84 protein-coding genes, 1 tRNA gene and 3 pseudogenes (2 of these 88 running past the window's edge) are annotated in these 115343 nt (G+C 73.3%); 49 read left to right on the forward strand and 39 right to left on the reverse strand.

Annotated elements, in window-relative coordinates; genetic code table 11:
• Positions 1-2429: the 3' end of a pullulanase-type alpha-1,6-glucosidase gene (pulA, locus tag GA0070623_RS27820; RefSeq protein WP_067311095.1), read on the forward strand. 3067 nt of this gene lie to the left of the window's left edge; only the last 2429 of its 5496 coding nucleotides appear in the window; the start codon falls outside the window, past its left edge; the stop codon is at positions 2427-2429.
• A 98-nt stretch (positions 2430-2527) separates the two neighbouring features.
• Here pulA and GA0070623_RS27825 read toward each other — a convergent pair whose 3' ends face one another.
• Together GA0070623_RS27825 and GA0070623_RS27830 are read right to left on the reverse strand one after the other, a co-directional pair.
• Positions 2528-4207 (reverse strand): hypothetical protein, encoded by a 1680-nt coding sequence (locus tag GA0070623_RS27825; protein ID WP_084261428.1) that lies wholly within the window; start codon positions 4205-4207, stop codon positions 2528-2530.
• 979 nt (positions 4208-5186) lie between these two features.
• Complete coding sequence (locus GA0070623_RS27830; protein WP_067311102.1) at positions 5187-6668, reverse strand: aminopeptidase P family protein; 1482 nt, start codon at positions 6666-6668, stop codon at positions 5187-5189.
• A 331-nt stretch (positions 6669-6999) separates the two neighbouring features.
• On the opposite strand from GA0070623_RS27830, the gene asnB reads away from it, so the two are divergent.
• On the forward strand, positions 7000-8961 hold the full coding sequence (gene asnB, locus GA0070623_RS27835; protein ID WP_067315545.1) for an asparagine synthase (glutamine-hydrolyzing): 1962 nt from the start codon (positions 7000-7002) through the stop codon (positions 8959-8961).
• Positions 8962-9054: 93 nt separating this feature from the next.
• On the opposite strand, the gene GA0070623_RS27840 is transcribed toward asnB, so the two are convergent.
• Complete coding sequence (locus tag GA0070623_RS27840) at positions 9055-10188, reverse strand: lytic polysaccharide monooxygenase (RefSeq protein WP_067315554.1); 1134 nt, start codon at positions 10186-10188, stop codon at positions 9055-9057.
• Between the two features lie 338 nt (positions 10189-10526).
• Here GA0070623_RS27840 and GA0070623_RS27845 point away from each other — a divergent pair, with 338 nt between their 5' ends.
• Positions 10527-11459 carry a carbohydrate kinase family protein gene (locus GA0070623_RS27845; RefSeq protein WP_089004202.1) on the forward strand — a complete coding sequence of 311 codons (933 nt, stop codon included), beginning with the start codon at positions 10527-10529 and terminating at the stop codon, positions 11457-11459.
• Between the two features lie 118 nt (positions 11460-11577).
• On the opposite strand, the gene GA0070623_RS27850 is transcribed toward GA0070623_RS27845, so the two are convergent.
• Together GA0070623_RS27850 and GA0070623_RS27855 are read right to left on the reverse strand one after the other, a co-directional pair.
• Complete coding sequence (locus tag GA0070623_RS27850) at positions 11578-12408, reverse strand: MBL fold metallo-hydrolase (RefSeq protein WP_089004203.1); 831 nt, start codon at positions 12406-12408, stop codon at positions 11578-11580.
• On the reverse strand, positions 12405-12812 hold the full coding sequence (locus tag GA0070623_RS27855; RefSeq protein WP_067312921.1) for a thioesterase family protein: 408 nt from the start codon (positions 12810-12812) through the stop codon (positions 12405-12407). Before GA0070623_RS27855 ends, GA0070623_RS27850 begins: the two co-directional genes overlap by 4 nt.
• Positions 12813-13004: 192 nt before the next feature.
• Between GA0070623_RS27855 and GA0070623_RS27860 the strand changes: the two genes are divergently transcribed.
• Entirely contained in the window at positions 13005-14030 is a 1026-nt protein-coding gene (locus tag GA0070623_RS27860) for a phosphatase PAP2 family protein (protein WP_067312919.1), read from the forward strand.
• A gap of 54 nt (positions 14031-14084) precedes the next feature.
• Here GA0070623_RS27860 and GA0070623_RS27865 read toward each other — a convergent pair whose 3' ends face one another.
• The 3 genes from GA0070623_RS27865 to GA0070623_RS27875 are packed head-to-tail and all read right to left on the reverse strand — an operon-like array spanning position 14085 to position 16299.
• Positions 14085-15557 carry a PH domain-containing protein gene (locus tag GA0070623_RS27865; RefSeq protein WP_084261498.1) on the reverse strand — a complete coding sequence of 491 codons (1473 nt, stop codon included), beginning with the start codon at positions 15555-15557 and terminating at the stop codon, positions 14085-14087.
• Complete coding sequence (locus tag GA0070623_RS27870) at positions 15554-16072, reverse strand: PH domain-containing protein (RefSeq protein ID WP_231932572.1); 519 nt, start codon at positions 16070-16072, stop codon at positions 15554-15556. Before GA0070623_RS27870 ends, GA0070623_RS27865 begins: the two co-directional genes overlap by 4 nt.
• Positions 16069-16299 carry a hypothetical protein gene (locus tag GA0070623_RS27875; RefSeq protein ID WP_067312915.1) on the reverse strand — a complete coding sequence of 77 codons (231 nt, stop codon included), beginning with the start codon at positions 16297-16299 and terminating at the stop codon, positions 16069-16071. The genes GA0070623_RS27870 and GA0070623_RS27875 overlap by 4 nt, the downstream gene beginning before the upstream one ends.
• Positions 16300-16540: 241 nt before the next feature.
• Here GA0070623_RS27875 and GA0070623_RS27880 point away from each other — a divergent pair, with 241 nt between their 5' ends.
• From GA0070623_RS27880 to GA0070623_RS27915, 7 genes are all read left to right on the forward strand, one after another.
• Entirely contained in the window at positions 16541-17650 is a 1110-nt protein-coding gene (locus tag GA0070623_RS27880) for an AAA family ATPase (protein ID WP_067312913.1), read from the forward strand.
• Positions 17629-18636 (forward strand): DUF58 domain-containing protein, encoded by a 1008-nt coding sequence (locus tag GA0070623_RS27885; protein WP_067312928.1) that lies wholly within the window; start codon positions 17629-17631, stop codon positions 18634-18636. Before GA0070623_RS27880 ends, GA0070623_RS27885 begins: the two co-directional genes overlap by 22 nt.
• The gene (locus GA0070623_RS27890) at positions 18633-19583 is read left to right on the forward strand and encodes a VWA domain-containing protein (RefSeq protein ID WP_067312912.1); all 951 of its coding nucleotides are present in this window, start codon (positions 18633-18635) and stop codon (positions 19581-19583) included. Before GA0070623_RS27885 ends, GA0070623_RS27890 begins: the two co-directional genes overlap by 4 nt.
• Before the next feature lie 668 nt (positions 19584-20251).
• Complete coding sequence (fabG, locus tag GA0070623_RS27900) at positions 20252-20956, forward strand: beta-ketoacyl-ACP reductase (RefSeq protein ID WP_067312908.1); 705 nt, start codon at positions 20252-20254, stop codon at positions 20954-20956.
• Positions 20957-20979: 23 nt separating this feature from the next.
• The gene (gene fabI, locus GA0070623_RS27905) at positions 20980-21747 is read left to right on the forward strand and encodes an enoyl-ACP reductase FabI (protein ID WP_067312905.1); all 768 of its coding nucleotides are present in this window, start codon (positions 20980-20982) and stop codon (positions 21745-21747) included.
• Between the two features lie 98 nt (positions 21748-21845).
• Positions 21846-22877, forward strand: coding sequence for a ferrochelatase (locus tag GA0070623_RS27910; protein WP_067312902.1), 1032 nt, complete (start codon positions 21846-21848; stop codon positions 22875-22877).
• Positions 22826-23695 (forward strand): HAD-IIA family hydrolase, encoded by an 870-nt coding sequence (locus GA0070623_RS27915; protein WP_172898471.1) that lies wholly within the window; start codon positions 22826-22828, stop codon positions 23693-23695. The genes GA0070623_RS27910 and GA0070623_RS27915 overlap by 52 nt, the downstream gene beginning before the upstream one ends.
• A 35-nt stretch (positions 23696-23730) precedes the next feature.
• Here the strand turns inward: GA0070623_RS27915 and GA0070623_RS27920 are convergent, their stop codons facing one another.
• A complete protein-coding gene (locus tag GA0070623_RS27920; protein WP_067312898.1) occupies positions 23731-24525 on the reverse strand; it encodes a hypothetical protein in 795 nt (264 codons plus the stop codon).
• 127 nt (positions 24526-24652) lie between these two features.
• Here GA0070623_RS27920 and GA0070623_RS27925 point away from each other — a divergent pair, with 127 nt between their 5' ends.
• Positions 24653-25465: a DUF3097 domain-containing protein gene (locus tag GA0070623_RS27925; RefSeq protein ID WP_067312896.1), complete on the forward strand. Its 813-nt coding sequence runs from the start codon at positions 24653-24655 to the stop codon at positions 25463-25465.
• Between the two features lie 108 nt (positions 25466-25573).
• On the opposite strand, the gene GA0070623_RS27930 is transcribed toward GA0070623_RS27925, so the two are convergent.
• Positions 25574-26887, reverse strand: coding sequence for a serine hydrolase domain-containing protein (locus tag GA0070623_RS27930; RefSeq protein ID WP_067312926.1), 1314 nt, complete (start codon positions 26885-26887; stop codon positions 25574-25576).
• A gap of 94 nt (positions 26888-26981) precedes the next feature.
• On the opposite strand from GA0070623_RS27930, the gene GA0070623_RS27935 reads away from it, so the two are divergent.
• The 4 genes from GA0070623_RS27935 (at position 26982) to GA0070623_RS27950 (ending at position 32258) form a co-directional block, all read left to right on the forward strand.
• The gene (locus GA0070623_RS27935) at positions 26982-27455 is read left to right on the forward strand and encodes an NfeD family protein (protein WP_067312893.1); all 474 of its coding nucleotides are present in this window, start codon (positions 26982-26984) and stop codon (positions 27453-27455) included.
• A gap of 4 nt (positions 27456-27459) precedes the next feature.
• The gene (locus GA0070623_RS27940; protein WP_067312891.1) at positions 27460-28566 is read left to right on the forward strand and encodes an SPFH domain-containing protein; all 1107 of its coding nucleotides are present in this window, start codon (positions 27460-27462) and stop codon (positions 28564-28566) included.
• A gap of 258 nt (positions 28567-28824) precedes the next feature.
• Positions 28825-29616 (forward strand): hypothetical protein, encoded by a 792-nt coding sequence (locus tag GA0070623_RS27945; protein ID WP_089004204.1) that lies wholly within the window; start codon positions 28825-28827, stop codon positions 29614-29616.
• A gap of 416 nt (positions 29617-30032) precedes the next feature.
• Positions 30033-32258, forward strand: coding sequence for a transglycosylase domain-containing protein (locus GA0070623_RS27950; protein WP_172898472.1), 2226 nt, complete (start codon positions 30033-30035; stop codon positions 32256-32258).
• Between the two features lie 281 nt (positions 32259-32539).
• Here GA0070623_RS27950 and GA0070623_RS27955 read toward each other — a convergent pair whose 3' ends face one another.
• A complete protein-coding gene (locus tag GA0070623_RS27955; protein WP_067315677.1) occupies positions 32540-33145 on the reverse strand; it encodes a dTMP kinase in 606 nt (201 codons plus the stop codon).
• Positions 33146-33458: 313 nt separating this feature from the next.
• Positions 33459-35297, reverse strand: a complete 1839-nt coding sequence (locus GA0070623_RS27960; protein WP_089004205.1) for a thiamine pyrophosphate-requiring protein — start codon at positions 35295-35297, stop codon at positions 33459-33461.
• An 88-nt stretch (positions 35298-35385) separates the two neighbouring features.
• Between GA0070623_RS27960 and GA0070623_RS27965 the strand changes: the two genes are divergently transcribed.
• The 3 genes from GA0070623_RS27965 (at position 35386) to GA0070623_RS27975 (ending at position 39643) form a co-directional block, all read left to right on the forward strand.
• Positions 35386-36243 (forward strand): TrmH family RNA methyltransferase, encoded by an 858-nt coding sequence (locus tag GA0070623_RS27965; RefSeq protein ID WP_231932573.1) that lies wholly within the window; start codon positions 35386-35388, stop codon positions 36241-36243.
• A gap of 56 nt (positions 36244-36299) precedes the next feature.
• Positions 36300-37751 carry an argininosuccinate synthase gene (argG, locus tag GA0070623_RS27970; RefSeq protein ID WP_067311603.1) on the forward strand — a complete coding sequence of 484 codons (1452 nt, stop codon included), beginning with the start codon at positions 36300-36302 and terminating at the stop codon, positions 37749-37751.
• Positions 37752-37885: 134 nt separating this feature from the next.
• Entirely contained in the window at positions 37886-39643 is a 1758-nt protein-coding gene (locus GA0070623_RS27975; RefSeq protein ID WP_067311601.1) for a PucR family transcriptional regulator, read from the forward strand.
• Positions 39644-39832: 189 nt separating this feature from the next.
• On the opposite strand, the gene GA0070623_RS27980 is transcribed toward GA0070623_RS27975, so the two are convergent.
• On the reverse strand, positions 39833-41182 hold the full coding sequence (locus GA0070623_RS27980; RefSeq protein WP_067311598.1) for a hypothetical protein: 1350 nt from the start codon (positions 41180-41182) through the stop codon (positions 39833-39835).
• An 88-nt stretch (positions 41183-41270) separates the two neighbouring features.
• Between GA0070623_RS27980 and murD the strand changes: the two genes are divergently transcribed.
• The 3 genes from murD (at position 41271) to GA0070623_RS27995 (ending at position 45554) form a co-directional block, all read left to right on the forward strand.
• Entirely contained in the window at positions 41271-42617 is a 1347-nt protein-coding gene (gene murD / locus GA0070623_RS27985; RefSeq protein ID WP_067311591.1) for a UDP-N-acetylmuramoyl-L-alanine--D-glutamate ligase, read from the forward strand.
• Positions 42618-42738: 121 nt separating this feature from the next.
• Positions 42739-44046, forward strand: a complete 1308-nt coding sequence (locus tag GA0070623_RS27990) for an aspartate aminotransferase family protein (protein ID WP_067311587.1) — start codon at positions 42739-42741, stop codon at positions 44044-44046.
• Positions 44043-45554 carry a CoA-acylating methylmalonate-semialdehyde dehydrogenase gene (locus GA0070623_RS27995; RefSeq protein WP_067311584.1) on the forward strand — a complete coding sequence of 504 codons (1512 nt, stop codon included), beginning with the start codon at positions 44043-44045 and terminating at the stop codon, positions 45552-45554. Before GA0070623_RS27990 ends, GA0070623_RS27995 begins: the two co-directional genes overlap by 4 nt.
• 216 nt (positions 45555-45770) lie before the next feature.
• Here GA0070623_RS27995 and GA0070623_RS28000 read toward each other — a convergent pair whose 3' ends face one another.
• Positions 45771-46760: an N-acetylglucosamine kinase gene (locus tag GA0070623_RS28000; RefSeq protein WP_067311581.1), complete on the reverse strand. Its 990-nt coding sequence runs from the start codon at positions 46758-46760 to the stop codon at positions 45771-45773.
• 201 nt (positions 46761-46961) lie between these two features.
• On the opposite strand from GA0070623_RS28000, the gene GA0070623_RS28005 reads away from it, so the two are divergent.
• The 7 genes from GA0070623_RS28005 (at position 46962) to GA0070623_RS28035 (ending at position 55124) form a co-directional block, all read left to right on the forward strand.
• Entirely contained in the window at positions 46962-47909 is a 948-nt protein-coding gene (locus GA0070623_RS28005) for a MurR/RpiR family transcriptional regulator (protein WP_067311578.1), read from the forward strand.
• Positions 47906-48655 carry a sugar isomerase domain-containing protein gene (locus GA0070623_RS28010; protein ID WP_067311575.1) on the forward strand — a complete coding sequence of 250 codons (750 nt, stop codon included), beginning with the start codon at positions 47906-47908 and terminating at the stop codon, positions 48653-48655. The genes GA0070623_RS28005 and GA0070623_RS28010 overlap by 4 nt, the downstream gene beginning before the upstream one ends.
• A 25-nt stretch (positions 48656-48680) precedes the next feature.
• Positions 48681-50117 (forward strand): N-acetylglucosamine/diacetylchitobiose ABC transporter substrate-binding protein, encoded by a 1437-nt coding sequence (gene ngcE / locus GA0070623_RS28015; RefSeq protein WP_067311567.1) that lies wholly within the window; start codon positions 48681-48683, stop codon positions 50115-50117.
• Positions 50118-50137: 20 nt separating this feature from the next.
• On the forward strand, positions 50138-51046 hold the full coding sequence (locus GA0070623_RS28020) for a carbohydrate ABC transporter permease (protein WP_067311563.1): 909 nt from the start codon (positions 50138-50140) through the stop codon (positions 51044-51046).
• A 1-nt stretch (position 51047) separates the two neighbouring features.
• Complete coding sequence (locus tag GA0070623_RS28025; RefSeq protein ID WP_067311560.1) at positions 51048-51968, forward strand: carbohydrate ABC transporter permease; 921 nt, start codon at positions 51048-51050, stop codon at positions 51966-51968.
• 472 nt (positions 51969-52440) lie between these two features.
• The gene (locus tag GA0070623_RS28030) at positions 52441-54120 is read left to right on the forward strand and encodes a bifunctional 3'-5' exonuclease/DNA polymerase (RefSeq protein WP_089004206.1); all 1680 of its coding nucleotides are present in this window, start codon (positions 52441-52443) and stop codon (positions 54118-54120) included.
• A 410-nt stretch (positions 54121-54530) separates the two neighbouring features.
• The gene (locus GA0070623_RS28035) at positions 54531-55124 is read left to right on the forward strand and encodes a nucleotidyltransferase family protein (RefSeq protein WP_067315470.1); all 594 of its coding nucleotides are present in this window, start codon (positions 54531-54533) and stop codon (positions 55122-55124) included.
• Between the two features lie 164 nt (positions 55125-55288).
• Here the strand turns inward: GA0070623_RS28035 and GA0070623_RS28040 are convergent, their stop codons facing one another.
• The 6 genes from GA0070623_RS28040 to GA0070623_RS28065 all read right to left on the reverse strand — a co-directional run bounded on the left by GA0070623_RS28040 (position 55289) and on the right by GA0070623_RS28065 (position 64586).
• Positions 55289-55942, reverse strand: coding sequence for a hypothetical protein (locus tag GA0070623_RS28040; protein WP_157517670.1), 654 nt, complete (start codon positions 55940-55942; stop codon positions 55289-55291).
• A gap of 129 nt (positions 55943-56071) precedes the next feature.
• On the reverse strand, positions 56072-56881 hold the full coding sequence (locus GA0070623_RS28045; protein ID WP_067315465.1) for a metal-dependent hydrolase: 810 nt from the start codon (positions 56879-56881) through the stop codon (positions 56072-56074).
• 102 nt (positions 56882-56983) lie between these two features.
• Positions 56984-58651 carry a serine/threonine-protein kinase gene (locus tag GA0070623_RS31225; protein WP_067315462.1) on the reverse strand — a complete coding sequence of 556 codons (1668 nt, stop codon included), beginning with the start codon at positions 58649-58651 and terminating at the stop codon, positions 56984-56986.
• Between the two features lie 140 nt (positions 58652-58791).
• Complete coding sequence (locus tag GA0070623_RS28055; RefSeq protein ID WP_231932574.1) at positions 58792-61089, reverse strand: serine/threonine-protein kinase; 2298 nt, start codon at positions 61087-61089, stop codon at positions 58792-58794.
• A gap of 79 nt (positions 61090-61168) precedes the next feature.
• Positions 61169-62503 carry a glycosyltransferase family 4 protein gene (locus tag GA0070623_RS28060; protein WP_089004208.1) on the reverse strand — a complete coding sequence of 445 codons (1335 nt, stop codon included), beginning with the start codon at positions 62501-62503 and terminating at the stop codon, positions 61169-61171.
• Between the two features lie 142 nt (positions 62504-62645).
• A complete protein-coding gene (locus tag GA0070623_RS28065) occupies positions 62646-64586 on the reverse strand; it encodes an amylo-alpha-1,6-glucosidase (RefSeq protein ID WP_067308282.1) in 1941 nt (646 codons plus the stop codon).
• A 45-nt stretch (positions 64587-64631) separates the two neighbouring features.
• Between GA0070623_RS28065 and GA0070623_RS28070 the strand changes: the two genes are divergently transcribed.
• From GA0070623_RS28070 to GA0070623_RS28080, 3 genes are all read left to right on the forward strand, one after another.
• A complete protein-coding gene (locus GA0070623_RS28070; RefSeq protein WP_067308279.1) occupies positions 64632-67370 on the forward strand; it encodes an MGH1-like glycoside hydrolase domain-containing protein in 2739 nt (912 codons plus the stop codon).
• A 54-nt stretch (positions 67371-67424) separates the two neighbouring features.
• The gene (locus tag GA0070623_RS28075; RefSeq protein ID WP_067308276.1) at positions 67425-68144 is read left to right on the forward strand and encodes an HAD family hydrolase; all 720 of its coding nucleotides are present in this window, start codon (positions 67425-67427) and stop codon (positions 68142-68144) included.
• Between the two features lie 433 nt (positions 68145-68577).
• The gene (locus GA0070623_RS28080) at positions 68578-69279 is read left to right on the forward strand and encodes a L,D-transpeptidase family protein (protein WP_067308273.1); all 702 of its coding nucleotides are present in this window, start codon (positions 68578-68580) and stop codon (positions 69277-69279) included.
• A 5-nt stretch (positions 69280-69284) separates the two neighbouring features.
• On the opposite strand, the gene GA0070623_RS28085 is transcribed toward GA0070623_RS28080, so the two are convergent.
• The 5 genes from GA0070623_RS28085 to GA0070623_RS28105 all read right to left on the reverse strand — a co-directional run bounded on the left by GA0070623_RS28085 (position 69285) and on the right by GA0070623_RS28105 (position 72144).
• On the reverse strand, positions 69285-69560 hold the full coding sequence (locus tag GA0070623_RS28085) for a hypothetical protein (RefSeq protein ID WP_067308270.1): 276 nt from the start codon (positions 69558-69560) through the stop codon (positions 69285-69287).
• A 47-nt stretch (positions 69561-69607) separates the two neighbouring features.
• Complete coding sequence (locus GA0070623_RS28090) at positions 69608-70039, reverse strand: RusA family crossover junction endodeoxyribonuclease (protein ID WP_067308294.1); 432 nt, start codon at positions 70037-70039, stop codon at positions 69608-69610.
• Positions 70040-70374: 335 nt separating this feature from the next.
• A complete protein-coding gene (locus tag GA0070623_RS28095) occupies positions 70375-70953 on the reverse strand; it encodes a DsbA family protein (RefSeq protein ID WP_067308267.1) in 579 nt (192 codons plus the stop codon).
• A gap of 214 nt (positions 70954-71167) precedes the next feature.
• On the reverse strand, positions 71168-71350 hold the full coding sequence (locus tag GA0070623_RS28100; protein ID WP_067308291.1) for a DUF397 domain-containing protein: 183 nt from the start codon (positions 71348-71350) through the stop codon (positions 71168-71170).
• Positions 71347-72144 carry a helix-turn-helix domain-containing protein gene (locus tag GA0070623_RS28105; protein WP_067308263.1) on the reverse strand — a complete coding sequence of 266 codons (798 nt, stop codon included), beginning with the start codon at positions 72142-72144 and terminating at the stop codon, positions 71347-71349. Before GA0070623_RS28105 ends, GA0070623_RS28100 begins: the two co-directional genes overlap by 4 nt.
• Positions 72145-72398: 254 nt before the next feature.
• Here GA0070623_RS28105 and GA0070623_RS28110 point away from each other — a divergent pair, with 254 nt between their 5' ends.
• From GA0070623_RS28110 to GA0070623_RS28130, 5 genes are all read left to right on the forward strand, one after another.
• Positions 72399-72650 (forward strand): flavin reductase, encoded by a 252-nt coding sequence (locus GA0070623_RS28110; protein WP_089004380.1) that lies wholly within the window; start codon positions 72399-72401, stop codon positions 72648-72650.
• Positions 72651-72880: 230 nt separating this feature from the next.
• The gene (locus GA0070623_RS28115) at positions 72881-74173 is read left to right on the forward strand and encodes an ABC transporter substrate-binding protein (protein WP_067308260.1); all 1293 of its coding nucleotides are present in this window, start codon (positions 72881-72883) and stop codon (positions 74171-74173) included.
• Positions 74170-75069: a carbohydrate ABC transporter permease gene (locus tag GA0070623_RS28120; RefSeq protein WP_067308257.1), complete on the forward strand. Its 900-nt coding sequence runs from the start codon at positions 74170-74172 to the stop codon at positions 75067-75069. The genes GA0070623_RS28115 and GA0070623_RS28120 overlap by 4 nt, the downstream gene beginning before the upstream one ends.
• A gap of 1 nt (position 75070) precedes the next feature.
• Complete coding sequence (locus GA0070623_RS28125; RefSeq protein WP_067308254.1) at positions 75071-75904, forward strand: carbohydrate ABC transporter permease; 834 nt, start codon at positions 75071-75073, stop codon at positions 75902-75904.
• A gap of 10 nt (positions 75905-75914) precedes the next feature.
• Positions 75915-77120, forward strand: coding sequence for an ABC transporter ATP-binding protein (locus GA0070623_RS28130; protein WP_067308250.1), 1206 nt, complete (start codon positions 75915-75917; stop codon positions 77118-77120).
• 817 nt (positions 77121-77937) lie between these two features.
• Here GA0070623_RS28130 and GA0070623_RS28135 read toward each other — a convergent pair.
• Positions 77938-79044, reverse strand: a complete 1107-nt coding sequence (locus GA0070623_RS28135; protein ID WP_067308247.1) for a winged helix DNA-binding domain-containing protein — start codon at positions 79042-79044, stop codon at positions 77938-77940.
• A gap of 350 nt (positions 79045-79394) precedes the next feature.
• Here GA0070623_RS28135 and wrbA point away from each other — a divergent pair, with 350 nt between their 5' ends.
• Positions 79395-80015, forward strand: a complete 621-nt coding sequence (wrbA, locus tag GA0070623_RS28140; RefSeq protein ID WP_067308244.1) for an NAD(P)H:quinone oxidoreductase — start codon at positions 79395-79397, stop codon at positions 80013-80015.
• A gap of 95 nt (positions 80016-80110) precedes the next feature.
• On the opposite strand, the gene GA0070623_RS28145 is transcribed toward wrbA, so the two are convergent.
• Positions 80111-82030, reverse strand: a complete 1920-nt coding sequence (locus tag GA0070623_RS28145) for an anthranilate synthase family protein (protein WP_067308241.1) — start codon at positions 82028-82030, stop codon at positions 80111-80113.
• A gap of 306 nt (positions 82031-82336) precedes the next feature.
• On the opposite strand from GA0070623_RS28145, the gene GA0070623_RS28150 reads away from it, so the two are divergent.
• From GA0070623_RS28150 to GA0070623_RS28160, 3 genes are all read left to right on the forward strand, one after another.
• Positions 82337-83764, forward strand: a complete 1428-nt coding sequence (locus GA0070623_RS28150; protein WP_067308238.1) for an FGGY family carbohydrate kinase — start codon at positions 82337-82339, stop codon at positions 83762-83764.
• A gap of 69 nt (positions 83765-83833) precedes the next feature.
• Positions 83834-86350, forward strand: a complete 2517-nt coding sequence (locus tag GA0070623_RS28155) for a sensor histidine kinase (RefSeq protein ID WP_067308235.1) — start codon at positions 83834-83836, stop codon at positions 86348-86350.
• Positions 86350-86769 carry a roadblock/LC7 domain-containing protein gene (locus tag GA0070623_RS28160; protein WP_067308232.1) on the forward strand — a complete coding sequence of 140 codons (420 nt, stop codon included), beginning with the start codon at positions 86350-86352 and terminating at the stop codon, positions 86767-86769. The genes GA0070623_RS28155 and GA0070623_RS28160 overlap by 1 nt, the downstream gene beginning before the upstream one ends.
• 94 nt (positions 86770-86863) lie before the next feature.
• Here the strand turns inward: GA0070623_RS28160 and GA0070623_RS28165 are convergent, their stop codons facing one another.
• The gene (locus tag GA0070623_RS28165; RefSeq protein ID WP_067308229.1) at positions 86864-88354 is read right to left on the reverse strand and encodes a GH1 family beta-glucosidase; all 1491 of its coding nucleotides are present in this window, start codon (positions 88352-88354) and stop codon (positions 86864-86866) included.
• Between the two features lie 889 nt (positions 88355-89243).
• Here GA0070623_RS28165 and GA0070623_RS28170 point away from each other — a divergent pair.
• Entirely contained in the window at positions 89244-92150 is a 2907-nt protein-coding gene (locus GA0070623_RS28170; RefSeq protein WP_067308226.1) for a glycoside hydrolase family 48 protein, read from the forward strand.
• A gap of 324 nt (positions 92151-92474) precedes the next feature.
• Here GA0070623_RS28170 and GA0070623_RS28175 read toward each other — a convergent pair whose 3' ends face one another.
• Positions 92475-93110 (reverse strand): DUF3159 domain-containing protein, encoded by a 636-nt coding sequence (locus tag GA0070623_RS28175; RefSeq protein ID WP_067308223.1) that lies wholly within the window; start codon positions 93108-93110, stop codon positions 92475-92477.
• 452 nt (positions 93111-93562) lie between these two features.
• On the opposite strand from GA0070623_RS28175, the gene GA0070623_RS28180 reads away from it, so the two are divergent.
• Positions 93563-94450 carry a phosphatase PAP2 family protein gene (locus tag GA0070623_RS28180; protein ID WP_067315912.1) on the forward strand — a complete coding sequence of 296 codons (888 nt, stop codon included), beginning with the start codon at positions 93563-93565 and terminating at the stop codon, positions 94448-94450.
• A 255-nt stretch (positions 94451-94705) separates the two neighbouring features.
• On the opposite strand, the gene GA0070623_RS28185 is transcribed toward GA0070623_RS28180, so the two are convergent.
• Entirely contained in the window at positions 94706-95920 is a 1215-nt protein-coding gene (locus GA0070623_RS28185) for a low temperature requirement protein A (protein ID WP_067314236.1), read from the reverse strand.
• A 125-nt stretch (positions 95921-96045) separates the two neighbouring features.
• On the opposite strand from GA0070623_RS28185, the pseudogene GA0070623_RS28190 reads away from it, so the two are divergent.
• Positions 96046-97020 (forward strand): annotated as a pseudogene (locus GA0070623_RS28190) (LLM class F420-dependent oxidoreductase); the annotation flags it as partial.
• 121 nt (positions 97021-97141) lie between these two features.
• Entirely contained in the window at positions 97142-97951 is an 810-nt protein-coding gene (locus tag GA0070623_RS28195) for an SDR family oxidoreductase (protein WP_067314234.1), read from the forward strand.
• 58 nt (positions 97952-98009) lie between these two features.
• Here the strand turns inward: GA0070623_RS28195 and GA0070623_RS28200 are convergent, their stop codons facing one another.
• The 6 genes and pseudogenes from GA0070623_RS28200 to GA0070623_RS31590 all read right to left on the reverse strand — a co-directional run.
• Positions 98010-100334 carry a DUF3488 and transglutaminase-like domain-containing protein gene (locus GA0070623_RS28200; protein WP_067314233.1) on the reverse strand — a complete coding sequence of 775 codons (2325 nt, stop codon included), beginning with the start codon at positions 100332-100334 and terminating at the stop codon, positions 98010-98012.
• A complete protein-coding gene (locus GA0070623_RS28205) occupies positions 100310-101470 on the reverse strand; it encodes a DUF58 domain-containing protein (protein ID WP_067314231.1) in 1161 nt (386 codons plus the stop codon). The genes GA0070623_RS28200 and GA0070623_RS28205 overlap by 25 nt, the downstream gene beginning before the upstream one ends.
• A gap of 10 nt (positions 101471-101480) precedes the next feature.
• A complete protein-coding gene (locus tag GA0070623_RS28210; RefSeq protein ID WP_067314238.1) occupies positions 101481-102479 on the reverse strand; it encodes an AAA family ATPase in 999 nt (332 codons plus the stop codon).
• A 35-nt stretch (positions 102480-102514) separates the two neighbouring features.
• Positions 102515-105139, reverse strand: a complete 2625-nt coding sequence (locus GA0070623_RS28215; RefSeq protein WP_067314229.1) for a fibronectin type III domain-containing protein — start codon at positions 105137-105139, stop codon at positions 102515-102517.
• Between the two features lie 185 nt (positions 105140-105324).
• Positions 105325-105735, reverse strand: a complete 411-nt coding sequence (locus tag GA0070623_RS30500; RefSeq protein ID WP_067314227.1) for a fibronectin type III domain-containing protein — start codon at positions 105733-105735, stop codon at positions 105325-105327.
• 2295 nt (positions 105736-108030) lie between these two features.
• A pseudogene (locus tag GA0070623_RS31590) lies at positions 108031-108330 on the reverse strand (hypothetical protein); the annotation flags it as partial.
• Between the two features lie 93 nt (positions 108331-108423).
• Between GA0070623_RS31590 and GA0070623_RS28225 the strand changes: the two are divergent.
• The 3 genes from GA0070623_RS28225 to GA0070623_RS28235 all read left to right on the forward strand — a co-directional run bounded on the left by GA0070623_RS28225 (position 108424) and on the right by GA0070623_RS28235 (position 109596).
• Positions 108424-108507 (forward strand) — tRNA-Leu (locus tag GA0070623_RS28225).
• Positions 108508-108623: 116 nt separating this feature from the next.
• On the forward strand, positions 108624-109115 hold the full coding sequence (locus GA0070623_RS31235) for an SAM-dependent methyltransferase (RefSeq protein ID WP_231932575.1): 492 nt from the start codon (positions 108624-108626) through the stop codon (positions 109113-109115).
• Positions 109116-109161: 46 nt separating this feature from the next.
• Entirely contained in the window at positions 109162-109596 is a 435-nt protein-coding gene (locus tag GA0070623_RS28235) for a hypothetical protein (protein WP_089004210.1), read from the forward strand.
• Between the two features lie 122 nt (positions 109597-109718).
• On the opposite strand, the gene GA0070623_RS28240 is transcribed toward GA0070623_RS28235, so the two are convergent.
• The 3 genes and pseudogenes from GA0070623_RS28240 to GA0070623_RS31745 all read right to left on the reverse strand — a co-directional run bounded on the left by GA0070623_RS28240 (position 109719) and on the right by GA0070623_RS31745 (position 111095).
• A complete protein-coding gene (locus GA0070623_RS28240; RefSeq protein WP_157746998.1) occupies positions 109719-110033 on the reverse strand; it encodes an FG-GAP repeat domain-containing protein in 315 nt (104 codons plus the stop codon).
• A 45-nt stretch (positions 110034-110078) separates the two neighbouring features.
• Positions 110079-110225 (reverse strand): annotated as a pseudogene (locus GA0070623_RS31740) (hypothetical protein); the annotation flags it as partial.
• Between the two features lie 18 nt (positions 110226-110243).
• A complete protein-coding gene (locus tag GA0070623_RS31745; protein ID WP_089004212.1) occupies positions 110244-111095 on the reverse strand; it encodes a DDE-type integrase/transposase/recombinase in 852 nt (283 codons plus the stop codon).
• Between the two features lie 887 nt (positions 111096-111982).
• On the opposite strand from GA0070623_RS31745, the gene GA0070623_RS28250 reads away from it, so the two are divergent.
• Positions 111983-115343 carry the 5' portion of a LamG-like jellyroll fold domain-containing protein gene (locus GA0070623_RS28250; protein ID WP_172898473.1) on the forward strand. It continues 725 nt past the right edge of the window, so 3361 of the gene's 4086 nt are visible here — the first part of the coding sequence; its start codon is at positions 111983-111985; the stop codon falls past the right edge of the window.

Genomic DNA, 115343 nt, shown 5'->3' on the forward strand with positions numbered 1-115343 from the left:
CGGCCTTCCCGCACCTGTGGTCCCACCAGGCGTTCCGGCTCGACCGGGCCGACCTGGCGAAGGTGCCGGCGGCGCTGCGCGGGCAGCTCGTGGTGACCGAACGCGACGCCCGGGGCGCGCTGCTCGGCGCGACCGGGGTGCAGATCCCCGGCGTGCTCGACGACGTGTACCGGGCCGCCACCGACGCCACGCTCGGCGTCACCTTCGCCGGCACGGTGCCCACCCTCGCGGTCTGGGCACCCACCGCCCGGACGGTCGCGCTCGAACTGTCCGACACGCCGTCGGCGCCGCCGCGCACGGTGGCGATGCGCCGCGACGACCGTACCGGCGTCTGGTCGGTGCGCGGTAGCCGCGACTGGACCGGCCGGTACTACCGCTACCGGGTCGAAGCCTGGCAGCCGGCCGCCCAGAAGGTCGTCACCGCGTCGGTCACCGACCCCTACTCGGTGGCGCTCGCGGCGGACTCCACGCACAGCCGGATCGTCGACCTGACCGACCCGGCGCTCGCCCCGCCCGGCTGGTCCGGGCTGCGCAAGCCGGCCGCGCCGCCCGCGGCGCAGGCACAGATCTCCGAGCTGTCGGTACGCGACTTCTCCATCGCCGACACCACCGTCCCGGCCGACCGGCGGGGCACCTACCTGGCCTTCACCGACCCGGGCACGGCCGGCATGAAACACCTCAGGGCGCTCGGCGACGCCGGGGTCGACTACCTGCACCTGCTGCCGGTGTTCGACTTCGCCACCATCCCGGAGAAGCGGGCCGACCAGCGGCAGCCCGACTGCGACCTGGCGGCGTTGCCCCCGGACTCCGACCGGCAGCAGGCGTGCGTCGCGGCGGTCGCCGACACCGACGGCTACAACTGGGGGTACGACCCGCTGCACTACACCGTCCCCGAGGGCGGCTACGCGGTCGACCCGGACGGGGAGCGGCGGACCACCGAGTTCCGCCGGATGGTCGCCGGGATCAACGGCGCCGGCCTGCGGGTGGTGCTCGACGTGGTCTACAACCACACCTCCGCCGCCGGCACCGACGCGAAGTCGGTGCTGGACCAGGTGGTGCCCGGCTACTACCACCGGCTGCTCGACGACGGCACCGTCGCCAACTCGACCTGCTGCGCCAACACCGCCCCCGAGCACGCCATGATGGGCAAGCTGGTGGTCGACTCGCTGGTCGTCTGGGCGAAGCAGTACAAGGTGGACGGCTTCCGGTTCGACCTGATGGGCCACCACCCGAAGGCGAACATCCTGGCCGTCCGGGCCGCGCTGGACCGGCTGACCCTGGCCCGCGACGGCGTCGACGGGAAGAAGATCCTGCTCTACGGCGAGGGCTGGAACTTCGGCGAGGTCGCCGACGACGCCCGGTTCGTCCAGGCCACCCAGGCCAACATGGCCGGCACCGGGATCGGCACCTTCAACGACCGGCTCCGCGACGCGGTCCGCGGCGGCGGCCCGTTCGACGCCAACCCGCGGGTGCAGGGCTTCGCCTCCGGCCTCTACACCGACCCCAACGGCGACCCGGTCAACGGCACCGCCGCCGAGCAGCAGGCCCGGCTGCGCCACCAGCAGGACCTGATCAAGGTGGGGCTGACCGGCAACCTGCGCGGCTACCGGTTCACCGACTCCACCGGTCGGAAGGTCACCGGGGCGCAGGTGGACTACAACGGCTCGCCGGCCGGCTACACCGCCGCCCCCGGCGAGGCGGTCACCTACGTCGACGCGCACGACAACGAGATCCTGTACGACGCGCTGGCGTACAAACTGCCGACCGGCACCTCGGCGACGGACCGGGCCCGGATGCAGGTGCTGGCCCTGGCCACCACCGTCCTCGGGCAGGGGACCGGGTTCGTGGCGGCCGGCTCCGAGCGGCTGCGCTCGAAGTCGCTGGACCGCAACTCCTACAACTCCGGGGACTGGTTCAACCAGATCCGCTGGGACTGCACGCAGGGTAACGGGTTCGGCGCGGGTCTTCCCCCGGCGGCGGACAACCAGGACAAGTGGCCGTACGCGAAGCCGCTGCTGGCCGATCCGGCGCTGGTGCCGGACTGCGCCGCGATCGACCTGGCCGACGCCCGGTACGCCGAGCTGCTGCGGATCCGGCGCTCCTCTCCGGTGTTCGGGCTCTCCACCGCCGAGCAGGTGCAGCAGCGGGTCGCGTTCCCGCTGTCCGGCGTCAGGGAGACCCCGGGGGTGCTCACGATGACCCTGGACGCCCGCGGGCTGGGCGGCCGGTGGAGGTCGGTGACCGTGGTCCTCAACGGCACCCCGACGGCGGCGAAGCAGACGGTGACCGGGCTGCGGGGCACGGACACCACCCTGCACCCGGTGCTGGCCGACTCGGCCGACCCGGTGCTGCGGACCGCCTCGTTCGACCGGGCGGCGGGCACCTTCACCGTGCCGGCGCGCAGCGTGGCGGTCTTCGTCCAGCGCTGACGGCGACGACCGGCCCCCCTCCGCGTGGTGCGGAGGGGGGCCGGTTCGCGTCCTGCCCGGTGTGCCGCCGTCACCGGCCGCACGTCATCCGAGGATGCTCAGCCGAAGCAGTTCGGGATGGTGTCGCCCGGGATGGCCAGGCAGTTCGTCGGGCGGTTCGCGACGATCGCGGACCGGTTGTCCACGTTCACCGTGCCCTCGAAGGTGAACACACCGCCCGGAGCGAGGGTGGCGAAGTTGTTGGCGACCTTCGTCCGGCTGAGGTTGACCTCGCCGAAGATGTTGAAGATGCCGCCGCCGACGCCGATCGGGCCGAGCGCCCGGTTGGCGACGATCTCGGACTCCCGCACCGTGGTGACGCTGTCCGCGTTGAACAGCCCGCCGCCGAAGAAGCCGGCGGTGTTCTCCTTGAGGTGGCTCTTCTCGATGGTGACCGCGCTGTCGAAGGCGACGGCCACGCCGCCGCCGACACCGGCGGTGCTGTTCTTGGCCACCGTCGAGTCGTGCACGTTGACCTGGGCGTCCGCCGCCGCGAGACCGCCGCCGGCGAGCACGGCGGTGTTCGACAGCAGCTCGGTGTAGCGGACGGTGGTGTTGCCACCGATGTCGAGCAGACCGCCGCCGAAGCCGAGCGTCTCGTTGTCGGTGATCTTGGACTTCTCGATCAGGACGGTGCCGCCGTCGACGTCCTCGGTGAAGATCTCCGCAGCGCCGTTGGCGACCCCGCCGCCACCGACGATGGCGGTGTTGTCGGTGATCGTGGACTCGTCGACCGTGAGCAGGCCGGCGTTGAAGATGCCCCCGCCGAAGAAGAAGGCGGTGTTGTGGGCGATCTCGCTGTGCCGCAGCGAGGTGGTGCCGAAGTTGGCCAGCCCGCCGCCGTTGCCGCCGGACTGGTTCAGCACGACCGAGGTGTCGAACAGGTTGGCCGCGCCACCGGGCTGCACCAGGATGCCGGCGCCGTCGTTGACGCCCGGCTCCTCGACCAGCGTGGTGACCTTGCCCGCCTTCGCCTTCGCCTTCGGCGCGGCCTTCACGGCGGCCTTGCGGGCGGCCTTCGGCGCGGCCTTCAGCCCGGCCTTCGGGTTCGCCTTGCGAGCGGCGAGCGCCTGGGCCAGCGGGGTGCCGGCCTTGACCTGGGCGGCGAGCGCCTGCGAGTCCGAGTAGGCCCCCCAGACCGCTGCCGGCGAGACCGGCTGCAACGCCTCGATGGTCTGCCCACCCTTGATGGTCAGACCCTTGAGGTTCAGGTGACCACCCGGACCCACGTTGAGGATCCGGAAGTACTCGGCGGTGGCGTCCCGGGTGATCGTGGTGTGCTCACCCCGCAGGGTGATGTCCTGGGTGATCACCGGCAGGCCGTTGCCGTCCTGGTTGCGGGTCAGGTTGTAGGTGCAACCCTTGGCCAGGTCCAGCACGCCACCGTCGCGGCTGTTGGCGAAGACGATGGCCTGGATGAGCCGGTCGGTGTCGCAGGGCACCTCCTTTCCCCGTTCGTGGTCCTTGCCGTCGCGGTCGTCCTTGCCGCCCCGGTCCGGACCCTCGTCGCCACGACCCTCGTCGCCGCGACCCTGGTCGCCGTCCTTGGTGACCTGCTGAGTGGTGTTCCACGTCAGTCCGCTCACCCCGACCGCCCCGGCGCTGCCGGCGAACCCGACCGCGGCGAGACTGACCACACCTGTCAACCCGGCGACGCCACTGGCGAGCCAGAGCTTGCGACGGCTCCTGCTCCCCGTCGCCCGCGCGGAGGCTTCGTTGTTCGTTAGGTAGTTGGACATCGGAGCTCTCTGCCCTCTCCTCGTACCAGACAGGGTCGCCGCGCCTGAGCGGACGTCCCCTGCTACAAATCGGTTGTAGCTCCCGAAAGACACGGTATGAGAAGGTTCCTCGCTATGAGGGCAAAGCCGAAGAAAGCCCGCTTTGGGGACGCGGGCCGTCGCTCGGGCGCATTCCCGGACGGCCGGCCCCGAGCGGTCGATCCGCCGCATCGCCGCGCATCCGTCCCGTCGAGGACCGCTGGGCATCCCCACCGACCGTGCCCCGACCCCACCACCCCACAGTCCCCGGCGGTCTGGTCGTGCTGCGCCGGGCGGTCTGGTCGTGCTGCGCCGGGCGGCATGATCGTGCTGCGCCGGGCGGTCTGGTCGTGCTGCGTCGGGCGGCATGATCGTGCTGCGCCGGGCGGTCTGGTCGTGCTGCGCCGGGCGGCATGATCGTGCTGCGCCGGGCGGTCTGGTCGTGCTGCGCCGGGCGGCATGATCGTGCTGGAACCATGAAGTAGTGGCCTCCAGCACGACGGAGGCCACTATTTCGTGGTTCGAGCGTGACCATGAAGGTGCACCGGGCGCGGGGACGCGAGCAGGAGCACGGGGATGGGGACGCGAGCGGGGGCGGGGGTGTTGCGGGAGTTAAGGCGGGTGGACGCCGGCCCCGCCGCCGGTACGCGTCACCCCGTCGGGGAACGCCTCCGTCGGCGGGGCCGCCACAGGTGCTGCTGGAACGGTCCGGCGCACCCACAGTGTGGTGGGCCGGGATCAGCTGGGTGGGCGCACCCTGCGCTATCGGAATCGCCGGCGGGCACGGCCTCGTGCCGGCCCGGTCGGGTTCCGTCTTGTGTTGGTCGGGCCGGGTTCCGTCTTGTGTCGGGCCGGTCGGGTTCCGTCTTGTGCCGGGCCGGTCGGGTTCCGTCTCGTGCCGGTCGGGCCGGGTTCCGCCTGTGCCGGCCCGGTCGGGTTTCGTCTTGTGCCGGCGGGTAGGTCAGCCGGGGAGGCGGGGGCCTGCCTCGCGCTGCTCGGCCAGCCAGGTCTCCACCTCGTCGGAGCGCCGGGGCAGCCCCGCCGACAGGTTCACCGAGCCGGTCGCGGTGACCAGGATGTCGTCCTCGATCCGGACGCCGATGCCGCGCAGCTCCTCGGGGACCAGCTCGTCCTCCGGCTGGAAGTACAGCCCCGGCTCGACGGTGAGCACGTAGCCCTCGCCCAGCGCGCCGTCGCGGTACTTCTCCTTGCGGGCGTTGGCGCAGTCGTGCACGTCGATGCCGAGCATGTGGCTGGTGCCGTGCAGGGTCCACCGCCGGTAGACCGTCGAGGCCGGGTCCATCGCCTCGTCGACGCTCACCGGGAGCAGGCCGAGATCCTTCAACGCCTCGGCGAGCACCCGCATCGAGGTCAGGTGCACCTCGCGGAACCCGACCCCCGGCTTGATCGCGTCGATGCCGGCCTGCTGGGCGGCGTACACCGCGTCGTAGACCTGGCGTTGCAGCGGGGTGAACCGGCCGTCGACCGGCAGCACCCGGGTCACGTCGGCGGTGTAGAGGTTGCGGTTCTCCACGCCCATGTCCATCAGCAGCAGCTCACCCGGGCGGGTCGCGCCGTGGTTGTGCACCCAGTGCAGGATCGTCGCGTGCTCGCCCGCGCCGACGATCGAGCCGTAGCCGACGTCGTTGCCGTCGTGCCGGGCGCGCAGCGCGAAGATCCCCTCCAGCAGCCGCTCGGAGACCCCCCGGTCGGCCGGCAGCGCGCGGGCCACGTCCTCGAAGCCGCGTACCGTCGCGTCGACCGCCTCCTGGAGCTGGGCGACCTCCCACTCGTCCTTGACCAGCTTCAGCTCGGCGATCGTGATGGCCAGCTCCCGGTCGCGGGCGGGCTGGCCCTCCTCGCGGGGGCCGTCCCACGGGCGCACCGCCGCGTCCACCCGCTGGTCGAAACCGCGCAGCACCCTGGTCCGCCCCGGCGCCATCCGGGCCAGCGCGCCGTCCAGCGCGGTCAGGTCCTCGGTGGCCAGGCCCAGCTCGGTGGACTTCTCGGCCAGCGTGTGCCGCCGGCCCACCCACAGCTCACCGTGCCGGCTGCGGAAGAACTCGTCGGTCTCCCGCGAGGACCGGGGGCGCATGTACAGCGTCGCGTCGTGCCCCGAGCCGTTGGGCCGCAGCACCAGGACGCTGTCCGGGTCGTGGTCGCCGGTCAGGTACGCGAAGTCGCTGCCCGGCCGGAACGGGTGGTCGGTGTCGTTGGCGCGTACCTTCTCGGTGCCGGTGGGGATGACCAGCGTCTCGCCCGGGAAGGCCGCGGACAGCGCCTCCCGCCGCTTGGCGTGGTGCGGCACCTCCGGCCGGGGGCCGACCGGCAGGCTGGTGTCCCGCCATCCCTTCCGCATGAAGGACAGGAACGCCTCCGGGAAGTCCGGGTCGTGCGATTCGGTGCCGTCCGCCGGCCTGCCGTCCGTCCGTTCCTCGGCCATGTCGGCTCCCTTCGCCTCGTCGCTCGTCCAGACGGTACTCCGGCTCCGGCCCGACAGGGTGCCTGCGGTCCCGCACCCGACGCTCCGCCGCCCGGCCGGCCCGCCGCGACCCGTCGCCCGCTCGGCCCGTCGCCCGCTCGGCCCGTCGTCTGCTCGGCCCGTCGCCGCCCGGCCCGTCGCCGCCCGGCCCGTCGCCGCCCGGCCCGTCGCCGCCCGGCCGGCCCGTGGCCCGCCCGGCGCGGGGGCGGGCGGGGCGGATCGTGTCGGGCGGAGAGGGACAGGGTGTGCGGTGCCGCACGGCCGCGTCGGGCCGCGTGGAAAGATGGCGGCCATGTGCGGACTCCTGGCCTTCTTCAGCGCGAACGGCAACGCCGCCGCCCACCGTGACAACATCGCGGGGGCGTTGGAATGCCTGCACCACCGCGGACCGGACGAGACAGGGGTCGAGGTGGTCGGCGACGCCACCGGCCACTACGCGGACGGGGTGTTCGCGCACAAGCGGCTGGCCATCATCGACGTCGCGTCCAGCCACGAGCCGTTGCCCTACGCCAACGGTCGTTACCTGCTCACCTTCAACGGCGAGATCTACAACTACATCGAGCTGCGGGAGGAGCTGACCCGGAGCTTCGGCGCCCAGTTCGCCACCGCCGGTGACGGCGAGGTGATCGTCGCCGGCTACCACTACTGGGGCGAGCAGGTGCTCACCCGGCTGCGCGGCATGTTCGCCTTCGTCATCTGGGACCGGCAGGAGCGCCGGGCGTTCGGCGCCCGGGACTACTTCGGCATCAAGCCGCTGCACTACCTGGAGACCGCCGACGGCCTCTACCTCGCCTCGGAGAAGAAGGCGCTGCTGCCCTTCGCGCACTCCTACTACCAGGGCGACGCCGGGATCGACACCGCCAACCTCAGCCACTACCTGACCCTCCAGTACGTCCCCGAGCCCGGCACCCTGCACCAGGGCATCAGCCGGATCGGCTCCGGGGAGTACCTGAGCTGGTCCCCGGGGGGCCGGTTGGACGTCCGGCGCTGGTACCGGCCGGTGTTCCGGCCCGCCCCGGTCGCCGACGAGCAGCGGCTCTACCACGAGATCCGGGAGACGCTGCGGGAGAGCGTCCGGATGCACATGCGTTCGGACGTCCCGGTCGGCTCGTTCCTGTCCAGCGGCATCGACTCGACCGCCGTGGTGGCCCTGGCGCGTGAGTTCAACCCCAACATCCTCACCTTCACCGTCGGCTACGACGTGCCGGGCTACTCCGAGATCGACGTGGCCCAGGAGTCGGCCCGGCACCTCGACGTGACCACCATCCCGACCAAGATCGGGCCGCAGGACATGATCGACGCGCTGCCGAAGATCGTCTGGCACCTGGACGACCCGGTGGCCGACCCGGCGCTGGTGCCGCTCTACTTCGTCGCCAAGAAGGCCGCCGAGCACGTCACGGTGGTGCTCTCCGGCGAGGGTGCGGACGAGTTCTTCGGCGGCTACACCATCTACCGGGAGCCGCTCTCCCTCGGCACCGTCAACGGCCTGCCCGGCGGGGTGCAGAAGGGCCTGCGCGCGGTCTCCAAGGCGATCCCGCAGGGGGTCAAGGGCAAGAGCTTCCTGGAGCGCGGCACCACCCCGATCGAGCAGCGCTACTACGGCAACGCCCGGATGTTCACCGAGGAGGAGAAGCAGCACCTGCTGCGCCGCTACGACCCCTCGGTGCGCTACACCGACGTCACCGCCCCGATCTACGCCGAGTGCACCGAGCTGGACGACGTCACCAAGATGCAGTACGTCGACCTCTACACCTGGCTGCGCGGCGACATCCTGGTCAAGGCGGACCGGATCTCGATGTCGCACTCGCTGGAGGTGCGGGTGCCGTTCCTGGACCGGGCGGTCTTCGACGTGGCGGCGACCATCCCGGTCGACCTGAAGCTGCCGCCCCGCTCCGACGCCACCAAGTACGCCATGCGCCAGGCGTTGCAGGGGGTCGTGCCGCCGGCCATCGTCAACCGCAAGAAGCTGGGCTTCCCGACCCCCACCCGGGTCTGGCTGCGCGGCGAGATGTACGAGTGGGCCCGGCACGTGCTGTCCACCTCCGGCGCCGGCGACCTGGTCGACCTGTCGTACGCGATGCGGCTGCTGGAGGAGCACAAGCGGGAGGAGGCGGACAACTCTCGCAAGGTGTGGACGGTGCTGATCTTCTGCATCTGGCACGCCATCTTCGTGGCCAAGACCCTTGACCCGGGCATCCAGCGCAACCAGTCGGCCCTGCTCACCAAGCCGGTGGTCGGCAGCATGGTCCGCTGACCGGTCCCGGTGGTGACCGGCGCACGCCGGTCGTCCGACGAACGCAGGCCCCCGCCCCGAAGGGCGGGGGCCTGCGGCCTTCTCAGTACCCGGTCACCGGCCGGAGCAGGTGATCGTGGGCAGCCCGTTGGTGCCGGAGCTGCTGGCCGTGAAGCCGAACGTGGTCGTCTTCTCCGGCGCGAGGGAGCCGTTGTACGCGGCGTTGGTGACGGTCACCGTCGACCCGCTGGTGCTCAGCGTGCCGTTCCAGACCTGCGAGATCACCTGGCCGTTGGGCCAGGTCCAGCTCGCGGCCCAGCCGCCGTACGTACGGGTGCTGTGGTTCATGATGGTGACCTCGCCCTGGAAACCGCCGTTCCAGGCGCTGACCACCCGGTACACCGCCATGCAGTCGCTGTTGCCCGGCGGCGGGGTCGTGGTCGGCGGCGGCGGGGTCGTGGTGGGCGGCGGAGTGGTGGTGGGCGGCGGCGGGGTCGTGGTGGGCGGCGGCGTGGTCGGCGGGGGCGTGGTCGGGTTGTTGCCGCTGCCGACCCCGGTCACCTGACCGTTGCCACCGTCGAAGGTGACGTCCGAGCAGCCGAAGAAGTTCTCCTGGCTGTCCGAGCGGACCCAGCGGGAGTAGATGATGTGCCGGCCGGACTTGCCCGACGGCAGGTTCCCGCTGAAGTAGTAGTGCCCCTCGTTGGTGCCCGACGCGCCGCGCTGCGGCGGGTTGGTCACCGTGAGGAACGGCTCCTCCAGGTCGCTCCAGGCCAGCGGCCGGGTCGGGCTCCAGCTGTCCTTCGTCACATAGAAGTAGAAGGTGCCCGGGTGGTGCGCCCAGTTGCTGTACTTGAAGTCCAGCCGTGCGCCGGACGTCAGGTGGGTCAGCGGCCAGTCGGTGCGGGCCAGGTCGTACCCGGCGAAACCGGTGTTGCCGCCGCTGCACAGCTTGCCGTCGGGGATGAAGCCGACGGTGCGGCCGCCGGCGTCCGAGCGGAGCACGCTGAACCAGTTGTAGAGCGAGTTGGTGCCGCTCTGGGCGACGGCGGCGGAGCAGGCCGGGTTGTTCGGCCTGATCTCGCCGGTGGGGCTGAGGCCGTCCTGCCAGCACAGGTAGGTCCGGCTGCCCGGAACGATCGGCGTGCCGTGCGCGGCGGCCGGTTCGGGCTGCACCGTCAGGGCGACGGCCCCGAAGGCGAGGGTGGCGGCCGCGGTGAACAACGCGGCCGTACGAGAACGGAGCACGAGCTTCTCCTGATCCGCGGGGTGGCGTGAGCGCCCGCCCCGCACAAGGTGGGGATGCGTCGGTCGCGGCTCTGGCCGGCGGCCCGACAGGGGCCGACGGGCGCGTGCCGTCGGCGGTCCGTGCCCACGGACCGGTGCCTCTCGCGTCGGATCCCAGCTGATCGCCGAGCGGATGCGGCAGCCCTCCGCGCCGGCCCGGCACACCAATACCATCACGCCCGGACGAACCATGCAATAGTCGTTGCTCGATGGGTGAGATTCTGTTGCCTGGCCGGCCCCGATCGGCGTGGGCCGTTGTGCCAGCCTGATAGGCGGACGACGACGCGCTGGGAGGCGACGTGGGATACGCGGTGGTGCTCGGCGAGGCGCTGATCGACCTGCTGGACGCCGAGTGCGAGGGGCGGCCGGTGTTCCGGCAGGCGATCGGCGGCGGCCCGCTCAACGTCGCCGTCGGGGTGGCCCGGCTCGGCGGCACGGCCCAGTTCGTCGGCTCGCTCGGCGACGACGTGCTCGCCGACCGGATCCGCGACTTCCTGGCCGCCGCCGGGGTCGGGCTGACCGGGACGGTCACCGTCGCGGCGTCCACCACGCTGGCGGTGACCACGCACACCGGGGCCGAGCCGGACTTCCGGTTCTACGGCGACCCACCGTCGTACGGCCTGCTCGCCGCCGACGACCTGGACGTGGCGCTGGTCGAGGGCGCGGACGTGCTCTACTGCGGCTCGATCGTGCTGTTGCGCCCGGCCACCCTCGCCGCCGCCCGCCGGGCCTGGTCGCTCGCGCCGGGACTGCGGGTCTTCGACCCCAACGTCCGGCCCCGGCTGCTGTCCGGCCCGGCGGAGCTGGCCGCTCTGCGGGAGGTGGTGGTGGAGTTCGCCGCCGGGGCGCACCTGGTGAAGCTCAGCGCCGCCGACGCCGCGCTGCTCTGGCCCGACGAGCCGGTCGAGGGGGTCGCTGCGTACCTGCGGGAGCTGGGCGCGGGCACGGTGGTGGTGACCCTCGGCGCGGACGGTGCCCTGGTCGCCGCCGGCCCCGACCCGGTCCGGGTGCCCGCGCCGAAGGTCCGGGCGGTGGACGCCACCGGTGCGGGGGACTCGGTGATGGCGGCGCTCGTGGCTGAGCTGCTGGCCGACGGGGCACCGACCGGGCCGGGCGACTGGCACCGGCGGGTGGCGTTCGCGCTGCGGGTCGCCGGCCTGGTCTGCGAGTCGCCCGGCGGGGCGGTCGCCATGCCCACCCGGGACGAGGTGCGGCACCGCTTCGGCGACTGACCACGGCCCGCGCCACCCGGCCCGGCGCCCGCGCCGGTCGCCACCCGGCCCCGACCTGCCGCGCCGCCGTGCGACCCGACCGCCCGCGCTGTCGCGCCGGCCGGTCAGCCGGCGGGCGTCAGGGGGCGCCGTCGAGTTCGCGGTAGCCCCGGCGGGCGGCGGTGAGGCCGGGCCGGGCGCCGAACGGGGAGTCCGCCGCCACCCGCTCCGGCGGTGCGCCGCCGGTGTGCGCGGCCCGGATCAGCCAGGCCAGCTCGGCCAGCCGGGCATGCTGGGCGCGGACGAACTCCACGTCCACCGGCGTGCCGTGGCCGGGCACCACCACCGTCGCCGGGGTGGTCATCCGCAGCAGCTCGGCCACCGCGTCCGGCCACTGCAACGGGTACGACTCCTCGAAGGCCGGCGGCCCGGACTGCTCCACCAGATCCCCGGTGACCAGCACGTCGGCGTCCGGCACGTGCACCACCAGGTCGGCGTCGGTGTGCCCGTGCCCCGGGTGCCGCAGCACCACCCGCCGGCCGCCGACGTCCAGCACCGTCTCGGTGTGCACGGTGTGCGTGGGGGCCAGCAGGGTCGTCCCGGCCAGCTCGGCGGCGAGCGCGGGGTGGTCCGCCCGCATCTCCTCGTACGCCGCCCGGCGCAGCCGGTCCGTCCGGTCCCGCAGCGCCGCGGCGGCCCGCTCGTGCGCGTACACCGGGCGGGGCGGGTCGGCGGCGAGCGTGGCGTTGCCGAAGCAGTGGTCGAAGTGGTGGTGCGTGTTCACCAGCGTCCACGGGTACGGGGTGACCGCCCGTGCCGCGGTGGCCAGCGCGCCGGCCTGCCCGGCGGTGGACAGGGTGTCCACCAGCAGTGCCGCGCCGTCGCCGACCACCAGCGTGACGTTGACGTCGAGCAGTGGCTCCCGCAGCACGTGCACCCCGTCGGCGACCGGCACGAAGCGGAACGTCACGACGGCACCCGCGCCGCCCGCTCGACGAAGCGCTGCCGGTCGACCAGCGCCCGCTCGATCCGCCCCGAGGCCACCGTGACGTCGCCGTCGGTGACCGTCACCTCGAACAGCAGCCGCCGCCCGTCGGCCTCGGCCAGCCGGGCGTGGGCCACCACGGTCCGCCCGACCGGGGTGGCGGCCAGGTGCGCCAGCTCGACCCGGACGCCGACCGTGGTCCGGCCGGCGGGCATCCCGGCCGCCGTCGCGGCCACCGTGGCGGCCTCGGCGAGGGCGAGCACCCGGGGGGTGCCCAGCACCGGCACGTCACCGGAGCCGACGGCCCGCGCCGTGTCGGCGTCGGTGACGGTCAGCTCGACCCGGGCGGTCAGCCCCGGCGGGAACGGTGCGTCCGGCTGTTCCAGCATGGGACCAGCCTAGTGGGCGGGCCACCGGCGCCGGCCGGGAGATCGACGGCCCGGCCGTGTCGCGACGGCCGGTGGCCCGGCCCCGGCGTGGCGGGTGGTGCCGGTCCCCGGCGGGGCGGGCCGGCTCCCGGCGGTCACCCGGCAGGTGGTCGGCGGTGGTCGATGCGTCGCCCACCGTTAACCTTGACGGCGATGGCCGTTGTGACTGAGCCCCCGCCCCCCGTCCCGTCCCCCACCGCCGAGGCGTCCGCCGGTGGCCGGCGTCGCGTGACCGCGATGTCGGTCTGGGCCGTCGCCTTCGTGGTGACCTGGCTCGTCATCGGCCTGCCGACAGATCCGGCGTACGCCTTCCTCTGGATCTGGGCCGGCACCGTCGCCTGGAACTGGGGTCGGCCGTGGCGCAGCCACCTGGCCTTCGCCCGGGACTGGATCCCGGTGGTGCTGCTGCTCGCCTTCTACAACCTCTCCCGGGGCTTCGCCGACAACGGCCGCACCCCGCACGCCTACGAGCTGATCGTCGCCGACCGGGTGATGTTCGGCTGGGCCACCGGGGGCGAGGTGCCGACGGTCTGGCTCCAGCAGCACCTCTACCGGCCCGAGGTGCACTGGTGGGACGTGCTGGTCAGCTGGGTCTACTTCTCCCACTTCGTGGTGACGCTGGCCGCGGCGGCCGTGCTCTGGCTGCGCAGCCGGGAGCGCTGGGCGGCGTACATGCGGCGCTGGGGTTTCCTCTGCGCCGCCGGTCTGGTGACCTACTTCGTCTACCCGGCCGCGCCGCCGTGGTGGGCGGCGCAGAACGGGCTGCTCACCGAGGTCGCCCGGATCTCCACCCGGGGGTGGAAGGAGTTCGGCATGCACGGCGCGGGCAACCTGCTCAACGCCGGACAGATCGCCTCCAACCCGGTCGCCGCGATGCCGTCGCTGCACACCGCCTGGGCGCTGTTCGTGGTGCTGTTCTTCCTGCGGTCGACCCGCCGCCGGTGGTGGCCGCTGCTGCTGGCGTACCCGCTGGCGATGACGTTCACCCTGGTCTACAGCGGTGAGCACTACGTGATCGACGTGCTGGTCGGCTGGGCGTACGTGGGGATGACGTTCCTGGTCGTCGGGCTGGCCGAACGGGCCTGGCGGTCCCGGCGGTCCCGGCGGGCCGCCGCCGTCGGGGACGACGAACCCCCGGTGCCGGTCGCGCCCGCCGCGCCGGTGCCCGCCCGGGACTGAGCCCGCCCGGGACTGAGCCCGCGGGTGAGCCGGCCGGGCGGTGCGTGCGGGCGGTCAGCCGGTCCGGCGGGCGGCGTGTGCGCGGGCGGTCAGCTCCGCAGCGAGCGTCCAGGCCTCGGCCAGGTCGCGGTGGGGCGCGGCGGCCCCCGACCCGCCGGCGGTGTCGACGTGCACCGTGGCCAGCCGCAGCCGTCGTTGCGCTGGCCCCTGCACCACCCGCACGCTCTGGATCCGGGCGTACGGCACCAGCGCGAGCTGCCGGGTGAGCAGGCCGGACCGGGCGGCGAAGACCCGCTCGTGCAGCCCTGCGCCGAGCACCCGGACGCTGAGCGGGCGCAGCCAGCGGGCCCGGGTCGGGGGCGGGGTCAACGGCAGCGCGGTCAGCCGGACCCCGGCCAGCACCTCGTCGACGATCGCCGAGCCGACGCTCAGGTCGCCGACGGGGAGCAGCCGGTCGGGCCGGTTGCGGTCGTCGGCCTCGCCGCCGGAGTAGCCGGCGACCTCCAGCCGTAGCCGCAGCCAGCCCTTCATCCGCCAGAGCAGCGGCCAGGTCACCCCGACGGTCTGCACCCGTTCCAGTGGCACGGTCTGCATCCGGGTCTCCACCAGACCGTTGTGGATGCGCAGCCGGTCGGCCTCGCGGGCCAGCCGGAAGTTCCAGTCGTCGAGGACCCGGCGGACGGGTTGCAGCAGCACACCGGCCATCGCGGTGAGGGTGCTGGCCACCGCGATGAACGACCAGGAGTCCTCGGAGAGGAACTGCGCCACCACGAAGGCCACCCCGACCGGGAGCAGGAACGCCTGCGGGGTGAGGAGCTGGCTGACCAGCAGGTCGGTGTTGGTCACCGCGTGCAGCGGGCGGCCCGCCGGTTCCCCGCCGGTGGGCGGGGCGGCCGGGTCGGTGCCCGCAGGCGGGCCGACGGCCGGCGGCGCGGCCGCGCCGACCACCTCGGTGCCCGGCATACCGGCGGCGACGGTGAGCAGCCGCTGCCGCAGCCGGGCCGCGTCGGCGACCGAGAGGTACGCCAGCGGCGCCTCGGTCTTGCCGCCGCCGACCACCTCCAGCCGCAGCTCGGCCAGGCCGGTGAGCTGCGCGAGCAGTGGTCGGACCACCTCGACGGCCTGCAACCGTTCCAGCGGGATCGCCCGGGTGCGCCGCCACAGCAGCCCCTCGTAGACCCGCAGTTCCCGCCCGACGATGTGGTAGCCGGTGTTGTACCAGCTGACCACCGCCAGCACGGTCGCGCCCAGGGCGAGCACCGCCACCAGCACGGCGAACCAGCCGAAGCCGACCCTCGACAGGGTCGACCAGGAGAGCCCGGCGATCACCACCACCAGGGACTTCGCCCCCTGCAACACCGGGCTGAGCGGGTGCAGGCGCTGCCGGGGTTCGACGTCACCGGCCGCCGTGCCGTTCTCGGCCGGCCCCGGCGGGGCCGCCGTGACACCTGGCGGGGGCGGGCACGGTGGGGCGGGTGGTGGGTCGGCGGGACGGGCCGCTCCGGGGCCGGGGGGACCGTCGGTCACAGCCCCTCCGCCCGGTCCTCGCCGAGCGCGGTGAGCCGGTCGCGCAGCCGGGACGCCTCGGCCGGCCGGAGGCCGGGAACCCGGGCGTCGGTGGCCGCCGCGGCGGTGTGCAGCTGCACGGTGGCCAGGTCGAAGGCGCGTTCCAGCGGGCCGGCGCTGACGTCGACGAACTGCATCCGCGAGTACGGCACGATGGACAGCCGACGGACCAGCAGCCCGTGCCGGACCAGCAGGTCGTCGGCGCGTTCGGCGTACCCCCAGGCGCGGACGGCGCGGACGATGGTCACCACCCGCCAGCCGCCGCCGAGCAGCACCACCGCGCAGCCCGCGCCGAACAGCCAGTGCCCGCTGAACACCCAGCCCAGCGCCAGCCCGACCAGCAGCACCGCCACCCCCAGCGCCAGGCGGAGCAGCTCCACCCAGATCAGGTCGGTCGAGATGGGCTGCCAGCGGACGGTGTCCGGCCAGGGTTCCAGGGCGCTCACCGGGGACTGGGGTGGCTCGGCAGCGTTCACGCTTCGAGGGTATGCGATCCCGGGAGCGGGGCGACCTCCCGGAGGAACCCGCGGGCGTCGAGAAAGTCACCGAGGCTGCCCCGGTGGGCCGGGCAGGCGAGCCAGGTCTTACGGCGGTCGGGCACGTGCAGCCGGGGATTGTTCCAGCGCAGCGCCCAGACGGCGGGTGCGCGGCACCCCCGGGACGAACAGACGGGGGCGTCGTCGGTGGGGGTGGGATCGGTCACCCGGGTGAGTGTAGACACGCCGGGACCGGAGGTTAGAGCGCCGGGCGGCCACGGGGGGAGCCGCCCGGCGACGGGGTGAATCGTACACGCGGCAGACCCCTCCGTGTCCACCCTCGTTCAGCGATTCGGTGATCCGGACGGTGTGTCCGAAATCGGGTTCTCGCCGCCTCGGCTCTCAGCCGGGCATGCGAGTCTTGGTACCGCACCACGCCACGACGACCGATCATGCTGTGGAGGACCGGTGGCCCAGCCGACCACGCCCGACGCCCCGACCCCGAACGGAACGTCCCCCGGGACACCTCCGGCGGTGACCACCCCCGCCCAGGACGCCACCCTGCTGGAGCGGGCGCTGTTCGAGATCAAGCGGGTGATCGTCGGGCAGGACCGGATGGTGGAGCGGATGTTCGTGGCGCTCCTGGCCCGCGGACACTGCCTGCTGGAGGGGGTGCCGGGGGTGGCCAAGACCCTGGCGGTGGAGACCCTGGCCCGCGTGGTGGGCGGCGAGTTCGCCCGGGTGCAGTTCACCCCGGACCTGGTGCCGGCGGACATCATGGGCACCCGGATCTACCGGCAGTCGAGCGAGAAGTTCGACGTCGAGCTGGGGCCGGTCTTCGTCAACTTCCTGCTCGCCGACGAGATCAACCGGGCCCCGGCCAAGGTGCAGTCGGCGCTGCTGGAGGTGATGAGCGAGCGGCAGGTCTCCATCGGCGGCCAGACCCACCCGGTGCCCGACCCGTTCCTGGTGATGGCCACCCAGAACCCGATCGAGCAGGAGGGCGTCTACCCGTTGCCGGAGGCGCAGCGGGACCGCTTCCTGATGAAGATCGTCGTCGGGTACCCCACCGACGCGGAGGAGCGGGAGATCGTCTACCGGATGGGGGTCGCCGCGCCCGAGCCGGCGCAGGTGTTCAGCGCCGACGACCTGCTCGCCCTGCAACGCAAGGCCGACCAGGTCTTCGTGCACAACGCGCTGGTCGACTACGCGGTACGGCTGGTGCTGGCCACCCGCAGCCCCGCCGAGCACGGCATGCCCGACGTGGCCCGGCTGATCCAGTACGGGGCCAGCCCGCGTGCCTCGCTCGGCCTGGTCCGGGCCACCCGGGCGCTGGCGCTGCTGCGCGGCCGGGACTACGCGCTGCCCCAGGACGTCCAGGACATCGCGCCGGACATCCTGCGGCACCGGTTGGTGCTCAGCTACGACGCGCTCGCCGACGACGTGCCCGCCGACCACGTGGTGCACCGGGTGATGTCGACCATTCCGCTGCCCTCGGTGGCCCCCCGGCAGCAGGCGTCCGCGTCACCGCCGGTCAGTGGCCCGCCGGCCGGCGGCTGGCCCGGCCAGCGGCCGTGACCGGCCCGGTGCGCCCGGCCGACGCCGCCGGGGAGCGGACCGAGGCGGTGCTGTCCCGGCTGCAACTGCTGGTCACCCGCAAACTCGACGGCCTGCTCCAGGGCGACTACGCGGGGCTGTTGCCCGGCCCGGGCAGCGAGGCGGGGGAGTCCCGCGAGTACCGCCCCGGCGACGACGTACGCCGGATGGACTGGCCGGTCACCGCCCGCACCACCACCCCGCACGTGCGGCGTACGGTGGCCGACCGGGAGCTGGAGACCTGGCTGGCGGTGGACCTGTCGGCGAGCCTGGACTTCGGCACCGGCCGGTGGCTCAAGCGGGACGTGGTGGTCGCCGCCACGGCCGCGCTGACCCACCTGACGGTGCGCGGCGGGAACCGGATCGGCGCGGTGATCGGCACCGGGGCGGAACCGCCGCCCACGCCCACCCGCCGGTGGCGGCCCGCCCCGCCGCCACCCGCCGGGCCGCCGACGCTGACCCGGGTGCCGGCCCGCTCCGGCCGGCGGGAGGCCCAGGCGTTGCTGCGTGCGGTGGCGCACACCCCGTTGCGCCCCGGACGCGGTGACCTGGGCGCGCTGGTGGACCTGCTCAACCGGCCACCGCGCCGCCGGGGCCTGGCCGTGGTGATCTCCGACTTCCTCGCGCCACCCGCGCAGTGGGGTCGTCCGCTGCGGAAGCTGCGGGTCCGGCACGACGTGCTGGCCATCGAGGTGGTCGACCCGCGTGAGCTGGAGCTGCCCGACGTGGGGGTGCTGCCGGTGGCGGACCCGGAGACCGGCCAGCTGCACGAGGTGCAGACCGCGGATCCGCGGCTGCGCCGCCGGTACGCCGAGGAGGCCGCCGCCCAGCGCGCGGCGAACGCCGCCGAGATGCGGGCCGCCGGGGCCGGGCACCTGCTGTTGCGTACCGACCGAGACTGGCTGCTGGACATGGTGCGATTCGTGGCCGCCCAGCGGCACGCCCGCACCCGGGGGACGACACGATGATCCGTTTCATGCAACCGTGGTGGCTGCTGACCCTGCTGCCGGTGCTGGCCCTGGCCGCGGCCTACGTCTGGCGGCAGCGCCACCGCCGGGCGTACGCGATGCGGTTCACCAACGTGGACCTGCTGCGTACCCTCGCGCCCAAGGGGTTGGGCTGGCGGCGGCACGCGGCGGCGACCGCGCTGCTGCTGGCGATGGTGGCGCTGGCCACCGGGATGGCCCGGCCGGCGATCGACACCGAGGAGCCGTTGGAGCGGGCCACCGTGATGCTCGCCATCGACGTGTCGTTGTCCATGCAGGCCGACGACGTGTCACCGAACCGGCTGGAGGCCGCCCAGGAGGCGGCGAAGCAGTTCGTCGGCGAGCTGCCGGTGAGCTACAACCTGGGGCTGGTCTCCTTCGCCAAGGCGGCGAACGTGCTGGTGGCGCCCACCAAGGACCGGGCCGCGGTGACCGCCGCGATCGACGGGCTGACCCTGGCCGAGGCGACCGCCACCGGTGAGGCGGTCTTCACCTGCCTGGAGGCGATCCGGTCGGTGCCGGCCGATGGCGCGGCCGGCATTCCGCCGGCCCGGATCGTGCTGCTCTCCGACGGGTTCCGCACCTCGGGCCGGTCGGTGGAGGAGGCCGCGGCGGCGGCGCAGGCGGCGAACGTGCCGGTCTCCACCATCGCGTTCGGCACCGACTCCGGGCAGGTGGACATCGGCGGCCAGTTGCAGCGGGTGCCGGTGGACCGGCTGGCGCTGGCCCAGCTCGCCGAGACCACCGAGGGCTTCTTCTACGAGGCGGCCTCGGTGGCCGAGCTGAAGCAGGTCTACCAGGACATGGGCTCGTCGATCGGGTTCCGCACCGAGCCGCGTGAGATAACCCAGTGGTACGCCGGGGTGGCGCTGCTGCTGGCGCTCTGCGCAGGTGGGCTGAGCCTGCTGTGGACCTCCCGGATGCTGTGACCCGGGGTGCTGCCGTGCCGGTCGGTGGCGGTCAGTGACCGCCACCGGCCAGCACGAACACGACGGCGACCCAGACGGCGGCGAGGGTGAAGCTCAGGGGGGCTACGTAGCGGCTCATGAACGGCTCCGGTGGCGACGGGAGGGTCCGCGGGGCGGGCGGACCGCAGGGGGTTGGTCGGGGCGCACACACGAAGTCGTGACCGGGCTGCTGCACCGCGCGGGCCGACGGCCGTCGACTCACCGGCCGGTACGGCGGGGGTCGGCGGTGCGGGTGGGGCGCGGTGAGCGGGAGCTGGGTCAGCTCAACCGACTGAGTCGTGGCTCAGCGGGGCTGACGGACGGCCCGGCCACGACTGGGAGGATCGCTATCTCGCACAGCGATCACCTCCTGTGGTCGGCGGGGCCGGAAACACGAGCCGCCTTCGGCTCGGAACGCCGATCATCGTACAACGGGGACGCCGGGCATCCGTACTCAGCGTGCCGGTCCCGGTCCGGTCAGCCGGCGGTGACCGGCCGGATCCGGGGCGTGACGGCGGGGTCGGGCAACCGCCGGCCGCCCTGCGCCGCGGCGGCCGCGCCGACCCCGACACGGTGGTGGTCCGTTAGGGTTACCTGCCGGTAAGGCCTAGGCTCCGACCGGAATGATCAGCGGAACCGAAGGGGGACCTGTGGCCCGCACCGTGCTGGTGACCGGCGGCAACCGGGGAATCGGACTGGCCATCGCGCAGGCCTTCGCCAAGCAGGGTGACCGGGTGGCGGTCACACACCGCAGTGGCGACGCCCCGGCGGGGCTGTTCGGGGTCCGCTGCGACGTCACCGACCCCGCCTCCGTCGACGCCGCCTTCACCGCCATCGAGGCCGAGCTGGGGCCGGTCGAGGTGCTGGTGTCCAACGCCGGCATCACCGACGACACGCTGCTCATGCGGATGTCCGAGGAGCAGTTCACCGGGGTGGTCGACACCAACCTGACCGGTGCCTTCCGCTGCGCCAAGCGGGCCTCGTCCAAGATGCTCCGGGCCAAGTGGGGCCGGATGATCTTCATCTCCTCGGTGATCGGGCTCTACGGCGGCGCCGGCCAGGTCAACTACGCCGCCAGCAAGGCCGGCCTGGTGGGGGTGGCCCGCTCGATCACCCGGGAGCTGGGCAGCCGCAACATCACCGCCAACGTCGTCGCCCCGGGCTTCATCGACACCGAGATGACGGCCAGCCTGCCCGAGGACCGGCGCACCGAGTACCGCAAGGTCATCCCCGCCGGTCGGTTCGCCGATCCGGACGAGGTCGCCGGGGTGGTCACCTGGCTCGCCTCGGACGCCGCCGGCTACATCTCCGGCGCCGTCATCCCGGTCGACGGCGGCCTCGGCATGGGCCACTGAGAACGTACGGAGGAAGCCAACACATGTCAGGACTGCTCGCCGGCAAGCGGCTGCTGGTCACCGGCGTCATCACCGAAGCCTCGATCGCCTTCTCGGTGGCCAAGCTCGCCCAGGAGAACGGCGCCCAGGTCGTGCTCACCGGTTACGGCCGGCTGTCGCTGGTCGAGCGGATCGCCCGGCGGCTGCCCCAACCGGCACCGATCATCGAGCTGGACGTGACCAACCCGGAGCAGCTCGCCGGCCTGGCCGACCAGGTGCGCAAGCACGTCGACGGCCTCGACGGGGTGGTCCACTCGATCGGCTTCGCCCCGCAGAGCTGCCTCGGCGGCGGCTTCCTCGACGCCGCCTGGGAGGACGTGGCGACCGCCCTGCAGGTCTCCACGTACTCCTACAAGTCGCTGGCCATGGCCGCCCTGCCGCTGATGTCGCCGGGCGGCGCGGTGGTCGGCCTCACCTTCGACGCCACCAAGGCCTGGCCGGTCTACGACTGGATGGGCGTGGCCAAGGCGGGGCTGGAGTCCGTCTCCCGCTACCTCGCGGTGCACCTGGGCCGGCAGGGCATCCGCAGCAACCTGGTCGCCGCCGGGCCGCTGCGCACCATGGCGGCGAAGTCCATCCCCGGCTTCGAGCAGTTCGAGCAGGCGTGGACCGAGCGCTCCCCGCTCGGTTGGAGCCTCACGGACCAGGAGCCGGCCGCCCGCGCCTGCCTGGCGCTGATGTCGGACTGGTTCCCGGCCACCACCGGCGAGATCGTCCACGTCGACGGCGGGTACCACGTCCTCGGCGCCTGAACCACCCGCGGGGCGCCCCGGACGCCGGGGCGCCCCGCGGCACGTCCGCGACCAGGGGGCCTCGTCGGCGGTCGCCGGGCACGGGGGAGAATGACCCCATGTCGTACGACGCATTGGTGCTGGTCTCCTTCGGCGGCCCGGAACGGCCCGAGGATGTGCTGCCCTTCCTCCAGAACGTGACCCGGGGGCGGGGGGTGCCGCCCGAGCGGCTGGCCGAGGTCGCCGAGCACTACCTGCACTTCGGCGGGGTCTCCCCGATCAACCAGCAGTGCCGTGAGTTGCTCGCGGCGATCCGGGCGGACTTCGCCGCCCACGGCGTGCAGCTGCCGGTCTACTGGGGCAACCGGAACTGGGATCCGATGCTCGCCGACACCGTCGCGCAACTGCGCGACGACGGCGTCCAGCGGGCGCTGGCGTTCGTCACCAGCGCGTTCGGCGGCTACTCGTCCTGCCGGCAGTACCAGGAGGACATCGCCGCCGCGCGGGCCGCCGTCGGCCCGGACGCCCCGGTGATCGAGAAGCTGCGGCAGTTCTGGGACCATCCCGGCTTCGTCGACCCGCACGCCGACGCAGTGCGTTCCGCACTGGAGACGCTGGACCCGGCCCGGCGGAACACCACCCGGATCGTCTTCACCGCCCACTCCATCCCCAGCTCGGCGGCGGCCACCGCCGGCCCGCACGGCGGCCGGTACACCGCCCAGCTCGAAGAGACCGCCCGTCTGGTGCACGCCGCCGCCGCGCCCGACCTGCCGTACGACCTGGTCTGGCAGAGCCGCTCCGGCCCGCCGCAGGTGCCGTGGCTGGAGCCGGACGTCAACGACCACCTGACCGCCCTCGCCGGGCAGGGGGTGACCGGGGTGGTGGTCAGCCCGATCGGGTTCGTCTCGGACCACCTGGAAGTGGCCTGGGACCTCGACACCGAGGCCGCGGAGACGGCCGGGCGGTTGGGCCTGGACTTCGTCCGGGCCGGCACCCCCGGCACCGACCCGAGGTTCGTGACCATGGTGCGCGAGCTGGTGGCCGAACGCACCACGCCCGACGGGGAGCGGCTGCGCCGCCGGCTCGGCGAGCTGCCCATGTGGGACACCTGCCCCACCCCGTGCTGCGTGTCGGCCGCCCGCCGCCCCTGATGACGACCCGCCCTCCCCGAAACCCCCTGGGACGACAGATGCTTGACCGCAAACCGGTGCAGAGCTGGCTCACCGACATGGACGGCGTGCTGGTGCACGAGGGCCAGCCGGTTCCCGGCGCCCCGGAGTTCGTCAACCGGCTCCGGGCGTCCGGCAAACCCTTCCTGGTGCTGACCAACAACTCCATCTACACCCCGCGCGACCTCCAGGCCCGGCTCACCCGGATGGGGTTCGAGGTGCCCGAGGAGGCGATCTGGACGGCGGCGCTGGCCACCGCCCAGTTCCTCGCCGACCAGCGGCCGGGTGGCACCGCGTACGTGATCGGGGAGGCGGGGCTGACCACGGCGCTGCACGCGGTCGGCTACGTGCTGACCGACTTCGCTCCGGACTACGTGGTGCTGGGGGAGACCCGCACCTACAGCTTCGAGGCGATCACCAAGGCGGTCCGGCTGATCAACGACGGGGCCCGGTTCATCTGCACCAACCCGGACGTCACCGGCCCGTCGGTCGAGGGCGCGCTGCCGGCCGCCGGTTCGGTCGCCGCGATGATCTCCAAGGCGACCGGGGTGGAGCCGTACTTCGTCGGCAAGCCGAACCCGATGATGATGCGTTCCGCGCTGAACACCATCAACGCGCACTCGGAGAGCACCGCGATGATCGGCGACCGGATGGACACCGACATCCTGTGCGGCCTGGAGGCGGGCCTGGAGACCATCCTGGTGCTCACCGGGATCAGCACCCGGGCCGAGACGGAACGCTACCCGTACCGGCCGTCGCGGATCGTCGACTCGGTGCTCGACCTGATCGACGAGATCTGAACCGGCCGGTCGGGGAGGCCCGGCCGGCGGCCCGGTCAGGGGCGGAGCGGGGCGTTGCAGGCGGCGACCAGGGCCTGCCGACAGGCGGTGGTGAGCGGGCGCAGGGCGGCGTCGCGCTGCTGGGCCTCGTGGTTGTTGACCGCCCCGCCGGGGGCGCTCTCCCCGGCCAGCGCGAGCACCCGGTCGAGTACGGCGGCCCGGGCGAAGAGCCGCCGGGAACGCGGGTCGAACCCGGGCGGCAGGTCGGTGGCCCCGTCCGGGCGGCGCAGCGCGGCCAGCGCCCCGGCCAGCTCGGGCCGCCACCGGGCCACGTCGAGCCGGGTCAGCGCGGCGGTGGACTCGGCCAGCGCGGTGGCCAGTTCGGCCTCCGCCTCGGCCGCCCCCGGCGCGGTCAGCGACGCCCGGGGCGCGTCGGCCGGCAGCGGATAGACCCGCCACAGCACCGTCTCCCAGGTCATCCCGGAGCCGGAGGTGTGGGTACGCACCTCCGGGATCAGCCCGAGCGCGCCCGCCACCACGGCCTCGCCGGCCAGCAGCGCCGCCCCGGCGAAGTCACCCGGGCCGGGCAGGCCGCGCGGGTCGCCCGGGGCCGGCAGCACCAGCCGGATCTCGTCGGGGGAGAGCTTGGCCAGCGCCGGCAGGGCGTCCCGCAGCGGCACGTCCCGCCAGGTGCCCGGGGCGTCGGCGACCAGGTGCTCCTCGTCGCCGGCCACCGACTCGGCGACCTCGTCGAAGGGCACCAGGCCGGCCCGCCAGGCGCGTACCCAGGCCACGAAACGGCTCGACCGGCGCGCGGCCAGGGTGGCCGCGCCCGTTGCGGGGGAGGACATGCCGAAAGGGTACGTGCTCCCCGCTGCCCCTGTCTCGACTGCCGCGTCGCCGGCCGTCCCGCCGTCCCGCCGCCGGAGCGGGCGCGTCGGGAGGTGCCGGGGCGCGGGTGCGGCTAGCGTGATCGACATGGCGGGGCGATACGGCGAGGACGTGCTGGCGGGCGACTGGCGACGACGGAAGGTCACCCCCGAGGTCGACGCGGAGGTGGACCTCGTGGTGGAGGACGCCGACTCGGGGTTCTGCGGTGCGGTGGTCGGATTCGAGTCGGGTGCGGTGGTGCTGGAGGACCGGCACGGCCGGCGGCGGGTCTTCCCCCTGCGGCCCGCCGCGTTCCTGCTTGACGGGGCGCCGGTGACCCTGCGCCGGCCGGTCCGCGCCCCGGTGCCGGCCGCCCGGCGGCGTACCGCCTCCGGATCGGTCGCCGTGGCCGATGTCCGGGCGCGGGTGGCCAAGGCGAGCCGGATCTGGGTCGAGGGCGTGCACGACGCCGCCCTGGTGGAACGGATCTGGGGCGACGACCTGCGGATCGAGGGCGTGGTGGTGGAGCCGCTGGACGGCATCGACGCCCTCGACGCCGAGGTACGCGGCTTCGCCCCCGGCCCCGGCCGCCGGCTCGGGGTGCTCGTCGACCATCTGGTGCCCGGTTCCAAGGAGAGCCGGATCGTGGCCCGGGTGGACTCCCCGTACGTGCTGGTCACCGGCCATCCGTACGTCGACGTGTGGCAGGCGGTCAGACCGGCGGCGCTGGGCATCCGGGCCTGGCCGGTGGTGCCGCCGGGCCGGCCGTGGAAGGAGGGCGTCTGCGCGGCCCTCGGGGTGGCCGAGCCGGCCGAGATGTGGCGGCGCATCCTGTCCCGGGTGGACAGCTTCGCCGACGTGGAGACGCCGCTGATCACCGCGATGGAACGCCTGATCGACTTCGTGACCGAACCCGACTGACCCCGACGCCGCCTGCTCCCCACCGGCTACGCCGCTCCACCGGCCCGCCCCGGCCTGTCCTGCCCCGGCCCGGCCCGGCTCGGCCCGGTGGAGCGTCCGCTCGGCGGGTCAGGGCTCCTGGTCAGGGGTGCGGGTGAAGACGAAGGTGCCGATGTCCAGGCCCACCGCCCGCCCGGCCGGGTCGCGGAGCACGGCGAGTAGTTCGCTGTTCTGCTCGCCGGAGCGGCCCCGCCAGCGGTCCGGTCCCTCCCGGGTGAACCGCAGCGTCGGGTTACCGACCCGGCCGGCCCACAGCTCACCGGCCGGGTCGGCGCGGACCTCGTACTCGATGCCCATCCACCACCAGCGGCCGGTCAGCTCGGCCAGCTCCGCCGGCGGAGGCGCGGCCGCCGGCCGCCACGGGGTGACCGGTGCCGGTTCGGCGTCCAGGACCAGGGTGAGCAGCTGCCGGGACAGCCCGCCGATGTGCCCGGCGCGGAAGCCGTACGAGTTGGCGTAGCCGACCACGGCGGTCCGGCTGGGCCGGTGCACGGTCAGCGCGGCCACGTAGCCGGGCATCGAGCCGCCGTGGCCCACGTACACCCGGTCGCCCTCGCGGTACAGCTCCAGCCCCAGGCCGTGGCCGCCGCGCCAGGAGTCCAGGTCGTTGATCATCACCGGGGTGCACATCTCGGTGAGGGTGTCGGCGGCCAGCACCTCGTCGGTGGGGTCGGCGAGGAACGCCGCCCAGCGGGCCAGGTCGGTCACCGTCGACCAGAGCTGCCCGGCGGGGGCCATCGCCCCGGTGTCGGTGCGCGGCTCCTCCCGCAGGGTGTCGTGCCACGGGTGCACCACGTAGCCCGGCGCGTACGGCTCGGTGGGGTGGTAGGTGGTGCGCCGCATGCCCAGCGGGTCGAGGATCCGGGTGGTCAGCAGCTCCGCCCAGGGTGTGCCGGTGACCCGCTCCAGCACCCCGCCGAGCAGCCCGTACGCCAGGTTGGAGTAGTGGTAGCCGCGCCAGGCGGGGTAGCCGATCTTGTCCGTGGTCAGGCCGGCCACCAGGGTGGCCAGGTCGGTGCCCTCGGTGCGTTCCCACCACGGCCCGTCGGGCTCGCGGTGCAGGCCGCTGGCGTGGCCGAGGAACTGGCGCAGGGTGAGCCCGCCGACGGCGGTGTCCGGCAGGTACCGGTCCAGCGGGTCGTCGAGGGTGAGCCGGCCGGCGTCGCGTTCCCGCAGCAGCAGCGTTGCGGTCATCGTCTTGGTGATCGAGCCCACCCGGTACTGGAGGTCGGCGTCCGGGCGCGGGTGGTCGCCGGCGGCGGCCAGGTGCACCAGGGCGCCGTCGCGCACGACGCCCAGCGCCAACGAGGGCGTACGCCCGGTGGCCTGAGCCTGCGCCACCAGGGTGTCGATCCGGCGGGCGGTCTCGGCGAGCAGGGTCACGATCGGCTCCTTCACGGCGGTCGGTACCGCCCTGGGACGAGCTTACTGATCATCAGAAGTGGGTGGATTCGCGTGGACGTGTCACGATCGGGGGGTGGACGCCGTGGTGTGGATCGTGCTGGGTGTGCTGTTGGCCGTCGCCGAGATCTTCACGACGACGCTGTTCCTGATCATGTTCGCGGTCGGCGCGTTCGCCGCCGCCGGGGCCGCCGCGCTGGGTGCGCCCGTCGCCGTGCAGGCGGTGGTCTTCGCCGTGGTGTCGGCGCTGACGGTGGCGCTCGCCCGACCCACCATCCGTCGGCACATGCGGCCGTCGGTGGACAGCGGCGAGCAGCCGTTCGGGGTGCAGGCGCTGGAGGGCGCCACCGCGCTGGTGATCGAGCAGGTCGATACCGAGCGGGGCATGGTGAAGATCGACGGCGAGTTGTGGACGGCGCGTCCGTACGACGCGACGCAGACCTTCGCGCCCGGTGTGCGGGTGCAGGTGATAAAGGTCCAGGGCGCCACCGCCCTGGTGTGGCAGGACGACATTTCCTCCCCCGGTGAGCTGCCGGAAGAGAAAAGGTGACGGTATGGAATTTCTAGCGGTCCTGTTGGTGGCCGTAGCGTTGATCATAGTGGTGACGCTGGCGAAGGCGGTGCGGATCGTGCCGCAGCAGCGTCAGGACGTGGTGGAGCGGCTCGGCAAGTACAAGAGCACGCTGAACCCGGGCCTGAACCTGCTGGTCCCGTTCGTCGACGCGGTGCGTACCAAGGTCGACATGCGGGAGCAGGTGGTCAGCTTCCCGCCGCAGCCGGTGATCACCTCCGACAACCTGGTGGTGTCGATCGACACCGTCCTCTACTACAAGGTGGTCGACTCGGTCCGGGCCACCTACGAGATCGCCAACTTCATCCAGGCGATCGAGCAGCTGACCGTCACGACGCTGCGTAACGTGATCGGCTCGCTCGACCTGGAGCGGGCGCTGACCAGCCGGGAGGAGATCAACCGGCACCTCTCCGGCGTGCTCGACGAGACCACCGGCCGGTGGGGCATCAAGGTCACCCGCGTGGAGATCAAGGCGATCGAGCCGCCGCCGAGCATCCGCGACTCGATGGAGAAGCAGATGCGCGCCGAGCGGGACCGCCGGGCCGCCATCCTCAACGCCGAGGGGCACAAGCAGTCGCAGATCCTCACCGCCGAGGGTGAGAAGCAGGCGGCGGTGCTGCGCGCCGACGGTGACCGGCAGGCCCGCATCCTCCAGGCCGAAGGTCAGGCGAAGGCGATCCGGACGGTCTTCGACGCGATCCACACCGCCAACCCGAGCCAGAAGGTGCTGGCCTACCAGTACCTCCAGGCGCTGCCGCAGATCGCCAACGGCACGGCCAACAAGGTCTGGATCGTCCCGGCCGAGCTGACCAAGGCCCTGGAGGGCATGGGCGGCGCGTTGGGCGGGCTGAGCCAGATGGTCGGCGACGAACCGGCCCCCGAGGCGAAGCGCACCGCCAGCGAGGTCGAGCGGGAGGCCGCCGAGGCGGCCCGGGCGGCGGCCAGCGCGGCCCAGCAGATCCACGACGAGGTACGCGTCGCCGAGGCGCAGGCCACCGGCGGCAACGTGCCGCAGGGGCTGCCCGCACCCGAGCCGGTCTCCCCGGCCAGCCTGGTCAGCGACCCTGCCGACCAGCGCGAACGGGCCTGACCCCACCGCCGCCCACCCGGGGCGGCAAATGCGAGAAACACTCATCCGGCGCCCCGGTGCCTGCCACGATCGGTCCTGAGGGACGGGTGGTGGTCAGGCCCGGGGCGCCGGACGCGTTCCGGCCCGCCCCCGGCGCAGACGGGTGAGGCGTTCCGGTCGCCCGTCGGAGGTGAACGGGTGGCGCGATCCGGCCCGCCCGTCGCAGGAGCAGACGGGCGCTGCCTTCCGTGCCGCCCGTCGGAGCGGACGAGGTGAGGCATGAAGGACCCGTTGTTCTCCCGTACCCCGACTGTCGGCGCGCACGACCCGGCGGGTCCGCTGGGCACCCGGCGGACCGGCGGCGGCTTCGGCGTGCTGCCCTTCGTCGGCGACCCCGGCCCGGCCGCACCCGCCACCGACGCCAGTTGGGCGTGGTCGCTGCGCCGGCTCGCCCGCGCCGCGGTCTGGCTGCTGCCCGCCTACGCGGTGCTCTACGGCGCGGTGGCGATGGCCGGCGACGGCGCGGCCGGCAACGACCCGTACCCGGCCGACGGCCGACCGCTCTACCTGCTCGGCTGGGTCGCGGCGATCTGGCTCGGCCTGCTCGCCCTGCTCGCGCTCACCGGCCTGCTCGCGGCCACCCGCAGCCGGCGGGGCGCGGTGACCGGCCTGCTGGTCGGCATCGGCGGCACGGTGCTGATGCTGCCCTTCGCCGGCCTCGCCGAGCAGACACCCGTCTTCGGCACCACCGCCCGGACGCTGGTGCTGGTGGGCGCCACCTGCTACAGCGCGGGATGGCTGCTCACCGGCTGGGCGGTGGCCCGCTCCGGGGCCTTCGCCATCGGCGACGGCGTGATGCTGATGATCGCCGCCCCGCTGCTCGGTCTCGGCGGCGCGCTGGTCGGCTCGCTGCCGACCTTCGGCGCGATCTTCGTGCTGATCGCCGGCATCGGCATCGGCTACCGCTCCGGCCGCCTCCTGCCGGCGGCCATCGCCCGCGACGCCGCCACCGCCAGCGTCACCACCCCCGCCCCACCCACCGGCCCCCAAGGCCCCCTCCCCGCAGCCTGACACCCGTCCCGCCCGCGCCCCGCCCGCGTCCTACGCCCTACCCCACCCGCGCGGCCGATCGCGCCCGTGCCCGTGCCCACCCGTGCCGGCACCCGCGCCCGCGCTCCCCGCCCGCGCCCGCGCCCGCTCCCGCGCTCCCTGCCCGCGCCCCTCGGCCCCGCCCCGGTGATCAAGAGGTTTAGGTCAGTTGATCAAGAGGTTCAGGTCAGAAATCTGGGCGGACAGCGCCTAAATCTCTTGATCACCGAGGGGGTGGCTCGCCGGCGAGCGGTTCGGGGGAGAGGGAGAGGGGGAGGAGCGAGGGAGGGGGACGGCGGGGAGGGGGGACATGGCGGGGCGGTAACGGGACGGAGGGGAGAACGGGGATGGGTGGGGACGGGAAGGGTGTGGGGTGGGGAAGTCGCTGGCAGGTTACGGTGAGTTACCTGACAATCAGGCGGCGGAGTGGGCCGCTGGTCGTCGCGGTGGCAATGCTGGAGCGCATGTCCTCACCCCGGACGCCGCTGACGCGGCTGCTCACCGTGCTGCTCGCCGGCCTGCTGGCCGGTCTGGTCCTCGCGGTCGCCGCGCTGCCGGGCAACCTGCTCGCCGGAATCGCCACCAAGGCGGTCCTCGGGGCGTTCGACGACCTGCCGGCGGCGCTGCGTACCCCGGCCACCCCGCAGCGCTCCTACCTCTACGCCAACGACGGTAAGACGCTGCTCACCACGTTCTACGACGTCAACCGCACCGACGTGCCGCTCGCCGAGATCGCGCCCACGCTGCGGCAGGCGATCGTCGCGGCCGAGGACCGGCGCTTCTACTCCCACGGCGGGGCCGACCTGCGGGGCATGGCCCGCGCCCTGGTCGCCAACGTCACCGGTGGCGGCACCGCCCAGGGCGGTTCCACGCTGACCATGCAGTACGTGCGCAACGTGCTCAAGACCGACCCCACCCGCACCGCTGAGGAGCGGCAGGCGGCGACCGAGCAGACCGTCGGCCGCAAGCTCCAGGAGATCCGGTACGCCACCGAGCTGGAGAAGACGCTCAGCAAGGACGAGATCCTCAACCGTTACCTCAACATCGCCTACTTCGGCTCGGGGGCGTACGGGGTCGCCGCCGCCAGCCAGCGCTACTTCGGCAAGGCCCCCGCCGACCTGACCCTGGCCGAGTCGGCGCTGCTGGCCGGCCTGGTGCAGTCGCCCGACGCGTACAGTCCGATCGACGGTGACCAGGACGCGGCCCTGGAGCGGCGCGGCTACGTCCTCGACTCGATGGTCGCCACCGGCGCGATCACGGCGGCGCAGGCCGGGGTGGCCCGTGCCGAGAAGCTGACCCTGCACCCCACCGCCCAGCCCAACGGCTGCACCGCCGCGGTCACCGCCGACGCCGGCTTCTTCTGCGACTACCTGCGCGGCTGGTGGCTGGAGCAGCCCGCCTTCGGCGCGACCGAGCAGGAGCGGGAGCAGGCACTGCGCCGGGGCGGGTACACGGTCGTGACCTCGCTCGACCCGGACGTGCAGGCCACCGCCGTCGCCGAGGCCCGGAAGGTCTACCCCGCCGACGACGCCCGCGCCCTGCCGATCGCCGCCGTGGAGCCCGGCACCGGCCGGGTCCTCGCCCTGGCCGTCAACCGGGAGTACGGGGTGGGCGACGGTCAGACCGTCAACCCGCTGGTCTCCGGGGGCGGCAGCATCGCCGGCTACCAGGCCGGCTCGACGTTCAAGCTGTTCACCATGCTGGCCGCGCTGGAGAACGGGCGTACCCTCTCCACCGGTTTCGACTCGCCGAGCCGGCTGACCACCCGCTTCCCCGCCGAGGGGCCGGCCTCCTGCGACGGCCGCTGGTGCCCGGCCAACGCCAACCCGGCCCGGATGGACGGCTACCGGATGATGTGGGACGGCTTCGGCCGCTCGGTGAACACCTACTTCGTCTGGCTGGAGGAGCAGGTCGGGCCGGCCAAGGTGGTGGAGATGGCCCAGCGCCTCGGGATCACCTTCCGGGCGCCGGCCGACGCCGACCTCGCCGCCCACGACGCCGACGACTGGGGGGCGTTCACCCTCGGGGTGTCCGCCACCACCCCGCTCGACCTGGCCAACGCCTACGCGACGGTGGCCGCCGAGGGGACGTACTGTGCGCCGACGCCGGTGGTGTCGGTGACCGCGCCGGACGGCACGACCGTGCCCGTCGGCACGCCGGCCTGCAAGCAGGTGGTGACGCCGGACGTGGCGCGGGCCGCCACCGACGCGGCGCGCTGCCCGGTCGGCCAGCAGTCGGCGTACGGGCAGTGCAACGGCAGCACCGCCGGTGGGGTGGACCGGATCGTCGGTCGCCCGGTGGCCGGCAAGACCGGCAGCTCCGAGCAGAACGCCACCGAGACCTTCGTCGGCTTCACCCCGCAGGTGGCGGTCGCCGGTATCGCCGCCAACCCCGACGACCCGAGCGACGCGGTCGGCGCGGCGGTGCAGGGTGAGGTGATCACCGCGGTCGCCCGGACCATCCGGACCGCGGTCGACGGTCAGCCGGTCCGCGACTTCACCGCCCCCAGCCGGGAGCTGGTCGGCAACCCGCAACGTCCGACGCCCCGGCCGTCCCCCCGCCTGCCGTCCCCGGAGCCCGACGTCCCGGACCTGCTGCGCTGGTTGCAGAACCGCCGGGGCTGAACCGGGATTCGTGCGCGGCGCGCGGCGCGCGGCGCCGAGGTGCAAGATCACGCTCGATCCATGTTCTCGTGGCATCCAAACGCTTGCGAGGCCACTCGAACACGGATCGAGCGTGATCTTCAGCGGCAGTGGCGAGGAGCAACCGGCTGGACCACCATCCGGTCGAGGGGACCAGGGTGCTGGCTGTGCTGCCACCGGGCTGGTGTGCCCCCAGCACCGTGCTGGGCCGGGGTGTCGGCTGTGTGCTGCCACCGGGGCTGTCCGCGCGGTGCCGGTGACGGCTACCGCCTGCCGGTCACCGTGGCGACCGCGCGGTCCAGGGCGCCGGCCACCGTCGCCGGGTCGGCATTGCCGTCGATCAGGGTGAAGCTGCCGAACTCAGGTAGCGCCCGGTAGCCGGTGTCCAACGCGGTCAGGTGCGCCAGCTCCTCGGTGTCGATGCCCCGGGCCAGCACCCGCCGCCGGGCCAGCTCCGGGGTGACCGCCAGGAAGCAGGCCAGGTCCGGCCGGGGAAAGAAGGCGTACGCGGCGCGGACCAGCCGGATGCCCCGGTCGCCCCGGGCCTGCATGATCACGTACTGGCACCAGGTCCACCGGTCCATCACCCCGACCCGCCCGGTCAGCCGGGTGACCGCCACCGCGCGGGCCAGCGCCAGCCAGCGCACCGTCGCCTCCAGCGCCGGGTAGCCGCGCCGGCCGAACAGGTGCACCCCGTCGCGCCGGCCCACCGCCTGTGCCAGCCGGTTCCACAGTGGCCGTCCGCCGGCGTTCTCCAGGTAGACCGCTGGTACGCCGGCCTCGCGCAGCCGCCCCACCAGTCGCTTGGCCTGGGTCGACTTCCCCGACCCGTCCACTCCCACCACCGCGACGACCACCCCACGCCCCATCCCCGCACCCTAACCACCCCCACCCACCCCTTCCCGCCCCTCCCGCCCATCCCTCCCCGCCCCCGGTGGGCTGGCCCCCCGGTGAGCTGGTCCCCCCGGTGGGCTCGGCCCCCGGTGGGCTCGGCCCCCGGTGGGCTCGGCCCCCGGTGATCAAGAGGTTCAGGTCATCACAGCCGCCCGTCGTGACCTGAACCTCTTGATCACCGGGGTTGGGCCGGCTGGGCGGGCCTGATCGGGGCGGGAGGGGCGGGGTGGGAGGGGTGGGGTGGGAGGGGCGGGAGGGGCGGGGTGGGAGGGGCGGGGCGGGGACGGGTCAGGGGTTCTTGCGGCGGGGGCGGTAGGTGGTGAGGGTGGCGGGGATGCCCCGGCGGACGATCCCGGCCCGGTCGGTGTCGCCGCGGAGCAGGGCTGCGGCCGTGTTGCGGGCCTGGTCGAGGGTGAAGTGCGGAGGCAGCATCAGCTCCGCCGGGTCGACCACCGCGTTCACCACGACCGGGCGGTCGGCGGTCAGCGCCCGCCGCCAGAGCCCGGCGACCTGGTCGGGGGAGTCGACCAGCTCGCCGTCGAGGCCCAGCACCTCGGCCCACCGGTGGTACGCCACGTCGGGCACGTCCTGGCTGGCCGGATAGCGTGGGGTGCCCTCGGTGGAGCGCTGTTCCCAGCTGACGAACGCCAGATCCCGGTTGTTGAGCACCAGCACCACGAAACGCGGGTCGGCCCAGTGCCGCCAGTTCTTCGCCACGGTGATCAACTCGTTGACCCCGTTCATCTGCATCGCCCCGTCGCCGATCAGCGCCACCACCGGCCGGTCCGGGTGGGCGAACTTCGCCGCCAGGGCGTACGGCATGGCACCGCCCATCGACAGCAGGGTGCCGGAGAGGCTGGCCAGCATGCCGGGACGGACCTGGAGGTGGCGGGCGTACCAGGCGGTGGCGGTGCCGCAGTCGACCGCGATCATCGCGTCGTCGGGCAGCGCGTCGTTGAGGGTGTGGAACAGCAGTTGCGGGTTCACCGGGTCGGCGGGCTGCCCGGCGAGGTCGGCCTGGGCGCGTCGCCAGCCGGAGGTGGCGTCGGCGATCGTCGCCCGCCAGGCCGTCGGCGCGGGGCCGTCGCCCAGCTCCCGCAGCAGCGCCCGCAGGGTCGGGCCGGCGTCGCCGGTCAGGTTGACCTCCGTCGGGTAGCGCAGCCCCATCCGGGTGCCGTCCAGGTCGATCTGCACCGCACGGGCCTGCCCCTGCGGCGGATAGAACTCGGAGTACGGCATGTTGCTGCCGACGATCAGCAACCGGTCGCACTCCTGCATCAGCTGCCAGCTCGGGCGGGTGCCGAGCAGGCCGATCGCCCCGGTGACCCACGGCTCCCGGTGGTCCACGGCGGTGAAGCCGAGCAGCGCGGTGGCCACCCCGGCGCCCAGCCGGTCGGCGATCAGGCGTACCTCCTGCTCGGCGCCGAGCGCGCCCTGCCCGACCAGCATCGCCACCTTGTCGCCGCCGCGCAGCACCTCGGCGGCGCGGCGCAGCTCCGCCTCCGGCGGCACCGTCGGTGTGCTGCTCGGGACCGCGCTGGTGTGGTAGTAGCCGTGCGCGTGCGGCGGGTCCGGCACCGCCGGTTCGTCCTGCACGTCCAGCGGAAGGACCAGCGCGGTCACCGTCCGGCGGGACAGCGCCGTGCGGCAGGCCCGGTCCACCAGGTGCCGCACCTGGGACGGGTCGTCGAGCTGGGCCAGGAAGTCCGAGGCCACGTCCTTGTAGAGGGCGAGCAGGTCCACCTCCTGGTAGTAGCCGCCGCCCTCGGCGGTCAGCGCGGTGTTGCCGACCAGGGCCACCACCGGCTGGTGGTCGAGCTTGGCGTCGTAGAGGCCGTTGAGCAGGTGGATCGCGCCGGGGCCGCTGGTCGCCAGGGCGCAGCCGAGCGGGCCGCCGCCGTACTTGACGTGGGCGGTGGCGGCGAAGCCGGCGGTCTCCTCGTGGCGTACCTGGACGAACTCCACCCGGTCGCCGGCCCGTTGCAGGGCGGAGGTCATGCCGTTGATGCCGTCACCCGGGTAGCCGAAGTAGCGGTGCACCCCCCATGCGGCGAGGCGGGCCACGATGTGGTCGGCGACCGTGGCGTTCTTCGGCAACCGGCCGTCGGCGGTGCCCGTTGCGCTCATCGTGGTGGTCCCTCCGGTAGCGTCCGTTCCCCGCCCCCTTCCCGCGCCACGCCCGGGGAAACCCCACCGCGTCCGGCAAAACCCGACCGTGCCCGCAGGTCCGCGCCGGGCCACCCGGCAGAATCGGGCGGTGCCCGTTCACGAGATCACCGACCCGGACGATCCGCGGATCGCCGACTACCGCGCGCTGACCGACGTCGAGCTGCGTACCCGGTGGGAACCCCCGCACGGCCTGTTCATCGCCGAGGGGGAGCTGGTGCTGCGCCGGGCGTTGCGGGCCGGCTATCCGGCCCGGTCGTACCTGGTCGACGCGAAGCGGGTCGACCAGCTCGCCGACCTGGACACCGGGGACGCGCCGGTCTACGCGGCCACTCCCGACGTGTTGGAGAAGGCGACCGGCTTCCACGTCCACCGGGGGGTGCTCGCCTCGTTCCACCGCAAGCCGCTGCCCACCGCCGCCGAGGTGCTGGCCGCCGCCCGCCGGGTGGTGATCCTGGAGGACATCAACAACCACACCAACCTCGGCGCGATCTTCCGGGGGGCCGCGGCGCTGGGCATCGACGCGGTGCTGCTCTCGCCGTCCTGCGCCGATCCGCTGTACCGGCGCAGCGTGCGGGTCAGCATGGGGGAGGTGTTCGCGGTGCCGTACGCGAAGCTGGAGCGTTGGCCGGTGGGGCTGGACCAGGTACGGGCGGCGGGTTTCACCGTGCTCGCCATGACGTTGGCGGCGGACGCCGTACCGATGCAGCGGTTGACGTCGACGCAGCGGGAGCGGGCGGCGTTGCTGCTGGGGGCGGAGGGGCCGGGCCTGACCGGGGCGGCCCAGGCGGCCAGCGACGTGCGGGTGGTGATCCCGATGCGGCGCGGCGTGGATTCGCTGAACGTGGCCGCCGCGGCGGCGGTGGCCTTCTGGGAGCTGGGGCGCGACGATCCGGTCGACGGATAGTCACCACGACCACCGGCTATTTGCATGAGAATGCGGCCTCGTGCATAATCTTCCCCGTGTCCAAGGTTCTCACCTCCCTGCCCATCGGCGAACGTGTCGGCATCGCCTTCTCCGGCGGCCTCGACACCTCGGTCGCGGTCGCGTGGATGCGCGACAAGGGCGCCGTCCCATGCGCCTACACCGCCGACATCGGCCAGTACGACGAGCCCGACATCGACTCGGTGCCCGGTCGTGCGCTCAGCTACGGCGCCGAGGTCGCCCGCCTGGTCGACTGCCGTGCCGCCCTGGTCGAGGAAGGCCTCGCCGCGTTGACATGCGGTGCGTTCCACATCCGCTCCGGCGGCCGGGCGTACTTCAACACCACCCCGCTGGGCCGGGCGGTGACCGGAACCCTGCTGGTCCGGGCGATGATCTCCGACGACGTGCAGATCTGGGGCGACGGCTCGACCTTCAAGGGCAACGACATCGAGCGGTTCTACCGCTACGGCCTGCTGGCCAACCCGCAGCTGCGGATCTACAAGCCGTGGCTGGACACCGACTTCGTCACCGAACTCGGTGGCCGCAAGGAGATGTCGGAGTGGCTGCTGGAACGCGGCCTGCCCTACCGGGACAGCACCGAGAAGGCGTACTCCACCGACGCCAACATCTGGGGCGCCACGCACGAGGCGAAGACCCTGGAGCACCTCGACACCGGCATCGAGACGGTCAACCCGATCATGGGGGTCCGGTTCTGGGATCCGTCCGTGGAGATCCCCACCGAGGACGTCACGATCGGCTTCGACCAGGGCCGCCCGGTGACGATCAACGGCAAGGAGTTCGGCAGCGCCGTCGACCTGGTGCTGGAGGCCAACGCCATCGGCGGCCGGCACGGCCTGGGCATGTCCGACCAGATCGAGAACCGGATCATCGAGGCCAAGAGCCGGGGCATCTACGAGGCCCCCGGCATGGCGCTGCTGCACGCCGCGTACGAGCGGCTGGTCAACGCCATCCACAACGAGGACACCCTGGCGAACTACCACCACGAGGGCCGTCGCCTCGGCCGGCTGATGTACGAAGGTCGCTGGCTGGACCCGCAGGCGCTGATGCTGCGCGAGTCGTTGCAGCGCTGGGTCGGCACCGCGGTCACCGGCGAGGTGACCCTGCGGCTGCGCCGGGGCGAGGACTACTCGATCCTGGACACCACCGGGCCGGCGTTCAGCTACCACCCGGACAAGCTGTCGATGGAGCGTACCGAGGACTCGGCCTTCGGCCCGTCCGACCGGATCGGCCAGCTCACCATGCGTAACCTGGACATCGCCGACTCGCGGGCCAAGCTGGAGCAGTACGTCACCCTCGGCCTGGTCGGCGGCGGGTCTCCCCAGCGGGCGATCGGTGCCGCCCAGGCGGCGGCGACCGGGCTGATCGGGGCGATGCCGGAGGGCGGCGCGGAGGCCATCGCCTCCAGGGGTGTCACCTCCGCCGCCGACGAGGCCCTCGACCGCGCCGCGATGGAGTTCGGCGTCGACTGACCGGCTCCGCCGTGGCGGCCGCCTGTCAGGACCGGACGCGGTGCCGGCCGGTCCGGTCGACGCCGGCGCGTCCGGACCGGCCGGCGGCTGCGGCGATGGCCGGAACAGGGATCACGGAGGGTAGCGTGTCGCCCGTGTTCCCCACCGTCCGTGAGGTGCTGGCCCTGGACCCGGTCCGCCGCGGTGCGCCCCGGCTGGTCGCCGGGGAGGCCGCCCTGGACCGGCCGGTGCGCTGGGTGCACGTGGCGGAGGTGCCCGACATCGCCACCCTGCTCGGCGGCGGCGAGCTGGTGCTCACCACCGGCATCGGGCTGCCCGCCGACGACGCCGGCCTGCGCGCCTTCATCGGCGACCTCGCCCAGGTGGGCGTCTCCGGCCTGGTGGTCGAGCTGGGCCGCCGCTACCCGTCCGAGGTGCCCCGGGTGATGGCGGCGGCGGCCGAGCGACGCGGGCTGCCCCTGGTCGAGCTGCGCCGGGCCACCCCGTTCGTGCGGATCACCGAGGCGGTGCACGCCCTGATCGTCGACGCCCAGCTGCACGAGCTGCGGGCCACGGAGGAGATCCACCAGCGGTTCACCGACCTGTCCGTCGAGGGGGCCGGGGCCGCCGAGGTGGTCCGGCAGGCCGCCGAGCTGGCCGGCTGCCCGGTGGTGCTGGAGAACCTGTCCCGGCAGGTGCTCGGCTACGACCCGGCGGGGGAGAGCGCCGAGCTGCTGCTGGACGGCTGGGAGCAGCACTCCCGGCGGATCCGTCCCACCGGGCGGACGGCGTACGACGCGGACAGCGGTTGGTTGGTGACCACCGTCGGCGCACGCGGGCAGGACTGGGGCCGGTTGCTGCTGCGCTGGCCCGCCGGTGGGGACCTCGGCGCCGGTCGACCCGTCGGCAGCCCGCCCACCCGGCTGACCATCCTGGTGGAGCGGGCGGCCTCGACGCTGGCGCTGGGCCGGCTGATCCGGCGCGACGCCGAAGGGCTGGAGCGGCAACTGCACCGCACCCTGCTCACCGCCCTGCTCGACCATTCCCGCCCGGTCGACGAGATCGCGCTACGGGCCAGGGCGCTGGGGGTGACCCTGGACCGCCGGCACCTGGTCGGCATCATGGTCCGGCACCGCCGCGACCGGACGCCGGGTCACCCCGTACCGGGCGAGGGCGGGCCGGCGGCCGACGGCTCCGGCCCACCCCCGGCCACGGGCAGCTGGCCCGCACCGGCCACCCCGGCGGACCCCCCGGCCGGTCCGGCCCGACTGCGCGATCTCGCGGAGGCGGTCGGTCAGGCGCTCCGTGAGACGAAGCTGTCCGGCCTGACCAGCCCGGTCGACGACCAGGCGGTGGGCGTCCTGCTCGCCCTGCCGGACGCCACCGCCGAGGAACGCGCCCTCACCGCCTTCGCCGCCGCGCTGCGCCGCCGGCACCCCGACCAGCCGGTGCCGCCGGGCGGGGGCGGCGTGATCATCGCCGCCGGCTCCGGGGTGGGGAGCCTGCGGGAGGTACGCCGGTCGCTGGTCGAGGCCCGGCAGCTCGCCGAGGCGGCCCGCCGGGACCGCCGGGACCTGCCGATCTTCCGGCTGCCGCACGTCGGGCTGGCCGGTCTGCTGCACCTGCTGCGCGACGAACCCCGGTTGCAGACCTTCGTCGAACGGGAACTCGGCGCGCTGCTGACCCATGACGCCCACCATCCCCGGGAGCAGCTGCTCGGCACCCTGCGCGCCTATCTGGAGCAGGGCCGCAACAAGTCGGCCGGCGCGGCTGCCGCCCACCTGTCCCGGCCGGCGTTCTACGAGCGGCTGGCCCGGATCGGCCGGATTCTCGCCGTCGACCTCGACTCGGTGGAAACCTGCCTGTCCCTGCACGTGGCCCTGCTCGCCCTCGACGCCATCCGCACCCCCTGACCCCGCGCCCTACCCTCGCCCCGCCCGTGCCCCGCCCTCGCCCCGCCCTCGCCCTCGCCCCGCCCTCGCCCCGGTGATCAAGAGGTTTGCGTCACGATCTCCCGTTCCGGCTGACCCAAACTTCTTGATCACCGGCGCGGGCCGGGTCTGGCGCGGGCCGGGTCTGGGGCGGGGCGGGCTGGGGCCGGGTCAGGTGAGGGTTTCCAGGGTTTTGGTGTACGGGGTGGGGATGTGGTTGGGGCCGGCGGGGGTGAAGACGTCGGAGGTGGCGGCGGTGGACCAGGCCTGCGGGGGCACCGCGTCGACCAGGGTGCGGACCACCGGGGCGGTGCGCCACTGGTCCTGCTCGGCGAGCAGGCTCAACGCCACCACCGACTCCTCGACCTCGCCGACGCACTCGAACGGCTTGTGCCCGTCCACGCCGAGCAGTTCCCGGTAGCCGGGGATCTGCGCCTCGTCGGCCAGTAGGTCGCCGCCGAAGATGCCGACCACCCGGTCCCGGGGCATGAACGGGGCCATGGCCAGGAAGACGAACCGGCACTTCGGGCAGTTACGGCACCAGCGGGCGCTGGCGTCGCGCAGCTTGAACGCGGCGTTGCAGCTGGTCACCACCGCGTCGTAGCGGTCGATGGTGGCGAACAGCCGGGCGATGTGCAGCTCCGACAGCGACCGCAGCAGCGAGAAGTACGGCTCGGTGAGCCCGGCGTGCTCGGCCAGCGCCGCCCGCAGCAGCCCCTCGGCCTCGACCCCCTTGGACCACTGGTGGTTGATCTCGTGACCGTTCCAGATCAGGTTCGGGTCGGACGCGGACCGCTCGTTGGACATCACCACCGGCCCGAGCCCGTGCAGCACGGCGGTGGCGACCGCGATCAGCGAGTTGATCGCGGTGACCGGGATGTGCCCGTTGCGCGCACCCGCCGCGTTCAGGTCGAACAGCACCGGGTCGAGCCGTCGCCGGGCGGCCAGCGCGGGCAGCCCGGACGCCTCGTTCACCGCGACGATCACGTGGTTGGGGTTGACCGAGAAGGGCACCGGGTCGAAGCCGGCCCGGCGCAGCGCCTCCAGGCTGACGATGGAGTCCTTGCCCCCGCCGACGGCCGACAGCGGACGACGGTCGGAGTCGTCGTACACCCGCGGTGGTGGGACCTCGCCGGCCGGCACCTCGGGGCGCAGCTCCAGCACGTGCGGGAGCTGGTTGCGGTAGGCGTACTCGGCGAGGCCCCTGGTGTAGACGGCGGTGACCAGCGCGGTGGCGGCCCCGCCCAGCGGCGCGGGCAGCACCAGGCGCGGCGGCGCGGCGGCCTTGTAGTAGCTCACCCCGGCCACCACGTGCAGCAGCTCCAGGACCCGGCCCAGGGTGGCCACCGTCTCGTCCGACGGCGGCTCGGCCGGCAACGGCAGCGTGATCGTCTCGGTGAACCGCTGCTCGCCGTCGGGGCCGGTCAGGGCGTAGTCGAACAGTGCCTCGCCGGTGGCGAGGTCGATCGAGTACGACGGGAAGGTGAAGGCGTCCATCCGCCGGAGCTGCTCGTTGGGCACACGCCATACTAGGCCCTGGTTCGTCCGGCCGGGTCCGCTGCGCCGGACGGGGCCGGTACCCCCGTCGTCGAGACCCCAGGGAGAGTTCGTGCGCCTGTCCGATCTGCGCGGCCGTACCGTCGCCGTCTGGGGGGCCGGCCGCGAGGGCCGCGCCGCCGTGACCGCCATCGCCGCGCACGGCCCGGCGGACCTGGTCGCCGTCGACGACAGCGCCAACTTCCTCACCGTGGCCTGGGAGGGTCCGCTCGCCGAGGCCGCGCCGCTGGTCACCGGCGAGGAGGGGTTCGCCCGGCTGGCCGCCGCCGAGGTCGTCGTCCGCTCCCCGGGAGTGCCCAACACCCACCCGTGGCTGGTCGAGCTGCGCGCCCGGGGGGCCACCGTCACCCAGGGCACCGCGCTGTGGATGGCCGACCACGCCGACCGGACGATCGGGGTCACCGGCAGCAAGGGCAAGTCGACCACCGCCAGCCTGATCAGCCACCTGCTCGCGGCGGTGGACCGGCCCAACGTGCTGGGCGGCAACATCGGCGTGCCCACCCTGGACCTGCCCGACGCCGGGCTGTACGTGCTGGAGCTGTCCAGCTACCAGTGCAGCGACCTGACCGACTCCCCTCGGGTCGCGGTGGTCACCGCCCTGTTCCCGGAGCACCTGGACGCGCACGGCGGCGAGGCCGAGTACTACCGGGACAAGCTCAACCTGCTCGCGTACGGCCCGCGGACGGTGGTGGTCAACGGCAACGACCCGCGGCTGGCGCTGGAGCTGGGCGACCGGGCGGCGATCCGTGCCGGCCTGCCGGACGGCGTGCACGTCGCCACCGGCCCGGACGGCACCGACTGGTTCCACCTCGGCGACCGGCCGCTCTTCGCCCGTCAGGTGCTGCCGCTGGTCGGCCGGCACAACGCCGGCAACCTCTGCGTGGCGCTCGCGGTGCTCGACGCGCTCGGGGTAGACGTGACCGCCCACCGGGACACCCTGGCGGTGGCGGTCGCCGGGTTCCACGGGCTGGCCCACCGGCTCACCGAGATCGTCGACCCGTCCGGCCTCACCTTCGTCGACGACACCCTCGCCACCAGCCCGTACGCGGCGATGCACGCGATCGACGCGTACGACGGGCGGCCGTTGACGGTGATCGTCGGCGGCACCGACCGGGGGCTGGACTACACGCCGCTGGCCGAGCACCTGGCCGAGCGGGAGCTGACCGTGATCGGGATTCCGGACAGCGGCCCCCGGATCGTGGCGGCGCTGGGCGGGCTGCCGAAGGTGCGTACCGACGTGGTCGACGACCTGGTGGACGCGGTCCGGCTGGCCCGGTCGGTGACCCCGGCCGACGGGGTGGTGCTGCTCTCCCCGGCGGCGCCCAGCTACGGCCGGTTCCGCAACTTCGAGCACCGCTCCGAGGTCTTCGCCGAGGCGATCCGGGACACCGCCGGCTGACCGCGGTGACGCCGTGTCAGGCGTGGACGGTCGCCGGGCTACACAGTGCCAGTTGTCGTCGGCCGGTCGGGGTGGCAGCGTGCGAGGAACGCGCAAGCCGCCGCCGCTGAAGGGTGTGCCGATGACCGCCGACGACCTGCTGGCCCGACACCGGGCCGTGCTCCCCTCCTGGATGCCGCTCTACTACACCGAGCCGATCGAGCTGGTCGCCGGCTCCGGCCGCCGGGTGACCGATGCCCAGGGGCGCAGCTACCTGGACTTCTTCGGCGGGGTGCTGACCAACATGATCGGCTACGACATCCCGGAGATCCGCGAGGCCGTGGAGCGCCAACTGCGGACCGGCCTGGTGCACACCTCCACCCTCTACCTGATCCGGCAGCAGGTGGAGCTGGCCGAGAAGGTGACCTCGCTCGCCGGCATCCCGGACGCCCGGGTCTTCTTCACCAACTCGGGCACCGAGGCGAACGAGGCGGCGTTGCTGGTCGCCACCAACCACCGCCGGTCGCACCAGATCCTGGCCGTCCGCAACAGCTACCACGGCCGGTCGTACGCGACGATGGGGATCACCGGGCACCGCAGCTGGACGGCCAGCGCGCACAACCCGCTCCAGGTGGCCTGGCTGCACTCCGGTGAACGGCTGCGCGGGCTGCTCGCGCGGCTGCCCGAGGCCGACCGGATGGACGCCGCCGTGGAGGACCTGCGCGAGGTGCTCGCCACCCAGACCAGCGGTGACGTCGCCTGCCTGATCGCCGAGCCGATCCAGGGCGTCGGCGGTTTCGTCGCCCCGCCCGACGGGTTGTTCGCCGGCTGGCGCAAGGTTCTCGACGAATATGGCATCCTGCTCATCTCCGACGAGGTGCAGACCGGTTGGGGGCGCACCGGCGAGCACTTCTGGGGCTACCAGGCGCACGGGGTCACCCCGGACCTGCTCACTTTCGCCAAGGGCATCGGCAACGGATTCGCCCTGGCCGGGGTGGTCGGCCGGGCGGAGATCATGGAGTCGGTGCCGGCGATCAGCTTCTCCACCTTCGGCGGCAATCCGCTGTGCACCGCCGCCGGCAACGCCGTCCTGGACTACCTGCGCGACCACGACCTCCAGGCCAACGCGGCCCGGGTGGGCGCGATCCTCCTCGACGGCCTGCGGGCCACGGTCGCCGACCTCGACGGCGTCGCCGAGGTGCGGGGGAAGGGTCTGATGCTCGCCGTGGAGTTCGTCCGGCCCGGCGGGCTGGAGCCCGATCCGGTGTTGACCGCCCGGGTCTTCGAGGCCTGCCGGGCCGGTGGCCTGCTGGTCGGCAAGGGCGGCCTGCACCACAACGTGCTGCGGATGGGCCCGCCGCTGACCCTCACCGAGGACGAGGCCCGCGAGGGGCTGGCCGTCCTGGTCGAGGCGATCCGCTCCGCCGTCGCCGGGGAGGCGGTGCGATGAGCGGGCCGGCGGGGGAGGGCACCCTGGTCGGGCACTTCGTCGACGGCAAGCGGATCGACGGGGCGTCCGGCCGGTTCGGGGACGTCTTCGATCCGGCCACCGGTCGGCGTACCGGCCGGGTGGCGCTGGCCGACACGGCGGACGTCGCGGTGGCGGTCGAGGCGGCCGAGCGGGCCGCCCGGAGCTGGCGGGACGCCTCGCTGGCCCGGCGGACGGCGGTGCTGTTCGCCTTCCGGGAACTGGTCCACGCCCGTCGGGACCGGCTCGCCGGGGTGATCACCGCCGAGCACGGCAAGGCGCTCGCCGACGCCGCCGGCGAGGTGCAGCGCGGCCTCGAGGTGATCGAGTACGCCTGCGGCATCGCATCGGTGGTGCGCGGGAGCTTCAGCGCGAACGTCTCCACCGAGGTCGACTCGTACAGCCTGCGGCAGCCGCTCGGGGTGGTGGCGGTGATCTCGCCGTTCAACTTCCCGGTGATGGTGCCGCTGTGGTTCGTGCCGTTGGCGGTGGCCTGCGGCAACGCGGTGGTGCTGAAACCGAGCGAGAAGGTCCCGAGCGCGGCGCTGCTGCTGGCCGAGTGGTTCGCCGAGGCGGGCCTGCCCGCCGGGGTGCTCAACGTGGTCAGCGGCGACGCCGGGGCGGTGGACGCGCTGCTGGACCACCCCGGGGTGCGGGCGGTGTCGTTCGTCGGCTCCACCCCGGTCGCCCGGCACGTGCACCGGCGCGCGACGCTGGCCGGTAAGCGGGTGCAGGCCCTCGGCGGGGCGAAGAACCACCTGGTGGTGCTGCCCGACGCCGATCTGGACCTGGCCGCCGACGCGGCGGTCAACGCCGGGTTCGGCTCGGCGGGCCAGCGGTGCATGGCGATCTCGGCGCTGGTCGCGGTGGGGCCGGTCGCCGACGCCCTGGTCGCCCGGATCGCCGCCCGGATGGCCTGGCTGCGCACCGGCGACGGCCGGCGCGGCGTCGACCTGGGTCCGCTGGTCACCGCCGCGCACGCCGAACGGGTCCGGTCGTACGTGGCGGCCGGGGTGGCGGCGGGCGCGGTCGCGGTGGTGGACGGCCGGGAGGTCGTGCCGGATGGCGACCCGGGCGGCTTCTGGCTCGGCCCGACCCTGTTCGACCGGGTCACCCCGGACATGTCGATCTACACCGACGAGATCTTCGGGCCGGTGCTCGGCGTCGTCCGGGTCGATTCGTACGACGAGGCGGTCGCCCTGGTCAACGCCAACCCGTACGGCAACGGCACGGCGATCTTCACCAACGACGGTGGGGCGGCCCGGCGGTTCCAGCACGAGGTGGAGGTGGGCATGGTCGGGATCAACGTGCCGGTCCCGGTGCCGATGGCCTACTACTCGTTCGGCGGCTGGAAGGCGTCCCTCTTCGGTGACCTGCACGCCCACGGGGAGGACGGGGTGCGGTTCTTCACCCGGGGCAAGGTGGTCACCAGTCGCTGGCTGGACCCGCGCCACGGCGGGGTGAACCTCGGTTTCCCCACCCAGACCTGAGACGGATGGGGCGAGCCGGCCGCCAGGCCCGCCGAGCCCGCCACGATGGCTACCTGACCGATAATGACCATGTCCTCGGTCACGCCGGTTTGACTGGGGGGAAAATTCCTCCGAATCGCCGGCAGCGTGACGTCTTCGGGGCACTGGCCGACCCGGGCCGTCGGTCTGACCGGTTCCACGGGACGTCCGCTCCGGTGGACGGTGGTCGTCGGGGCGTCAGTCGGCCGACGGGACCAGCAGCGCGTGCCGGGCGGCCGGGTCGGTGACCTCGGGCAGGGTGCGGGCGGCCAGCCAGGCCGCCGCCGCCGCGCCGTCCCCGGCCGAGTGGACCGGGGCGTCCGGCCAGCGACGGCCCGCCTCGGCCTTAACCGCCGCGCCGAGCGGAGTATCCCCGGTGAGCAGCCCGCCGCCGAGCACCAGCGGCGTCGTCGCGCCGTCCGCGCGGATCCGACCGGCGCTGGTGACCAGGTGCGCGGCGGCGCGGTGCAGCAGTTCGGCCGCTCCCGGGTCACCGGCGACGGCTTCGTCGACGACCGGCGGGGCGAACCGGGCCAGGTGCACCGGAGGTTGGCGGGTGACCGCCTGGACCACCGCGTCGACGGTGTCCCGGGGGCGGGCCGCCACCTCGGTCGTGCCGAGCAGTTCGGCGAGCAGCCGCCGGCCGAGGGGGCCGGGCGCGGTGCCGGTGTCCAGGTCGGCCAGGAGCGCGCGGACCGCCTCCCGGCCCAGCCAGAATCCGGAGCCGGCGTCGCCGAGGAGCCAGCCGTGTCCGTCGGCGATTCGGTCCAGCCGCAGGTCGCGCACCTGGGCGGCGATCGCCCCGGTGCCGGCGATCAGGATCGTGCCGTCGGGTGCGGCGGTGCCGGAGGCGTAGCCGACGAGCGCGTCGCTGTGCACCGTGTAGGGGCAGCGCAGCCCGGCGTCCGACCAGGCCCGGTCGAAGGCGGCCCGGCCGGCCGGGTCGGCGCGCAGCCGGCCGGCCCCGGCCAGCCCGACGGCCCCGGCACGGACCCGGGCCGGGTCGAACCCGCGCACCGCGCCGCGCAGGGCGGTCAGCAGTTCGGCGGCGGCCCGTTCGACGCCGTGACTGGTGGGGTTGCCGCCGCCGGCCCGGCCGGTGCCGAGGCGTTCACCGCTGAGGGTCAGGGCGACCGCCCGGGTGGACGTACCCCCGACGTCGAGGCCGACCACGACGGCGTCGGACATCGTCGGGGACCTCCCGGGCGGGCTGGGGTGGAAGTGTCCATGCTGGTCGCTGCAGTGCCGGAGGGCAAGGGTGGCGGTCGGCGGCGGGGTGCGGCGGCAGGTAACAGTTTGAAAACTTCGCCCATGGTCTTGACAGGAAGGGGCCTTCAGTAAGAACTTTTACCACTAACAGTTAACACTCTTTTCCGAAAGGGCGGGTCGATGGCCGAGCACGAGGGGGACACCACCGCGGCAACCGCGGTGGTCGACGCCGAGCCGGCCGACCGGCGGGGGGCGGACGGGGTGCTGGCCAGGGTCCGGGCCGGCGCGGGTGAGCTGACGGGAGCGTTGCGCCGGGTCGCTGAGCAGGTGCTCAGCGACCCGGAGGCGGCGGCCCGCGCCACCATCGTCGAGCTGGCCGAACGCAGCGGCACCTCGCCGGCCACCATCACCCGGTTCTGCCGGGCGATGGGCTTCGACGGCTACGCCGACCTGCGCCTGGGCATCGCCTCGGAGACCGGCCGGGCCCGCTCGGCCGGCTGGACCGTCGACATCGGACGGGAGATCCAGCCCGGCGACCCGCTGGCCCGGGTGCTCGACCAGATCATGGCCGCCGACACCCGGGCCATGCACGACACCGCCACCCTGCTCGACCTGGGCGAGGTGGAACGGGCCGCGGTCGCCATCGCCGGCGCGGCCCGGGTCAACATCTTCGGGGCCAGCGGCAGCGCCCTGGTCGGCGAGGAGATGCAGCTCAGCCTGCACCGCATCGGGGTGGCGGCGTGGGCCTGGAGCGACGTGCACGAGGGGCTGGCCAGCGCCGCGCTGCTCGGCCCCGGCGACGTGGCACTGGGCATCTCGCACACCGGGCAGACCCGGGAGACCATCGAGATGCTGGCCGAGGCGGGCAGCCGGGGGGCCACCACGGTGGCGTTGACCGGGTTCCCGCGCTCCCCGCTGGCCGAGCTGGCCGACATCGTCCTGCTCACCGCCAGCCAGGCCACCACCTTCCGGCCGGACGCGCTGTCCGCCCGGCACCCGCAGCTCGTCGTGCTCGACCTGCTCTACATCGCCGTGGCGCAGCGCACCCACGACCGCGCCCACGCGGCCTTCCGGCGTACCGCCCAGGCCGTCGAGGGGCACAAGGCCGCGAAGGGGACCACCTCATGATCAGTGCCCAGGGGTACGCCCGAGCCGTCCGCCCCCTGCTCGACCGGGTGGTCGACGGCCAGGCCGAGGCGATCGGCCGGGCCGCCGACCTGATCACCACCAGCCTGCGGGCCGGCGGGGTGCTCCAGGCGTTCGGCGCCGGCCACTCCGAGGCGTTCGCCGCCGACCTGGTGGCCCGGGCCGGTGGCCTGGTCCCCACCAACCGGATCGGCCTGCACGACCTGGTGCTGCACGGCGACGCCCCCCGCGACGTGCTCGCCGACCCCAAGCTGGAACGGGATCCGGCGGTGGCCCACCAGCTCTACCCGCTGTCCCGGGCGCAGCCGGCCGACGTCTTCCTGATCGCCTCCCAGTCCGGCATCAACGGCTCGGTGGTCGAGCTGGCGACGCTGGTCACCGGGCGTGGCCACCCGCTGATCGCGGTCACCTCGCTCGCGCACACCATCCGGGTGGCCCCCCGCCACCCGTCCGGCCACCGACTCGCCGACCTCGCCGACGTCGTGCTCGACAACGGCGCCCCGTACGGCGACGCACTGCTGCCGCTGGAGGGCGGCGGCGCGGTCTGTGCGACCTCCTCGGTCACCTCGGCGCTGCTGGCGCAGCTGGTGACGGCGGAGGTCGTCCGACGGTTCCACCAGGTCGGAGAGGTACCCCCTATCTACCTCTCCGCCAACGTCCCCGGTGGGGACGCGCACAACCTCGCCCTCGAGTCGCGGTACGCCGGGCGTCTCCGGCGGACCGCCTGACCCGGACACCCAAGGAGAGACGACGATGTCGAATACCCCCGAGACCCCGACCGCGCTGAACCGCCGCACCCTGCTGGGCCGTACCGCCGCGGCGGGCCTGCTCGCCACCCCGGTGGTCGGCCTGCTGGGCGCCTGCGCCACCAGCGGCTCCGACGAGGGCGGCAGCAAGGCCGAGGAGGGCACCAAGAGCGCGACCAACCCGCTCGGCGCCCCCGAGGACGCCCCGCTGGAGGTGGTCATCTTCAACGGCGGCTACGGCGAGAAGTACGCCACCGACGTGCACGAGCCGCTCTACAAGAAGGCGTTCCCCAAGGCGGAGGTCAAGCACCAGTCGACCCAGGCGGTCTCCACCGTGCTCCAGCCCCGGTTCGCCTCGGGCAACCCGCCGGAGTTCGTCAACAACTCGGGCGAGAAGCTGATCGACTTCGGTTCGCTGGTCGCCGACGGGCAGCTGATGGACCTCACCGAGCTGTGGGACGCCCCGTCGGTCGACGACCCGAACAAGAAGGTCCGCGACACGGTGGTGCCCGGCACGGTCGAGGCGGGCTCGTTCAACGGCAAGCCCTACGTCCTGTACTACGTCTCCACCGTCTTCGGGATCTGGTACTCGGGCAAGCTGTTCAAGGAGAACGGCTGGACGCCGGCCAAGAACTGGTCGGAGTTCACCGCCCTGCTCGACGCGATCAAGGGTCGGGGCATCACCCCGTACGGCTACGCCGGGGCGAACGCGGCCTACTACCAGTGGAACGTGATCCTCACCCACGCCGCCAAGATCGGCGGCACCGACGTGCTCAAGAACATCGACAACCTGGAGGACGGCGCCTGGCAGCAGGACGCGGTCAAGCAGGCCGCCGAGGCGTGGGCCGAGATCGGCGCGAAGTACGTCGACAAGAGCTTCGAGGGGCTCAAGCACACCGACGTGCAGCTCCGGCAGAACCAGTACAAGCTGGCCCTCTACCCCAGCGGTGACTGGCTGGAGGGCGAGCAGAAGAAGGACACGCCAGCCGGCTTCGACTACCAGCTGATGCCGGTGCCGAGCCTGTCCGGCTCGGACAAGCTGCCCGGCACCGCGGTGCGGGCCACCGCCGGTGAGGGCTACTTCGTCTCGGCCAAGAGCAAGAACCCGCGGGGCGGCCTGGAGTACATGCGCCAGATGCTCTCGGTGGCCGGGGCCAAGGGCTTCACCGAGGTGGTCAAGGCCCCGACGGTGGTCACCGCGGGCAGCGCCGGCTTCGCCTTCCCGCCGGGTGTGGCCAGCTCGCAGGCCGCGCTCGCCGCCGCCGGCAAGGACGTGTTCAACCTGTACTTCGACGGCTGGTACAAGGAGCTGGACACCGAGGCGCGGACCGCCACCAACGAGCTGATGTTCGGCCGGATCAAGGCGGACGCCTTCGTGGAGCGGATCCAGAAGCGGGCCGACGCCATCAAGAAGGACAGCTCCGTCGCCAAGTTCACGCGCTGACCGATCGGAGTAGCGGGATCATGCGGCACGGCAAGTATCCGTTCGTGATCGGGTTCCTCTTCGCCCCGGTCACGCTGTACGTGGTCTTCGTCATCGCACCGTACGCGCAGGCGTTCCAGATCTCGATGACCAACTGGCGGGGGCTGTCCGCCCCGCAGTGGGTGGGCTTCGACAACTACCGGCGGCTGCTCGACGACGGGCGCTTCTGGCAGGCGGTCCAGCACCACGGCGTACTGCTGCTTGCCCTGCCGCTGATCACGATCGCCATCGCGCTGTTCTTCGCCTTCCTGCTCAACGTGGGCGGACGCAGCGTGGGCGGTCAGCGGCAGGGGGTCCGGGGGTCGGGGTTCTACCGGGTGGTGTTCTTCTTCCCCCAGGTCCTCGCCGTGGCCATCATCGCGGTGCTGTTCCAGATGGTGTACCGGCCCAACGAGTCCGGCCTGATCAACGGCGTGCTGATGAAGCTCGGCCTGGATCCGGTGCTGTTCCTGATCCGGCCGAACCTGGCCCTCTGGTCGATCATCGCGGTGCTGGTCTGGCAGGCGGTCGGCTTCTACGTGGTGCTCTTCTCGGCCGGGATGGCCTCCATCCCGGGGGAGATCTACGAGGCGGCCGAGATGGACGGGGCGAGCAAGGTGATGCTCTTCTTCCGGGTCACCCTGCCGCTGCTCTGGGACACCCTCCAGGTGGCCTGGATCTATCTCGGCATCGCCGCGTTCGACGCGTTCGCCATCGTCGCGGTGCTCTCGGTGGACAGCGGCGGCCCGGACGGCGCGACGACGGTGCTGGCGGTGGAGATCTACCGCAACGCCTTCGTCTACTCGAAGTACGGCTACGCCTCGGCGATGGGCGTGGCGCTGTTCTTCCTCACCCTCACGTTCGCGGCGTTGACGCTGCGGCTGACCAAGCGGGAAAGCGTGGAGTACTGAGATGGCCGCACAGACGACGCTGCCGTCGGCCCCGGCGGACACCCCGCCGGGCCGGCCCGCCGCCCGCGCCCGCCGGGGCCGAGGTCAGCACCACGAGGTACGACTGTTCAGCGGGCTGGGTCAGCTGGCGCTCGCCGTCTGGGCGGTGATCGTCATCGTGCCGATCCTCTGGACGTTCCTGGCCGCGTTCAAGAACACCAGCGAGATCTTCAGCAGCCCCTGGACCCTGCCGGCGGAGCTGCGCTGGGAGAACTTCGGTCGGGCCTGGACCAAGGCGCACGTCGGCCGGTACTTCCTCAACAGCGTCTTCGTGGTGTCGTGCAGCACATTCGGCACCATGCTGCTCGGCTCGATGGCCGCGTACGTGCTGGCCCGGTACAAGTTCCGGGGTAACCGGGCGATCTACTACCTGTTCGTCTCCGGGTTGGCCTTCCCGGTCTTCCTGGCCCTGGTGCCGCTCTTCTTCGTGGTCCGCAACCTGGGTCTGCTGGACACCCACACCGGCGTGATCCTGGTCTACATCGCCTACTCGCTGCCGTTCACCGTCTTCTTCCTGGCCGCGTTCTTCCGGACGCTGCCGAACTCGGTGGCCGAGGCCGGCATGATCGACGGCTGCTCGCACACCCGGCTGTTCTTCCAGGTGATGCTGCCGATGGCGAAGCCGGGCCTGATCAGCGTGGCGATCTTCAACATCATCGGGCAGTGGGCGCAGTACCAGTTGCCCCTGGTGCTGCTCTCCAACGCCAAGGACAAGTGGGTGCTCACCCAGGGCATCGCCGACATCTCGGTCAACGCCGGCTACGAGGCCGACTGGTCCGGCCTGTTCGCCGCGCTGACCATCGCCATTCTCCCGATGATCATTGTGTACGCGGTCTTCCAACGGCAGATCCAGTCCGGCCTGACCTCTGGCGCGGTCAAGTAGCCCAACCGACTGCCGCTCCCCGGGGTCGGACAGGTCCTGGGGTGGGACAGGTCCTCGGGTCGGACAGGCACCTGTGTCCGGCCTGATCTCCGGCACGGCCGGCAGCCCATCCCGCCGCCGCTCCCGGGGGTCGGACAGGCATGTGTGTCCGAAACCCATATGCCCCGCGGGCATAAATATGCCTGCGGGGCATACGGGTTGCACGTGGCCCATCATCCCGTCCGGTCCGCACGTGGCCCATCATCCCGCCCGTCCGCGCGGGCCTGTCACCCCGCCCGTCCACCGGCCTCTCACCCCGCCTCCCGTCCGCTCCGGCCGTGTCCGTCCGCTCCGGCCTCCGGGCGCCGCGCGGGCGGGCCGGGCACGGCGGGCCGCGCGAGGTCCGGCCCGCTGGCCGTCTGGGGTGGCGCGACCGGGGCGGACGGATTCCGACGGTCGGACGGCTGTCACAGGGGCGGGGCAGAATCGGGCCGTGGCGGTGGTGGCGGTGGCGGTGGGCGAGCGGGGCGGTGGCGCGCTGCGACCGCTGGACGCCGCCGGCCGGCCGCTCGGCGCGGTCGAGCTGGTCGACGACCTGCCCGGCGCCGTCGCCGCCCGGGAGAGCGCCGAGCGCCCCCGCTGGGTGTGGGGCTCCGGCACGGCGGTATACCCGACCCTGTGGCGCGCCGGGGTGCGCGTCGAACGCTGCCACGACGTCGAGCTGACCGAGGCGTTGCTGCTGGGGCACGCCGGCCGGTGGGGCGAGCCCCGTTCGCTGGCCGCGGCGTTCGCGCGGCTCACCGGGGCCGCCGTCCCGCCCGATCCGCCGCCGCGGCCGCCCGCGCCGCCCGGCCACGGGCAGGCCGCGCTCTTCGAGGCCGTCCCCGGCCCGCCGGCCCCCGGCATCGACACCGTGACCCGGGTGTACGCCGACCAGCTCGCCCGGATCGCCGCCACCGCCCATCCCGGCCGGTTCCGGCTGCTGGTGGCCGCCGAATCGGCCGGCGCGCTGGTCGCGGTGGAGATGGCCGCGGCCGGGCTGCCCTGGCGGGCCGACGTGCACGACGCGCTCCTCGCCGAACTGCTGGGTGAGCCGTCCCCCGTGGGCGGGCCACCCCGGCGGTTGGCCGAGCTGGCCGCCCGGATCGCCGAGGCCCTCGGCGTCCGGCAACTGCACACGGACTCCCCGGCCGAGCTACTGCGCGCGTTCGCCCGGGTCGGCGTGGACCTGCCCAACACCCGGGCCTGGGTACTGCGCGGCGTCGACCATCCGGCCGTGCCGCTGGTGCTCGAATACAAGGAGCTCTACCGTCTCTGGACGGCGCATGGCTGGGCCTGGCGGGACGCCTGGGTCCGCGAGGGCCGGTTCCGCCCGGAGTACGTCCCCGGCGGGGTGGTCTCCGGCCGGTGGGCGACCCGGGGCGGCGGTGCGTTGCAGATCCCCAAGGTGATCCGTCGGGCGGTGGTGGCCGATCCGGGCTGGGTGCTGGTGGTGGCCGACGCCGGTCAACTGGAACCCCGGGTGCTCGCCGCGGTCTCCGGTGACGCCCGGCTGGCCACTGCCGGCGCGGCCGGTGACCTCTATGCGGCGCTGGCCCGGGACTCCTTCGGCGGGGACCGGGCGCGCGCCAAGCTCGCCCTGCTCGGTGCGATGTACGGGCAGACCGGGGGCGGAGCGCTGCCGGCCCTGGCGGTGCTCAAACGCAGCTACCCGACCGCCTTCGGCTTCCTGGAGGCGGCCGCCCGTACCGGTGAGGCGGGCGGCCTGGTCCGCTCCTGGCTGGGCCGGACCTGCCCACCGGGCACGGCGGGTCTCGGCGACGACGACACCCCGCCGGACCCGGACGCCGGCTCGGACCCCCGCTCGCCCCGAGTCAGGGCCGCCCGGTCCCGGGGCCGGTTCACCCGGAACTTCGTCATCCAGGCCACCGCCGCCGAGTGGGCCTCGACGCTGCTCGCCACCCTGCGCGGCGAGCTGGCCGGCACCGGTGGGGAGCTGGTCTTCTTCCAGCACGACGAGGTGGTCGTGCACTGCCCCGCCGAGCTGGCCCCGGCGGTGGTCGAGGCGGTCCGCCGGTCCGGGGCGCGGGCCTCGACACTGCTGTTCGGCGACTCCCCGGTCCGCTTCCCCCTCGACCTCTCCGTAGTCGACTGCTACGCCAACGCCACCTAGCCCACCCCCGCCCCACCCCCGTATGCCCGCCCCGCCTCCGCCCCGCCTCCGCCCCGCCTCGCCCGCGCCTGCCCCGCGCCCGCCCCGGTGATCAAGAGGTTTAGGTCATCCGAGTCAACTTCCTTGCCCTAAACCTCTTGATCACCGGCCCCGACGGGGAGCGGGGTGCGGTGATCAAGAGGTTTGGGGCAAGGGTGGTGGGGTGGGGTGACGTAAAGCTCTTGATCACCGGGGCGGGCGAGGCGGGCGCGGGCGAGGCGGGGCGGCCCGGGTGGGAAGCCTGAGGTGGGGTGGGGTGGGGTGGGGTGGGGACGGGGAGCGGGGGAGTGGGGTTATACGCGTGAAATATCCGTTTCGTGCCGACACTCATTTCGTGGGGGCTCGTTGCACCGGGTGTGCGTATCGCAGGAATGATCATCGCGGCGGGCGGGGGACGCCGGCTGGGCGGCCCGGAGGCGTTGCTGCGCCTGGAGGGCCGACCGCTGGTCAGCCGGATGATCGAGACGATGACCGAGGCCGGTTGCGGGCAGTTGGCGGTCGTCCTGGGGGCGGCGGCCGACGAGGTCCGCGCCGCTGCCGACCTGAGCCCGGCCACGGTGGTGGTCAACCGGGCATGGGGCACCGGGGTCGGCTCGTCGATCCGGGCCGGGCTGGCCGCGCTGGCCGACGAGCGGGTCGAGGCAGTGGTGGTGGTACCGGTCGACATGCCCGGTCTCACCCCGGCGGCGGTCCGGCGGGTGGCCGCCCTGCCGTACCCGGACGTGCTCGCCTGCGCCACCTACGACGGGCTGCGCGGTTACCCGATGCTCTTCGGCCGCCGGCACTGGGCCGGGATCGCCACCCTGGCCAGCGCCGACGTCGGAGCCCGACCGTACCTGCTGGCGCACAAGGACCAGATCGTCGACATCGCCTGCGACTCGGTGGCCGACGGCAAGCGGGTGGACAGCCCGGAGCTCATGGCGCTCTACGGCCTCACCGTGCCACCCCAGCGGGTCGGCGTCTGAGAGCTGCGGCGGCGGGTTCGTCCGAGAGCTGTGGTGGTCGGATCTTCTGAGAGCTGCCGCGGGTTCGTCCGCGAGCTGTGGTGGTCGGCTCCTCGGAGAGCTACGGGCGGCGGATTCGTCCGAGAGCTACGGGCGTCGGGCTCGTCCGGCTGCCGGGGCGGCGGTCAGTCGTCGGCGGGATGGCAGACGTCCACCCGGTGCCGGGGGCGCATCTGTCGGTCGAAGGTGACGGTGACCGCCGACCGGCCGGCCGGGGTCACCCGGACCGTCTGCTCGCCGACGAACTCGGCGTCGATCCGTCCGCTGGGCCAACCGCGGCGGCAATCCACCAGTTCCCGGTCGGCGTCGCGGCTGAGCAGGCCGGCCCGGTACCGTACCCGCAGCTCGGTGTGGGGGAGGTCCTTCCAGTCCCGGGTGTCCAGCCGGACCACGGCGTACCTGCCGTCGGGGGAGACCGCCAGCGTGGCGTCCCGTTCGACGGTCGAGGCGAAACCGGTGCGGAACATGCCCCAGGCGGAGGTGCCGACCCCGAGCAGCACCGCACAGCCGAGTGCGCCGAGCCGCAGCGCCGTCGAGGCGGGGGGCTGCCGGGCGGCCAGCCAGCCGGCGGCCACCAGGGTCAGCGCGGCCAGGGTGGCCAGTCCGAGCAGGGGCAGCGGCCGGTGCAGGAACCGTGCCGCCGGGTAGAGCCGGGCATACCCGGCGTCCCAGATGACGCCCCCGAAGAGGAGCAGCGACAGTAGGGTCGACAGGCCGGCGATCGACCGTCCGCGGCGGGTTCCGGCGAGGCTGCGGGTCGTCCCGGGGCCGGCGGACATGCTCGCATCGTAGGCGTCGCCGTACCCCCCGTACTTCCCCCGGTTGGGCGGTCCCACCGCGGGGCCGGGTGCCGGGCCCGGCCGGCACCACCGTGGCCAGGGAAGGGGCGGGTGACGGGGCAGGGCCGGTCAGACCTCGATGTTGAAGCGCTGGAGTACCGAGGGGGCCACCAGGCCGACCGCCGCGAGCACCGAGAGCACGGTCAGCGCGGTCCGCAGCACCACCACCTCGGCCTTGCTGCCGGTGCGCAGCGCGATGCTGTTCGGCAGCCCGATCATCGTCCACATCCGACGTTTGATCGGGATCGGCCAGAGGATCGGCACCCCGGCCTTGGTGATCATGTCGCCGAGAATATGCACGAAACACCCCACCCCGACGGCCAGTCCGATCATCGGATAACCCCGGTCACCCGGCAGGTTGGCGAAGGTGAACCAGGCGGCGGCGGCCGAGACGAGGGTGACGATCACCCAGCCGGCCCGTTCGGCCCACTCGTCGAAGAGCCCGCGCAGCGCCAGCCCGATCATGAAGAACAGGATGCTCACCACCGCCCACTTGCCGTACGCGGCGCAGAGCGCGGTGGTGCCCCAGCCGACCAGCACGGTGAACGGGATGGTGTGGGTCAGGGTCCGGTGGCCGTTGTTGCGGCGCGGATCCCGGCTGAGCTTGGTGGCGTAGTAGACGCCGAGCGAGATCTTCTCCATCACCTCGGCGACGAAGAGCGAGAAGACGCCGAAGGTACGGGCCACCGTGGCGCCGCCCTGGTTGCGGGTGACCTTGCCGGAGAGGTCGAGGTCGGGGAAGAGCGCGCCACCGGCACAGACCGCCGTGCCGACGGCCAGGGCGAGCGGGGACTGGTGGTAGTCGGCGAAGTAATCCAGTGCCCACGACCCGGTCAGCCACACCGCCGCGCCCGACAGTGCGTGGGACGGTCCCATCATGTCGCCTCGCCCCTCCCCGGTTTCTTGATCGACAACGCTACGCCACTGTGTCAGAGCCGCCGTCGACGGGGCAATCACCCGGATGGTCCACAGGGGAGACGGTCAGGCGGCGGGACGGAAGCTCTGCCGGATCATCAGGAAGTACGTCGCGTTGACCTGCCAGTCGAACTGGTCTGTCAACCATGAGACGGTGTAGGCGCGTTCCGGGGTGACGCGCACCAGCAGCCGCGCGGTGTGCAGCCGGACGCCGGCCGGCCCGGTCCACTCGCACTCCCACAGCGCGCCGCCCCGGAACATGTCCAACGCCGAGATCTCCACCCGGCGGTAGCCGGCGAGCCGTCCGTCGTCGGCGAGCCGGCGCTCCTCGGCCTTCCAGTGGGCCACCGGGTCGGCCGGCGCGTCACCCGGAGCGACGCTCAGCACCCGGGGGCCACCCGGTTCCCGCAGGCAGGTCACGGTGCCGTCGGTGTAGCGCAGCCAGCCGGCCGGCGCGGCGATCCGGAACCCGGCCGGATCCGCGTACCAGGTCCAACCGGGGACCAGGCCGAACCGCTCACCCGACGGCGGCGGCGCGGACCGGACCGGGACGGCGTTCGCGGGCGAGGGGGCGGCACACGCGAAGGCCGCCGGCCGGGCCACCGGGTCGCCGGCCCCGGCCCCGGGCGAGGGCGGCGTGGAGTCGCCGGACCGCAGGGCGAGCGTCGTGCCGGCTCCGATCAGCACGGTGGCCGCCACGGCCACCGCGACCAGGACGATCCGGCGACGGCGACGGGGCGGCGGCGCGGTGGTGCCCCGGGCGGTCCCGCCCGCTGCCGGCCCGCCCCACGTCCATGCCCGGCTGGTCGGTCCGGCCGGGCGGACGGTGGGAGCCGCCGCCCGGGTCGCAGTGGCCGGGACGCGTGGTGCCGGCGGCGGCCGGTGCCGCTGCGGTGCCGGGTCGCCCGGGGGTGCCGACGTCGCCGCGAGCGCCGCCCGCAGCAGCGGCTCCGCCTCGGCTGCGGTGAGCCGTCGGTCAGGGTCGCGGCGCAGCAGGCCGTCCAGCACCGGGCGGAGCTGCCCGGCCCGACGCGTGGGGTCGGGAGGCTCGGTGGCCAGGGCGCTCAGCGTCGCCATCGCGCTCGACCGGGCGTACGGCGACTGCCCCTCCACCGCCGCGTAGAGGGTCGCGCCCAGCGACCACAGGTCGGTGCGCGGGTCGGACACCCCGTCGCGGGCCCGCTCGGGGGCGACGAACTGCGGGGAGCCGAGGACCATGCCCGGCCCGGTCATCACCCCGTCGCCGCCGTCGAAGGTGGCCAGCCCGAAGTCGGTCAGCACCACCCGGCCGTCGTCGGCGACCAGCACGTTGTGCGGCTTCACGTCGCGGTGCAGCACCCCGGCGGCGTGCGCGGCGCGCAGGGCGGCCAGCACCGCCAGGCCGATCCCGGCGACCCGGTGCGGGTCCAGCGGGCCGTCGTCGCTCACCAGCTGCTGGACCGACCGGGACGCCACGTACTCCATCACGATCCACGGGCTGTCGCCGTCGTGCACCACGTCGTAGATACGTACCACGTTGGGGTGGTTGAGCCGGGCGGCGGTACGGGCCTCGCGCAGCGTCCGCAGCCGTAGTTCCTCGCGTTCGGACTCGGCGAGCCAGTGCGGCGGGACGACCTCCTTGACCGCGACGTCCCGGTGCAACATCTCGTCGCGCGCCAGCCAGACCCGGCCCATCCCGCCGGTGCCGACCAGATGGAGCAGCCGGTAACGCCCGGCGATCAGCAGCTGCTGCACGACGTTCCCCCTCGGCTCCCCCCGCTACCAGGGTAGCCACCTAGCTGCGGTTTCTCGACCGCAGGCGTGGTGTGCAGGGCGGCTGCCGGACGCGATGGACGGTGGCGGCACGCCGGTGCGCAGGGCCGTCGGGGAGGGGGTCAGGTGGGCGAGGTGACCTCGGTCGACCGGCCCCGGAAGCTCTCCCGGACCACTGCCAGCTCGTCGCTGGAGGCGTTCCAGTCCTCGTCCGCCGCGGACCAGCTCAGCAGGTATCCGGCCAGGTCGCCGCCGGGTATCAGCCGCAGGCCGTGCTCCCGGCCGCCGAACGGGGTGTCCCACCGGCATTCCCACTGCGCGCCGTCGCCGGAGGCCGCCAGCTTGATCTTGTCGTATCCGGGCAGGGAGCCGAAGCCGAGCTGGGCGCGCTCCTCGTCCCGCAACCGGTCCAGCGCCGCGCTACCGCCAGCGTCGCCGGCCAGCGGCTCCACGCTGAGGGTCCGGCGGCTGCCCGGGTCACGGAAGCAGTCCACCGTGCCCTCCTGGGTGCGCAGCCAACCGACCGGCACGGCGATCCGGTAACCGGCGCCGTCATACCAGGTCCAGCCGGGCGGGGGACGGAACCCGTCGTCCACGGTCGCCGGTCGGCCGGTGACCTTCGTGCCGACCGGGTCGGGGCGCAGGCAGGGCATGGGTGGCGGGGCGGCGGCCGGTCCGCCGGGCGGTGGTGCCCCCGGTCGGCCCGAACCGGTACCGGGGCCGGGCGGCCCGTACGGGCGGGTGGAGGGCTTGCCGGTGGTCGGCGCGTCGGTGGCGGGCGGTGCGGCCCGGTGGTCGTCGTCGCTGATCGCGATGGTGGTGCCGATCCCGACCGTCGCCCCCACCGCCAGCGTCACCCCGGCCAGCAGCCAGCCCCGGGCGCCGCCGGCCAGCCGGGCGGTCATCGTCGCCACCCCGCCCGTCCCGGTCGCCCGTCGTGAACCCGCGCCCGCGCCGGCCCGCCCCGGGCCGGACGCCCGCTGGCCGCCCGACCCCGGGTCTGCCGGGCTGCCCGCCCCGGGCGCGCGGCCCTGGGGATCGACCAGTCCCGGGCGGTAGCCGGCCGGGTCGTCGGCACCCGCACCGGAGCCGCCGGTGCCGGAGCCACCCGGGGGCGGGCCGCCGATGCCGGAGGAACTGCCGGGTGTCGGGCCGCCGGAGTCGCCCGACATCGGGCCGCCGGAGCCGCCCAGCGCCGGGCCGGCGGTGCCGGTGGGGACCGCCGGAAGGCCGCCCGGTGGTGTGCCGACCACCCCGGCCCGGCCGACCCGCTCCGGGCCGGTGGCACCGGACGACGCCGGGGCGGGGGAGGCGGAACCCGACGACGCCGAAGCGGTGGAGGGGGCGGCGGACGACGCCGGAGCCGGGCCGGCGGCACCGGACGACACCGGGGCCGGCGAGGTGGCGGGCCGGTCGGCGGGGTCGGGGAGAACCCGGCGGCCGGGCGGCCCCCAGTCGCGTTCGGCGTCGCTCTCCGCCCGGCCCTGCGGTGACCGGGCAGTCGGCCGGTCGGCCTTCTCACTGTCCCTGCCCGGCCAGTGCGGCGGCGGCGTACTGGCGGAACGGGCCACCGGCAGCACCACCGTGGGGGGTTCCACGGTGGGCACCGGCCGGGTCACCATCTCCAGCCGACGCCCCGCCTCGTCGTGGCCGATCCGCTGCCGGGGGTCGCGCAGCAGCAGCCCGTCCAGCACCGGGCGCAGCGGCCCGGCGTGCGGGGCCGGGTCCGGTGGCGAGGTGGCCAGGGCGGCCAGGGTGGCCATCGCGGTGCTCCGGGCGTACGGGGAACGGCCCTCCACGGCGGCGTGCAGGGTGGCCCCGAGCGACCACAGGTCCGCCTCCACGCTGGACACCCCCTCGGCGGCGCGTTCCGGGGCGACGAACTGCGGTGAGCCGAGCACCATGCCGGGGCGGGTCATCAGCCCGTCACCGCCGTCGAAGGTGGCCAGCCCGAAGTCGGTGAGCATCACCCGGCCGTCGTCGGCGACCAGGACGTTCTGCGGCTTCACGTCCCGGTGCAGCACCCCGGCGGAGTGCGCCGCGCGCAAGGCGGCCAGCAGCGCCATCCCGATGTCGGCGGCGCGCACCGGGTCGACCGGACCGGTGGTGTCCAGCACCGTCTGCAACGACTGCGACAGGACGTACTCCATCACGATCCACGGCCGCTCCTCGACCTGGACCACGTCGTAGACCCGGACCACGTTGGGATGGTTGAGCCGGGCGGCGGTGCGCGCCTCACGCAGGGTCCGCAGCCGCAGCTCGTCGCGCTCGTCGTCGGCCAGCCAGGCGGGAGGGACGACCTCCTTGATCGCCACCTCGCGGTGCAACACCTCGTCGCGGGCCAGCCAGACCCGGCCCATGCCACCCCGGCCCACCATCTTCAACAGGCGGTACCGGCCGGCGATCACTACCTGCTGCACCGTTCTCCTCACCATCGGCCGAGGTACACCGTAGCCAATGGATCGGGACGGACCTATCGGTTGTCTGGTCTCGATCCGGTCAGCATGCCGCGCCGTCGAGCGCCAGCAGGTTGCCCTCCGGGATGGCGATCCGTGGGCGGCCGCCGGCCAGCAGCGTCGCCGCCCGTCGGGCCTGGAAGCCGCCGTGCTCGCGGCGGGCGGCGGCGTAGCTGCTCACGGTACGTGCGGCGATGGCCGCCCAGCCGTAGCGCTCGCCGACCATGGTGCGGGCCCGACGGGCCACCCGACGGGCAAAGACCTCGTCGCCGACGAGCCGGTCGACCGCACCGGCCAGCGCGCCCGGGTCGCTGTGCGGGAAGGTCACCCCGGTGACGCCCGGCTCGACGATCTCGGCCAGCCCGCCGGTGCTCGCCACGGCCAACGGAGCGCCGGCCGCCGCCGCCTCCAGGGCGATCATGCCGAACGGCTCGTAGAGGCTCGGCACGACTGTCGCGTCGGTGGCGGCGAGCATCGCCGGGAGCTGCCCGGCGTCCAGGAAGCCGGCGAACCGGACGCTGTCGGCGACGTGCAGCCGGTGCACCCGGTCGACCAGTTCGTCCCTGTACGGGCCGTCGCCGGCGATCACCACCCGCAGCCCCGGGTGCCGGTCCCGCAGGTACGGCACGGCGTCCACCAGGTGCTGGACGCCCTTCTCGTAGACCAGCCGCCCGGCGTAACCGACCAGCGGGCCGTCCCCGGCGAACCGGGCGCGGGCCGAGGCGACCGCGCGCGGCCGGGCCCGCCAGGCCCGGTCGTCGACCCCGTTGGGCACCACGTCGACCCGGCCGGCGGGCACGTCGAACAGCCGGCCCACCTGCTCGCGCATGTAGCCGGAGCAGGCGATCACCCGGGTCGAGACGTTGCTGATCCAGTGTTCGACGCCGTGGATGGTGCGGTTCAGCTCCCCGGGCAGCCAGCCCTGGTGCCGACCGGCCTCGGTGGCGTGGATGGTGGTGACCAGGGGCAGGTCGAGGTGCTCGGCCAGGGTCACGGCGGTGTGCCCGACCAGCCAGTCGTGGGCGTGGACCACGTCGTAGTCGGCGGTGTCGGCGGCCCGCAGGGCGGTCCGGGTCAGGGTGTGGTTGAACGCCATCGTCCAGGCCAGCAGCGACCCGGTGGCCAGCGGAAAGGTCACCGGGTCCTCGGGGGCGCGCAGGACCCGGACCCCCTCGGCGTACTCCTCCAGCGGGGCACCCTCGGCGTGCCGGGTGACCACGGTGACCTCGTGCCCGGCGGCGGCCAGGGCGGTGGCCAGGGCGTGCACGTGCCGGCCGAGGCCGCCGACGAGCACCGGCGGGTACTCCCAGGAGAGCATCAGCACCCGCTGGTGCCGGCCGGCGGGGTGGATGTCGATCACGTCGGCGTCAGGTGACATGCGGCTCCCTTCGAGGGTGTCCCGGGCAGGCGCCGGTAGGACACCAGAGGGGTGTCTTCGCTGTGGCCCGGGGTCGGTGCCCATCCTGCCCAGTCGGGGATAACCAGCGGAGACGCCACCGTTGCCGGTGTGTAACGGCTGCCTATCGGGCCCGCCGGACCCGCAGCAGCTCGGCCACCGACCAGGCCTGGAACGGGCAGCCGGTGGCGGCGTGCGGCGCACTGCCGTCGGCCGTCTCGCTCACCGATCCCAGGCCGTACTCGCCGAGATGGCCGACGAGCCCGGTCAGCAGGTCGTCGGTGGGCAACCCGGCCCGGCGGTACGCCTCGACGAACGGACCGACCAGCCACGGCCAGACCGTCCCCTGGTGGTAGGCGCCGTCCCGGTCGGCCGGGCCGCCCCGGTGCCGGGGGGCGAACTCGGGCGAGTCGGGGGCGAGGCTGCGCGGACCCAGCGGGGTGAACAGTCCGGCCGCCACCCGACGCAGCGCCACCGGGTCCGGCTCCAGCGGGGCGTACGGCAGCGACCAGGCGAGCAGTTGGTTGGGTCGCAGCAGGTCGTCGTCGTGGTGCGCGGCCCCACCCAGCGGGTACGCCGGGGCGGGCGCGTCGACCACATCGTGCAGCCAGCCCGCCGGGGTGGGGAACCGCTTGCCGAACGCCTCCCGGGCCCGGTCGTGCAGCCGCCACAGCTCGTCCGGGTCCTGCCCGGCCAGCTCGGTCAGCTCGGCCAACCCGGCCAACCCGTTGATCCACAGCGCGTTGACCTCGACCGGCTTGCCGACCCGGGGGGTCACCGGCACCCCGTACACCCGGGCGTCCATCCAGGTCAGCGCGGTGCCGGGGGTGCCACCCTGGGTGATCAGCCCGTCGGCCGGGTCGACCGCGATGCCGTACCGGGTGCCGTCCAGGTGCGCCCGGACCACCCCGTGCAGCGCCGGCAGCAGCTCGTCACCCAGGTCGGTCTCGCCGGTGACGGTGACGTGCCGGCTCACCGCGTGCAGGAACCACAGCGTCGCGTCGACCGTGTTGTACTCCACCCTCCCGGTGTCGGCGGTGTTGGCCAGCATCCCCTCCGACAGCGTCGCCGCGTACGACCGCAGCAGCTCCCGCCCCTCGTCGGCCCGCCCGGTGCACAGGAACAACCCCTCGTACGAGGTCATGGTGTCCCGTGACCAGGCCCCGAACCAGGGGTAGCCGGCCACCACGTCCGGCCCGGCGGAGGTACGCACCACGAACGCGTCGGCGGCCAGCGCCAGGGTCGCGTCCACCGCGTCGGCCGGCTTCGCCGCCGCCACCACCGCCCGGTGCCGCTGCCGGGCCGCCGCCACCACCTGCGCGGCCGGCGGCGGCTCCTCGGCCAGGTCACCGGCCCAGGCCAGCACCGACACGGTGTCCCCGGGGCGGTCCAGCGTGCCGGAGAACCGCCCGGCGCACCACAGGTCCTCGTCGGGGTGCAGCCCCCGGGCGGCCTCCTCCCGGTGGTGCACGCCCAGCCACCACTGGCCCTCCGGCGTCCAGTCCGGGCCGGTCAGCCGGTACGCGCCCTCGACCACCGCGCCGCCGTCGGCCGGTTCCACCCGGGGCGTCGGCCCGTCGGCCCGCCGCTCGCCGTGCGCGTCGCGCCAGGTGCCGGCGGCCGAGAGGTCCAGCCGGACCGGGCCGCCGGCCACCAGCCGGTGCACCACCGCGACGGCGGGCCGGCCGTACGCCATGGCCAGCTCCCGCTCGATCACCACGTCACCGATCCGCCACCGCCAGCGGGGCAGCCCGTCGATTAGGTCGAAGCGTTCCAGGTACTCGAAGCCGCGCGGGTCGACCACGCCCGAGCTCCACTCGTGCGCGCCGAGCCGGACCCGGGCGCCGGACGGCAGCACCACCGCCGGGTCCAGGCTGACCAGCCCCACCCGGCGGGCCGCCGGAGTCTCCCCGGCCACCACCAGCAGACCGTGGTAGCGGCGGGTCCGCAGCCCGCTCACGGTGCCCATGGCGTATCCGCCGAGACCGTCGGTGACCAGCCATTCCCGGGTCGCTCCACCGGCCAGTTCGCCGCAGACCCCCGGACCGAAACCGAACTCGATCAACTTCTTTCCTCCTGTGGCGGCGAGGTGTAACACGCCACGACGACAATGGCCGCTGTGGTCAAGTACCCCGGCGGCGTCGAAAATGTGCAGGTGCTCACCGACAGATCGCCCTCCGACGCCCCGTCCCCCGACGCCGAGCGGCTCCGGCTCGCCCAGGCCGACGCCGGGGAGCAGGAGTGGCGCGCATGGGGTCCCTATCTGTCCGAACGGGCGTGGGGGACGGTACGGGAGGACTACAGCGAGCACGGCACGGCATGGGACTACTTCCCCCACGACCACGCGCGGTCCAGAGCCTACCGGTGGAACGAGGACGGCATGGCGGGCGTCTGCGACGACCGGCAGACGTTCTGCTTCGCGCTGGCGCTGTGGAACGGGGTGGACCCGATCCTCAAGGAGCGGATGTTCGGCCTCGGCGGCGACGGCGGCAACCACGGCGAGGACGCGAAAGAATACTGGTGGTACCTCGACAGCACCCCCACCCACTCCTGGATGCGCTGGCGCTACCACTACCCGCAGGCCGCCTTCCCGTACGACGAGCTGGTCGCCGTCAACGCCCTGCGCGGCCGGGACGATACCGAGTACGAGCTGGTCGACACCGGAATCTTCGACGACGACCGGTACTGGGCGGTCACCGTCGACTACGCCAAGGCGTCCCCGACCGACCTGTGCATCCTGGTCACCGTCGCCAACCGGGCCGACGAGGCGGCCACCCTGCACGTGCTGCCCACGCTGTGGTTCCGCAACACCTGGGCCTGGGGTCCGCCCGGCGCGGACCGGGTGCCCCGGCTGACCGGCGAGGGCGGTCGGCTGGTCGGCGAGCACTGGGTGCTGGGGCAGCTCCTGCTGGAGGGCGACGGCGAGCCGGTCCCGCTGCTCTGCGACAACGACACCAACGCCGAGCGGCTGTGGGGGCTGGCCGGCCGCTCGCCGTACCCGAAGGACGGGATCAACGACCACGTGGTGGCCGGCGCGGCCACCGTCAACCCGGACCGGGAAGGGACCAAGGGCGCCCTGCACTACGTGCTGGACGTGCCGGCCGGTGGGCAGCGGCAGATCCGGCTGCGGCTGACCCGCACCGCGCCACCGCCCGGGGCGGTCGCGCCGCCCCCGGCGGACCTGGGTGCCGGCTTCGACACCGTGGTGTGGGCCCGGCGGGCCGAGGCGAACCGCTTCTTCGCCGGGGTGATCCCGGCGGCGGCCAGCGCCGACGAGGCGCTGGTCGCCCGGCAGGCGATCGCCGGGCTGATGTGGGGCAAGCAGTTCTACCACTTCGACGTCAAACGGTGGCTGGAGGGCGATCCGGGCTCGACGCCGCCGGCCGGTCGCCGGCACGGGCGCAACAGCGCCTGGTGGCACATGACCAGCTTCGACGTGATCTCCATGCCCGACCCGTGGGAATATCCCTGGTACGCCGCCTGGGACCTGGCCTTCCACTGCGTCACCATCGCCCGGGTCGACCCGGGCTTCGCCAAGGAGCAGGTGCTGCTCCTGCTCCGCGAGTGGTACCTGCACCCCAACGGCCAGATCCCGGCGTACGAGTGGGCGTTCGGGGACGTGAACCCGCCGGTGCACGCCTGGGCGGCGTTGAAGGTGTTCGAGATCGACGGCGGGCGCGACCACGAGTTCCTCGCCCGGGTGATGCACAAGCTGCTGCTCAACTTCACCTGGTGGGTCAACCGCAAGGACACCGGCGGCAACAACCTGTTCGAGGGCGGCTTCCTCGGGCTGGACAACGTCGGCCCGTTCGACCGCTCGGCGGCGCTGCCGGTGGCCGGGGTGCTCGAACAGTCCGACGGCACCGGCTGGATGGCGATGTACGCCCTCAACCTGCTGGACATGGCGATCGTGCTGGCCGAGCACGACCGGGCGTACGTGGACACCGCGACGAAGTTCTTCGAGCACTTCGCCTACATCGCCGCCGCCGGCTACTCGCAGGGCCTGTGGGACGCCGAGGACGCGTTCTTCTACGACGTGCTGCGCCTCGCCGACGGCAGTCAGGTGCCGCTGAAGGTCCGCTCGGTGGTCGGGCTGCTGCCGCTGGCGGCCACCACCCGGCTGAGCGCCCGTACCCTGCAACGCCTGCCCGAGCTGGGCGCCCGGCTGCGCTGGTTCCTCACCCAACGCCCCGAGTACGCCGACGTGATCGGGGCCCGCCGGCTCGGCCCGGACGGCCGTCAGCAGCGGCTGCTGTCGATGGTCGGCCCGGAGCAGGTGGTCCGGCTGCTGGCCCGGATGCTCGACCCCGACGAGTTCCTCTCCGACTACGGCCTGCGCACGCTCAGCCGGGCGCACCTGGACAAGCCGTTCGCGGTCGACCTGGGTGGGCAGGAGTTCTGCGTCGGCTACGAGCCGGCCGAGTCGACCAGCGGGTTGTTCGGCGGCAACTCCAACTGGCGCGGCCCGATCTGGATGCCGACGAACTTCCTGCTGGTCAGCGCGCTACGGGACTACGCCGCGTTCTTCGGCGACGACCTCCAGGTGGAGTACCCGACCCGGTCGGGGCGCAAGTGCACGCTGGACGAGATCGCCGACGACCTCTCCGTCCGGTTGATCTCCCTGTTCACCCGGGACGGCTGGGGGCGTCGGCCGATCTACGGCGCGTGTCAGCTCTTCCAGACCCATCCCGACTGGCGGGACCTGATCGCCTTCCCCGAGTACTTCCACGGCGACAACGGTGCCGGGCTCGGGGCCTGGCACCAGACCGGGTGGACGGCGCTGGTGGCCGACCTCATCCTGACCCTGCGCCGGGACAACCCGGATGTGCCGGGCGGGCCGGAGCGCTAGCGTGTCCGTCGGCCGCCGCCGTCCGGCGGGGCGATCCTGTCGGGAGGGGACCGGATGGGTACGGGTGGGAACGGAACGGCCCCGGGGGCGGGCGCGACGACGTTGATCTTCGACGCCGACGACACGCTCTGGGAGAACAACGTCCTGTTCGAGCGGGTGATCGACGATTTCCTGGACTGGCTCGACCATCCGACGCTCGACCGGGCGCAGATCCGTACCGTGCTCGACGACATCGAGCGGGCCAACGCGGTGGCCCACGGCTACGGCAGCAAGGTCTTCCTGCGCAGCCTCGGCGAGTGCCTGGCCCGGCTGCGCGAGCGGCCGGTCACCGAGCAGGAGCGGCGGGAGATCGACGGGTTGGCCACCGCGCTGGTCAATCACCAGGTCGAGCTGATGCCCGGGGTCGCCGACACCCTCGACACCCTGGCCACCCGGTACGACCTGCTGCTGCTGACCAAGGGGGACCAGGAGGAGCAGCAGCGCAAGCTGGACGCCTGCGGCCTGCTGCACCACTTCGCCGCGGCGCACGTGGTGGCCGAGAAGGACACCGGGACCTACCGGTGGCTGGCCCGGGAACACGGCTTCGCCCCGGCCGACGCCTGGATGATCGGCAACTCCCCGAAGTCGGACATCCTGCCGGCGCGGGCGGCGGGCATGCGGGCGGTGTTCATCCCCAACGAGAACACCTGGGTCCTGGAGAACGACGACCTCGACCCGGCCGACGACGGGGTGATCCGGCTGGCCGCCTTTCCGGACCTGCTCGCCCACTTCTAGCCGACGGGCCGTGTCGATACCGAACAGCGTCCGTCCGGCGGCGCGTGTCACGCCGGGATGCCGCATTTCCGCTCCGGTGTGAATCACCTTCGGGGCGGCGTCGGACCGCTTGCCCGGCGGGCCGGGGGGTGCCTAACCTTGCCCGGCGTTGACGACCCTGTCGGGGTGGTCGGGAACGCGCCGAAGTCCGGCACCGGGGCACCATGGAGCTGAGTGCAGGCGGCCCGGGTCCGCGTGTCGGACCCGACGCGGGCGGCCTGCCCCGCCCGTGGGGTCCGCAGCGGCGTACACCGCTGCCGGTCCGGACAGCCGGCGGTCGGGGTCGGGGAGTTGCGGACCCGGCCCTGACCCGCCGCCGGCGACCGTCGGGCCGCCTGGCCCTGGGCGGTCGGCGGGGCATCCGGGAGTCGGCCGTGATGCGATCATGTCAGCGATGGAGACGACACCTGCCCCGGTCGGCGGTACGGCCGCCGCCACGGGCCGCGGCCGGCTGGTCCCGCCGCCGAACCGCGCCTCCCGGCTGACCACCCTGCCCACCGCGACCCGTCAGGTCGTCATCGTCACCGGCAGCGGTTACGCCACCACGCACGCCACCCTGGAGACGTTCCACCGGGCCGGCGGCCACTGGGTGCCGGTGTCGGCCCCGCTGGCCGCCCGGCTGGGCGCGAAGGGGTTCAGCGACCACCACACCGAGGGGGTGGCGACCACCCCCACCGGGGTCTACTCGTTCGGCCCCACCATGTACGGCATCGCCGCCGATCCCGGCGTACGGTTCCCCTACCACCGGGTGGTCACCGACGACTGGTGGAACGAGAACCCGAACTCGGCCGCCTACAACACCTTCCAGCACAGCACCACCAACCCGGGCGGCTACAGCGAGGCGCTGTGGCGGGAGGTGCCCGCGTACACCCACTTCGCAGTGATCACCTACAACATGCCGCCGAACGTGCCGAAGCCGGTACCGAACGCCGGCAGCGGCATCTTCCTGCACGAGTTCAGCACCGCCGCCGGTGGCCCCACCGCCGGCTGCGTCAGCCTGGCGCACGCCGACCTGGTGGCCGTGCTGCGCTGGCTGGATCCGAAGTACGCGCCGCGCATCGTGATCTGCCCGACGCAGAACCTCGGCCGGTACTGAGCCGCTCAGGACACCTCGTTGCGGACGATCGCCACCGCCACCCGGCAGAACTCGTCCATGTCGGGCTGGAACCCGGCGGCGATGTCGGGGTGCAGTCCGGACCGGGTCTCTTCGAGCAGCCGCTGACAGACCTGCTCGACCGGTTCACCCGCGTAGCTGGCCCGGACCCGGTCGGTGGCCGCCTGGAGGGCCGAGGTGAGCTGGTCCTCCAGCGGGCCGCGCAGCTTCTGCTGCACCGGGTCGAGCCCTCTCGGGTCGAGCGTGACATGTGGCTCCGACATCGGCGCTCCCTTCGTCGGCGTCCGCGGTACCCCACCGCGGGCGTCGGTCAAACCCCGGCTGGCGCGGCGGCCACCCGGACCTGGTACGAGAGGTCCTCCGCCGGCTCCTCCCGGTACGACAGCCGGCGGATCTGCCGGTCGTCGGCGTACAGGGCGACGTCGACCAGGACCCCGAGGTGGGCCAGCCCGATGTTCGCCACCCGCTTCTTGTCCTGGAGTACGGCGCACACCCCACCGAGCAGGGTGCTGGCGTCGGACGTGCGGTGCCCGGGTGGGCACCGCAGGGTCAGGTCCACCTCGATCGGCCCGGCCAACGGCGTCCAGCCGGTCTGCTGGGCCGCGGTGCAGGCCGCTTCGAGCAGGGCGCGGACCCTCGTCGCCTGCCGATGGCCGGCGGCGAAGATGGACAGCGCTTCGGTTTTCACCGGTGGCAGGCCGCTCACCTCGAACGTCAGGGCGAGAGCGCGGGTCTCCTGCACCACGGAGCACCTCCTCGTTGAGGATGATCCTGCCCAACCCGGTGGACGCGCCGGGGGAGTTCGCGGGAGAACCCACCGATCGGGCAGGCTGATGTCGGCCGGAGGCGTATCGACTACGACGGCGACGCGCTGGCTGTGGAGTGAGTGCGTCAACGCTAGTGCAAGCGGCACAACCGGGCTAGCCCGCCGACCGGCCAGTCGTGGCCGGCCGACGGGCTGCGCGGACGCCGACGCCGCTCACAGGGGCGACGGGACGCGGACGCTGACGTGACCGCCGCGGCCGGTGCGGGCGACGCGACGTCGGGCGTGGCGTGATGTGTCGCGGACGGGCGGGATCAGCGGCGGCCCCGCTTGATCTCGTGGAAGGCCGGCATCCGCAGCAGCGGCAGCAGGGAGTCCCAGATGGTGAGGGCGTCGTCGAGCGCGGGCACCTCGGTCAGGATCGGCCCGTGGATGCCCCGCTCGGCGCCCGGCACCATCAGCACCGGCGCACCGATGTCCGGTCCGGCCGAGGAGTACGCCAGCTCGTGCGACTCGCGTACCGCCGCGTCCCAGCGCGCGTCGTCCAGGGCGGGTGCCGCGTCCTGGACACCGGCCGCCTTGACGGCCGCGTCGACCAGGTCGGCCGAGAGTGAGGTGCCGGCGTCGTGGGTGCTCACGCCCAGCTCGGTGTAGAACCGGCCGGCGTCCGCACCGCGCCCGTCGGCGCGCAGCGCCTCGACCAGCCGCAGCGCCCGGGCGGAGGCGGCCATCGGCTCGGCGAACTGCGGCGGGATCCGCCCGGCGTTGAGAATGCTCAGGCTGAACGCCCGCCACTCGATGGTCAGGTCACGAGCCTCGGCCACCGTGACCAGCCAACGCGACGCGCGCCAGGTCCACGGGCAGGCGGGATCGAAGAAGAAGGTGGCATCCATCGGCCGAGCCTACGTCGGCCCCGCCGCGCACCCCGCCCGGCCCCGCTGTGCACCCCAACCCGGCCCGGCCTTGCGCGGCTCAGGGTCCGATCCGGTCCGGGGTCCGGCTCGGTCCGGGGTCCGGCTCGGTCCGGCCCGGCTCAGTGGCCGGGGCGGTGGCCGGGGCCGACCAGGCTCCCCGGCGTGGCGGTGGAGCCTGGTCGGGTGAGCCGGGTCAGTGCTGCTTGGCGTAGCCGACGAACGCCGTCCAGGCCGTCCGGTCGACGTGGAGGGTGCCGCCCTCGCGGTCCTTGGTGTCGCGCACCAGCACCCGGTCGGGCAGGTTGTCGGCGACCTCGACGCAGGCTCCGCCGTTGCCGCCGGACCTGGTCGACTTCCGCCACTGCGGGGTCATCATGTCCATGACTTCGCCACTTCCTCGATCAGCTCGATTGACTGCCGGCGGGGGAGCGCCTCGTTCCGCACGATCTCCCACGTCCTGGCCAGACTAGCAACGTCGGTCGGCGCATCGACGATCTGCGCGGTGAGCTGGTTGTCCGCGTAGGCCACCCGTTCGCCGTCGGGCATCTCGGCGATGATGAACTGCCCGCCCAGCCCCAGGTACATGCCGGCGTCGGTCGGCACGACGTGCACCTGGACGTGTTCCTCGGCGGTCAACCGGGCCAGGTGCTCGCACTGCTCGATCATCAGCCCCGGCTGGTCGAGCACCGGCCGGCGCAGCACCGCCTCGTCGATCACGCAGATGAGCTGCGGCGGGCGTTCCCGCCGCAGGATCGCCTGCCGTTCGAGCCGGGACGCCACGATCCGGTCGACGTCCTCCGCGGCGAACCGGCCGCCGGCCAGCGTCGCGCGGGCGTACCGCTCGGTCTGCAACAGGCCCGGCACGTACGTCATCTCGAACCAGCGCAGGGTGGTCGCCTCCCGCTCGAACTCGATCCACTCCCGCAGCCAGGCCGGCTCGGCGTCGAGCCGGCCCAGCCTCTCCAGCATCCGTTGGAAGCGCCCGCCGGTCTCGTGGCAGCCGTCGACCGCCCGCATGAACTCCCTGGTGGGCGCCCGACCGCCGGTCTCCACCGAGCTGACGTGCGACCCCGAATAGCCGATGCCCTTGCCGAAATCCTCCTGGCTGAGCCCGAGCCCCGTCCGGAACAGACGTAACTCCTCCAGCACGTAGTCGGTAGCTGTCCCCATCACACCCCCAGCCTCTGCCCACCGTGGATCGGCGGGTCCGTCGTGATTGCTCACCCGCGGTGCTGAGCTGCGCAGATGCGGTGAGCGTGTATCCACGGTAGTGGGTCGATCACCAGGCTGTCACCATGGCGGACCCGCTGGCAGCCAGGGAGGGCGGTAGCGGGTCCTGCTGCGGGGCCGCTCCCGATCCCCCGTGCGGGAGCGGCCCCTTCCAGGACCGGATCGACGGGGATCGACCCGAGGAGGTGGCGACGGTGGTCCGACCGTCCGTCCCGCACGTCGCGATGCGCCCGCTGTGGCGGTGCCGCAACTGTGGCCGGGAGTGGCCCTGCCAACCGGCCAAGCTCGCCCTGCTCACCGAGTTCCGGCAGGACCGCACCGGGCTGCTCGTCTACCTCGGCGTCCTGATGACCGAGGCGACGCACCAGCTCGGCCAACTGCACCCGGGGCACCCACCGGCCCGGATGACCGAGCGCTTCCTGTCCTGGGCGCGGGCGCGGGGCTGAAACCGGGCACCCGGCCCGAGGGGCAACGATCGGGGACATCGGGAGCCGACCCGGCGGCGGGCGCCCGGGTACCGGCCCGAACTCGGGTTACCGGCAGGTTTCGCGGCTTCGCGGGCCGGGCAGTCTAGGCGCACGGAACGGCCGGGCAGGTGCGTTTCCGCACGTCAGAGGCCCGGGCGCCTGCCGGGGCGCGGGTCACCTCCCCGGTTTTCGCCGAAGAGAGGGGGAGGGTGATGACGGACCCCGGAACGGCCCGACACCGGCGTCGGCCGGCTGTCCGGGCCGGGGCGGTCGCCGCCGCGCTGGCACTCGTCGCGCCGATGGCCGCGTGCGGCACGGACGACGGTGGTGGAGGCACGCCGACGATCAACCTGTACTACCCGCCGGAGCAGAACCTGCAGAAGGTGGTCGACGACTGCAACACCCGGGCCGAGGGCCGCTACAGGATCGCCTACCGGGTGTTGCCCCGGCAGGCCGACGACCAGCGGGTGCAACTGGTCCGCCGGCTGGCCGCCGAGGACAGCGGGATGGACGTGCTCGGCCTGGACGTCACCTGGACCCAGGAGTTCGCCAGCGCGAAGTGGATCCGCGAGTGGACCGGCCATGACAAGAGTGAGGTCGAGCAGGGCACCCTGGCGGGCCCGCTGGACACCGCCCGCTACGAGGGCAAGCTCTACGGAGCGCCGAAGAACACCAACGTGCAGCTGCTCTGGTACCGCAGCGACCTGGTCCCGCAGGCCCCGAAGACCTGGGACGACATGATCGCCACGGCCAAGGACCTCAAGGGGCAGGGCAAGCCGTACCAGGTGCTCACCATGGGCGCGCAGTACGAGGGCCTGGTGGTGCTCTACAACACGCTCGCCGAGAGTGCCGGGGGCAAGATCCTCAGCGACGACGGCAAGAAGGCCGTGATGGACGAAGGCACCGTCGAGGCCCTCGACCAGCTCCAGCGGTTCGCCACGTCGGGCGTGACGTCGCCGTCGTTCAGCAACTCCACCGAGGATCCGGTCCGGCTGGACTTCCAGTCCGGCAAGGGCGCGTTCCAGGTCAACTGGCCGTTCGTCTACCCGGCGTTGCAGGAGGCCGACCCGGAGCTGGCCAAGAAGGTCAGGTGGGCACGGGTGCCCGGTATCGACGCGAACACCCCCAGCAAGGTCACCATCGGCGGGATCAACATGGCGGTCAGCGCCTACTCCAAGCACCCGGCGGAGTCCTTCGAAGCCGCGAAGTGCATCCGGGACGCCAAGAACCAGAAGTTCTCCGCGGTCAACGACGGGGTGCCCCCGACCATCGAGGCGGTCTACGACGACCCGGAGATGGACGAGGCGTACCCGATGAAGGAGACCATTCTGGAGGAGCTGAAGGAGCCGGCGGTCCGGCCGCTGACCCCCGCGTACCAGAGCATCTCCACGGTGATGTCGGCGATCCTGTCGCCGCCGTCGGCGATCCGGCCGGAGCAGACGGCCAGGGAGCTGCGCGAGGCGATCTCCGACGCGCTCCAGTCCAAGGGGGTCCTGCCGTGAGTCGGCGCGCCCCGTTGAGCGAGAACAAGAAGGCCGAACGGAAACTGGGCTGGCTGCTCTGCGCCCCGGCCGCGCTGGTCATGGTGCTGGTCACCGCGTACCCGATCATCTATTCGGTCTGGCTGTCGTTGCAACGCTTCGACCTGCGCTTCCCCGACCAGCGCGAGTTCATCGGGCTGGAGAACTACGTCACCGTGCTGAGCAACGAGTTCTGGTGGACCGCGTTCGGGGTGACCATGCTGATCACGGTGGTCACCGTCGCGGTGGAGCTGGTCCTCGGCATGGGGTTGGCCCTGGTCATGCACCGCACGCTGGTCGGCCGGGGCATCGTGCGGACCGCCGCGCTCATCCCCTACGGCATCGTCACGGTCGTCGCCGCGTTCTCTTGGCGGTACGCCTGGACGCCCGGCACCGGCTACCTGGCCAACCTCTTCGACGGCAGTGCCCCGCTGACCGAGCGGGCCAGCTCGCTGGCGATCATCATGCTGGCGGAGATCTGGAAGACCACCCCGTTCATGGCGCTGCTGCTGATGGCCGGGCTGGCGCTGGTCCCGGAGGACCTGCTCAAGGCGGCCTCCACCGACGGGGCGACGGCCTGGCAGCGGTTCACCAAGGTGATGCTGCCGGTGATGAAGCCGGCGATCCTGGTCGCGCTGCTGTTCCGCACCCTCGACGCGTTCCGGGTGTTCGACAACATCTTCGTGCTCACCAACGGCGGCAACGAGACCTCGTCGGTGTCGATGCTCGCCTACAACAACCTGATCCGGGGGCTCAACCTCGGCATCGGCTCCACGATGTCCGTGCTGATCTTCATCACGGTGGCGATCATCGCGTTCGTCTTCGTGAAGCTGTTCGGCACCGCTGCCCCGGGCAGCGACGACGGGGAGAGGCGCTGACATGGCCGACACCACCACCCGGGCGAAGCTGCGCTGGGGCCTGATCGACGTCATCGTGGTCGTCTTCGCCCTGGTCCCGGTGCTCTGGATCGCCTCCCTGTCGTTCAAGACCCCGGGCACCCTCACCGACGGCAAGTTCTGGCCGCGGGAGTGGACGCTGGACAACTACCGGAGCATCTTCGACACCGACCAGTTCGTCCGCGCCCTGATCAACTCGATCGGCATCGCCCTGATCGCCACGTTCATCGCGGTGGTGCTCGGCGCGATGGCCGCGTACGCGATCAGCCGGCTGGACTTCCCCGGCAAGCGCCTGCTGGTCGGGGTGTCCCTGCTGATCGCGATGTTCCCGCAGGTGTCGCTGGTGTCGCCGCTGTTCGAGATCGAGCGGCAGCTCGGCCTCTTCGACACCTGGCCGGGGCTGATCCTGCCGTACATCACCTTCGCCCTGCCGCTGGCGATCTACACGCTGTCGGCGTTCTTCAAGCAGATCCCATGGGACCTGGAGAAGGCGGCGAAGATGGACGGCGCGACCCAGGGGCAGGCGTTCCGGCGGGTGATCGCCCCGCTGGCCGCCCCGGGCCTGTTCACCACCGCGATCCTGGTCTTCATCTTCTGCTGGAACGACTTCCTGTTCGCCATCACGCTCACCTCGACCGAGCGGGCCCGGACGGTGCCGGTGGCGCTGTCGTTCTTCACCGGCGAGTCGCAGTTCGAGGACCCCACCGGGGCAATCTGCGCCGCCGCCGTGGTGATCACCATTCCGATCATCCTGTTCGTGCTCTTCTTCCAGCGCCGCATCGTCTCCGGCCTGACCTCCGGCGCCGTCAAGGGATAGGTGACAACAAATGGCTGACATCGTGCTGGACAAGGTGAGCAAGAGTTTCCCCGACGGCACCGTCGCGGTGCGGGACGTCGACCTGGAGATCGCCGACGGCGAGTTCGTCATCCTGGTCGGGCCGTCCGGCTGCGGGAAGTCCACCACCCTCAACATGATCGCCGGGCTGGAGGACATCAGCTCCGGTGAGCTGCGCATCGGCGGGCAACGGGTCAACGACAAGGCGCCCCGGGACCGCGACATCGCGATGGTGTTCCAGTCCTACGCGCTCTACCCGAACATGACCGTCCGGGAGAACATGGCGTTCCCGCTGCGGCTGGCCAAGCTGGACAAGGCGACCATCGACCAGAAGGTGGACGAGGCGGCGAAGGTGCTGGAGCTGACCCCGCTGCTCGACCGCAAGCCGGCGAACCTGTCCGGTGGGCAGCGCCAGCGGGTGGCGATGGGCCGGGCGATCGTCCGGCAGCCCAAGGCGTTCCTGATGGACGAGCCGCTGTCCAACCTGGACGCCAAGCTGCGGGTGCAGATGCGGACGGTGGTGTCCCGGCTGCAGAAGAAGCTGGGCACCACCACCGTCTACGTGACCCACGATCAGACCGAGGCGATGACCCTCGGCGACCGAGTGGTGATCATGCGGGGTGGCGAGATCCAGCAGGTCGGCCCGCCCCAGGAGCTGTACGACCACCCGCGCAACCTGTTCGTCGCCGGGTTCATCGGCTCGCCGTCGATGAACTTCCTGCACGCCGCCGTGGCGGACGGGAAGCTGCGTACCGCCCTCGGTGACGTCACGATCGGCGACCGGATCCGCCGTGAGCTGGAGGGGGCCGACGCGCCCCGGGAGCTGATCCTCGGCATCCGGCCCGAGCACTTCGAGGACGCCGAACTGATCGACGACGAGACCCGGGCCCGGGGCATGGAGTTCACCGCCCCCGCCGAGATCGTCGAGTCGATGGGCTCCGACAAGTACGTCTACTTCACCGTCGAGGGGCAGCGGGCCAGCGCCGCCGAACTGGAGGAGTTGGCCGCCGACGCCGGTGCCGACTTCAGCGGCGGCGGGGGTAACCTGGTGACCCGGCTGTCGGCCGAGTCCCCGGTGCGGGAGGGGGAGGACCGGCGGGTCTGGTTCAACCTGGAGAAGATCCACCTTTTCGACCCCGCGACCGGCCGGAACCTGACCCTGCACGAGGGCCGGTCGGCCGGCGCCCTCGGCGACTGATCCCCCTTCACCCCGGATCGGTGGACGCACGCCCCGGCGCCCCCGGCGGCGTGCGGCCACCGATCCCGCTGCCCCCTGCCCTGCTGTAGCCTCCGATCCCGCTGCCCCCTGCCCTGCTGTAGCCTCCGGTCCCGCGGCTCCGCCGCCCTGGCATCCGCGGCCCTGCGTCGCCGCTGCCTCGTACCCCTCAGGTGTCCGGCGTCCTGCCCCCTGACGGACCCGCGCATCCTCCCGTCTCGTCCGCCACGCCCGTCTGCCTGCTCGTTTGGCCGCCCGTGCCGATCGACACGGACAGTGACATCACGCCGAGCGCACCACACCACCTCCGGACACTTTGCTCTGCTGCCTTCGACGCGACGGCTGCTCTTCGTGTCTGTCGCGTCCAGGTCAGCAGAGCAAAGTGTCCGTGAGGGGTTAGTGTTGGTGGGCGGGGTGCTGTGGAGAAAGTGCAGCTCAATGGGGATTTAATCGCTCGGGTGGGCTGGTGGCCCCGGCGACGGCAGATGATCTCCGATCACTCTCGGTGATATCAGCCCCGATTGCGCAGGGTGACCGCATGCGGCCCACGTCGCCCCGCCCCGCCCTGAGCCGGCACGTCCCGGCCCAGGACGGCCGGGCGCAGCCGGAGGCGGGCACGCCGCCGTCCTGCCCAGGCCGGTCGGGTTGTCGGGACCGGGGGTGACAGCCACGCGGCGGGCCGAGGGTGCCGGCGGGGTGGGAGGGCCAGCGGGGTGGAGGGCTGGCGGGGTGGGAGCGTCGCCGGGCCGCCAGAACTGGTGGGCGGGGAGTGTCGGTGGCCTGAGGGAGTGGGCGGGACCTACCAGGTGAGGTGCAGCGGCAGGCCGAGGAAGTGGGCGTAACCCTCCAGCGCCGCCTCGACCCGCTGCCGGGTCGGCCCGTCCAGCGGGGCCAGCGGCTGCACCGTCACGGTGACCCTGGTCCGGGCGAGGCGGCGCTTCCAGGTGCCCACCACCCGGCCGCCGCGCACCACGGTGGACTGGAAGACACCGTTGCCGCCGGGGATCACCGCCTTCAGGTGCGCCGGTTCGACCATCAGGGTGCGGTCCTTGAAGCCGAGCAGGTACTCGTCGAAGCCGGGCAGCACGTGCACGTCGTCCACCGGAAGTCGGGGTGTGTCCAGCAGCGCCGGATCGAGGTGCGACTCCACCCCGTCGACCCGGACGGCGGTCAGCGTCCCGGCGGCGGTGGCGACCGCGATGGCCCGGGTGGCGTCGGCGGCGGTCAACCCCGTCCAGCCGATGAAGTCGCGCCGGGTCGTCGGCCCATGGCTGCGGAAGTACCGCCGGGCCAGGATGCCCAGCGCCTCGTCCCGCTCGGGCCGGTGCGGGTCGGGGCACCACTCGTCGAGCAGTGCGAAGGTCTGCTCGGTGCCCTGGTGCGGGGCGATGCAGGTGACGCCGCGCTGGCTGGCGTACCAGAGCAGGTGGTAGCCGCGCTGGCCGGTGGCGTCGATGCCGGCGGCGGTGAGGGCGGCCAGGCACTGCGCGCGGGTCAGCCGGCCGCCGCCGGCCAGCGTCGCGCCGAGCACGTCGGCGGCCCGGTCGGCCTCGGCCTCGGTCAGCCCGACCACGGCCCGGCGGGCCGCCGCCCCGGCCAGCGCCCGGACCCCGGTCAGCTCCAGCATCCAGCGGGCGTCCCGGGTGGGCACCAGGTGCACGGTGCCGCGCATCGGCCAGGTCCGCAGCGCCTCGCGTCGTTCCAGCGCGGCCCGCACGTCCGCCTCGGTGTGACCGGGCAGCCGCAGCCCCAGCGACCACAGACCGCTCGCCGCGTCCTGGGCCTGCATGGCCCCGAACCACTCCACCACCCCGGCGACGCCCGGCGGGCGGCCACCCGGATGCTCCCGCAGGCTCAGCGAGGTCATCCGCAGGGTGAGCGCCTCGGCCCCGGTCAGTTCCACCATGCCGGCAGGATAGGGAGACCCCCCGACACCGGTCGTCGAGGGCGGGCGGGCCCCGATCGCGCTACGCCGGTTGCCGTAACCGGCGGAGCGCGATCCCCCGTGCAGGCCCCCCTGGCCGCCGGGTTCGCCCCCGCCCACAGCAGCCGTATCCATCAGGATTCCGTGCCGGCCGGCCGACGGACGCGTTCCCGGATGGAACTTGCGGAAATCTTGAGCTGCGTGCGGGGACTTTCCCGGCAGAGGGACGGCCGAGGCCCGGGACCTGCCCGGATCGTGCCGGGGCGCGACGTTTGAGCCGGCAAGGGCCGGGTAGTCGCCGGAGCTGACCCGAACCGAGGAGGACACAGACGATGGACGGCCAGGTCAAGGTAGCGGTGATCTACTACAGCGCCACCGGCATCACCTACCAGATGGCGCAGGCGGCCTGCGAGGCCGCCGGGGAGGCGGGAGCCGAGGTACGGCTGCGCAAGGTGCGCGAGCTGGCGCCGGACGAGGCGATCCGCTCCAACGCGGGCTGGCAGGCCCACCGGCTGGAGACCCAGGACGTGATGGAGGCCGAGATCGACGACCTGGCCTGGGCCGACGTGGTGATCTTCGGTTCGCCCACCCGGTACGGCATGATCGCCGCCCAGCTCAAGCAGTTCATCGACACCACCGGCCCGCTCTGGGCCAACGGCGCCCTGGCGGACAAGGTCTACAGCGCCTTCACCTCCACCGCCACCTCGCACGGGGGCCAGGAGTCGACCCTGCTGTCGCTGTTCACGATCTTCTACCACTGGGGTGGTGTGGTGGTCACCCCCGGCTACACCGACCCGAGCCAGTTCGTCGCCGGCAACCCGTACGGCGCGTCGCACACCAGCAACAACGGGGAGATCGCCCCGGACCACGTGGCGCTCGCCGCGACCGCGCTGACCGCCAAGCGGGCGGTACGCATCGGGGCCGGCGTCAAGCGCGGCCTCGCCGCCGGCTGAAGCCGTGCACCCGGCCCCGCCGGGTCGGGTCGGCCGGGTGACCGGTGTGCCGGGCGGAGGCCTGCTCCCCGCCCGGCACACCGGGTACCGCCGGGTCAGCCGTGCTCGGCGTCACCGTGCGCCGTCAGCGCCGGCCGGGCCAGCAGTTGCCCCAGCAGCTCCGCCAGGACCGCCATGCCGTCCCGGCTGAGCACCGACTCCGGGTGGAACTGCACCCCGGCGAAGGTCGCCCCGCGCAGCGCGTGCACCGACCCGTCCCGGGGATCGCGGGCCAGCTCCACCGGCCCGTACGGCGAACCGACCCGGTCGGTGGCCGACCGGGCGGTGAACGTCGAGTAGAAGCCCACCCGGCGCGGTACCCCGAACAGCGAGACATGCCGTTGCAGTCCCTGGTAGGGCGCGGCGCGGCGGTGCAGCGCCAACCCGAGTAGCCCGCTGAGCAGTTGGTGCCCCAGACACACCGCCAGGGTGGGTCGGCCCGCGTCGAGCCGACCGGCCAGCAGCCCGCGCAGCGCGGCCATCTTCGGCTCGTCGAGGGCACCCGGGTCGCCCGGCCCCGGACCGACCACCACCAGGTCGTATCCGTCGTCGTCGCCGCCGACGTGCCACGGGCGGACGTCCACCGCCAGGCCCAGGGCGCGCAGCTGGTGGGCCAGCATGCCGGTGAAGGTGTCCTCCCCGTCGACCACCAGCGCCCGCCGGCCGACCGCCCCGGGCAGCACCGCCGCGCCGGGGGCACGCTGGTCCAGCCAGAACCGGGCCAGCGGGGCGTTGCGGGCGGCGAGCACCGCCCGTACCTCGGGATCGTCGGCCCAGCGCACCGGCGGGTACGGGCCGGCGCCGGCCGCCTGCGGACCCAGCCCCAGCGCGGCCAGCACCCCGGCCGCCTTGGCGTGCGTCTCGGCGACCTCACCGGCGGCGGTGGAGTGCCGGACCAGGGTCGCCCCGACGGACACCCGCAGCCGCCCGGTGGGGGAGATCTCGGCGGTGCGGATCAGGATCGGCGCGTCCACCGTCTGCCGGCCCTCGGCGTCGCGGCCCAGCAGCGCCAGCACCCCGGAGTAGTAGCGCCGGCCGGTCCGTTCGTGCCGGGCGATCACCCGGCAGGCGTTCTGCATCGGGCTGCCGGTCACCGTCGGGGCGAACATCGTCTCCCGCAGCACCTCCCGGACGTCACGGGTGCCCCGGCCGGCCAGCAGGTACTCGGTGTGCGCCAGGTGCGCCATCTCCTTGAGGTACGGCCCGACCACCTGCCCGCCCTGCTCGGCGACCCCGGCCATCATCTTCAGCTCCTCGTCGAGGACCATGTACAGCTCCTCGACCTCCTTCGGGTCGTGCAGGAACCGCAGCAGCCCGTCCCGGTCGGCGGTCGTCCCGGTGTGTCGGAACGTGCCGCTGATCGGGTTCATCATCACCAGCCCGTCGTCGACGCTGACGTGCCGTTCCGGGCTCGCGCCGACCAGGATCCGGGTGCCGGTGTGCACCAGGAACGTCCAGTACGCGCCCCGCTCGTCGCGCAGCAGGCGGCCCAGCGCCGCCAGCGCGGCACCCAACGGGACACCCCGCACCGTGGCGTGCAGGGTGCGGTGGATGACGAAGTTGGCCCCCTCGCCCCGACCGATCTCCCCGGTCAGCACCCGCTCGACGATCCGGGCGTACTCGTCGTCGTCGACGTCGAACGCCGCGTCGTCGGTCACCACCGGCCCGGCCGGCAGGGCGGCGAGCAGGTCGGCCAGCGGCAGCTCGGCATGCCCGGTGACGGTCAGGTACTCCAGCGGGACGCCGTCGTCCACGCAGGCGAAACCCCGTTCCGCGATCTGCCGGTACGGCACCAGTGCCAGGGTCCGGGGGCCGGGGCCGCCCCCGGGCAGCGGCAGGTCGGCGAGCCGTTCGGCCACCCCCACCGGGCCGGTGAACAGGTCCACGTGGTCGACGCCCTCGCGGCGGACCAGGGCGAACGGGCCGGGATCACCGCCGTCGGCGACGGCGGCGAGCAGGTCGTGCAGGGTGTTCATCGGGTTCTCCTCCGGAGCTGGGCCGCCTCGTCGTCGGGCGGCCCCGGGTGCCGGGGAGAGAACCGTCGGCCGCCTCGTGGGGCGGCCGCGTGGGTGTCAGCTACGCGCGGGGGATGGCCGCCGGGTCGGCGGGCCACCAGCAGGTCAGGTGCGCGGGCATAGCCACACCCTAGGCGGCGGGCGGGCGGCGGGGAAGAGGCTTCCCACGTCGGCCCGGGCGGTGCCGGCGACCCGCCGGCGGGACCGGGCGACGCCGGTGGCCGATCGGGGCGTCGTCGGACCGACCGCCGGGTACCGTGACCCGCGATGAACATTCTCGCTCTCGACCTGGGCACCTCCTCGGTACGCGGACTCGTGCTCGACGCCGACGCCGATCCGCTGCCGGGAGCGTTGGCCCGCCGCAAGGTGCACCTGACCGTGGCCGAGGACGGGACGGGCACCCTGGACGCCGCCGCCTACCTCGCCGGTCTGACCGAGTGCCTGGACGAGTTGGCCGCCGCCGGTCACCTGCGCGACATCCGCCTGGTGGCGACCTGTGCACAGTGGCACTCGGTGGTGCCGCTGGACCGGGCCGGCGACCCGCTCGGCCCGGTACTGACCTGGTTGGACACCCGCCCCGCCGTACCGGCCGGGGTGGGTGGCCCGGCCGATCCGGCGGACTTCCACGGTCGTACCGGGGCGTGGTGGCACCGCTGCTACTGGTCGGTGCGGCTGCCCTGGCTGCGGGACCGGACGGCCGGGGTGGCCCGGTTCGCCGGCCTGGTCGAGTACGTCCTCGGCCAGCTGCTCGACAGCGCGCCCATGTCGGTGTCGATGGCCTCCGGCACCGGCCTGCTCGATCTGCGCCGGTTGGCCTGGGACGCCGAGGCGGTCGCGTTGGCCGGGGCACGGCCGGGTGAGCTGCCCGAACTGGCCCCGATGGACTGGCGCGGCCGGCTGCGCACCGGGTTCGCCCGACGCTGGCCGCAGCTCGCCGGGGCGGAGTGGACCGCCCCGGTCGGGGACGGTGCCGCCTCCAACGTCGGCTCGGGGTGCGTGGACCCCCGCCGGGCGGCGGTCACCGTCGGCACGTCGGCCGCGGTACGGCTGGTCCAGCGGGTTCCCGCCGGGACGGCGCTGCCGGCGCTGCCCGGTGCGCTGTGGCGCTACCGGGTGGACCACGAGTACGTGGTGACCGGCGCGGCGTACTCGTCCGGCGGGAACCTGTTCGCCTGGGCGAACCGGACGCTGCGGTTGCCCGAGGGGTCCGAGCTGGACGCGGCCCTGGACCGGCTGGCCCCGGACGGGGTGCTCGGGGCGAACCCGCGGCTGGGCGGGGACCGGCCGCCCGGGTCGGCCCCGGCCGGCTCCGGCGAGCTGCGGGGGCTCAGCTTCTCCACCGGTCCGGTGGACATCCTCGCCGGCCTGATGGCCGGACTGTGCCGGATGGTCGCCGACGACCTGGCCGTGCTGGAGTCCGGTGTCGACGCCCCGGTCGAGGTGGTGCTGGGCGGGGGAGCGGTGACCGCCTCGGCGTGGTGGCGTACCGCGTTCGCCGCCGCCCTCGCGCCGCGCCGGGTCCGGCACCGGGCCGAGCGGGAGATCGGGGCCACCGGTGCCGCGCTGGTCGCGCTGGGCCGGGTACCCGAGGCGGAGCGGCTCGGCGGCACCGGCCGTACGGAGGAGGACCCCTCACCGACCTCGGCCGTCGGGTCCGGCACGTCCGCCCGGTCGGATGCCCCGTCGACCCGTTGACACAGCTCCGGGGCCTGGTTGGATGGACCCGGCCCCCCGTCGTGGGGACGGGGGCCGAGGAGGCGAGACGTGGACGCAGGTCCCGACCCGACACCGAGCGCCCCGTCGCCGCCGGGTCGGAACCGGTTCGACGAGCGGGTGGTGCCGCACCGGCGGCGCTCGCCGCTGCGGCTGCGGGACTGGCGGATGCGTACCAAGCTCGCCACCGTCCTGGTCATCCCGTCGGTGGCCTTCCTGGTGCTGGCCGGGGTGCAGGCCGGCGGGCTGGTCGGGCGGACCACCGCGCTGAACGACTTCGCCCGGCAGGTCGGCATCGGACGGCAGATCACCGCGGCGGTGGACCGGCTCCAGCAGGAGCGGGACCGGACCGCCGGTGAGCTGGCCGCGTTGCGCCGCGCCGGCAACGCCGCCGACCGGGACGCGGCGACGCTCGCGCTGCGGCCCCTGCACGCGGCCACCGACACCGCCTTCGACGACCTGCGCACGGCGGCCGGGCCGCTGGCCGACTCCGACGCCGCCTGGCAGGTCGCCTACGCCGAGGCGCTGGAGGCGTACGACCAGGTGGTCCGGATCCGGACGGCGGTGCCGCCGGCGGTGTTGAGCAACGACACCATCCTCGGCAACTACCACCGGGCGGTGGAGTCGCTGCTCGGTCTGCTGGCCGAGCCGAGCCCGGGGCCGGACCGTCCGGAGCTGACCGAGGCGGTGCTGCGCTACGTGCAGCTCGCCCGGGTCAAGGAGCTGTCGTCGCGGATCCGGGGCCAGCTCTACGCCGCCGCCCGCGCCGGCCGGTACGGCCTGGAGGACCAGGTCAGCCTCAGTGACCTACGGGTCCAGCAGCTCGCCGCGCTGGGCGCGTTCCGGGTCGCCGCGAGCACCGGCCAGATCCAGGCGTACGACCGGACGTCCCGCGAGACGGCGTTCGTCGACGCGACCCGGCTGGAGGAGAAGAGCATCACCACCGGCGGCACCGCCCTGCCTCCGGTGCTGCCGGCGAACCAGTGGTGGACGGTCAGCGAGCAGCGGCAGAAGCTGCTGCGACAGGTGGAGACCCGGGTGCTCGACGACGCGGTGGTGCGGGCCGACGGGGTCAGTGCCGCCCAGTTGCGCACCACCCTGCTGGTGCTCGGCGGCATCGTGCTGGTGCTCGGCCTGGCGGTACTGCTGGCGGTGCTGGTCGGCCGGTCTATCGCGAACTCGATGCAGCGGCTGCGCGACCAGGCCCTGCGGATCGCCCAGGTGGAGCTGCCGCATGCCCTGGACCGGCTCCGCTCGGTCGACGGCGGGGTGCCGAAGATCGAGGTGCCGCCCGCGGTGGTCCGGTCGCTGGACGAGATCGGCGAGCTGGCCGAGGCGTTCGTGGCGGTGCACCGCAGCGCGGTCAGCGTGGCGGTGGAGCAGGCGGAGACCCGGCGCACCGTCAACGCGATGTTCGTGAACCTGGCCCGCCGCAGCCAGGTGCTGGTGGAACGGCAACTGGAGCTGTTGGACGACCTGGAGCGGGAGGAGGCCGACCCGGACCAGTTGGAGAACCTGTTCAAGTTGGACCACCTGGCCGCCCGGATGCGCCGGAACGACGAGAGCCTGCTGGTGCTCGCCGGCACCGAGTCGACCCGGCGGTGGAACCGGCCGGTGCGGTTGGGCGCGGTGCTGCTCGCGGCCAGCGCGGAGATCGAGCAGTACCAGCGGGTCCGGCACGAGGCGGTGGCCGACCTGTACGTGGTCGGGCACGCCGTCGGTGAGCTGGTGCACCTGATGGCGGAGCTGCTGGAGAACGCCACCGCCTTCTCCCGGCCGGACACCCCGGTCCGGGTGACCGCGCGGGCCGAGGACGGCGGGGCGGTGGTGGAGATCGCCGACGCCGGTCTCGGCATGAGTCCGACGGCCCTGGAGCAGGCCAACGCGGTGCTGGCGGCGCCACCGGCGGCGGACGTGGCCGCCGTGGAGCGGATGGGCCACTTCGTGGTCAGTCACCTGGCCGCCCGGCACGGTGTCGGGGTGCGGCTGGCCGCCGCGGGGCAGGGGCTGGTGGCCCGGATCGTGCTGCCGGCGGGCCTGCTGTCCGCACCGCCCGCACCGGAGGTGGACGCGTCGCCCGCGCCGCGGGCGCTCACCAGCACCGTCGTCAGCGGGCCGCCCCGGTGGCCGGGTCCGGCCCGACCGGCCGAGCTGCCGGTGGCGGGCCGCCGTCCGGACCGCTCGTCCGGGACGCCGTTGCGGGCCGTGGACGTGTTGACACCGTCCGTCCCGACCCCGGTCGACGCCGGTGGCGGCTGGTGGTCCCGGCAGGGTCCGGTGTCGTCGTCGCCGGTGTCGCTGGGGGAGAGCCTGCCCGCGCCGCCGGTCGTCCCGGTGACCGGGGGGACCAACGAGCGGGGCCTGCCGGTGCGGGTGCCGATGGCCCAGCTGACCACGGTGACCGAGCCGGCCCGTCCGCAGCCGACGCGGGTTCGGGAGGACCCGGATCCGGAGGCGGTGGGCGGGATGCTGTCGCGGCTGTACAGCGGCGTGCGCCGGGCCGAGGCCGAGGAGACCACCGAGTTGACGTTGCCGCCGGGTGTGCGGGGCGAAGGAGGACGACAGTGATGACACTGAGCCAGCAGGCGCGCGACCTGAGCTGGTTGGTCAACGCGTTCGCGGAGCGGGTGCCCGGGGTCGCGCACGCGGTGGTGGTGTCCTCGGACGGTCTGCTGGTGGCGCTCTCGGCGCAGCTGCCCCGGGACCACGCGGACAAGCTGGCGGCGGTGACGTCGGGGCTGATGAGCATCACGGCGGGCGCGGCCCAGATGTTCGACGGGGACGTCGTCAAGCAGACGGTGGTGGAGATGGGCCGGGGTTACTTCCTGGTCATGCAGATCCGCGACGGTTCCATCCTGGCCACCCTGGCCGGCGCGGAGGCGGACATCGGCGTGGTGGGCTACGAGATGGCCCGGCTGGCCAAGCAGGCCGGGGAGATGCTGACCCCGGCGCTGCGGGCGGAGCTCCAGCAGGCACTGCCCCGCTGAGCGGGCGCGGTCCGGGGTGCCGGGGTGCCGGGCCGGACCGCCCCCACGCGGTCCGGCCGTGCCGGTGGTGTCCGTCGGGTGCCGGCGGTCGACGCTACAGGCCGTTGTCCCGGATCACCTGGCGGTACCAGTGGGCGCTGCGCTTGAGGATCCGCCGCTGGGTGGGATAGTCCACGTAGACCAGTCCCCACCGCTGGTCGTACCCTTCGGCCCACTCGAAGTTGTCGAGCAGCGACCAGACGTGGTAGCTCTCCAGCGGTACGCCGTCGGCGACGGCCCGGTGGACGGCGGTCAGGTGGTCGCGGAGGAAGGCGATCCGGCCGGCGTCGTCGACCGTGCCGTCCGCGCCGAGGGTGTCCGGGCAGGGCAGGCCGTTCTCGGTGATGGTGATCGGGACCGGCCCGTAGTCGCGGGTGACCCGGGTCAGGATGTCGTACATGCCCTGCGGGTAGATCTGCTGCCAGTCCGCCTCGCTGGTGGGCCAGCGGGTGACGGTGTCGCCGGCGCCGTTCAGGTAGATCGGGGTGTAGTACTGCACGGCGAGCAGGTCCACCGGGCTGCCGATGACGGCCAGGTCACCGTCACGGACGGCGCGGACCATCCGGCTGTCCGGGCCGAGGTCGGCGAGCACGTCGGCCGGGTAGGCGCCGGTGAGGATGGAGTCCAGGTAGAGGCGGTTCTCGTACCCGTCGTGCAGGGTAGCCGCGGCGGCGGCGGCGGTGCTGTCGTCGGCCGGGTAGCACGGGTGCAGGTTGAGTGCCGGGCCGATCCGGGCGTCCAGGCCGGTGGCGCGCAGCGCGCGGACGGCGAGGCCGTGGGCGAGCTGGAGGTGGTGGGCGACCAGGTACGCGGCGTCGGTGTCCTGCCGGCCCGGGGCGTGGTGGCCCCAGAGGTAGCCGTTCTGCACCACGGTCTTCGGCTCGTTGATGGTCAGCCACACCGGCACCTGGTCGCCGAGGCCCCGGAAGACGGCGTCGGCGTAGTCGGCGAACCGGTGGGCGGTGTCCCGGTTCTCCCAGCCGCCGTGGTCCTGCAACGCCTGCGGCAGGTCCCAGTGGAAGAGGGTGACCATCGGGGTGATGCCGCGTTCGTGCAGCCCGTCGACGAGCCGCTTGTAGAAGTCGAGCCCACGCTGGTTGGGCTTGCCGGTGCCGTCGGCCTGGATCCGCGGCCAGGAGACGGAGAACCGGTAGCTGCGCAGCCCGAGGTCGCGCATCAGGTCCAGGTCGTCGGCCCAGCGGTGGTAGTGGTCGGCGGCCACGTCACCGGTGTCGCCGTTGCGGGTGCGGCCGGGGGTGTGGCTGAAGGTGTCCCAGACCGATTCGCCCCGGCCGTCCTCCTTGGCGGCACCCTCGATCTGGTAGGCCGAGGTGGCGGCGCCCCAGCCGAAGCCGGACGGGAAGCGCAGCCGCTCCCCGCTGGGGTCGGCGGTCGGTTCGCCACCCTTCGGCGCGTCGCAGCCGGCGAGGGCGCCGCTGGCCGCGGCCACGCCGGCGGCGCCGACGGCGGGGAGCCCGGCGCCGGCGGTGGCGGTGGCGGAGAGCGCGGCGCGGCGCAGCAGGCGCCGTCGGGTGAGTATCGACATGGATGTTTCTCCTCAGGGTGCGGGCCACCCCGACGGCCGGGAGCGCTCCCAGCGCGGGCGTGCGGCGGCCCGGCCGCCTCGGGGGCGGGTCGCCAGCCTAGAGGGCCGCGCGTGGGCGGCCGGGATGGGGAAGCGGGGGTGTGACGGGCGCCGTCGAGGGACGGTCGGCCCCACTGCCGAGGGCAGATAGCGATCGAGGCCGGCCGGGTGGCGTGTACGCCTGACCCGTCGGCCTCTTTTCCTGTCGAGTACGGGGGTTTAGTGTGGGGACGGGGGAGGGCAACCCCCGTCCCCACCTGTGTTGCACACACGCACGCTCGAATTGGCGTCCGACAGTGCGTGTCGCGCGGGAGCCGGGCCACGCGAGTGGCTCTGGTTCCACCTCCCTCCGTGGTGGTGGGATGTCGGCTGGCGACGGTGTCCGGGCTGGCCCGTCGTCAGCCGTTCGGGCTGAACCCCGTGGTCGGGCGACCACGGTTCGACCTTCATTTGTTGCATCTCCGTCGATGGAAGCGCTCCCATCGGCGATGCTGCGACTGTAACGCCCGTCACGGCTTTGTGAAAGCCCCTAAACGAGATCGAAACATCGACCTGCGTTTCGATACTGGTAGTTGTTGTGGGAGCGCTTCCATGGCACACTGTCGAATCAACGCAGCGGAGCCAAGCACGCGCGAGTGATGGGTCGCCGAGGGCATCCGGGTCTCCCGGACGGCACCCGAAGGGACGGCACGGCCGGTCGAGTGGCCGTACCCCGTCCCTGCCCCGGCCCACCGGCCGGACCGACCACCATTCCGGCGCCTCCGTCCCCCCGCGCACCCCTGTTTCCGCGCGTGGAGGTGCCTCCGCCGGGGCCCGCAGCCCCGGCCCGGTCCGAGGAGACACCGCGCACATGAGACTCATGGCAAGACGTCGCCGCACGGCGATGCTCGCCGCCACCGCACTCGCCATCGGCGGGGTGGGCCTGCCGGCCAGCGCGGCCCAGGCCGCGCCGGCCTGCGACGTGGTCTACGCCACCAACGACTGGGGCAGCGGCTTCACCGCGAACGTCACCATCAAGAACCTGGGTGACGCGCTCAGCAGCTGGTCGCTCAAGTGGACCTTCCCGAACAGCAGCCAGCGGGTCACCCAGGGCTGGTCGGCCAAGTGGAGCCAGAGCGGCAGCGAGGTCACCGCCACCAACGAGTCCTACAACGGCAACATCGGGACCGGGGGCTCCACCACCATCGGGTTCAACGGCTCCTACTCGGGCAGCAACCCGAAGCCGACGTCGTTCACCCTCAACGGCACCCCGTGCAACGGCACCCCGGCCAACCAGCCGCCGACGGTCTCCCTCGGCGTGCCCACCGGCCCGTTCACCGCGCCGGCCGACGTGCCGCTGACCGCCACCGCCAGCGACCCGGACGGGACGATCAGCAAGGTCGAGTTCTACCGCAACGGCCTGCTGGTCAACACCGACACCTCCGCGCCGTACGCGTACACGCTGACCTCGCTGCCGGCCGGCAGCTACACGGTCCAGGCCAAGGCGTACGACAACGCCAACGGCATCGGCGTGGCGGAGAAGTCGTTCACCGTCAGCCCCGCCACCGGCCCGGCGCTGGTCGCCACGCCCTCCGCGGTGAGCGTCAACGAGGGTGGCAGCACCACCTTCAACCTCAAGCTCAGCGCCGCGCCCTCGGGCAACGTGCCGGTCACCCTCACCCGTACCGGTGACAGCGACATCACGGTCTCGCCGTCCACCGTCACGCTCACCCCGAGCAACTGGAACACCGGGGTCACCGTCACGGTCGCCGCGGCGGAGGACACCGACACCGCCGGTGGCACCGCCACCATCACCGCGGCCGGCACCGGAGTCTCCTCGGTGGTGGTCACCGCCACCGAGATCGACAACGACACCCCCGGTGGGGACAACGCCTACGTGGCGAAGTTCCTCGACCAGTACGGCAAGATCAAGAACTCGGGCTACTTCAGCCCCGAGGGCGTGCCGTACCACTCGATCGAGACGCTGATCGTCGAGGCCCCCGACCACGGCCACGAGACCACCTCCGAGGCGTTCAGCTACTGGCTGTGGCTGGAGGCCTACTACGGCCGGGTCACCCAGAACTGGGCCCCGTTCAACAACGCCTGGACGGTGATGGAGAAGTACATCATCCCGTCGCACGCCGACCAGCCCACCGCTGGCGTCGCCGGCACCCCGCAGTACGCCGCCGAGTACAACCTGCCCAGCCAGTACCCGTCGGCGCTGAACGCCAGCGTCCCGGTCGGCCAGGACCCGCTGCGCTCGGAGCTGCAGTCCACCTACGGCACCGGCGACATCTACGGCATGCACTGGCTGATGGACGTCGACAACACCTACGGCTTCGGCCGCTGCGGCGACGGCACCACCAAGCCGGCGTACATCAACACCTTCCAGCGCGGCACCCAGGAGTCGGTCTGGGAGACCATCCCGCAGCCGTCCTGCGACACCTTCAAGCACGGCGGCCAGTACGGCTACCTCGACCTGTTCGTCAAGGACTCGGGCGCCCCGGCCAAGCAGTGGAAGTACACCAACGCCCCGGACGCCGACGCCCGCGCCGTGCAGGCCGCGTACTGGGCGCTGACCTGGGCCAAGGCGCAGGGCAAGCAGGCCGACGTCGCCGCCACCGTGGCCAAGGCCGCCAAGATGGGCGACTACCTGCGGTACGCGATGTACGACAAGTACTTCAAGAAGATCGGCAACTGCGTCGGGGCCAGCACCTGCCCCGCCGGCACCGGCAAGGACTCCGCGCACTACCTGCTGTCCTGGTACTACGCCTGGGGCGGCGCGTACGACGCCAGCGCGGGCTGGTCCTGGCGGATCGGTTCCAGCCACAGCCACTTCGGGTACCAGAACCCGTTCGCGGCCTGGGCGATGACCAACGTGAACGAGCTCAAGCCGAAGTCCCCGACCGCGGTCGGCGACTGGCAGAAGAGCCTCGACCGGCAGCTGGAGTTCTACACCTGGCTCCAGTCCGCCGAGGGCGGCATCGCCGGTGGTGCCACCAACAGCTGGGACGGTAGCTACGCCCAGCCGCCGTCGGGCACCGCCACCTTCTACGGCATGTACTACGACGTCGACCCGGTCTACAACGACCCGCCGTCGAACCAGTGGTTCGGTATGCAGGTCTGGTCGATGCAGCGTATCGCCGAGCTGTACCTGGAGACCGGCAACACGAAGGCCAAGGCGCTGCTCGACAAGTGGGTGCCGTGGGCGATCGCCAACACCAAGCTGGGCACCAACTGGTCGGTTCCGTCCGAGCTGAAGTGGACGGGTCAGCCCGCCAACTGGAACCCGAGCAGCCCGGCGGCCAACACCGGCCTGCACGTCGAGGTCAGCTCCACGGGCCAGGACGTCGGCGTCACCGGCTCCCTCGCCCGGACCCTGATCGCGTACGCGGCCAAGTCCGGCAACACGCAGGCCAAGACCACCGGCAAGGGTCTGCTGGACGCGCTCTCGGCGGCCAGCGACAGCAAGGGCGTCTCGACCACCGAGACGCGCGGCGACTACAAGCGGTTCGACGACGTGTACAACGCCGCCGACGGCCAGGGTCTCTACGTGCCGCCGGGCTGGACCGGGAAGATGCCCAACGGCGACACCATCGCCGCGGGCAAGAGCTTCCTGGACATCCGGTCGTTCTACAAGAACGACCCGGACTGGCCGAAGGTCGACGCGTACCTCAAGGGCGGCCCCGAGCCGACGTTCAACTACCACCGGTTCTGGGCCCAGTCCGACATCGCCATGGCGTACGCGGACTACGGGATGCTCTTCCCGAACGGCTGAGTTGACCCCACCGGGTGGGTGGCGCGGCGCCGCCCACCCGGAGGCCGACCGGGCCCGGGGGAGCGGACGCCCGGTCGGCGGGCGGCCTGATTCCCACGGTCAGGCCGGGGGTGGGTCGATCATCTGGCCGACGCAGCGGATCGGTCGGCCCACCCCACCATCCCCCACCCCGCCACGGCGGGAAAGCCGCGAAAAAAGAGGGCGCGCGGGATAACGCGACGCCGTATGACGGAGTACCGTGTTGATCGGAGAGGCCGCTCCCCCCGTGGCGGCCTCTCCGTTAACGTCTCCGGCCCCCTGGCCCTCCGGCCCCCTGGCAGTACCTCAGCCGGGTTCCACCGGGTGCCGCAGCCCCGGATGACCGGCCGGCAGCGAGCGGCGGATCACCACCCAGCTCACCGTCAGCGCCGCCGCCACCAGCGGCCAGGTCAACGCGACCCGGGCCACGGTCAACGCGAGCACCTGCCCGCCCAGCCACAGCGGCAGGAACACCGCCACCCGCACCACGTAGGTGGCCGCCCACACCCAACTGCCCCGCCCGTACGCCCGCAGCAGCGCCGGATCCCGCCGCCACCTGCCCCGCTGCCGCAACGCGGTCCCGACGACCACCCCGAGCAGCGGCCGGCGCACCACGATGCTGACCATCCAGGCCAGCGCGCTGGCGAGGTTCGACAGCAGCTGCACCGCGAAGAAGTCGACGGCCCGCCCGGTGCGCAGCGCCACCACTGCGGCCAGACAGACGGCCAGCAGTCCGACCAGCACCGCCCGGGGGCGGTCCCCGCGCCGCCACCGCCACAGCGCCACCGCCGTGCCGGCCAGTACGGCCGCGGCCACCCCGCCGACGACCGACCGTCCGGTCGCCAGCCAGCCGATCGTGAACGCCACCGGCGGCAGGGTCGCGTCGACCGCGCCACTGCGCCCGCCGAGCAGGCTGGCCAACGACTCCACCGACTCCGGCACCGCACCGGGCGGTGCCGCCGGCTCCCGCGCGGCCCCTGCATCGCCCGGCTTCCGCGTCGCCTCTGCGCCGTCCGGCTTCCGCGCGGCCCCTGCGCCGTCCGGCTCCCGCGCGGCCCCTGCATCGCCCGGCTTCCGCGTCGCCTCTGCGTCGTCCGGCTTCCGCGCTGGACCGTCCGGTGTGCGCCCCGGCCCCGGCTCCCGCGCTGCGCTGTCGGGTACCCGGGCTGACCCGTCCGGGGCCGGCGTGTCGCCGGGGGACCGGTCCGTCGACACCGGCCGCGCGGGCGCCACCGGCGCCGGTCGGTCCCGGGGCGGCCCCTCCCGCGCCGACTGCCGGGGCGGTCGTTCGTGCTGTGGTGAGCCGGTCACCGTCACCTCCCGTGGTCCGGAAGCCAAGTATCCGTACCGGATCGGCGACCCCGCGCGCGACGGGCCGGGCTTGCCGCTACGGTGTGCGGGTGCGAGCGACGGCAAGGGGTTGGACCGCGGTCTGGTTGGTCGTACTGGCGTTGGCCCAGACGGCCGCCTTCCTGCTGGTATGGCGGTTCGCGGTGCACACCGGCACCGGGCAGTGGCTCGACACGGTCGCGTTGACCGGCAACCGGATCGGCCAGGACCGCATCGACGGGCTGGTCAACCGGATCCTCAACGCCATGTCGGTGGTCTCCCTGCTGGCGGCCATGGTGGTGATCTTCTTCATCGCCCTGATCCGGGGCCGCAAGGCCCTCGCCATCTCGGCCACCCTGCTGATCGCCGGGGCGAACGTCACCACCCAGGTGCTCAAGTACGTCATCGACCGGCCGGCCCTCGGCATCGACCCGCAGCGTGACGCGGTCGGCAACAGCCTGCCCAGTGGACACACCACCATCGCCGCCTCGGTGGCGCTGGCGCTGATCCTGGTGCTGCCGGCCAAGGTGCGGGTGCTCGGGGCGTTCCTCGGGGTCGCGTACGCGGCCGTGGCCGGGGTGGCCACCCTCTCCGCCGGCTGGCACCGGCCCAGCGACGCGGTCGCCGCCTTCCTGGTGGTCGGGGTGTGGGCGGCGCTGGCCGGTCTGCTCCTGCTGATCTTCCAGCACGAGCAGGCGCAGGTCGCCCCGGACGACGCGCACAAGGTGGCCGCAGCCGTGCTCGGCATCGGCGGTCTGCTCGCCGTCCTCGGCTGCGGGCTGGCGCTGTCCGGCCTGCTCGACCAGCAGCAGGTGCCGGTGGACGAGCTGACCCGTCGCACCCTCTTCATCGGGTACGCCGGCAGCGCCGCCGGGATCGCCGGCACCATGGGCGTGGTGGCAGCACTGGTGCTGCTCTCCGTGCACCGCCTGGTCCCCCGCTGGAAGGGCTGACGCAGCCCCCACCCACCAGCGCCCCCACCCCCACCCCCACCCCCGCCCACCCACCCCGCCCACTCACCCACCACCGCCCCGGTGATCAAGAGGTTTACGTCAAGTTGATGATCAGACTTGACGTAAACCTCTTGATCACCGGGGGCAACATCACCGGGGGCAACATCACCGGGGGCAACATCACCGGGGGCAACAGCACCGGGGGCAACATCACCGGGGGCAACAGCACCGGGGGCGGGCGGGGGCGGGTGGGGGTTACAGGGGTGGGGCGGCGGGTTCCGGGGGGTGGCCGCGGGCGCGGTGGGCGTCGGCCGCCGCCACCATGCCGAGCACCACCGCCGCCACCGTGGCGGAGACCAGTGGGGCCACGTGCAGCAGTAGGGGGAAGAGCAGCACCAGGGCGGCCGCGGCGATCCAGCGGGACGGTGAGACCCGGCCGAAGACCTCGTACTCGAACCGGGCCCGGCCGAGCAGGAAGAGCACCGGGCCGCCCACCACCAGCACCACCCAGGCCGCCTCCGGGGCGGCGAGCGGATGCTCGATGGTCAGCTCGTAGCCGATCGCCGTGCCGACCAGCCCCACCACCATCACCAGGTGGGTGTCGGCAGCCGACCGACCGGTTTCCGACGGGTGCCGGGACCGCACCACCGCATCGGCGAGGATCTGCCCGGCCCGCTGCACGTAGATCCGCCACAGCAGCACCGAGGTCACCAACGCCACCGCGAACGCCCCGGTGCGGGCCGGGTCGAACGGTCCCGTGCTGTACGCCAGCCCACTCACCAGGATCGTCTCACCCAGCGCGACCAGGAAGAACTGCTGGTACCGCTCGGCCAGATGCTCCCCGGCGACGTCCCAACGGCTCGCCGTGGACCGGCCCAGCCCGGGCACCGGCCACCCGAACCGGACTGCCAGGTACTCGGCGAGCAGCGCCAGCGCCCAGCACACCCCCCGTGCGGTGGGCGGCAGGAACGCGCCCACCAGCCAGAGCACCCCCGTCGCACAGTAGGTGAGCAGCATGCGCAGCTTGAGCCGCCGGTACTCGTGACTGCGGAGGGCCACCAGCAGCAGCCCCGGGCGGAACACCTGCGTCACCACGTACGCCACCGCGAACGTCAGGCCGGCGGAGGTGAACGCGCGGGGGATCGCCACCCCCATCACCATGCTGCCGAACAGGGCGATGATCACCACGAGTTGGAGCCAGCCGTGGTGCGGGTCGTAACGGCTGGTGGTCCACGCCACGCCCTGCCAGATCGTCCAGAGCGCGAGCAGGAGCAGCAGCGTCTTGACGCCTCCGGTGACCGGTGACCAGCCGCTGGTGCCGCCGGGTTCGAGGGAGAGATCCTCGAAGGCGCGGAACGAGATGCGGGTGAGCGCGAAGACGAACACCAGGTCGAAGAAGAGTTCCAGGAAGGTCGCCCGCTGGGCCGATCCGGTAGGCCGCAGCGGGGCGGCCTGGTCGCCACCCGTCATGATCCTCGTCGTCCGCGGTCGGTCCGGTCCACCAGGGGTTCGTAGCATCCCGACCGCCCCCGCCGACGGTCAACGCGGCAATCCTGCCCTTGTTCCGTCGGGGGTGAGCGGGCACCATCGACCGGATGACGAACCGATGGGGCCTCACGGTGCCGCTGACCGGTGTCCCGCTCGCCGCGCACGCCGCCTGCTACGCGGCCGCCGAACGGGCCGGCTTCACCGACCTGTGGTCATCCGAGGTGAACGGCACCGACGCGTTCACCCCGCTGGCCCTGGCCGCCGCCTGGCAACCCGGCCTGCGGCTGGGCACCGCGATCACCCCCGCCTTCACCCGGGGGCCGGGCCTGTTGGCGATGAGCGCGGCGGCGCTGGCCGAGGCCGCCCCGGGCCGGTTCGCGCTGGGCATCGGCGCGTCCTCCCCGGTGGTGGTGGGGGACTGGAACGCGGTGCCCTACACCGAGCCGTTCCGGCGCACCCGGGACGTGCTGCGGTTCCTCAAGGCGGCCCTGCGGGGTGAGACCGTCGACGGGGCGTTCGACACCTTCCGGGTACGCCGGTTCACCCTGGAACGTCCGCCGGCCAGCCCGCCGCCGGTGCTGCTCGCGGCGCTGCGGCCGGGGATGCTGCGGCTCGCCGCCGCCGAGGCCGACGGGGTGATCCTCAACTGGCTGGCCGCCGACGACGTGCCCCGGGTCCGCGCCGAGCTGACCGGACACGGGCCGGACTTCGAGGTGGTCGCCCGGGTCTTCGTCTGCCCCACCGAGGACGTCGACCACGCCCGCGCCCTCGGCCGCCGGTTGATCACCAGCTACCTCACCGTGCCGGCGTACGCGGAGTTCCACCGCTGGCTCGGCCGGGAGCCGGCGCTCGGCCCGGTCTGGGCGGCCTGGGCCGCCGGTGACCGGCGGGCCGCCGCCGCGGCCGTCCCCGACGAGGTGGTCGACGCGCTGATCCTGCACGGCTCGCCGGAGCGCTGCCGCGACCAGGTCCGCCGCTACGCCGACGCCGGGGTGGACGTGCCGGTGCTGGCTCTGCTGCCCACCCCGGAACTGGCCGCCGGTGGGGCCGCCGCGCTGGGCGACCTGATCGCCCGGCTCGGACCGCCGCCGGCTCCGGGTGTGCCGCCGGCTCCGGGTGTGCCGCCGGCTCCGGGTGTGCCGCCGGCCGCCGGGAACGGGGCGGCGGCGGGGCGCACCGGGCAGCCGGCGGAACGGGGCTGAAATGAACCTGACCGACCGGGTGGTGGTGATCACCGGCGGAGCGGGTGGCATCGGGTCCGCGCTGGCCCGCCGCTTCGCCGCCGAGGGCGCCGCCGCCGTAGTCCTGGCCGACCTGGACCTGCGGGCGACCGTCGCGGTGGCCGAGACGGTCGGCCCGGCGGCCCGCGCGGTCGCCGTCGACGCCGCCGACGAGGGCCAGGTCCGCGACCTGGTGGCCGACACCGAGCGACGGTACGGCCGGATCGACCTCTTCTGCGCCAACGCGGGCGTGGCCACCGGCGGCGGTATCGAAGCCGCCGACGCCGACTGGGACCGGGCCTGGCGGGTCAACGTGCTGGCCCACGTGTACGCCGCCCGTGCCGTGCTGCCCGGCATGCTGGCCCGCGGCGGTGGCCACCTGATGCACACCTGCTCGGCGGCCGGTGTGCTCACCGCGGTCGGCGACGCCCCGTACACCGCCACCAAACACGCGGCGGTCGGGCTGGCCGAGTGGCTGGCGATCACCTACCGGGACCAGGGCATCCGGGTCAGTGCGCTCTGCCCGCAGGGGGTGGACACCCCGATGCTCGCCGACGGGTTGGGCAGCGGGCACCTGGCGGCCCGGGTGATCGCCGCCTCCGGCCCGGTGCTCACCGCCGACCAGGTCGCCGACGCGGCGGTCGCCGGGCTGGCCGAGGAGCGTTTCCTCATCCTGCCCCACCCGGAGGTCGCCCGGTACGCGCTGCGCCGCGCCGAGGACCCGGACGGCTGGCAGGCCGGCCTGCGCAAGCTGGTCCGCCGGCTGCGCGCTGCCGGCCCGCCCCCCGCGTAGTCGGCCCGCTCCCGGCTCCCGTGGTCGATCGGTGGTGCGCGGCGGTGCCGGGCAGGGGTCAGCGGGGCCAGCGCAGCGGGCCGGGCCGCACCGACCAGAGCAGCCGCCGCCAGCGGGGGCGGGCCGCCCGCAGCGCCGTCGCGTACCCCTCGGCGAGACCCCGGGCCCGGTCGGCCTGGGCGTCGGTCAGCGTGCCCGGGGCGAAGGCCGCCTGGTTGAGCAGCCCGGCCAGCTCCGTCAGCGTCGTCTCCTCCCCGGCCCGCCCGGAGTCCTCGGCGAGTGCCCGCCCGGCCAGCTCGGCCACCTCGGTCGCGGAGAGCTGCCCGCCGACCGGCCGCCCCGACAGGCGCAGCGCGTCGGTGGTGTGCCGCCACGCGCCGCCCACCCGGGTCGCCGGATCCCCCCGGGTCAACCGGGTCCGGGTCTGCGCCCGACGGCGCCCGACCAGCACCCCCAGCACCACCCCGACCAGCAGCAACCCGGCGGCACCGGCCCCCAGCCAAACCGGGACCGGACCGGTGCGTTCGGCGGCGACCCGGCCCGGACCGGCCACCGCCGGTGGGGTGGCCGGCAGGGTCGCGGTCGGCTCGGGCACCTCCGACGGCGGTGGACTCGGCGCGGCCGGCCGGAAGTCCTCCTCCACCGGGCGGGGCGCGCTGTCCGGCCGGGGCAGCGGGTCGAACGGCACCCACCCCACCCCGGTGAAGAGCACCTCCGGCCAGGCGTAGGCGTCGGCGGCCCGGACCGGCCCGTCCCCCCGGGCGGTGAACCCCACCACCACCCGGGTCGGCAGGCCGGTCAACCGGCCCAGCACCGCGAAGGCGGCGGCGAACTGCTCCGAGGTGCCCCGCTGACCGCCGCCGTTACGCGGCCCGAACAGGAAGAACTCCAGATTCGGGTACGCGTGCCCGCTCGGCGCGTCCGCCACCAGCCGGTAGTGCTCGGCGAGGAACTGCTCCACCGCCGCCGCCCGCGCGTACGGGGCGCCGTTGTCCTCGGCGAGCTGGGCGGCGAGCCGGCGCAGCGGCTCCGGTACCCCGTCGGCCACCCGCAGCACCCGGGCCACCTGCGCACCGGCCGGCACGTCGGCGGTGCCGAGCAGGTTCGCGTCCGGCCGCTCCCGCGCCGAGGTGACCGAGTACGTCAACCCCGGCACCAGCCCCTCCGGCCGGATCAGCGTCCCGCTCTGCGGGTCGTACGCCACCCGGGCGCCGTCGACCGTACGGGGGGTGGCCACCGCCGGGAGCAGTCGACCGGTCAACCCGGCCACGGTGATCTCCTGCCGGACGGTGTCCACCGTCCCGGTGCCCGGTTCCCCGGCCGGGAGCACCCGACCGGCGGTGCGGTAGGTCGCCCCCACCCGCCAGGTGACCCCGTCGTAGTCGCTGAGCACCGCCAGCCGGATCGTGGTCGGCCCGTCCGCCGGGGGGCGGGTCGACACGTCCAGCAGCTTCTGCTGCGGTTCCAGCGCCCACCCGGAGATCCGGATCAGCGGGTTCTCGTCCAGCGACTCCACCCGGGGCGGCGGCACGTAGCGACGCGGGTCCACCGGCCGCTCGTCGACCCGTCCGGCGAGGGCCGGGCCGAGCAGGGCGGCCGCCGCCACCACCAGCGCCACCCCGGCGGCGGAGACCGTGGCGGCCCGGAGCCGGACGGCGGCCCGCAGGGCCGGGGCCAGCCCGGCGGCCGGGTCCGGGCCGGGGGCGCGTGCCGTGGCCAGGGCCACCGCGACCAGCCCGGCGAAGACGACCGACGCCCCGACCGCCGGTGCCGCGTTCGGGCCGACCACGTAGACCACGGCGATGTAGAGCGCGGTGGCCGGCAGGAACCCGAGCAGCACCCGCCCGGCCCGCAACGCCACCTCGGCGCCGGCCAGCCCGGCCAGCCAGGCCGCGACCACCGGCAGCAGCACCGTGTCCGGTGCCGGCTCGACCGGGATCATCGCGGTGAGCAGCCGGGGAACCGCGTTGGCGGCGGCGTCGGCGGTCACGTCGAGGAAGCTGCCCGGCAGGTCGGCGCTGGTCGCGGCGAGCCGCACCGACCAGCCCGTCCAGCCGAGCATGGCGGACACCGACAGGGGCGCCACCAGCCAGGACGGCAGCCGGCGGGCGGCCACGCTGACCAGCACCGCGCCCAGGGCCGCACCGCACACCAGCCGGGTCAGCAGGTCACCGGCGTACACCCGGTTGAGCACCACCCCGGTCAGGCCGATGGCGGCGACCAGCGCCGTCGGCACCACGGCGGCGCGCAGCACCCGCCCCGGCAGCCCGCCGGCCGTCCGGCCCGGACCGCCGGCCGGGCCACTGTCGCCCGGCCCGCCGTCGCCCGTGCCGGTCCCGGCGGGCCGGTCGGTCACCGTCACCACCGGCGGACCGCGTCCCACGCGGCGGCGAAGGCCGCGCCGTCGGCCGCGTCGAGCACCACCGGCCCGGCCGCCGCCGGTGTCGGCCCGGCCGCCCCGAACATCCCCACCACCACCGACGGGTACGCCCCGCGCAGCGCGCCGACCCGCCCCAGGTCGTCCCGGCCGCCGGGGCCGGTGAGGAAGACCAGGGTGTCGCCGGGCCGCTCCCGGCGCAGCCGGGTCACCGCCGCGCCCAGCACCCCGTCGGGCGGGTCACCCGGACCGGTGCCGGTCAGGGCCACCGCGGCCAGCCGGTCCAGTGCCGGGTCGGTGGCCCGGTCGTCGGCCGGGTCGACCAGTAGCAGAACCACCGGCAGGTCCTGGCGGAACGCGGCCACCACCAGCGAGGCCGCCGCCTCGCAGGCCGCCTCGAACGACCCGGCCACCCCGTCCGCCCCGTCCGGGTGGGCGGTGGCCCGGTTGTCCAGCAGCACCACGATCCGGGGCAGGCTGGTGTCCACGTTCTCCCGCACCATCAGCTCACCCACCCGGGCGCTGGTCCGCCAGTGCACCCGGCGCAACTCGTCGCCGACCACGTACTCGCGTAACGAGTCGAAGGTGATCGACCCGTGCGGCACCCCGTCCACCCGGCCGTCCAGGCTGCGCCCCGCCCCGGTGGGCACCGCCGTCAACGGGAACACCCGGGGATGCACCCGGATCACCGTCGCCGACCCGTACGGGCGGGTCGCGGCGCACAGGCCCAACGGGTCGCGGCGGGTCACCCGCAGCGGCCCCACCGGCAACACCCCCCGTCGACGGGTCGGCACGTCGTACCCGCAGGTGGTGTCCCGGCCGGGGCGCAGCCGCAGCAACGGCACCGGCACCGGGCGGCCCGCGCAGCGGTCCTCGGCCAGCAGGCTGGTCACCCGCAACCGGCCGGCGTTGCGGACGGTCAGGGTCATCCGGGCCGGCTCGCCCACCGCCACCCGGTCCGGGTCGGCCTCGCGGGCGACCACCAGCCGGGGACGGCGGGCCGCGCCCAGCACCGCCTGCCCGACCGCCACCGCGCCCGCCGCCCCCAGCACGGTCAGCTCCGGGTACCCGAACCGCAGCCCGCTACCGAGCAGCGCGGTCGCGGCGACGAGCAGCCCGGTACCCCGGGTGGTGAGCCCCATCCCGGCCCGGTCAGCCGTGCGCCGGGGTCGACTGGCCCGACGGCAGCGGCACCGGCACCGACGCCACCGCCTGGCGCAGCACCTCGGCGGCGGTCACCCCGCGCACCTGCGCGTCGGCGGTGAGCAGCAGCCGATGGGCGAAGACCGGCTCGACGAGCGCCTTCAGGTCCTCCGGCATGATCCATCCCCGGCCGTCGATCAGCGCGTACGCGCAGGCCGCCCGGGTCAACGCGATCACCCCACGGGGGCTGACACCCACCCGTACCTGCGGGTGCTGGCGGGTGGCCGTGGCCAGCCGGACGGCGTACCCGTAGAGGGGTTCGGCGATGTGCACCCGGCGGGCCATCCGGACCATCTCCCCGACGGTGGCCGTGTCGGTGACCGGCTGCAACGAGTCGGGGGAGCGGACCGTCGCCCCGCGCAGCACCTCCACCTCGACCGCCTCGTCCGGGTACCCCACCGACAGCTTCACCAGGAACCTGTCCAGCTGGGCCTCGGGCAGCCGGTACGTGCCGTCCATCTCCACCGGGTTCTGGGTGGCGACCACCAGGAACGGCTGCGGCACCGGATGCCGGACACCGTCCACCGTGACCGTCCGCTCCTCCATCACCTCCAGCAGCGCCGACTGGGTCTTGGGCGAGGCCCGGTTGATCTCGTCGGCGATGACGATGTTGGCGAACACCGGCCCCGGATGGAACTCGAACCCCCGGGTGGCCTGGTTGAAGATCGTCACCCCGGAGACGTCCGAGGGGAGCAGGTCCGGGGTGAACTGGATCCGCCGCCACTGTCCCTGCACCGTCGCCGCGACCGCCCGCGCCAGCGTGGTCTTTCCCACCCCCGGCACGTCCTCCAGCAGCACGTGCCCCTGGGCGAACAGGGCGGTCAACGCCAACCGGACCACCTCCGGCTTGCCCAGCACGACCGCGTTGACGTTCTCGGCCAACCGGGCGGCCAGGGCGGCGAAACCCTGGACCTCCGGCTGGCTGAGCGGTTCGGGAGTGCTGTTCACGACGGCGGAGGGCTCCTCGGCTGGGATGACGGAGGTCAACAGGTGGGCAGCACGGCGATGTCGTCACCACCGGCCAGGTTGAGCCAGGCCCAGGGAATGTAGTTGCGCCCCTGGTAGTCGACCCGGACCCACCAGGTGCTCTGCTTCTGGTCGTTGTAGATCCAGGAATCGACGTTCTCGCCCTGCCGCCGACAGTACGCCCGCAGCCGGGTGCCCGGCTTCGCCCAGCCGACCTGCTTGTCGTCGTCCTGTCGGGGCACCGAGAACACCTCGTTGCCGTTGCGACCGTCCACATCGGCGTCACAGTAGGTGCGCTGGTCGCCGTCCGGGCCGTTGACACAGGTCGCCACCCCGTACAGCGGGTCGGTGGCCTGCGCCCGGGTGGCGGTGCCCCGACCGGCGGCGTTGCTGGCCGTCACCGTCACCGTGTACGACGTGCCCGGGGTCAGGCCGGTCACCCGCAGGCTGGCACAGCCGCCCGACGCGCTCTTCCCGCCGGTGGCGGCGGTGCAGGTCGGCTCCCCGCCACCGGCGTCCACGGTGAACCGCACCGTCACCGACGTCGCATCGGCCGACGACCCGGTCACCGTCACCCGGGGCGCCGCCACCGTACGCGCGGTGGCGGTGGCCTCCGGCCCCGGCCCGGCCTCGTTGACCGCCTTCACCCGGACCATCACGTTCTGCCCGTCGCCCAGCCCCGTCACCGTCGTGGCGGTGTCGGTCACCTCACTGGTCCGCCCGCCCACGTCGACCTGGTAACGGCTCACCGGCCGGCCGTTCGCCGCCGCCGGTGACCACTGCACCGTGATCGTGCCCGGCCGGTCGGCCACCGTGGCCGCCCGCAGCCCCGCCGGCTGGCCGGGAGCGGTGAACGGCACCACCGGGTCGCTGATCGGGGAGGCCGCCGAGGCGGCACCCCGGTCGTTGACCGCGGTCACCGTGAACGCGTACTGGGTGCCGTACGTCAGCTCACCGGCCGGGACCACCAGCTCGGTGCGCCGCGACTCGCCCACCGGGGCGTTCGCGCCGGCCGAGGTCGCGGTCACCGCGTACCGGGCGATGCGGTTGCCCTGCCCGTCGGCCGCCGGCCAGCGCACCAGGACCGTGCCGTCGGCGCGGGCCTGCGCGGTGACCCCGGCGGGTGGATCGGGCACCGCCGCGGTCGGGGTCACCGGGTTGCTGCGCCGGGCCGGACCGTCGCCCTTGGCGTTCACCGCGTGCACCGAGAACGTGTACGTCGAGCCGTTGGTCAGCCCGGTGATCTCCACCGCCCGCTGGTTGGCCCCCACCTCGTGCCGCTGACCGGCACCCTCCACCACGTACCGCAGCACCGCCGCGCCGTTCGCGGCCGCCGGCCGCCAGACCACCCGGGCCCGCGCGTCACCCGCCGTCGCGGTCACCTGCCGGGGCGCACCGGGCTTACCCACCTGGGGCTTCGGCGGTGGCGGCGGTGGCGGCGGGTCCGGCGGCGGATCCCCACCCAGCACGTCGTTGGCGTACTTGTCGACGGTGCGTACCCGGTGCGCGTCGTCGACCACCCGGGCGGTGGCCGCCCCCGGGGCGTTGATGAACAGGTGGTTCTCCCGCACCTCCAGCTCCCACGGGCCGGTGGCCCGGCCGGGCCGGATCGTCTCCACCAGCTGCCCGGCGGCGTCGAACGCGTAGACCGTGCCGGTCACCCCGTCGGCGCAGTAGAACCGGCCGGCCCAGGCGACCGCCGGCCCGACCCGGTCACCGCCGCCCGGCACCACGAACCGGGCGACCACCCGGCCGTCGTCCACGGCGAGCACCCGGCGGTCCCCGCCGATCGTCACCGGCACCACCGGGCCGCTCGTCCGCGCCGGCAGCGCGCCGCCGGCCGTCGCGCCGAGCGCGGTACGCCGGACCTGCCCGGACCGGACCGTCACCAGCGTGCCCGTGGTGCGGTCCAGCACCGCCACCCCGTCGTCCAGGGTGGACAACACCAGCTCGTGGTTCGGCTCGGCCACCGGACGGGTCTCGACCCGTTGCGGCCCCCGCCCCCCGGCCGCCCCCGACACCGGCCCGGACGGCAGGGCGGCGGCGGTGACCGCAGCGACGGTCCCCTCCGTCGGCACCGCGATCCACAACCGACCCCGACCGTCGAACGCACCGGCCGTGATGCCCGGCGGGAAGAGCACCGGATCACCCACCGGCACCAGCGAGCGGGGGTCGAGCTGCCGCACCACCCCGCGCACCGCGTCCACCACGAACGCGGCGTCGTCGTGCAGCACCACGTTGACCCCGAGGCCCGGCGTGGTGGGGGTGGTCGCGGTGATCTGCAGGGTGGCCAGGTCGAGCGCGCTCACCTGACCGGTCTCCAGGTCCCGTAGGACCAGCAGCCGGTCGGTCTGGGTGACCTGCACCGGGTGCTGCCGGGCGCCGGGGACCTCCTTGCGGGTGTCCACCCGGGCGGTGATCCCGTTGACCCGGGCCAGCTCGCTGCGGGTGCTGCTCCACAGCCAACTGCTGGCGTCGAAGCTGGCCAGCGCGTCCTCGGCGGCACCCCGACCGAGCAGGGTGAGCCCCAGCGCGGCCACCAGCGCGGTCACCGTGCCGACCGTGACCAGCCCGCCCCGTAACCGGGACCGCCGACGGGACGCGCCGACACCGGTCTTCGCGGCATCGTCGATGCTGGCCACAGCGGCTCGCCCTCCGTCCGGTGGCCGGGCGGCAGGCCGGGTGCCGGCCGTCCTGCCCTGAACCGTGGGACATCATATGGGCCGTCCCGGGACGAGGAAACCCGCACCGTTCCGAATCGGACACCCAGCGTGCCGGAGCCAGCCCGCTCCCCGCACCGTCGCGGTGCCGGTCGGCGTCGACCCGGTCAGCCGCTCCGCGACGGGCGGACCCGGTCGGTGCAGACCTGACCGGAGGTCGCGAACGCGTTCGTCGAGTAGACCGCCAGCACGGTGAAGCAGTAGTCCACCTCGGTGTTCAGCCCGTTGACCGTGAAACTGGTCTGTCCGGGGTCGACGGTCGCCATCACCCCGAGCGCCCGCCCGGTCCGTCCACCCGCGACCATGAACGGCACCGAACCGTTGCTCGGATCGGACCAGGTGACCGTGATGGTGGCGGCATCGTCACGCAGCTTCAGGTCGGCCGGCGGCGGCCCGGCCGTCCCCCCGGGCGCGGTACCTGTCGACTGTCCCGGATCGGTCGACTCGCGGCCCAGGATCAGCGCGCCGACCGTGCCCCCGACGGCCAGCACCACCACCACGCCCGCCACCACGGCCACCAGCCGACCCCGGCCCCGCGACCCGCCTGCCCGCCCCGGGGACGACAGCGGCAGCTCGCGGTCACCCGTGCCTGTCGGGCCGCCCGTGCCTGTCGGGCCGCCCGTGCCTGTCGGGCCGCCCGTGCCTGTCGGGCCGCCCGTGCCTGTCGGGCCGCCCGTGCCTGTCGGGCCGCCCGTGCCTGTCGGGCCGCCCGTGCCCGCTGGTTGGACCGTGCCCCAGGGGTCGCTGTTCCACGGCGGTGGCGCACCCGCCGGCAGCCGCCGGGGCGACGGCGGCCCCGCCGGATCGAGCGGCTCCACCACCGGCGGGCCGTCAACCGGGTACGCGGGTGGCGCGGCCGGAGAGGCCGGCGCTTCCGCCGCTGACCCGCTCACCCCGCGCGCCGACGGTCCGTCCACCGGCTGCCGGGGGGAGGCGGCAGGGGGCGCGCTCACCGGTTGCGCCGTCGTGGATGGCCGGTGCGGTACGGGCACCGCAACGGTCGGCGGAACCGGCACGTCGGTGCCGGTCGACCCACCGTACGTACCGGGTCGGTCCGGCGGCGGCGTCGGCGCGGCCGGCGTACCACTGCCCGGAACCGGGGGCACCGGAGGGACGCCCGCCGGTCCCGCCGCCCTGACCCGCGTGGGCAGCGTCGATGGTGCCGATGCCGGTGCCGCGCTCACGTGCGGGGGCGGCCCTGCGGCCCCTGCCGGTGGCGGCGGCGTGGCCGGTGCTGCCGGTGCTGCCGGTGGGGCTGGTGGAGCTGGTGTCGACGGGGTTTCCGCCGGCGGTGGTGTCGCCGTGCGTGGTGCCGCCGCTGCGAGCGGTGGTGCCGCTGCCGCCGGTGGCAGCACGCCCGCCGGTGTGGGTGCCGGCCCCGCTCTCGCCGGTGCCGCCGCCGGTGGTGTGGTCGGCGTTGGTACTGGCGTTTCCGCCGGTGGCGGCGGGATGGTGGCGTCCGGTGGTGGCATGCTCCGGGTCGGGTGCACTGCCGGTGCCGGGGGTGGTCCGTCGCCCGGGGCGGCGGTGGGCGGTGCGGCCGGGGGGTGGCCGTCGGGCAGCGTCCGCTGGTCTGCGTCGCCGTCCTGCTCCTCCAGCAACGGCCCGATCTGCCGTACCTGCACCGTCGGGCGGTCCCAGGTCCGCGCTGGTGGCGACCCGGCGACGAGTGGTACGGACGATGCCGGTGCCGGCGGCAGTGGTATCGGCGGTGGTGGTGCGGGCGGGGACGGGTCGTTCGGGGGAAGGGCCGGCACCCCACTGTCGAGAGGCGGTGCCAGCCCGGCCGGCAGCGCGATCGGCCGGGCCGGGCCGGAGGGCGAGCCGGCGGGAATCACGACCGGCCGCCCGTGCTGGGCCGGTGGGCCTGGTGGCATGGCGGTGGACCGTCCGTGCTGGGCCGGTGGGCCGGGTGGCAGCGCGGTCGGCCGCCCGTGCTGGGCCGGCGGGATGGCGGTTGGGTGGCCGTGCCGGGGTAAGGACGACCGCGCGGCCGACTCCCCGGGGCCGGACCGCTCGGGCGGTTTCGACGGTGCCTGATGGGAGGGCGGCTCCGGTTGGGGCGGTGCGGAGCGTGGCGGCTGGTCGTGTGGCGGCCGGAGGTGTGGCGGTGCCCAGGGCGAGGCGGCCGGTCCGCCGCCGGAGACCGGCGCGGACGGGGAGAACGGTGGTGCCGACCGCGGTCGGGGCGATTCCGCCGCCGGGGCGGAGTCCGGTGTCCGTTCCGGGGGAGTGGAGTACGGCGGCACTGCGAACGCCCCCGGGCTGGCGGGGCGCGGTGTGGGCAGCGGCGGTGCCTCGGACTGTGGCCCGGGTGACGCCGGTCGAGGGCGGGGCGCCCCGGGCCGGTGGGCGGTCGACCGGCCGTACATCTGCCGGGGCAACGGCACCCGGGGTTCGGCGTCGAGGAGGGGGTCGACCCGAGTGTCGCCCTGGCCCGGCACCGGTGGCGGGTGCACCTGCTGACCGGGGGAGTGCGGTGGGTCAGACGGGGCCGGCGGGGCAGCGGCCGGTGCGGGCGTCGCCGGCAGGGAACTCCCGGTAGGACCCGGCTGGTCCGCCGGGATGCCCAGGTACCGGCGGGCGGCCTGGACGGTGGGATGCTGCTCACCGAGCGCGGCGGGGCCGGCGGTCGCTACCCGGGTGTAGTTGCGGCGGGCCTCGTGGCGGTTGCCCAGCTCCTCGGCGACCCCGGCCAGGTCGAAGGCGAGGGCGAGCATCAGCGGGTCGGCCGGACTCCACCGCCGCTCGCCGGCCGCGTACGCCTCCTCCAGCACCCGACGGGCGGCGGCCGGTTCGTCGGCCTCCCGGTGCAGCCGCGCGAGCAGGTACAGCGCACCCATGACCTCCGGGTGGTCCTCACCGTAGGCGGGGCGGGCCGAGTCGATCGCGTCGGCGAGCAGCCGGCACGCCGCCGACAGGTCACCGGAGGAACGCAGGGCGAGCGCCCGGTGTCGGACTGCGGCGAGGGGTGCGGGTGCGGACACGCCACCCATGCTGCCGCCTGTACGGGTCCGGACGCTACCCACCCGATGATGCGCTCCGATGCAGGCTTCTGACCTGCGATGATCCAGTCCCCGTCCGACCGCCCGACGGTGATGTGCATGATCCATTCCGGCCGTGTACAGTAATGCCCCGTGCGGCCCACCAGGCCGGCTGACCGGGGTGAGAGACGCCGGAGCCGACCCGGTAGGCTGAACGGGCAAGTCCGGGTGGCGGAATGGCAGACGCGCTAGCTTGAGGTGCTAGTGCCCGTATAGGGCGTGGGGGTTCAAGTCCCCCCTCGGACACACTTTTGCAGCATCCCTGCTGTCTACGACGTACTGGTGGTGGGGCGCGCTTGACCACACTGATCTGATCTCCGTGTCGACGTCGGCTGGTCCCGCTTCGGGCGGGGGTGGTCGGCGTGGCTGACGTTGTGGTCGCTCCCGTCGTCCCGCCGGTTGTACTGGCTGGCCGGGGCAATTCGGGTGGTCGGTCTGACCGGGGTCTTCGTCGTCGGCCGTTGCCGCTTGCGGATCTTTCTTCCCCTCGTGTCGGCACCCTGGTCTATGGGGTGGCGGCGCTGGATGCCAGTGGTCGGATCGCCGACAGTGGGGTCGTTCGGGCGCTCGGTTGGGTGCCGGGCACCCGGTTGCAACATCCGTGGGGGTGCGTGCTCTGCACGGATCGGCAGTGCATCTTCACGGTGACCGGTGGTCAGGGTCATCTGCGGCTGGCGACGGCGAGGGTCGTGCACGGGGGCGACAGCCTCCTCGCCGACGCCCTGCCCGAACTGCAGGCTGACGTCGTCGTGGCGAACTTCCCGTTCGGCATTCACGACTGGGGCCACGACCGCCCCACCTACGACCCCCGCTCGGCCCTGCTTCGCCGAGGAAGTGGGATCGGGCTGAGGTGATAACTTTCCACCCTCGTTGCTACCAGTGTCGAGAAAGGACGTTTGGGTGACGGACGACCACTCCGGGGCTGAGTACGCCGCCGATGTGCCGAGGCGGCGACGCCGCTGGGTCAGCCTGGTGGTGGTGTCTCTTGTGCTGCTCGCTCTGGGAGGCGGTGGCGCGGCGGCGTACTGGGAGTTCGCTGACCGGAAGGACGAGGATCCGGGGGTGACCGCGTGTCGTTCGGCGGGGTTCGTGGTGCGGGTCGAGCAGGGTCAGGTTGCGCCTGCCGATGAGGTGCAGCGGGTGGCGGAGCTGTTTCAGCGTTCCGCTCATGAGGATCTGAAGTCCGCGGGGGTGACTGCGGTGGGCATGGTGCAACGGGTGCAGAGTCGTCGCGGTAGTGAGGAGGTACAGCACTTCGATCGGGTCACCTTGACCCGTGTTGTTCCCGGGCTCATTGCGGCCTGCGAGAATCACCAGGTCACCGTCAAGTCGTAGGGGCCGGGGCTGATCGCTGCGGTCGGACGCTTGTTGCGGCGAGAGACTCGCCTGTGGGTGGAGCCGACCTGGAGCGGTGTGGGCCGGGCACCCTATCGTCGGCCCGGCCCACACCCATGATCTCACCAGCCGGTGGCGATCTGGGTTCTCGCGCTGAGCAGTCCGTTGGTGGTGCCCGGGTAGAGGTATACGGTGCCGGTGGAGTTGTCCCGGGCGATGACGTCGGGTTTGCCGTCACGGTTGAAGTCGGTGAGGCCGAATGAGGTGAAGCTGCCCCAGCCGGTGCCGACCTGGCTGACGTTGTTGGGTGGGAAGTCGTACAGGTTGAGGATGCCGGTGCTGGTCAGTCTGGCGTACATGTCGGGTGTGCTGTCTCCGACGACGTTGGCGATGCCGAACGTGCTGTAGTTGGTGGACCAGCCTGTGTCGAGTTGCACCCGGGTTGCCTGACCGCCCTTCAGATCACCGGGATAGTTCCACATCTCGCCGGTCGCACCAGCGGCGATGATGTCTTGGTAGCCGTCGTGGTTGAAGTCAGCGATCCCGAACGGGGTGAACTGGTCCCCTTCGGCAACATCACCAAGCAGGTCGACACCCGCTACGAGCCGGCTACCACAGCAGAGACCCAGTGCTACCGGTACGACGCGCTACGCCAGCTCACCTCCGCCTGGACCGCCACCGACAACTGCACCCTCGCGCCGAGCGGCAGCAACCGCGGCATGGTCGGCAGCGGCATCAGCCCCGCCAGCGCCTACTGGACCGAGTGGACGGTAGACACCCTCGGTAACCGTCAGAACCAGAAGCAGTACTCGCTCAGCGGTGGCACGGACATCACCACCACCTACGCCTATGACGGCAACAGCAAGGGACAGCCGCACACCCTGACCAGCACGGCAACCAGCGGCGGCCTGACCGGTACCACCTCGTACACGTACGACAAGACCGGCAACATGGCCACCCGCAGCGCGGGTCAGGGCAACCAGACCCTGAGCTGGGACGAGGCTGCCCCTGTCGCTGTGAAAGATCACGTCGTCGACGGTGTCGCCCCGGCTCGCGGCGGCCATGTTCAGTGACGCCTCGACCAGGTCGGCGTCATGGTGAGCGAACATGGCGTAGCCCAGCAGCCGGCGGCTGAACAGGTCGATGACCGTAGCTAGATACAGTTTCCCCTGGTCAGTGACGATCTCGGTCATGTCGCCGCACCAGAGCAAGTCCGGTGCCGGAGCACCGAACTGCCGGCGGACCCGGTCCGGTGCCGCAGGCCGCTTGCCCTGCCGGGTCCGGCTACGGCGCCGTTTCGATGGGCGACCGGCCAGCCCGAGCGCGGCCATCCTGCGGGCGACGGTGTTCTCCCCGACCCGCCAGCCCGCGGCCTGCAAATCGAGGGTGACCTGCGGCGAGCCGTAGGTACCGCCGGAGGCGTCGAAGATCCGACGGATCTCGTCGTCGAGTTCGGCCCGGCGGGTCTGGGCGCCGGTGGGCTGCCGGTCATGCCACATGGATGACGCCTGATCGGATCAACACTCCCTCCTAGGATGATTTAGAGGGTGTGGAGGTGGCATCCTTTCAGGGCAGGCAATGCTTCACTACGCAACGCCTTATGTCAGAATTGCCCGGTTCGTATGTTAATACAACAGAGGTATGAATAGTAATGGATTGATCGCAGGTGTCAATCGCTTGCGCGGCGCGATCCGTCGAATGGCGGTGCTCCGGGGCTGGCTTGCCTCAGGTCACGGGTGTATAACAGTTACTGCCTGCGATCGAGGTGCGGGAGTCCCTGCCCATCGCTCATAATCCAGCAACCCTGAGTAATTGTTGCTGTTCGCTACGTCGCCGGAGATCCCCGTCGAGACGCCTCAGCCAACCTGGCCCCGCTCGTGGTGTGGAGCAGCCGGGCCACGAGGGTGCTCCCAAGTGGCTACTGTGCCGCTTGCCTGATCAACGATCCACGGGGGTAGCTGCTTTGATGCGTCCTGCGCGCCTTCTCATTCGGTTATCCGATACATCTATGAACGCCAGCTGCGGGCGCAAGGGTCGACCAGGCGCGCGGTTCGGCACCGCCGTGGCGACCGCAGTCGTTGTCACTGGGTCGGTGGCCCTGTGGATCAGCGGTGGACCGACGCCGGCTGTGGCTGCTGCTCCCGACTGTGGGAGTGCCGTTGCGACCGAAGCGAAGGCGTTAAGTGCCGCTGCTTCTTGTGGTCAGGCGGTCGTGATTGATGCCTCGCGAACTCCGTACACGCAGGTCGTGGCGCAGCCGGATGGGCACCTCCAGTTTGAATCTGCGGTTGTGCCGCAACGTACTCGGCGAGCTGACGGCGCGTGGGCGGACGTCGACTTAACCCTTCAGCAAGGCGGAGACGGGCTGTTGCGCCCGACAGCGTCCGTGGCCGATGTCGCGTTCTCCGGCGGTGGTGACGCGCCTATGGTGACGTTAATGCGGTCCGGGCAGGAGTTCCAGCTGTCCTGGTCCGGGTCTTTGCCTCACCCGGTGGTGAGCGGTGACACTGCCACCTACCGGGATGTCCTGCCGGAGGTAGACCTGGTTCTCCGCGCCACGCATACCGGTTTCACCCACGTTCTGGTGGTGCGTTCGGCGGACGCGGCTGCCGACTCGGCGTTGCGGGACCTCACCTTACAGGTCGGCGGTGACGCCGAGCTGAGCCGCGTCCAGGACGGTTCGTTGCGGGCCGTATCGGGAACGACGCTGGTGGCAGAAGCGGAGCCGGCAGTGATGTGGGACTCGTCGGCGGCGCCTCCGAGCGCGCAAGGCCAGGCCAGGCAGATGTCGGATGCGAAGGCGGCAGGCGACGGCGCTCGGATGGCGAAGGTCGCGACCCAGATTACTGGGGATGGCGGGCTGCGGCTGGTGCCGGACACAGCCCTACTCGACTCGCCGGGGACAGTCTTCCCTGTCTATATCGACCCGGCCTGGTCGGTAAGTCGGTCGAAGTGGGCCTACGCGACGAGCGATGGCTGCACCAACACCGACTACACGTACGCCCGGGTGGGATACAGCCCGGACGGGCCCTGCGTCGGCTCGCGGTTCCGGTCGTACTTCGAGTTCCCGACGATCAGCGGCTCGGTCTCGCTAAAGGGCAAGCATGTCGAGTCGGCGTATGTGCAGATGAAGTTGTTCCACTCGTGGTCATGCACCGACACGTCGACTCATATGTACCTGACGCCGGTGATCAACGCGACCATGAAGGCGTCGTTCTCGGCGATGAAGCTGAAGACGTGGTTGGACAGCGCGGCCGGGCATGCCAACAAGGGCGCCGGGTGTTCGGACTCACCGCAGGCCGACATGGACATGATCTTCAACGGCTCGGGGGTTACCAGCCAGACCCAGGCGGCAGCGACCGGAGGCTGGCCCACGATGACCGTCGGCTTCTGCGCCTGCAATGGCGATGGGCAGTACGAAACCGCGCAGGACCGTTGGAAGAAGTTCTACCCGGCCAAGGCCAAGCTGGTGGTGGACTACGACTCCATCCCGGGAAAGCCGAACAGACTTCAGGTGGCCGGGGTGTCCTGTCCGACCAGCGGCGCGGTGACGATCGGCACGGTGAATCCGATCTTCTCGGCGGTCTACCCGGATGCCGACTCCGGCCAGACGCTGACCGGCTCGTACGAATGGATCGAAGTCCCCTCAGGCGGCATGAGCACGGTTACCGCCACGTACCCATCACGCAAGACAGGGCCACCGACGGCACCGGCGAGCGCGAACGGACGCGCCACCACGGCTGCGGTCGCCGCGGTGGCTAACCGCAACTACGCGTTCCGGGTCACTGCGGTGGATCCGGCGCCCTACTCGCAATGGAGCGGCTGGTCCGCCTGGTGCCAGTTCTCCATCGACACCACCGTGCCGCCCGCGCCCACCGTCACCTATGGCACGGTGCCAGGCCCGGGACAGCCAATCACCTTCACCCTGTCCTCCACGACCACGGACGTGACCAAGTTCCGGTATAGCTGGACGGGCCCGCCCGGCACACCGCACACGCTGCGTTCCTACGCGGGGGACGGTGCCGGTAGCTTCAGTTCGAGCTTCACCACACCCCCCGGTCTGTGGGACACCGACGGGACGGTGCTGAGCCCGGGCGACCTGTCCGGCGACGGTAAACCCGATGTCATCTACCGCCGATCCGGCGATGCCAGCCTGTACCTGGCGCGCGGGAACGGCACGGGCGGCTTCTTGGCCGATCCGGAACTGCTTGACGCGGGTAACTGGTCCGCTGCCCAGTACCTCTTCTCACCCGGCGACTTCAACGGCGACGGCAAGCCCGACCTCATCTACCGGGATCGGGCCACCCAGAACCTGTTCATGCGACGCGGTACGGCCACGGGTGGCGTGGAGAGCACCTCCGTCCAGATCGGCAGCGCCTGGTCCGCGGCCACCTGGATTTTCTCGCCGGGTGACTTCAACGGTGACGGTAAGCCTGATGTGCTGTACCGCAAGTCCGACGGCAGCCTCGTAATGGTCCGCGGAAACGGCACCGGCGGTTGGATCACGGGGGTCTCGGAGACCATCGGCACCGGCTGGAACGGCGCCGCACTGTTCGGTCTGGGGGACTTCTCCGGGGACGGCAAGGCCGACGTGCTTTCCCGGATCAACGCTACCGGCGAGGTCCGGCTGACCCGGGGCAACGGCACCGGTGGGTGGTTGGACACCACCGGCGTCACGAAGGGCACGATCCCGAGCGGAGGAACGATCTTCGTGCCGGGTGACTTCTCCGGTGACGGCACGAAGGACATCGTGGCCACGATCCCCGCAGCGCCGAACTACGGGGAACTGGCGGCTACCGGCACCACGACCAAGACGGCGACCGTCACGCTGAACACCTACAAATACGGCAAGAACATCCTGTGGACCCGTGCCATCGACTCCACCGGAAACCTCGGCAACACCGGCACGGTCGAGATCACCGTTCCCCGCCGCACCTCTGCGGTCGCCCGCTGGGGACTGGAGTCCTACCCCGGCCGTACGCAGGCCGAGGCGCTGGCCGACAGCCAGGAGTTGTTCGGCGACACCGATGGCAGCGGTCCACTGACGAACAACACCCCCCTGAGCGCCACCAACGTCAACTGGCCGGCTGACGTGCACCTGATGAGTGGCCAGTCAGCCGCCTTCAACGGTGCCTCGTCAGCAGCGTCCACGGCCGGGCCGGTGATCAGCACCTCCGACTCCTTCAGCGTGGCGGCATGGGTCCGATTGACAGCCGTGCCGACCACCGAGATGAAGGTGGCCACGCAGGAGGGTACGGACGCCGCCGGGTTCGAACTCGGCATCCGGCAGGAAGGCTCCCCGCTCAAGCCGTACTGGTCGTTCCTGATGAAGGACAGCTCGGCTCAATCCAGCACCACCAGACGTGCCATCGCCACCACCCCGATCACCTCCACCGACGTCGATCGTTGGGTTCACCTCGCGGGTGTGTACGACAAGGTCGCCGGGAAGCTGCGCCTGTACGTCAACGGGGTGTCGGTCGACGAGGAGGACCGGGCAGTGACGCCATGGCAGGCAGCCGGCCGGTTCACCGTGGGCCGTGGCTACTCAGGCGGCGCACCTGGCAACTGGTGGAGCGGCAACATCGCCGACATGCAGGTCTTCAACCGGGTGTTCGTGGACGACGACATCACCGGCCAGTTGGCGTCAGATCCGGATTCCGGCGGAGTCGACGAACCCGGCGTCCTCGCGCCGACCGAGGTGGGGCGTTGGGACTTCACGGTGGCCCGCCCCTGCTACCTCCAGAACC

The organism is Micromonospora rifamycinica, from assembly GCF_900090265.1.
Lineage (GTDB): Bacteria > Actinomycetota > Actinomycetes > Mycobacteriales > Micromonosporaceae > Micromonospora > Micromonospora rifamycinica.

Coding starts and splice junctions, on each gene's coding strand:
- GA0070623_RS28085 (WP_067308270.1), bottom strand. CDS start 69,560: ATGTCGGAGCCACATGTCACGCTCGACCCGAGAGGGCTCGACCCGGTG.
- fabI (WP_067312905.1), top strand. CDS start 20,980: ATGTCAGGACTGCTCGCCGGCAAGCGGCTGCTGGTCACCGGCGTCATC.
- GA0070623_RS27960 (WP_089004205.1), bottom strand. CDS start 35,297: ATGAGCGCAACGGGCACCGCCGACGGCCGGTTGCCGAAGAACGCCACG.
- GA0070623_RS28045 (WP_067315465.1), bottom strand. CDS start 56,881: ATGATGGGACCGTCCCACGCACTGTCGGGCGCGGCGGTGTGGCTGACC.
- asnB (WP_067315545.1), top strand. CDS start 7,000: ATGTGCGGACTCCTGGCCTTCTTCAGCGCGAACGGCAACGCCGCCGCC.
- GA0070623_RS27940 (WP_067312891.1), top strand. CDS start 27,460: ATGGAATTTCTAGCGGTCCTGTTGGTGGCCGTAGCGTTGATCATAGTG.
- GA0070623_RS27860 (WP_067312919.1), top strand. CDS start 13,005: ATGGCCGTTGTGACTGAGCCCCCGCCCCCCGTCCCGTCCCCCACCGCC.
- GA0070623_RS27825 (WP_084261428.1), bottom strand. CDS start 4,207: ATGTCCAACTACCTAACGAACAACGAAGCCTCCGCGCGGGCGACGGGG.
- GA0070623_RS27910 (WP_067312902.1), top strand. CDS start 21,846: ATGTCGTACGACGCATTGGTGCTGGTCTCCTTCGGCGGCCCGGAACGG.
- GA0070623_RS27925 (WP_067312896.1), top strand. CDS start 24,653: ATGGCGGGGCGATACGGCGAGGACGTGCTGGCGGGCGACTGGCGACGA.
- GA0070623_RS27955 (WP_067315677.1), bottom strand. CDS start 33,145: ATGGGGCGTGGGGTGGTCGTCGCGGTGGTGGGAGTGGACGGGTCGGGG.
- GA0070623_RS28125 (WP_067308254.1), top strand. CDS start 75,071: ATGGCCGACACCACCACCCGGGCGAAGCTGCGCTGGGGCCTGATCGAC.
- GA0070623_RS28165 (WP_067308229.1), bottom strand. CDS start 88,354: ATGTCGATACTCACCCGACGGCGCCTGCTGCGCCGCGCCGCGCTCTCC.
- GA0070623_RS28035 (WP_067315470.1), top strand. CDS start 54,531: ATGATCATCGCGGCGGGCGGGGGACGCCGGCTGGGCGGCCCGGAGGCG.
- GA0070623_RS28130 (WP_067308250.1), top strand. CDS start 75,915: ATGGCTGACATCGTGCTGGACAAGGTGAGCAAGAGTTTCCCCGACGGC.
- GA0070623_RS27920 (WP_067312898.1), bottom strand. CDS start 24,525: ATGTCCTCCCCCGCAACGGGCGCGGCCACCCTGGCCGCGCGCCGGTCG.
- GA0070623_RS28185 (WP_067314236.1), bottom strand. CDS start 95,920: ATGACGGGTGGCGACCAGGCCGCCCCGCTGCGGCCTACCGGATCGGCC.
- GA0070623_RS27855 (WP_067312921.1), bottom strand. CDS start 12,812: ATGCTGGAACAGCCGGACGCACCGTTCCCGCCGGGGCTGACCGCCCGG.
- GA0070623_RS28020 (WP_067311563.1), top strand. CDS start 50,138: ATGCGGCACGGCAAGTATCCGTTCGTGATCGGGTTCCTCTTCGCCCCG.
- GA0070623_RS28100 (WP_067308291.1), bottom strand. CDS start 71,350: ATGATGACCCCGCAGTGGCGGAAGTCGACCAGGTCCGGCGGCAACGGC.
- GA0070623_RS27945 (WP_089004204.1), top strand. CDS start 28,825: ATGAAGGACCCGTTGTTCTCCCGTACCCCGACTGTCGGCGCGCACGAC.
- GA0070623_RS28000 (WP_067311581.1), bottom strand. CDS start 46,760: ATGTCCGACGCCGTCGTGGTCGGCCTCGACGTCGGGGGTACGTCCACC.
- GA0070623_RS27995 (WP_067311584.1), top strand. CDS start 44,043: ATGAGCGGGCCGGCGGGGGAGGGCACCCTGGTCGGGCACTTCGTCGAC.
- GA0070623_RS28010 (WP_067311575.1), top strand. CDS start 47,906: ATGATCAGTGCCCAGGGGTACGCCCGAGCCGTCCGCCCCCTGCTCGAC.
- GA0070623_RS28070 (WP_067308279.1), top strand. CDS start 64,632: ATGGCCGCTGTGGTCAAGTACCCCGGCGGCGTCGAAAATGTGCAGGTG.
- GA0070623_RS28005 (WP_067311578.1), top strand. CDS start 46,962: ATGGCCGAGCACGAGGGGGACACCACCGCGGCAACCGCGGTGGTCGAC.
- GA0070623_RS28170 (WP_067308226.1), top strand. CDS start 89,244: ATGAGACTCATGGCAAGACGTCGCCGCACGGCGATGCTCGCCGCCACC.
- GA0070623_RS28095 (WP_067308267.1), bottom strand. CDS start 70,953: ATGGATGCCACCTTCTTCTTCGATCCCGCCTGCCCGTGGACCTGGCGC.
- GA0070623_RS28080 (WP_067308273.1), top strand. CDS start 68,578: ATGGAGACGACACCTGCCCCGGTCGGCGGTACGGCCGCCGCCACGGGC.
- GA0070623_RS28160 (WP_067308232.1), top strand. CDS start 86,350: ATGACACTGAGCCAGCAGGCGCGCGACCTGAGCTGGTTGGTCAACGCG.
- GA0070623_RS28060 (WP_089004208.1), bottom strand. CDS start 62,503: ATGTCACCTGACGCCGACGTGATCGACATCCACCCCGCCGGCCGGCAC.
- GA0070623_RS28105 (WP_067308263.1), bottom strand. CDS start 72,144: ATGGGGACAGCTACCGACTACGTGCTGGAGGAGTTACGTCTGTTCCGG.
- ngcE (WP_067311567.1), top strand. CDS start 48,681: ATGTCGAATACCCCCGAGACCCCGACCGCGCTGAACCGCCGCACCCTG.
- GA0070623_RS27890 (WP_067312912.1), top strand. CDS start 18,633: ATGATCCGTTTCATGCAACCGTGGTGGCTGCTGACCCTGCTGCCGGTG.
- wrbA (WP_067308244.1), top strand. CDS start 79,395: ATGGACGGCCAGGTCAAGGTAGCGGTGATCTACTACAGCGCCACCGGC.
- GA0070623_RS28145 (WP_067308241.1), bottom strand. CDS start 82,030: ATGAACACCCTGCACGACCTGCTCGCCGCCGTCGCCGACGGCGGTGAT.
- GA0070623_RS27990 (WP_067311587.1), top strand. CDS start 42,739: ATGACCGCCGACGACCTGCTGGCCCGACACCGGGCCGTGCTCCCCTCC.
- GA0070623_RS28075 (WP_067308276.1), top strand. CDS start 67,425: ATGGGTACGGGTGGGAACGGAACGGCCCCGGGGGCGGGCGCGACGACG.
- GA0070623_RS28195 (WP_067314234.1), top strand. CDS start 97,142: ATGAACCTGACCGACCGGGTGGTGGTGATCACCGGCGGAGCGGGTGGC.
- GA0070623_RS28205 (WP_067314231.1), bottom strand. CDS start 101,470: ATGGGGCTCACCACCCGGGGTACCGGGCTGCTCGTCGCCGCGACCGCG.
- GA0070623_RS28040 (WP_157517670.1), bottom strand. CDS start 55,942: ATGTCCGCCGGCCCCGGGACGACCCGCAGCCTCGCCGGAACCCGCCGC.
- GA0070623_RS27830 (WP_067311102.1), bottom strand. CDS start 6,668: ATGGCCGAGGAACGGACGGACGGCAGGCCGGCGGACGGCACCGAATCG.
- GA0070623_RS28135 (WP_067308247.1), bottom strand. CDS start 79,044: ATGGTGGAACTGACCGGGGCCGAGGCGCTCACCCTGCGGATGACCTCG.
- GA0070623_RS31745 (WP_089004212.1), bottom strand. CDS start 111,095: ATGTGGCATGACCGGCAGCCCACCGGCGCCCAGACCCGCCGGGCCGAA.
- GA0070623_RS28025 (WP_067311560.1), top strand. CDS start 51,048: ATGGCCGCACAGACGACGCTGCCGTCGGCCCCGGCGGACACCCCGCCG.
- GA0070623_RS28150 (WP_067308238.1), top strand. CDS start 82,337: ATGAACATTCTCGCTCTCGACCTGGGCACCTCCTCGGTACGCGGACTC.